Source organism: Dermabacter sp. p3-SID358, from assembly GCF_025147465.1.
Taxonomy (GTDB): domain Bacteria; phylum Actinomycetota; class Actinomycetes; order Actinomycetales; family Dermabacteraceae; genus Dermabacter.
Map to the genome: position 1 here is coordinate 1 of NZ_JALXOZ010000003.1, position 115,343 is coordinate 115,343.

General features: G+C 61.7%; 84 protein-coding genes and 3 tRNA genes (1 of these 87 running past the window's edge). 37 read left to right on the forward strand and 50 right to left on the reverse strand.

Features of this window, described 5'->3' with window-relative positions; all coding sequences use genetic code 11:
• The 15 genes from M3B90_RS02200 to M3B90_RS02270 all read right to left on the reverse strand — a co-directional run.
• A partial coding sequence (locus M3B90_RS02200) for an adhesin domain containing protein (protein ID WP_396122433.1) occupies window positions 1–566 on the reverse strand: 566 nt, incomplete at its 3' end.
• Between the two features lie 318 nt (window positions 567–884).
• On the reverse strand, window positions 885–2,249 hold the full coding sequence (locus M3B90_RS02205; RefSeq protein ID WP_259888423.1) for a carboxylesterase family protein: 1,365 nt from the start codon (window positions 2,247–2,249) through the stop codon (window positions 885–887).
• 51 nt (window positions 2,250–2,300) lie between these two features.
• Complete coding sequence (locus M3B90_RS02210) at window positions 2,301–4,103, reverse strand: ABC transporter ATP-binding protein (protein WP_259888537.1); 1,803 nt, start codon at window positions 4,101–4,103, stop codon at window positions 2,301–2,303.
• A gap of 152 nt (window positions 4,104–4,255) precedes the next feature.
• The gene (locus tag M3B90_RS02215) at window positions 4,256–8,107 is read right to left on the reverse strand and encodes a phosphodiester glycosidase family protein (protein WP_259888424.1); all 3,852 of its coding nucleotides are present in this window, start codon (window positions 8,105–8,107) and stop codon (window positions 4,256–4,258) included.
• Window positions 8,108–8,596: 489 nt separating this feature from the next.
• Window positions 8,597–9,034: a hypothetical protein gene (locus M3B90_RS02220; RefSeq protein ID WP_016663475.1), complete on the reverse strand. Its 438-nt coding sequence runs from the start codon at window positions 9,032–9,034 to the stop codon at window positions 8,597–8,599.
• Window positions 9,035–10,918: 1,884 nt separating this feature from the next.
• Window positions 10,919–11,566, reverse strand: coding sequence for an RHS repeat-associated core domain-containing protein (locus M3B90_RS02225; protein WP_259888425.1), 648 nt, complete (start codon window positions 11,564–11,566; stop codon window positions 10,919–10,921).
• A gap of 1,243 nt (window positions 11,567–12,809) precedes the next feature.
• Window positions 12,810–14,120, reverse strand: a complete 1,311-nt coding sequence (locus M3B90_RS02230) for an RHS repeat-associated core domain-containing protein (protein WP_259888426.1) — start codon at window positions 14,118–14,120, stop codon at window positions 12,810–12,812.
• Window positions 14,121–14,838: 718 nt separating this feature from the next.
• Window positions 14,839–15,276 (reverse strand): hypothetical protein, encoded by a 438-nt coding sequence (locus M3B90_RS02235; RefSeq protein WP_143485201.1) that lies wholly within the window; start codon window positions 15,274–15,276, stop codon window positions 14,839–14,841.
• Window positions 15,252–21,815 (reverse strand): DNRLRE domain-containing protein, encoded by a 6,564-nt coding sequence (locus M3B90_RS02240; RefSeq protein ID WP_259888427.1) that lies wholly within the window; start codon window positions 21,813–21,815, stop codon window positions 15,252–15,254. Before M3B90_RS02240 ends, M3B90_RS02235 begins: the two co-directional genes overlap by 25 nt.
• A 565-nt stretch (window positions 21,816–22,380) precedes the next feature.
• The gene (locus M3B90_RS02245; RefSeq protein WP_259888428.1) at window positions 22,381–23,982 is read right to left on the reverse strand and encodes a Na+/H+ antiporter NhaC family protein; all 1,602 of its coding nucleotides are present in this window, start codon (window positions 23,980–23,982) and stop codon (window positions 22,381–22,383) included.
• A gap of 117 nt (window positions 23,983–24,099) precedes the next feature.
• Window positions 24,100–24,894, reverse strand: a complete 795-nt coding sequence (locus tag M3B90_RS02250) for a sulfite exporter TauE/SafE family protein (RefSeq protein WP_259888429.1) — start codon at window positions 24,892–24,894, stop codon at window positions 24,100–24,102.
• Window positions 24,895–24,916: 22 nt separating this feature from the next.
• A complete protein-coding gene (gdhA, locus tag M3B90_RS02255) occupies window positions 24,917–26,257 on the reverse strand; it encodes an NADP-specific glutamate dehydrogenase (protein ID WP_259888430.1) in 1,341 nt (446 codons plus the stop codon).
• 139 nt (window positions 26,258–26,396) lie between these two features.
• Window positions 26,397–27,620, reverse strand: coding sequence for a glycerophosphodiester phosphodiesterase family protein (locus tag M3B90_RS02260; protein ID WP_259888431.1), 1,224 nt, complete (start codon window positions 27,618–27,620; stop codon window positions 26,397–26,399).
• A 114-nt stretch (window positions 27,621–27,734) separates the two neighbouring features.
• On the reverse strand, window positions 27,735–29,003 hold the full coding sequence (locus M3B90_RS02265) for a phosphatidylserine/phosphatidylglycerophosphate/cardiolipin synthase family protein (protein WP_259888432.1): 1,269 nt from the start codon (window positions 29,001–29,003) through the stop codon (window positions 27,735–27,737).
• Window positions 29,004–29,036: 33 nt separating this feature from the next.
• On the reverse strand, window positions 29,037–30,032 hold the full coding sequence (locus tag M3B90_RS02270; RefSeq protein WP_259888433.1) for an ornithine cyclodeaminase family protein: 996 nt from the start codon (window positions 30,030–30,032) through the stop codon (window positions 29,037–29,039).
• Between the two features lie 65 nt (window positions 30,033–30,097).
• On the opposite strand from M3B90_RS02270, the gene M3B90_RS02275 reads away from it, so the two are divergent.
• Both M3B90_RS02275 and M3B90_RS02280 read left to right on the forward strand, forming a co-directional pair.
• On the forward strand, window positions 30,098–30,652 hold the full coding sequence (locus M3B90_RS02275; protein WP_259888434.1) for an NADPH-dependent FMN reductase: 555 nt from the start codon (window positions 30,098–30,100) through the stop codon (window positions 30,650–30,652).
• Between the two features lie 10 nt (window positions 30,653–30,662).
• The gene (locus tag M3B90_RS02280; protein ID WP_259888435.1) at window positions 30,663–31,265 is read left to right on the forward strand and encodes a GNAT family N-acetyltransferase; all 603 of its coding nucleotides are present in this window, start codon (window positions 30,663–30,665) and stop codon (window positions 31,263–31,265) included.
• Window positions 31,266–31,292: 27 nt separating this feature from the next.
• Here M3B90_RS02280 and M3B90_RS02285 read toward each other — a convergent pair whose 3' ends face one another.
• From M3B90_RS02285 to M3B90_RS02305, 5 genes are read right to left on the reverse strand one after another with little or no spacing between them, the layout of a single operon-like run.
• A complete protein-coding gene (locus tag M3B90_RS02285) occupies window positions 31,293–32,843 on the reverse strand; it encodes an ABC transporter permease (RefSeq protein ID WP_259888436.1) in 1,551 nt (516 codons plus the stop codon).
• Complete coding sequence (locus tag M3B90_RS02290) at window positions 32,840–33,613, reverse strand: phosphonate ABC transporter ATP-binding protein (RefSeq protein WP_259888437.1); 774 nt, start codon at window positions 33,611–33,613, stop codon at window positions 32,840–32,842. The genes M3B90_RS02285 and M3B90_RS02290 overlap by 4 nt, the downstream gene beginning before the upstream one ends.
• The gene (locus M3B90_RS02295; protein WP_259888438.1) at window positions 33,597–34,499 is read right to left on the reverse strand and encodes a putative selenate ABC transporter substrate-binding protein; all 903 of its coding nucleotides are present in this window, start codon (window positions 34,497–34,499) and stop codon (window positions 33,597–33,599) included. The genes M3B90_RS02290 and M3B90_RS02295 overlap by 17 nt, the downstream gene beginning before the upstream one ends.
• 31 nt (window positions 34,500–34,530) lie before the next feature.
• Window positions 34,531–35,643, reverse strand: a complete 1,113-nt coding sequence (locus M3B90_RS02300) for an FUSC family protein (protein WP_259888439.1) — start codon at window positions 35,641–35,643, stop codon at window positions 34,531–34,533.
• 53 nt (window positions 35,644–35,696) lie between these two features.
• On the reverse strand, window positions 35,697–36,284 hold the full coding sequence (locus tag M3B90_RS02305; protein ID WP_259888440.1) for a manganese efflux pump MntP family protein: 588 nt from the start codon (window positions 36,282–36,284) through the stop codon (window positions 35,697–35,699).
• Window positions 36,285–36,414: 130 nt separating this feature from the next.
• On the opposite strand from M3B90_RS02305, the gene M3B90_RS02310 reads away from it, so the two are divergent.
• Entirely contained in the window at window positions 36,415–37,095 is a 681-nt protein-coding gene (locus M3B90_RS02310; protein WP_259888441.1) for a metal-dependent transcriptional regulator, read from the forward strand.
• Here M3B90_RS02310 and M3B90_RS02315 read toward each other — a convergent pair.
• Window positions 37,092–37,652 (reverse strand): TetR/AcrR family transcriptional regulator, encoded by a 561-nt coding sequence (locus tag M3B90_RS02315; RefSeq protein ID WP_259888442.1) that lies wholly within the window; start codon window positions 37,650–37,652, stop codon window positions 37,092–37,094. The two genes, M3B90_RS02310 and M3B90_RS02315, sit on opposite strands and share 4 nt — an antisense overlap.
• A 207-nt stretch (window positions 37,653–37,859) precedes the next feature.
• Here M3B90_RS02315 and M3B90_RS02320 point away from each other — a divergent pair, with 207 nt between their 5' ends.
• The 5 genes from M3B90_RS02320 (at window position 37,860) to M3B90_RS02340 (ending at window position 45,606) form a co-directional block, all read left to right on the forward strand.
• Window positions 37,860–38,504, forward strand: a complete 645-nt coding sequence (locus tag M3B90_RS02320) for a TetR/AcrR family transcriptional regulator (protein WP_259888443.1) — start codon at window positions 37,860–37,862, stop codon at window positions 38,502–38,504.
• Between the two features lie 12 nt (window positions 38,505–38,516).
• Window positions 38,517–41,582, forward strand: coding sequence for a YhgE/Pip family protein (locus M3B90_RS02325; protein WP_259888444.1), 3,066 nt, complete (start codon window positions 38,517–38,519; stop codon window positions 41,580–41,582).
• A gap of 77 nt (window positions 41,583–41,659) precedes the next feature.
• Window positions 41,660–43,636, forward strand: coding sequence for an HSP90 family protein (locus tag M3B90_RS02330; protein WP_259888445.1), 1,977 nt, complete (start codon window positions 41,660–41,662; stop codon window positions 43,634–43,636).
• A gap of 9 nt (window positions 43,637–43,645) precedes the next feature.
• Entirely contained in the window at window positions 43,646–44,485 is an 840-nt protein-coding gene (nadE, locus tag M3B90_RS02335; protein ID WP_259888446.1) for an ammonia-dependent NAD(+) synthetase, read from the forward strand.
• Window positions 44,482–45,606 (forward strand): hypothetical protein, encoded by a 1,125-nt coding sequence (locus M3B90_RS02340; RefSeq protein ID WP_259888447.1) that lies wholly within the window; start codon window positions 44,482–44,484, stop codon window positions 45,604–45,606. The genes nadE and M3B90_RS02340 overlap by 4 nt, the downstream gene beginning before the upstream one ends.
• A 19-nt stretch (window positions 45,607–45,625) precedes the next feature.
• Here M3B90_RS02340 and M3B90_RS02345 read toward each other — a convergent pair whose 3' ends face one another.
• Window positions 45,626–47,101, reverse strand: coding sequence for a YdiU family protein (locus M3B90_RS02345; RefSeq protein ID WP_259888448.1), 1,476 nt, complete (start codon window positions 47,099–47,101; stop codon window positions 45,626–45,628).
• An 86-nt stretch (window positions 47,102–47,187) separates the two neighbouring features.
• On the opposite strand from M3B90_RS02345, the gene M3B90_RS02350 reads away from it, so the two are divergent.
• Both M3B90_RS02350 and M3B90_RS02355 read left to right on the forward strand, forming a co-directional pair.
• Window positions 47,188–48,036 (forward strand): glycoside hydrolase family 25 protein, encoded by an 849-nt coding sequence (locus M3B90_RS02350; RefSeq protein WP_259888449.1) that lies wholly within the window; start codon window positions 47,188–47,190, stop codon window positions 48,034–48,036.
• Window positions 48,029–48,643 (forward strand): DJ-1/PfpI family protein, encoded by a 615-nt coding sequence (locus M3B90_RS02355; RefSeq protein WP_259888450.1) that lies wholly within the window; start codon window positions 48,029–48,031, stop codon window positions 48,641–48,643. The genes M3B90_RS02350 and M3B90_RS02355 overlap by 8 nt, the downstream gene beginning before the upstream one ends.
• A 77-nt stretch (window positions 48,644–48,720) precedes the next feature.
• On the opposite strand, the gene M3B90_RS02360 is transcribed toward M3B90_RS02355, so the two are convergent.
• The 10 genes from M3B90_RS02360 to M3B90_RS02405 all read right to left on the reverse strand — a co-directional run bounded on the left by M3B90_RS02360 (window position 48,721) and on the right by M3B90_RS02405 (window position 57,870).
• Window positions 48,721–49,188, reverse strand: a complete 468-nt coding sequence (locus M3B90_RS02360; RefSeq protein ID WP_259888451.1) for a DUF1992 domain-containing protein — start codon at window positions 49,186–49,188, stop codon at window positions 48,721–48,723.
• Window positions 49,189–49,264: 76 nt separating this feature from the next.
• Window positions 49,265–49,348: transfer RNA gene (locus tag M3B90_RS02365), tRNA-Leu, on the reverse strand.
• 121 nt (window positions 49,349–49,469) lie between these two features.
• Window positions 49,470–50,342 (reverse strand): hypothetical protein, encoded by an 873-nt coding sequence (locus M3B90_RS02370; protein WP_259888452.1) that lies wholly within the window; start codon window positions 50,340–50,342, stop codon window positions 49,470–49,472.
• 127 nt (window positions 50,343–50,469) lie between these two features.
• Window positions 50,470–51,927 (reverse strand): amino acid permease, encoded by a 1,458-nt coding sequence (locus M3B90_RS02375; protein WP_259888453.1) that lies wholly within the window; start codon window positions 51,925–51,927, stop codon window positions 50,470–50,472.
• A gap of 144 nt (window positions 51,928–52,071) precedes the next feature.
• Window positions 52,072–52,542 (reverse strand): 50S ribosomal protein L9, encoded by a 471-nt coding sequence (gene rplI, locus M3B90_RS02380; RefSeq protein ID WP_259888454.1) that lies wholly within the window; start codon window positions 52,540–52,542, stop codon window positions 52,072–52,074.
• A gap of 21 nt (window positions 52,543–52,563) precedes the next feature.
• Window positions 52,564–52,800: a 30S ribosomal protein S18 gene (gene rpsR, locus M3B90_RS02385; RefSeq protein ID WP_055090480.1), complete on the reverse strand. Its 237-nt coding sequence runs from the start codon at window positions 52,798–52,800 to the stop codon at window positions 52,564–52,566.
• An 87-nt stretch (window positions 52,801–52,887) separates the two neighbouring features.
• On the reverse strand, window positions 52,888–53,454 hold the full coding sequence (locus M3B90_RS02390) for a single-stranded DNA-binding protein (RefSeq protein WP_259888455.1): 567 nt from the start codon (window positions 53,452–53,454) through the stop codon (window positions 52,888–52,890).
• Between the two features lie 46 nt (window positions 53,455–53,500).
• On the reverse strand, window positions 53,501–53,791 hold the full coding sequence (gene rpsF, locus M3B90_RS02395) for a 30S ribosomal protein S6 (protein WP_259888456.1): 291 nt from the start codon (window positions 53,789–53,791) through the stop codon (window positions 53,501–53,503).
• Window positions 53,792–53,944: 153 nt separating this feature from the next.
• Window positions 53,945–56,350 (reverse strand): transglycosylase domain-containing protein, encoded by a 2,406-nt coding sequence (locus tag M3B90_RS02400; protein WP_259888457.1) that lies wholly within the window; start codon window positions 56,348–56,350, stop codon window positions 53,945–53,947.
• Complete coding sequence (locus M3B90_RS02405; RefSeq protein WP_259888458.1) at window positions 56,347–57,870, reverse strand: CCA tRNA nucleotidyltransferase; 1,524 nt, start codon at window positions 57,868–57,870, stop codon at window positions 56,347–56,349. The genes M3B90_RS02400 and M3B90_RS02405 overlap by 4 nt, the downstream gene beginning before the upstream one ends.
• Window positions 57,871–57,961: 91 nt before the next feature.
• Between M3B90_RS02405 and M3B90_RS02410 the strand changes: the two genes are divergently transcribed.
• The 5 genes from M3B90_RS02410 to M3B90_RS02430 all read left to right on the forward strand — a co-directional run bounded on the left by M3B90_RS02410 (window position 57,962) and on the right by M3B90_RS02430 (window position 66,644).
• Complete coding sequence (locus M3B90_RS02410) at window positions 57,962–60,403, forward strand: DUF6049 family protein (protein ID WP_259888459.1); 2,442 nt, start codon at window positions 57,962–57,964, stop codon at window positions 60,401–60,403.
• Between the two features lie 17 nt (window positions 60,404–60,420).
• On the forward strand, window positions 60,421–64,629 hold the full coding sequence (locus tag M3B90_RS02415; protein WP_259888460.1) for a lipid II flippase MurJ: 4,209 nt from the start codon (window positions 60,421–60,423) through the stop codon (window positions 64,627–64,629).
• A complete protein-coding gene (locus M3B90_RS02420; protein WP_259888461.1) occupies window positions 64,626–65,174 on the forward strand; it encodes a hypothetical protein in 549 nt (182 codons plus the stop codon). Before M3B90_RS02415 ends, M3B90_RS02420 begins: the two co-directional genes overlap by 4 nt.
• Window positions 65,175–65,247: 73 nt before the next feature.
• Window positions 65,248–66,297 carry a thioredoxin-disulfide reductase gene (trxB, locus tag M3B90_RS02425; RefSeq protein ID WP_259888462.1) on the forward strand — a complete coding sequence of 350 codons (1,050 nt, stop codon included), beginning with the start codon at window positions 65,248–65,250 and terminating at the stop codon, window positions 66,295–66,297.
• Window positions 66,294–66,644 (forward strand): hypothetical protein, encoded by a 351-nt coding sequence (locus M3B90_RS02430; protein ID WP_259888463.1) that lies wholly within the window; start codon window positions 66,294–66,296, stop codon window positions 66,642–66,644. Before trxB ends, M3B90_RS02430 begins: the two co-directional genes overlap by 4 nt.
• 1,598 nt (window positions 66,645–68,242) lie before the next feature.
• Here the strand turns inward: M3B90_RS02430 and M3B90_RS02435 are convergent.
• The 8 genes from M3B90_RS02435 to rpmH form a co-directional block, all read right to left on the reverse strand.
• Window positions 68,243–69,697, reverse strand: coding sequence for a ParB/RepB/Spo0J family partition protein (locus M3B90_RS02435; protein WP_259888464.1), 1,455 nt, complete (start codon window positions 69,695–69,697; stop codon window positions 68,243–68,245).
• Between the two features lie 12 nt (window positions 69,698–69,709).
• Window positions 69,710–70,579: an AAA family ATPase gene (locus tag M3B90_RS02440; RefSeq protein ID WP_311199927.1), complete on the reverse strand. Its 870-nt coding sequence runs from the start codon at window positions 70,577–70,579 to the stop codon at window positions 69,710–69,712.
• A 31-nt stretch (window positions 70,580–70,610) separates the two neighbouring features.
• Complete coding sequence (rsmG, locus tag M3B90_RS02445; protein ID WP_259888465.1) at window positions 70,611–71,285, reverse strand: 16S rRNA (guanine(527)-N(7))-methyltransferase RsmG; 675 nt, start codon at window positions 71,283–71,285, stop codon at window positions 70,611–70,613.
• Window positions 71,285–71,809: a R3H domain-containing nucleic acid-binding protein gene (locus tag M3B90_RS02450; protein WP_259888466.1), complete on the reverse strand. Its 525-nt coding sequence runs from the start codon at window positions 71,807–71,809 to the stop codon at window positions 71,285–71,287. Before M3B90_RS02450 ends, rsmG begins: the two co-directional genes overlap by 1 nt.
• Before the next feature lie 9 nt (window positions 71,810–71,818).
• Window positions 71,819–72,916: a membrane protein insertase YidC gene (gene yidC / locus M3B90_RS02455; protein ID WP_259888467.1), complete on the reverse strand. Its 1,098-nt coding sequence runs from the start codon at window positions 72,914–72,916 to the stop codon at window positions 71,819–71,821.
• 81 nt (window positions 72,917–72,997) lie between these two features.
• On the reverse strand, window positions 72,998–73,279 hold the full coding sequence (gene yidD / locus M3B90_RS02460; protein WP_259888468.1) for a membrane protein insertion efficiency factor YidD: 282 nt from the start codon (window positions 73,277–73,279) through the stop codon (window positions 72,998–73,000).
• Window positions 73,276–73,668: a ribonuclease P protein component gene (gene rnpA, locus M3B90_RS02465; protein ID WP_259888469.1), complete on the reverse strand. Its 393-nt coding sequence runs from the start codon at window positions 73,666–73,668 to the stop codon at window positions 73,276–73,278. The genes yidD and rnpA overlap by 4 nt, the downstream gene beginning before the upstream one ends.
• 13 nt (window positions 73,669–73,681) lie before the next feature.
• A complete protein-coding gene (gene rpmH, locus M3B90_RS02470) occupies window positions 73,682–73,819 on the reverse strand; it encodes a 50S ribosomal protein L34 (RefSeq protein WP_016663525.1) in 138 nt (45 codons plus the stop codon).
• A gap of 344 nt (window positions 73,820–74,163) precedes the next feature.
• Here rpmH and dnaA point away from each other — a divergent pair, with 344 nt between their 5' ends.
• From dnaA to M3B90_RS02540, 14 genes are all read left to right on the forward strand, one after another.
• Complete coding sequence (gene dnaA, locus M3B90_RS02475; RefSeq protein WP_259888470.1) at window positions 74,164–75,747, forward strand: chromosomal replication initiator protein DnaA; 1,584 nt, start codon at window positions 74,164–74,166, stop codon at window positions 75,745–75,747.
• Between the two features lie 454 nt (window positions 75,748–76,201).
• A complete protein-coding gene (gene dnaN, locus M3B90_RS02480; RefSeq protein WP_259888471.1) occupies window positions 76,202–77,320 on the forward strand; it encodes a DNA polymerase III subunit beta in 1,119 nt (372 codons plus the stop codon).
• 14 nt (window positions 77,321–77,334) lie between these two features.
• Window positions 77,335–78,657 (forward strand): DNA replication/repair protein RecF, encoded by a 1,323-nt coding sequence (recF, locus tag M3B90_RS02485; RefSeq protein WP_259888472.1) that lies wholly within the window; start codon window positions 77,335–77,337, stop codon window positions 78,655–78,657.
• The gene (locus M3B90_RS02490) at window positions 78,654–79,436 is read left to right on the forward strand and encodes a DciA family protein (protein WP_259888473.1); all 783 of its coding nucleotides are present in this window, start codon (window positions 78,654–78,656) and stop codon (window positions 79,434–79,436) included. The genes recF and M3B90_RS02490 overlap by 4 nt, the downstream gene beginning before the upstream one ends.
• A 679-nt stretch (window positions 79,437–80,115) precedes the next feature.
• On the forward strand, window positions 80,116–85,416 hold the full coding sequence (locus M3B90_RS09625; RefSeq protein WP_311199926.1) for a S8 family serine peptidase: 5,301 nt from the start codon (window positions 80,116–80,118) through the stop codon (window positions 85,414–85,416).
• Between the two features lie 537 nt (window positions 85,417–85,953).
• Complete coding sequence (gyrB, locus tag M3B90_RS02500) at window positions 85,954–88,029, forward strand: DNA topoisomerase (ATP-hydrolyzing) subunit B (RefSeq protein ID WP_259888474.1); 2,076 nt, start codon at window positions 85,954–85,956, stop codon at window positions 88,027–88,029.
• A 69-nt stretch (window positions 88,030–88,098) separates the two neighbouring features.
• Entirely contained in the window at window positions 88,099–90,726 is a 2,628-nt protein-coding gene (gyrA, locus tag M3B90_RS02505; protein ID WP_259888475.1) for a DNA gyrase subunit A, read from the forward strand.
• Between the two features lie 22 nt (window positions 90,727–90,748).
• Window positions 90,749–91,507 (forward strand): DUF3566 domain-containing protein, encoded by a 759-nt coding sequence (locus M3B90_RS02510; protein ID WP_259888476.1) that lies wholly within the window; start codon window positions 90,749–90,751, stop codon window positions 91,505–91,507.
• 89 nt (window positions 91,508–91,596) lie between these two features.
• Window positions 91,597–93,069, forward strand: coding sequence for a class I SAM-dependent DNA methyltransferase (locus M3B90_RS02515; RefSeq protein WP_259888477.1), 1,473 nt, complete (start codon window positions 91,597–91,599; stop codon window positions 93,067–93,069).
• Window positions 93,066–94,226: a restriction endonuclease subunit S gene (locus M3B90_RS02520; protein ID WP_259888478.1), complete on the forward strand. Its 1,161-nt coding sequence runs from the start codon at window positions 93,066–93,068 to the stop codon at window positions 94,224–94,226. The genes M3B90_RS02515 and M3B90_RS02520 overlap by 4 nt, the downstream gene beginning before the upstream one ends.
• Window positions 94,226–97,588, forward strand: a complete 3,363-nt coding sequence (locus M3B90_RS02525) for a DEAD/DEAH box helicase family protein (RefSeq protein ID WP_259888479.1) — start codon at window positions 94,226–94,228, stop codon at window positions 97,586–97,588. The genes M3B90_RS02520 and M3B90_RS02525 overlap by 1 nt, the downstream gene beginning before the upstream one ends.
• 122 nt (window positions 97,589–97,710) lie before the next feature.
• Window positions 97,711–97,784 (forward strand) — tRNA-Ile (locus M3B90_RS02530).
• A 19-nt stretch (window positions 97,785–97,803) separates the two neighbouring features.
• Entirely contained in the window at window positions 97,804–97,932 is a 129-nt protein-coding gene (locus M3B90_RS02535) for a DLW-39 family protein (RefSeq protein ID WP_259888480.1), read from the forward strand.
• Between the two features lie 7 nt (window positions 97,933–97,939).
• Window positions 97,940–98,012, forward strand: a tRNA-Ala gene (locus M3B90_RS02540).
• Window positions 98,013–98,083: 71 nt separating this feature from the next.
• Here M3B90_RS02540 and M3B90_RS09655 read toward each other — a convergent pair.
• Both M3B90_RS09655 and M3B90_RS02545 read right to left on the reverse strand, forming a co-directional pair.
• Window positions 98,084–98,809, reverse strand: coding sequence for a tyrosine-type recombinase/integrase (locus M3B90_RS09655; protein WP_396122438.1), 726 nt, complete (start codon window positions 98,807–98,809; stop codon window positions 98,084–98,086).
• Window positions 98,810–99,201: 392 nt separating this feature from the next.
• Complete coding sequence (locus tag M3B90_RS02545) at window positions 99,202–99,735, reverse strand: helix-turn-helix domain-containing protein (protein ID WP_259888481.1); 534 nt, start codon at window positions 99,733–99,735, stop codon at window positions 99,202–99,204.
• A gap of 85 nt (window positions 99,736–99,820) precedes the next feature.
• Here M3B90_RS02545 and M3B90_RS02550 point away from each other — a divergent pair, with 85 nt between their 5' ends.
• From M3B90_RS02550 to M3B90_RS02570, 5 genes are all read left to right on the forward strand, one after another.
• Window positions 99,821–100,057 carry an AlpA family transcriptional regulator gene (locus M3B90_RS02550; protein ID WP_259888482.1) on the forward strand — a complete coding sequence of 79 codons (237 nt, stop codon included), beginning with the start codon at window positions 99,821–99,823 and terminating at the stop codon, window positions 100,055–100,057.
• Between the two features lie 236 nt (window positions 100,058–100,293).
• The gene (locus M3B90_RS02555) at window positions 100,294–101,085 is read left to right on the forward strand and encodes a helix-turn-helix domain-containing protein (RefSeq protein WP_259888483.1); all 792 of its coding nucleotides are present in this window, start codon (window positions 100,294–100,296) and stop codon (window positions 101,083–101,085) included.
• Between the two features lie 29 nt (window positions 101,086–101,114).
• Complete coding sequence (locus M3B90_RS02560) at window positions 101,115–101,501, forward strand: hypothetical protein (RefSeq protein WP_259888484.1); 387 nt, start codon at window positions 101,115–101,117, stop codon at window positions 101,499–101,501.
• Window positions 101,502–102,245: 744 nt separating this feature from the next.
• Window positions 102,246–102,497, forward strand: coding sequence for an antitoxin (locus M3B90_RS02565; RefSeq protein WP_259888485.1), 252 nt, complete (start codon window positions 102,246–102,248; stop codon window positions 102,495–102,497).
• Window positions 102,497–102,928, forward strand: a complete 432-nt coding sequence (locus M3B90_RS02570) for a TA system VapC family ribonuclease toxin (protein WP_259888486.1) — start codon at window positions 102,497–102,499, stop codon at window positions 102,926–102,928. The genes M3B90_RS02565 and M3B90_RS02570 overlap by 1 nt, the downstream gene beginning before the upstream one ends.
• A gap of 29 nt (window positions 102,929–102,957) precedes the next feature.
• Here M3B90_RS02570 and M3B90_RS02575 read toward each other — a convergent pair whose 3' ends face one another.
• Window positions 102,958–104,220, reverse strand: coding sequence for a GNAT family N-acetyltransferase (locus tag M3B90_RS02575; RefSeq protein WP_259888487.1), 1,263 nt, complete (start codon window positions 104,218–104,220; stop codon window positions 102,958–102,960).
• 58 nt (window positions 104,221–104,278) lie between these two features.
• Here M3B90_RS02575 and M3B90_RS02580 point away from each other — a divergent pair, with 58 nt between their 5' ends.
• Window positions 104,279–105,931, forward strand: a complete 1,653-nt coding sequence (locus M3B90_RS02580) for an ABC-F family ATP-binding cassette domain-containing protein (protein ID WP_259888488.1) — start codon at window positions 104,279–104,281, stop codon at window positions 105,929–105,931.
• A 121-nt stretch (window positions 105,932–106,052) separates the two neighbouring features.
• Here M3B90_RS02580 and M3B90_RS02585 read toward each other — a convergent pair whose 3' ends face one another.
• The gene (locus M3B90_RS02585) at window positions 106,053–106,430 is read right to left on the reverse strand and encodes an iron chaperone (RefSeq protein ID WP_259888489.1); all 378 of its coding nucleotides are present in this window, start codon (window positions 106,428–106,430) and stop codon (window positions 106,053–106,055) included.
• Between the two features lie 141 nt (window positions 106,431–106,571).
• Between M3B90_RS02585 and M3B90_RS02590 the strand changes: the two genes are divergently transcribed.
• On the forward strand, window positions 106,572–106,994 hold the full coding sequence (locus M3B90_RS02590) for a low molecular weight phosphatase family protein (RefSeq protein WP_259888490.1): 423 nt from the start codon (window positions 106,572–106,574) through the stop codon (window positions 106,992–106,994).
• A 15-nt stretch (window positions 106,995–107,009) separates the two neighbouring features.
• The gene (gene arsB / locus M3B90_RS02595) at window positions 107,010–108,089 is read left to right on the forward strand and encodes an ACR3 family arsenite efflux transporter (protein ID WP_259888491.1); all 1,080 of its coding nucleotides are present in this window, start codon (window positions 107,010–107,012) and stop codon (window positions 108,087–108,089) included.
• Window positions 108,090–108,237: 148 nt separating this feature from the next.
• Here the strand turns inward: arsB and M3B90_RS02600 are convergent, their stop codons facing one another.
• The 6 genes in view from M3B90_RS02600 to M3B90_RS02625 are tightly spaced (at most 41 nt apart) and all read right to left on the reverse strand, a layout consistent with a single transcriptional unit that may run on beyond the window.
• Complete coding sequence (locus tag M3B90_RS02600) at window positions 108,238–109,278, reverse strand: ABC transporter permease (protein WP_259888492.1); 1,041 nt, start codon at window positions 109,276–109,278, stop codon at window positions 108,238–108,240.
• On the reverse strand, window positions 109,275–110,324 hold the full coding sequence (locus tag M3B90_RS02605; RefSeq protein ID WP_259888493.1) for an ABC transporter permease: 1,050 nt from the start codon (window positions 110,322–110,324) through the stop codon (window positions 109,275–109,277). The genes M3B90_RS02600 and M3B90_RS02605 overlap by 4 nt, the downstream gene beginning before the upstream one ends.
• Window positions 110,321–111,841, reverse strand: coding sequence for a sugar ABC transporter ATP-binding protein (locus tag M3B90_RS02610; RefSeq protein ID WP_259888494.1), 1,521 nt, complete (start codon window positions 111,839–111,841; stop codon window positions 110,321–110,323). Before M3B90_RS02610 ends, M3B90_RS02605 begins: the two co-directional genes overlap by 4 nt.
• Window positions 111,831–112,871 carry an autoinducer 2 ABC transporter substrate-binding protein gene (locus tag M3B90_RS02615; RefSeq protein ID WP_259888495.1) on the reverse strand — a complete coding sequence of 347 codons (1,041 nt, stop codon included), beginning with the start codon at window positions 112,869–112,871 and terminating at the stop codon, window positions 111,831–111,833. The genes M3B90_RS02610 and M3B90_RS02615 overlap by 11 nt, the downstream gene beginning before the upstream one ends.
• A 41-nt stretch (window positions 112,872–112,912) precedes the next feature.
• Entirely contained in the window at window positions 112,913–114,634 is a 1,722-nt protein-coding gene (locus tag M3B90_RS02620) for a dihydroxyacetone kinase family protein (RefSeq protein ID WP_259888496.1), read from the reverse strand.
• A gap of 31 nt (window positions 114,635–114,665) precedes the next feature.
• Window positions 114,666–115,343, reverse strand: partial view of a ribulokinase gene (locus M3B90_RS02625; protein WP_259888497.1) — the final stretch only. It continues 984 nt past the right edge of the window; the window shows 678 of its 1,662 coding nt (coding positions 985–1,662); the start codon falls outside the window, past its right edge — the gene reads right to left on this strand; it ends in the stop codon at window positions 114,666–114,668.

A 115,343-nucleotide genomic window follows, 5' to 3' on the forward strand; every position in this document is an offset into this window, starting at 1 on the left:
GCGAACTGCTTGACTTCCTCGTCGGTCAGCTCTCCGTAGAGATTCAAGTTCCGCAGATTGCGACCACTAGCAGTAATGTCGATGCTTTCGTCGGCCTTGCGGGTGACATTTTTGTCAATAAAGGTCTGGCCAACCTCCATGGAAGGCACCTGGCCGACATTCAAAACGCTGTTAAGGTTCTCCGAATTGGAAAAGTACCAATCGGCGAATGTACGGTCCTTCGAGTTATCAAAGGAGACGCTCAGGCCCCAAGCTTTCTTGTCGGGGCTGGTCGCACTCGGCTCCAGGGTGTTCCAGCTGAAACCTGCCTGGTTTCCGCTCGGCTCACCGCTGTAAACAACACACGAACCGGCCGGCAGGTCGGACGCCTGCTGGTCGTCCTTTTCTACCGCGCCGGACTTTTCGCGGATGCCGCCGGTGAAGCTTTCAGCTGCAGAGGCTTCGGAAACGAAGGGGCTCAGTGGAACAGCGCCGAGCGTGCCCGCGGCGAGCGCGAGCGCGGTGAGTGCCGAGAGGCCCAAGCGCGGTAGGCGCTTAAGCTTGCTCGTCTCATGGGGAGAAGTCATGCTTGTGTCCTTAGATTAGGGATTTCGCCGAATACCGATTGGACGAGCTCAAAACCGGAAGTCTCTTCTCGTATGCCACCGGCCCAAGTCAAGGACGACCAAAGCGGGCGGTCATATTCGACGGTACTTTGCATACCCTAACGCAGAACGCACGTGTGTGGGAGCGGCGCGTCAGTTGCGCGGCACACGTCAAGTGGATCGTTATGACGCGGTGACCTCGACGTTAAGTCAGGACCGCCATCTTATGAACCGACGCCTCTCTCCTTCACGACCGCGGTTGCGCACCAAGCTGCGCCGCCCGTCACGATCGGGCGTGGTTTATGCAGCAAAGCCGCGGATCACCCTCGGCTCACGCGTGAACGGGTGGCTATTCTCACCCGCAGCGAAGTGCGTGAGATAGCGGCGCACCTCGGCACCAGCGCGATCGATCTCTTCCCACGTCGCTCCCTCGAACGGGAGCGCACTACGCCACGAATCCTTGCGTGAAAAGAGGAGGGCAATGTCCATGACGTGCGGGGAGCCGTACGGATTACCGGGCACGCTCCACGGCACGACGGCGCGGTGCGAGGTTCCGCCCGCGGCCGCCCACTCGTGCGCGAGAAAGTCGATGCCTTTCGTGAACACCGCTCGGCTCGAATACTCGACAAACGCCCAGTAGGCGCTCTCCCCCACGCGCGGCAACCCGCGCACGAATCGCGAACACGGCATCGAGTGCGCGAAAAAACTCGCCTCGGTTCCCACGGAGCTGATGAGAAGCGGGATCTTCGCGGCAATCGCGTGCCACGCGGCAAGGACCTCACCCTCGGGCGGGAGCGGATCGTGCCCGTACTGGACGCCAAACGGCATCGAGCCGGCGAAGCCAAACCGCGAAGAGGCAGCCTCGATCGCCTTCTGTGCGGCGAGAAGCTCCTCAATCGGTGACTCCTTTTTCACTCGCCGCTCAAGTACTGACGCGCCAACCGCATTCATGCGGCTACGACCCTCGCGAATTCCGAGCGGCGGGCTCAGCGCGATCGCGCGGTCGAAGAACAACTCCTCCTCACGGCCCGCGAGGATCGCATACCCCATGGCGGCGGCGTGGTGCAGGATGGCGTCGGCCCCCGCCGACTCCCCGAGTGCCGTCACTCGCGCAGCGTCCCCGCCGAACGACGAAATGTTGCGTCGAACCCAGCGAAATGCCTCAGCCTGGTCGAGCAGGCCGAGGTTCGCGGGGCCGAGCGAGGAGCCAAGGAAGCCAAGAACCCCGAGGCGATATGAAACGGTCACGACGATGACTCGGCGCTCAGTCACCCACCGCGCGGGATCGCTGAACGACGAATCGCCCGCACCCGCGACATACGAACCTCCGTGGATCCACACGATCACGGGAAGCTTCTCGCCCTCGCGAATATCACCGGGGAGGGTAATCGAGAGGTTCTGGCAGTCCTCGTTCACCGGCAGGTCGCGAAGCTCCGGGCCGAAAAGCGGCGGCTCTTCCGCGGGGTTTTGCGGCGCCGACGGGCTCCACTCTCGCGCTTCGAATTCCCCCAGGTCCAGCACGGGCACCGGCTTCTCAAAGCGACCCGCACGCGCGTACGGAATCCCCGTCGCGCGAATCACCTCGCCGTCGCGCCACCCTGTGATACACCCGGCGGGCGCGTCAACCACAATGCTCTGCTCTCGTGAAAAACGCTCGGAAGTCACTACACCATCGTACGAACGTCCTTCGGCGTCCTCGAGACTAGCCTGGGGATCTCAGCCGGTGATCCCGAACCTCTCGAGCAGCTTCTTTGCCTCAGCGCCGCCCGCGTTCTGCAGGGCGAGCAGCTCGGCGTAGATACCGCCGGAAGCGGCAAGCTCGGCGGGCGTGCCGATCTCGTCGATGCGACCATCGCGCAGCGTGATGATCCGGTCAACACCCGCGATCGTCGAGAGGCGGTGGGCGATGATGATCGACGTGCGGTTCTCCATGAGCGCGTCGAGGCCCGCCTGGACCTGCCGCTCGGCTTTCGTGTCGAGAGCGGAGGTCGCCTCGTCGAGCACGAGGATCGGAGCATCCTTGAGCATCGCGCGCGCAACCGCGATGCGCTGGCGCTGCCCGCCGGAGAGTTTGAGGCCGCGCTCGCCAATCAGAGTGTCGTAGCCGTCGTTGAACCGCTCGATGAACTGGCTCGCGTTCGCACGACGAGCCGCCTCGCGTACCTCTTCGTCGGTCGCGTCGGGGCGGCCGTAGGCGATGTTTTCGCGGATCGTGCCGCTAAACAGCGCCGCGTCCTGGAACACGACGCCCACGCGAGAGCGCACCACGTCGATCGGCAGATCGTTCACGTTGTGGCCGCGAAGACGCACCTCTCCGGTGCGCGTGCGGTACAGGCCGAGGATCAGGTTCACGATCGTGGACTTGCCGCCGCCGGACTCGCCCACAAGCGCGACCTTCTCCCCCGAATTCACGTGGAAGCTCATGTCGTGCAGAACGTCGTGGTTCTCCTCGTAGGCGAAGTTCACGTGGTCGAAAACGATGCGCGGGGCACCCTCCACAGCCTCGGGGAACGATCGTCCGTCGGCAAGCGTCGGCCACACCTCCACCTTCGTATCCATAACCGTGAAGTAATCCTTCGAACCCGCGACCGCACGCTGGGAGGTATCCACGACCCAGCTCATGTTCTCGATCGGGTTGCGCACGAGGTTCATGAGCTGGATGAGGATGACCATGTCACCGACCGAGAAATCGCCCTGAACCGTGCGGATGAAGATGATGAGGTACAGCACCGCGAACGCGAGATTGAGGGCCGCGAGGCGGTAGACATCCATCTTGTGCCAGTGGACCGACTGCTCTTTCGTGATCGCATCGGTGCTGTTGAAGCGCTTCGTGAAGGAGGCGAGTTCGCTCTTTTCTCGCACGAAGCTCTTGACGACGCGGATCTGGCCCACGACCTCCGCGAAGCGGCCCGAGGCGATGTCGATCTGCTCGTTCTTTTCACCTTCGAGTCGCTGCCACTTGACGCTCGTGAGGGAGGTCAGCCACAGGTACAGCGGGAACATGATGAACAGGATGAGGGCGAGCGGCCACCAGTACCACGCGCTAATCGCGAGCACGGCGATCGCGGTGATGATCATCGAGATGAAGGCGTTTGAGGCGATCTTCGCGAACGTTCCAATTTCGGCAATCGAACGATTCAGGCGCGAGACGATCGTGCCCGTGAGTTCTTCGTCGTACCAGCGCTGCGGGAGGTTGAGCAGCTTGTCGTAGTAGCGGACGGAGAGCATCGCACGAAGGCGGTTGCCCATGACGTCACCGAAATACCCGCCGATGTTCTGGATGAGCGCACTCGCCATGAACGCGACGAAGATCCACATGGCCGTCATGATGATGTCGTGCAGGGCTTCGTCGCGCGTGAGCGTCCCCGCCACGGCCGCGGTCGCGGTGTCGGTTGCCGAGCCGATGAGGAACGGAATGACGAGGGTCATCGCGGTCGTCAGGAGCGCCGACACGACGATCACAAGATAGAGCGGCCACAGCTCACTCGTAAACCGGAAAATTCTCGAAAGTGCCTTCACCCCTCCAGGGTAGGCGAGGTCCGACGGTTGCCTAGCGCGCGTCGTTTCGCCAGTGTGAGGAACTGCTCCCACTTTCAATAATGGAGCGGGCGCCGGCTCGCGATAACCGCAAACCCGGCGCCCCTTTGTTCCTCACGTGAGGAGCACTCTTGCTACTTCATGCTCTCCTTGCGCGAGCGTGCGAGGAGCACGCTGCCGAGGCCGAGGAACATGAGGCTTGCGATCGCGCCGCCGAGCTCGACGCCTGTGCGAGGGAGGGCGTTCGCGCGCGGCGTCGAGGAGGTGACCCGCACGGGAGCCCTCGTGCCTTGCGCGGGAGTACCCGCCGATGTACGCGTGGCGTTGGTCGTGCCGGTATCGGCGGCGCCCACCTGGGCTTCGCCTCCATTCAGTGCCTCATCCTGAGCAGCCGGCTCTTGAGCGGCCTGCTCGGGAGCAGGCTGCGCGGCCGGGGGCTCCACGGCGGCGACTTCCGCATCGCCCTCGGCGGGGGCGGGCTCAGCCGGGGCCACGCCGGAGTCCGACGGTTCCTCCTCAGGGGCCGGCTTCGCCGGGGCACTCGCGCCCTTGACCGTGATGCACTGCGAGTGGCTGCGCCCGTTGACCGTCACGACGAGCTCGGCTTCGCCGGGGCGAATAGCGGTGACCTCGCCGGTCAGGGGGTTCACGCGAATCACGGCGCTGTCGTCGGCAACCTCGGCCGCCTCGGAACCGTCGTCCACGAGAACTCCCCTACCTGAGTACTGAGCGGTGACGGGCCACGCGACGGGAACCTTGCGGCCATCCTGTTCGATGACTGCCGAGAACTCGCCCGTTTCACCCTCCGGGAGAACCTTCGGAAGCGTAAGGATGACCTCGTCAACCCAGGGCTTCGTTTCGGCCGCGAGCCACGCGACGCGATCCGCAGTCGTCGGGTTCGAGCCGACCTTGCCCGCGCCCGGGTTAATGCCAAGCATCGTCCACCCGGTGAAACCGCCGGTCTCTGGTGTGCCTGCGGGGCTCTTACCCGAGTTACCGTTGATGAGGTACGTGACCCCTTCGACGGCCGAGCCGTGGAACACACCAACGTGGGCGTTCACTACCGCAGCAGATTTACCGGAACGCTCGCGGAACTCGCCAAGAACGCGCTCGAGTTCGCGGGCCTCGCGCTGGTCGGCGAGCTGGCTCGACTTCGAGGGAAGCGGGTCGCTCGGCGGGTGGTGGAAGAACACGACAATGCCCGTGAGGGTATCCGACTGTTCCATGTCCTTGAGGGCCTTCTCGAGCGCCGCAATCTGGTCGATGCCGCCGGAGCGGAGCGAGCCTCCCGCGGTATTGAGCGTAAAGATCTTCGTGCGGCCGAGATCGCGGTCGTGGCGGGTTGCGCCGAAGGCGTTCTCGAAGTTTTCGATTTTTCCGCCCATGATCTCGTGGTTGCCGGGTACGTAGATGTACGGAATTGCGGGGTCCCATTCCTCGTCGAGGATCCTCTTCGCGAGCGCGTAGTCCTCGGGGGTTGCCTCATCCACGAAGTCACCGTTAATGATGAGCAGATCAGGCTTTTCTGCCTTGATCTCGCGGAGCGTGCGACGGGCGCCCGTAACGCTACCCGATTCGGGAGCACGCGCCACGAACTGCGAGTCGCTCATGACCGCGATGCGCTGCGGGCGGTCGTCGACCGAGCCGACCGTGAGGAGGGCCGGATCGTGGATGGCCTTGTCTCCGCCCGCCTCGGCGGACGTGGTTGTCGTAGCGGTCAGCGCCGAGACGGTCAGGTCGCCCTTGTATTGCGCGTCAGGGCGGGTCTCCATGAGGCGAATCGCCTCGACGGTCAAAGGCTGGGCAAGTCCTTCGGGAACCTTAAAGACCACCTGCGACCAGCCATCGAAGGTGACGTTCTCACCGTTAATGTTCGTGCGGGTGCCCTTGCCGTCAACGACCTGGAGGCGGGGCCACACGCCCGTCGCATCGCCCTTGACGGTCGCGGTGAACGCGAGCGCGTTGCCTTCGACCTTCACGGGCTCGTTCGCGATCAGGTAGTAGCCGCGGGTCGCGGTCGACTGGGTGAAGTCGTACTGCAGGCGAACAGCGGGACTCTCGCCGTCCTCGCCCGTCGCGGGTTCGAGGGAGCCGCTCGCACGCGCATTGCCGTCCTTGAAGGCGCCGAGATCGGAAAAGTCAAAGACCTGCTCTTCCTTGGTTCCATAGCTCACGGGGATCGTCGTCTCGACATCTCCCACGCTGAACGTCACGGTGCCGGCTTCGGCATCGCCCGTGCCGGCGATCGTCCACGTGCCGAGACCGTCGTCGGTCACGGTGAAGCCCTTGCTCGCCTCGACCTTGACGTCCTGGGTTTCGATGCGGGCGCGGTGACCGTCGGAATCGATACCCGTGAGGGTGACGTTACGGGTCGAATCGGGATCCGGGAGGCTCAGGGTGCGGGCGCTCGGGCGGATCGCGAGGAGGTCGCCGAGGACTCGCACGTTGAGTGAATCCTGGTGGGCCCCGGTCGTGTACGTGACGGTTGCGGCGCCCGGCTTGACGCCCTCGACGACGGCGGTAGTCGAATCGACCGTGTTGACCGTGGCGTTACCCTCGGCGGCGTAGGTGCCGTCGGCCGCGAGCGGCGCGAGATTCTTCCCGAGGGCCGTGCCGTTGAGCGTGCGGTGAAGGCCGGGGAACACGCTCTTCTCGTTCTCGAGCGTGGTCGAGAGCTTGGCGTCAGAGATAACGTCCTTCGGCGCGCTCGAGTAGAACACGAGCGCATCGGCGACGCTGCGCACCTCGCCATCCGAAGGCGTGTTCCACACCGTCGGGCCGTCCGAGCCGGCCTCACGCGCGATCATCGCGGAGGAGCCACCACCGTCGAGGTTCACGGCATTGTAGGCGCCGAGGTCTTTGAAGAGCTTGCCGAGTTCGGGGAGGGTCATGCCGCGTGAGTCGGCGCTGCGGCCATCGAGCACGACCGCAAACACCTTCGAGCCGTCCTTGCTGACGCCGATCGCGGTTCGCGGATGCGCGGCCTTGACGAGGGAGTCGTCATTCATCGCCATGACCTCGCCATTTTTGAGGATTTGGTCGCTGCCCTGCACACCCAGGTCGACCTTCTGATCGGGGCCGATCGCAACGTCAACCTTGTCACCGACCTTGAGGGCCGCGACCTTGTCGGCACCTGCCTCGCGGCCGAGGAGGAGCTGCGCGCCCTCGGGGATCTCCTGCTCCCCCACACCCTTCTCGACGATTCCGCTCACCTTCACGACCTCACCATCCTGGATGAGCGCGAACGCAGCGTGGGTGCTCACCTTGTCGGGGCCTCCGATGGGACGATCGAGCGTGTAGGAGCCCCAGCGGGCGTTGTACACGCCGATCTGGCCCTCGGGGATGCTCGGGTCGTTGAGGGTAGCGAGCTCAAACGAGGAACCGTCGGCGAGCGTGGCCTTGCCGGAAGTCGTGAGGGCCTGCACCACGGCCTTGCCGCCCGCGATCGTGAACGCGGGGCGCTTGCTATCCGAACCCACGACCGACTCCCCGTTCGAGACCGAGCTGTACACGGGCGCGTCGCTGAAGTTGATGTCGAAGAACGCCGAGTTGATCGCGGCAACCGCCTGATCGCCACGCTCGCCCGAGGTCATGAGTTCGCCGAGCGGAGAGCGGCTTGCGACCTTGCCGTTGTCAACAACGTCCATCGAGAGGGTCTGCTCGGTGAGATCGGCCGTCAGGACACTGCCCTCGTTCCAGCCCGCGCTCTCGAGCCGCGAGAAGGTCGTGAGGTCGAGGCCCGGCGCGACGCGGCGCGTCTGCGAATCCGCAAACACGCCACCCTTTGCAACGTCATCTTCGCTTGGCGCGGCCTGGGCCGTGGCCGGCGCGAGAACGGAGGGGGAATCGGCGGGGAGGGCAAAGCTACCGGGAACGGCGATGGCGAGGGCCGCGGCAATGGCGAGGGCGCGAAGGCCACCGCGCGTGCGGCGAGAGCGCGAAGCGCCGGCAGTGGCAGCCTCGCCCGGGGCGGGGATACGGGGCATGATCTCTATCCTGAACTCGAGAAACAGTGTCAAGCTCAGGCTAGAAATCGAGTCCTAACGGCGTCTTGCCAAGCGGTGAATTTCAGGCTGCGCCAGCGGCAACACCGGAGTTCACGGATCGTTCACCGTGGCTCTGCCAGCGCAGCTTCAACGATGAGAATGGTGGCTATTTCTCGCGCTTCAGGGGAACTGGTGCGAATTCGCGGCGAGACATCTATATTCCAGCCCAACCCAACAACCTACCCCCACGAGGGTTTCGCAATCGGCACGACCAAGAACGGCGCGGGCGCACTCAGCAAGCATCGAAGGCGAGGATTGCGAAGCAAGCGGCGACGCAATGAATCGTCACTACGGGCTGGTCAAACACTCGTACTGGGCCCGTCAGAATCGGCACCATGGAATCATTTGGTCTCGTCTTAGAGACCCCAACATTTAGATAAGCAGCACTGCGGCCATTCCAATGATGCCTCTAACCAAACTGAAGGGAGTTCACCTGCGCTCCTCTAGACCCAATTTAAGCAGCGGTTCCAGCGAATACCCCTCAAGATACAGGACTCGTTTCGAATCGAAGTGGCTCCAAAATAGCGCAGAGTACACTAGAGGGTATTTAGCCTTATCGTCGGCATAACGCCGCGCAATTTCGCTGCCGTCGCGCCCCGTAAACCATTTTCCGATCCGCCCTCTATGCGCTTCCGCTTCAGAGGATGACCAGTAACCCTCGGGATTGACGTATAGAGCAGCACCTTCGCGCATATTTTTGAGAATGCATTTCCGGCTCAACTCATCGGCCTTCAGATAGTACAGATGACCATCCAAGCCCTTTAAAAGCGTGCCGAGATTATCCTCACAAATTTCCAAGAAATCCATCGTCGAATATTTGGCGAGTCCCGCTTCAGTTCGTGCACCATTTGGCAACGTTTGTGACACAGCCACCTCCTTCAAAAGCTACTATATGCGGTAGCAGTTTCACATTGGCCCATCTTTCCTGTTTCCACCATAAACTGCGTCGTCTATTTTCCGGTTCCACAGCACGTATCTACGCACCCTCCCCGGCGCGTCTACAGCTTCCTTCTTGGTGGTTTTGTCGCCTTCTTGAATGCGCGCCACCTCTGGTGGCGTCACGTCAGATTACGGCCTGATCTGTGGTCGTGCTTGTCCACAGACCTGCCTTTTACGCTGGAACTGTTGGGCTTGCCTGAACCTGCTGCGCCTCTCTTAGTCGACATACCTGAACTACGCTGTCCCGATCCCGTTGCAGATGCGCGACCGTCCATCCCTATCGTACTTCGAGTACCTCACGTTGCATCGCTCCGGCACACTACCGTGCTTGTAGATCCGCAGCGATCTGTTAGGTCGAATATTGAAACAACGTCCGTGGGGTAGTTGTATGCCGTGGAGCTTCCGCCGGGGACGGGGTCTGTGGAGGTAAAGGTCCCTGTCGCCTGGTTGTAGAGGCGCACGCCCATGAGGGTGAGACCCGCGGTAGCATCACTCGTCGCGCGTCCTTTCGCACCAAGCCACCCACACCCAACCGGACCTGAAACCGTACGCGCCTCGGAGGCTTCCACGGGCTCGTCATACTCCTTCCATCCAGCCCAACAAATGATCGTCTCCGCAGGAGTATCCGTGGCAAAAGCTCGGCATCACCATCAAAAAAGCAACGCCGGCAGACAGTAGAGTAGGCGAGCAGAACAACCTCGCCGTGGCGTTGGGCGACCTACACAGCTAACACCCACACCCGGCAGAGGCAACCAACCAAGCTCGCGCCCAGCAAGCATCGGCCCGCCAGGCCGAGAATGCGAGGGCTGCGACGTGATCCGCTGCAGCCGAGACTCGAATTGCTTACTTTGCCGCATCTAGATTGCCTAAATCCATATTTTGGATACTGAAGTGGAATTTACTACCGAGACCCTGTCTCAGTTTTGACGTGATAAACGGATCCACCATGCCGCAAGTGACACTACCCTAACGCTTCCACGATTCTCTGCGCTGCGCGACTTACAGCATTAGCATCTAGCGGGTCACGGCTAGCATCATATATTACCTGTTCTACCTGCTCACTACTGATACCCTCTTGAACGTTATTGCAAGAGTATCTGTAAATAGCATTCGCCTCGGTAGAGTAGACAGACGACGAACTTTGCAGAATAAATTCGGGGAGGTCTGCTGGATTTTCTTCGGTCAAAATTTGCATTATTATCTTTCGCACCTTACGGAAGGTTAATCTATTGCTCTCAGCCCACATAAGTGCTCCTAATTCTTACTCAGCCACCAGGACATTAGCGGGAGCCTACCCCTCATCGACATTCCAGCACCCCGTACCCCGATGGGATGCGCTCCCCAGCGACTATTGGCACCGGCCACACAATCGCACTTTTATGCGCCGCACATCTCAAAGTCTGGTCCACCCGAGCAGAAGTAGCTCAAACACTATTGCCGCGACCAGAGAGATCACCGTCAGGACTATCGAACGAGTGCACACTGATGTCACAAGCGATGTACCTAAAGCGACACTCAGGCTCTTCACAAGGGCTAACCATATACCACCTTGTGAAAATTTCTTGTCCTCTTTCAAAAGGAACTCGTACCCGGTATACGCCAACAAAATACTGGCCACTACCGTTACCGCGATTGAGACGGGTGTTAACCCGTCGGGAAGTGTGCGAAGAGTCGCATAAGTAGCAGAATCTATCAAAATAAGGAATCCATGAAATTTACTGCCTTCTCCGGACTCTTCTGTGGGCTCCAAGTCTTCGTCTTTTGGCTCACTAGCCATTTTGCCTGACACCTCCGTGCGCCTACTATTCATGGCTAACCGGGAAGCCTTCCAGAGATCCTTCCCGTTGAGCTTGTGTGCAGAGCCTTTAAGTAAACCCATGAAGTCCTCCAATAGAGGATGGAATATTTCGCCCTATACTGAAGAAATGAGTATCCGCGGTACCAGTACTTCATGACACCACCTTTTCCGCACTCTTTATACTCGGTCCATATCCAGAAACTCTTCTTTTGTAGTTGGTCGATGCCAATCCCCGAGGGTGCAACCCGTTGTGCCCATTTTGGCAACTTCTTCCATAATCCAGTTTTTTGAAGTATTTTTTTGGGACCTAAAGTCTGCCCGAAGATGAGCGCAGAGAGCCATATTTCTTTTGCATTGTGCCATTTTCCAGTGGTTTGCCGGCGCGTTTTGGATACCTGTGGCCGCGAGTTTCCCTTTTTTCGTTTACAGGCTTCCTTTCCTGACTGGTCGCACATATTGATGGGGTCGGTGGGATAGTTGTATGCCGTGGAGCTTCCGCCGGGGACGGGGTCTGTGGAGGTAAAGGTCCCTGTCGCCTGGTTGTAGAGGCGCACGCCCATGAGGGTGAGACCCGCGGTAGCATCACTCGTCGCGCGTCCTTTCGCACCAAGCCACCCACACCCAACCGGACCTGAAACCGTACGCGCCTCGGAGGCTTCCACGGGCTCGTCATACTCCTTCCATCCAGCCCAACAAATGATCGTCTCCGCAGGAGTATCCGTGGCAAAAGCTCGGCATCACCATCAAAAAAGCAACGCCGGCAGACAGTAGAGTAGGCGAGCAGAACAACCTCGCCGTGGCGTTGGGCGACCTACACAGCTAACACCCACACCCGGCAGAGGCAACCAACCAAGCTCGCGCCCAGCAAGCATCGGCCCGCCAGGCCGAGAATGCGAGGGCTGCGACGTGATCCGCTGCAGCCGAGACTCGAATTGCTTACTTTGCCGCATCTAGATTGCCTAAATCCATATTTTGGATACTGAAGTGGAATTTACTACCGAGACCCTGTCTCAGTTTTGACGTGATAAACGGATCCACCATGCCGCAAGTGACACTACCCTAACGCTTCCACGATTCTCTGCGCTGCGCGACTTACAGCATTAGCATCTAGCGGGTCACGGCTAGCATCATATATTACCTGTTCTACCTGCTCACTACTGATACCCTCTTGAACGTTATTGCAAGAGTATCTGTAAATAGCATTCGCCTCGGTAGAGTAGACAGACGACGAACTTTGCAGAATAAATTCGGGGAGGTCTGCTGGATTTTCTTCGGTCAAAATTTGCATTATTATCTTTCGCACCTTACGGAAGGTTAATCTATTGCTCTCAGCCCACATAAGTGCTCCTAATTCTTACTCAGCCACCAGGACATTAGCGGGAGCCTACCCCTCATCGACATTCCAGCACCCCGTACCCCGATGGGATGCGCTCCCCAGCGACTATTGGCACCGGCCACACAATCGCACTTTTATGCGCCGCACATCTCAAAGTCTGGTCCACCCGAGCAGAAGTAGCTCAAACACTATTGCCGCGACCAGAGAGATCACCGTCAGGACTATCGAACGAGTGCACACTGATGTCACAAGCGATGTACCTAAAGCGACACTCAGGCTCTTCACAAGGGCTAACCATATACCACCTTGTGAAAATTTCTTGTCCTCTTTCAAAAGGAACTCGTACCCGGTATACGCCAACAAAATACTGGCCACTACCGTTACCGCGATTGAGACGGGTGTTAACCCGTCGGGAAGTGTGCGAAGAGTCGCATAAGTAGCAGAATCTATCAAAATAAGGAATCCATGAAATTTACTGCCTTCTCCGGACTCTTCTGTGGGCTCCAAGTCTTCGTCTTTTGGCTCACTAGCCATTTTGCCTGACACCTCCGTGCGCCTACTATTCATGGCTAACCGGGAAGCCTTCCAGAGATCCTTCCCGTTGAGCTTGTGTGCAGAGCCTTTAAGTAAACCCATGAAGTCCTCCAATAGAGGATGGAATATTTCGCCCTATACTGAAGAAATGAGTATCCGCGGTACCAGTACTTCATGACACCACCTTTTCCGCACTCTTTATACTCGGTCCATATCCAGAAACTCTTCTTTTGTAGTTGGTCGATGCCAATCCCCGAGGGTGCAACCCGTTGTGCCCATTTTGGCAACTTCTTCCATAATCCAGTTTTTTGAAGTATTTTTTTGGGACCTAAAGTCTGCCCGAAGATGAGCGCAGAGAGCCATATTTCTTTTGCATTGTGCCATTTTCCAGTGGTTTGCCGGCGCGTTTTGGATACCTGTGGCCGCGAGTTTCCCTTTTTTCGTTTACAGGCTTCCTTTCCTGACTGGTCGCACATATTGATGGGGTCGGTGGGATAGTTGTATGCCGTGGAGCTTCCGCCGGGGACGGGGTCTGTGGAGGTAAAGGTCCCTGTCGCCTGGTTGTAGAGGCGCACGCCCATGAGGGTGAGACCCGCGGTAGCATCACTCGCCGCGCGTCCTTTCGCACCAAGCCACCCACACCCAACCGGGCCCGCAACCGTACTCGCCTGGCCGGAATCCGCGAGCTCGCCGTACTCCTCGTACCCAGCCCAACCAGCGATCGTCTCCGCAGGGGTGCCCGTGACCGCGGTCGCGGAAATGGGAACGGTCGTGGCAATATCGCCATAAGTACTCGACAAAGCCAATTCTGCCGCACCGTCGGTCTTGATATAGGCTCCGATATCCCCACTAATCGACCCCGCAAACCGGGTCGTCTCCACAAGCCCGTTCGGCTGTGTCACATCCACCCAAGCCGGGTTGTCACTATCATCGGCGTAATGTCGCGTCGTCGTAGTTGTCCCCGCCGGTGTAACCGTGGTTTGGCGCCCAAACACGTCATACACATACCCGCCCGACGGACGATCAGCAGTGTCATAGATAAGTGTTTGTGTCTTCCCCGTCGTGGCGGTCCCGGCCAGCGGGCCGTCCGCGTGGATTCTTTCACTCAGCCCAGCACGAGCACCCTTCGCAGTGAACGTGTACTCACGCACCACATACGGCGACACTGTCGCATCCCCCACCGGCAGGCCAGTCAGATCCTCAACCTTCGCGAGATCACCTGCCTTGTCGTAGGTGTAACGATGATCGAAATCAAGCGGGCTCGCATCAAGCACCTCCGTCACATCCACATCCGGCGCCAGCCCCGCCGTCGTCGCTATCGCAGACGCACACAACGATAGATCCATGACCCCGCTCGCTACAGGAGCTCCGAAACTTTCAACAGCACCCACCCAACAACTTCAAAGAAAACTGTCCCATATAAAAGCTTTCTGTCAAGAGAAGTCTTGTCGCTAGCTCGGTCGACCCAATGCGCTTTACAATGTACGAATTTGGCGAACAACCCAAGCTCCTTGGGGGCATTGAACATGTCGACAACAGTATCAGCAACAAATAGTGCGAGCGAGATACAAACCGTGACGAGCGTCAAGAATTCAACACATTCACCCAATTTAGCGGGTCACTCTCCACAGCGCGAACGACTGGAGTCTAACAATACCCGCAGTCTTAAATGCCCCCCCGGTGCGCATACCCTCTGCGGTATCTGCTTCCTACTCTTCCCAAGCGGGCTCTCGCTGTAGTACCGAAACTACAAGTCCTTCGTGCGCGACTGGTCCTAGGCCGACATGAGCGGCTCAGACGGTGCCGTGCGGTAATTCTCGACCGCGCCTTTCCCACTAACGATTTGCCCCCTCCGCTTCTAACTTGGCGACTCCCAACCAACGCACTCGCGCTAAATATCTATCATAAAGAACATTTCTTACCGCACACGCCACTACGAAATTTCCACCTTTTTCAACGCTTCCGCTAATCTCAAAATGCAGTTCGCTTTAAGGCAAACTCGCCGCTCTACCTGCATGAAAGGCTACAACACCCGTGTAACAACTTTTGATATTAACAGAAAGACTAGAGTCGCACAATAGAGGTGGGAAATAATGCATCTACTTCCGGAATCTCCACATATCTGCCATCCAAGAAATCCAGAATAAGAAAGTTGTATGATGGGAAGAACCTGCGCTTGCGCTGACCAATGATGTACTCGCCTTTGGTGCACATTTCTGCAATCGCGAGAATGTCCTCCACTACCTCAATAAACATCTCCTCGCTCCAAGGCGACGGCACCGGATAAACAAGACCAAACTCAAGAAACGAGAGCCGGAAAAGGTTTTCGTTGTACCTCACCGAGAATTGCGGTCCATATTCGTTGTCCACGTTCCAGACAACGAACTCGCCGTTTACTGACGCATTAACTCCGAGCGACGAACTTAAGCGCTTCGTAGCAGGCTCAATGATTGAGCGCACCAGGTCCGACAATCCACTTAGCCCTTCTTTCGAAAATTCCACGTCTCCACTTCCTTGCCTGTACGATGGTTTCGCCAACCGCCCCATTTGCGTTCAAAGTGGAAAGAGCCACGGTTGCGCAATTTCTTCTTTGCGGAGGTTGAGAGACGCTTGTAGTGCTTTAACGACGGTCCACCCGATATACGCCACGGCGCACCCTTGGAGGTGCGACCAACTCTCAACAGATTATTCCCATTCCGCACAAACTTTGTGAAAGAGAAAAAGCCAAAAGCCCCGCCTCCTACTACGGAACTAGCCAATCCCCATTTTGAAAATGACTTTCGTCCATAGTGCTTCGACAGATATCCAGCGCCGGCAGCCACTCCTCCGACGATAGCGCCGCAAACAACACTAACTCCGCATGCAAACATACCCCCGATCGCGAGTACGGTTGCGCCACCCCCTACTACTTTCCTCCAATTGCGCTTCCACCAGCCTTTTTTGCCGTCGAGGTCGTGCTGGTTGATGGGGTCTGTGGGGTAGTTGTATGTCGTGGAGTTGCCGCCGGGGACGGGGTCTGTGGAGGTGAAGTTTCCTGTCGCCTGGTTATACAAGCGTACGCCCATGAGGGTGAGACCGGCGGTGGCGTCGGTTGTTGAGCGTTCTTTCGCGCCTAGCCACCCATACCCAATCGGACCCCCAACCGTGCCTGCTTGCGTGGGGTCAATGGCCTCGCCGTATTCCTTGTACCCAGCCCAACCAGCGATCGCCTCCGCAGGAGTATCCGCGGTCGCGGTCGCGGAGATTGGCACAGTGGTGACGATGTCACCGTGAATATTCGGCAACGTCAACTCCGCGACACCGTCGGTCTTGATGGTCGCGCCGAGATCCCCACTAATCGACCCCGTAAACCGGGTCGTCTCCACGGCACCGTTCGGCTCCTTCACGTCCACCCATGCCGGATTGTCACTATCATCGGCGTAATGCCGCGTCGTCGTAGTTGACCCCGCCGGTGTAACCGTGGTTTGGACGAGCCTGCGAGCAGAGACATCGAGCGTGAACGTTGTGGTGGTGTCGCCTTGGGTGATCTTTTGCGGCAAATCACTATCGAAATACGCGAGGCTAATATTCCCCTCACTGGGGTTCGGAGCATGTGCTGCCGGGAGCGTGGTCTGGCGGCCGAAAAGGTCATACACATACCCGCCCGTCGGGCGATCAGCAGTGTCATAGGTAAGGGTCTGTGTCTTGCCTGTGGTTGCTGCACCGGTCGGGGTGCCGTCAGCACGGATTGTTTCTTTCACCCCAGCACGAGCACCCTTCGCAGTGAACGTGTACTCACGCACCACATACGGCGACACTGTCGCCTCCCCTACCGGCAGGCCAGTCAAATCCTCAACCTTCGCAAGATTGCCTGCCTTGTCGTAGGTGTAACGATGATCGAAATCAAGCGGGCTCGCATCAAGCACCTCCGTCACATCCACATCCGGCGCCAGCCCCGCCGTCGTAGCGATAGCGGTCGAGAATGTCGAGGAGTCTGTGCGAACACGACCCGACACGTCATTAGTCTGCGACCAGGAGAACCACACGCCAGGCGCAGCAACTCCGGTCTCAGGGTCCGTGACCCGGCCGGTGTAGGTGAGGCCGGTTTCTTCGCCTGCTTCGTTGAGTTCGTGGGTGACGGTGATGCCGCCGGGAAGTGTCTCGGTGGTCATCGCACCCGCGGCGTCATACGCCGCAGCATACGTCAGAGGTGAGGATGAGCCACGGGTCACGGTTTGTTTCGTGACCAGACCGCGCCGCTCTGCTTTCCCATTCGCATCGGTGCCGTCATATTCAAACGAGGTCACGCCCTTGCCGTCATCGACCGAGGTCACACGGGCTTTCGCGTCATACGTCGTCGTGGTGACGTCCCCCAGCTGGTTTGTCGAGGTGATCTGTTTGCCCCACGCGTCGTAGGTGTAGGACTGTTTCGCACTCGCGATACCAGTACCAGCACTGTTCGCGACACCGACGGCGTCCACAAGGCCCGTGGCCTGGTTGTACTGGGTGAAGATCGCATCCATCGGCACCGATCCCGCGAGTCCACTCGTGGAGGTTTTCGTGTAGATAGCGCGGCCTGCGGCATCGTATTTCACGCTCGAGGTCCGCGTCGCGGCACCAGATGTCTCCACGGTTGTAGTGGGGGCGAGCCAATAGTCATACCCGGTGACCTTGCTGCTCGGCATACTCGGCCCCTCGCTTGGGGCAGAGGCTGGGAACGTGCGACACACCTCCCCCGCCCAGGCTTTAGCCTGCGCCGTGTTGCCACAGGAAGCATCCGCAGCATTGGGCCCTGCCGTGTAGTAAATGGTGCGAGTCGTGCCTGCATCGTCACCGTTCGAGGTCGGCGCGATCGTGGTGACAACTTTGCCGCGGGGATCAAAGATCTGTTTTGTCACGCGGCCGGCGTTGTCGGTCACGGTGGTCGGTGTTCCGAGAGTCCAGCCCGACGTCGGTGAGGTCACGGCCGAGCCGTCAAGAGGGTTGTAGCCGTTCTTTATGGTCGACACAGCCTCCACCACGCTCACCGCGTCCGGGCCACTACCTGTCGTGACCGCATCCGAGATCACGGTCGTGGCAAGCGAGTACGGCTGACCGGTCGCGGCATTGATCCCGTTATTGGGTGCTCCTTCGTCATAAATCGTGCGTGAATGCGGTCGCACCCTGGCTGTGGAGCCGTCATTGAGCATGACGTCGCGGGCAGGCCCGAACGTCTCCTCGACACGAGACCCGGCGGGCACGAGCACATTGCCTGCAGTGTCTTTAATTTCTGCGTTGTAAACGGTCTGCTCGGACAGGTCATCCACCTGGGCCTGCGACATGTCCGGGTCAGCGAGGGTCGTGTTGACTGCATTCTCGTCGAGGGTGCGGACCACGTTGCCCTTGGCGTCATACCACGTGGCATCAATCTGCCACGCACCAGCGCCGTAGCTGGCCGTGTTGATCGTGTATGCGTCCGCGTTGATGTAACTCAACGAGGCGTACTGCATGTCCGCAGCCGGAACGTCTTTGCCTACGAGGGCATTCACGGGATGGTCCGAGCCGAATACGGCGTAACCGTTGACTGGGACCTGAGCGTCAAACTCAGGCGTGCCGTCGGCCTCTTTCACCCATGCCTTCACACCCGCACGTGACAGATCCGGCAACCCGGCCCCGCTGGTGGCAACGTTGTAGACGATGGATGCGATCTGGACGGGAGGGGCGCCGGTAGTTTGCCCGTCCCGCTGGACGTTCTTCACCATCATCGTCGGGATCGAAGGGTCAGGGTTGGGTGCGTAGTTCATCGTGTAACCCGCAAGACCACTCGGGGTGATCGTCTTGAGCCTGGTCGATGCTCCATCCCACGTGTAGGTGGTCTTGAGCCCTGAGCGCACATCCGTCACGCTCGAGAGCCTGGTGAGTGAGTCGTAAGTGTAGGTCGTGACAGGTGTGGTCACCATTTGGTTCGTGGCAGGGTCAAACAGTGTCGCTGATGCTTTTGCAAGCCGCTGCACGCTCATTCCGTTCGGGTCCGTGACACTGGTGTAGGCGAGCTCTACCGCGCGGCAGCCAGGCTGCAACACGCCCGAAGGAGGGCACGCCCCGGCTGCAAGACCATCAGGAAGCGGCGCAACGATACGCGTCACCACACCAGTGGTCGCGTCGTAACCGAACGTGGTTGAGGACCCATCCCCCACCGCGGCGATCGACACCGGCCTAAAGTCAAGATTCTTACCCGCACCACCAGTCGTAGGTTGGAATGTTGTCACGGTCCCATCGTCTTCAGTCACGACGAGGGTGGGGGCCGCCGCTGTACCAGTGATCTTTGCCGTTACGCCGGAGAGTTCCGTGTCGGTCGTTCCGGGCACGAGGGTGCCGGTGACCGTTTCGCGTTTACCGGAAGGGTTGACGAACACGAGCGCGTCGCCGTCTTCCCCCATGAGAGCGATCGACCCGTCACTCATGCGCTGATCAATCACTTCCACGCCGGCGAGACCAGCGGAGTCGTCGCCTTCCAGGTTTGCCGTGAACCCGGGGCCGAAGATGCCAGTGACAGGGTCCACTGGCCACGCTTTCACATCGCCACTACCCGTAAACGATAGGTGCGAACGCGACAGCGTAATATCTGACCCGTACCCGGGGACAGTGACGTCCGTGTCGGAGGTTTGAAACTCACCCGTGTAGAGAGCGACCTGACCGGTTTCGACATCCGTGGTTGGGTAACCGTCGCCGAAAGCGTGTGGGACGCGCACCACCACAGTCGGCGCAACACCACCGGTACACATGGGGGTCTTCACACCCGAATAGGTGAAGCAGACTTGGAAATCCATGCGCACCGGACCACGCGAAGCTTTGTTCGCCGCCGCAAGTGCCGCGGCTGCGTCAAACGTGCCGGTGAACACGGTCTCTTTGCCCAGCGCACCCGTCACAGCAGTGGCACTACCCGCGTTGATCCAGGTGTCGTTGCTGCCCGACGGGCGCCACTGCATTTGCGCAGAGACGGTCATCTCGTTCGCGGTGCGTGGTGGTGCTTTCGCGAGCACCTTGAACTCGCCGTTAGATGCCTCGAGCCGTCCCGGGGAATACAAGGCCGGGCCGCCCCACCCGGCAGTGAACACGCCAGCATCGGACGTCAGGCGTGATGCTGTGGACACGCGGGCTCTGATTTGGTGCCCGCCCGCCGTCTTTGGCAACGACACCGTGACGCTCTTGCCCGCAGTCACCGCAACCGTCGCCGCTACCGTAGCCCCATCAATCCGGTAATCAAGCTGCACGGCCTGGTTATTACCGGTGAGCACTGGTGCAGTGATCGTGCACGGCACATTTGCGCCCGGCACATTCGTTGTCCATGATCCATTGCTGTAGCTCTGGCAGGTGATGGTTGGTGCGGCAGGCTTCGCCTGGGCGGTCTTGATCGTTTTCCAGCCCGACCACGACGCGCTCCACACGCCCAGCTCATCCACGACCTTCGCACGCACATACAGCGTCTTGTTATCAGGTAGATCAGCCGGAAGCGTGCACGAGAGCGTGGAACCTGACGCCCCAAGACCAGTCGCACACTTTGTCACAAACGAATCCGTCGTGCCCGCAGTCGAGGTATGCACCTCGATATTCGCTCGCATCGAATTCCCATCCGGATCCGTCCCTACCGTCGACACAACCGGGCGTTTCGAGGCCACATACGTGTCTGCACCATAGGTGGTGGTTCCGGCAACCGTTGGCACTGCTGCCACGTTCGGTTTGCGGTCGTAGGTGAACACGATCGAGGGAGGTGTGGTCGATTCCATCGACGCGAAACGCTTCCACCCGTTCACATCTGTCTCGGACGCAGCCTTCAACGCCAACGATGCGCTACCTGCGCTCGAGGTTGCCCATGACTGCGCGAGACCAGTGATCGGAATACTCACCCAGCCCGCAGCACACGACGAACTATGCCCCTTCGCAACTGTCACGCTGCCCTGCTTAGCTACCAGGCCCGGCTGCGCACGCCACCGCACCGCCGAAGTTGCGACCGCGTTCGTCGACCACACCTCCAACGCCGTCGGCGTGCACGAATACGACCACGACTCATACAACTTCAACGACGCCGACTGAACCTTCAACCCTTTAAACGATGCCGTCGAAAACGTGAGAAACGATCGAGCTTTCGCAGACCCGTCATACGTGCCCACCTTCAACTCTCGCTCACTCGAACGATCCGACGAAATATTCGACTGCACGAACGCGTCAAACGTCGGCCGCGTGGTCGCAGACGCATACACCGGATCCACCGTCACCGGAAACACACGCGCCTCATCGAGCAGCCACTCCCGCGACAGTGACAACCGAAGCGTCACCGCCGTCGCTTCTTGCTCCACGAGCTGCACACTCACACCCGTGTGCTGTGTGTGCTCGCGACTCTTCACGTCCACGAACGCGTCCCATGCCATCGGGGCCTCGAAACGAGACACCACGTTCCCAGCCGCATCAACGAATTCGACACGCTCACCTGTGATTTCGCGGGCCGTCACACCCTCTGGGATCGACAACGGCACATCCCATGTCACCAGCGAACCCGATTGGTCCGCAGCATAAGACTCGGCAGCGGTGCGGTCCGCAATAATGAACGACTGCTCGAACCCATCGCGGGTCGCTGTCACCTGAAGATCAATCCCCGGCCACGCTTTCGCATACGTTGCCGTCGGCCCCTCCACACGCGGTGCACCAAGCGCATCCGGCCACGTCACCGCGATCTGCGAATCCGCTGCCCCACCTGACAGCGACGCTACCTCAGCCGGTTGAGCATCTGTGCCCTTCACCTCCCCCGCCAACACAACTCCCTCGGGCACTGACGTGGGAGCAAGCGAACCATCCGCCTTCTCAGCCAGATCAGTGTTGAATGAGGCCCATTCACCCTTATCGTTCTTGAACCGCACCGGGGCCGCGAACTGCTCTGTCGTCACCGACCCATCCGCATTCACCCACGTGCTCGAGGACTCCGACCGTTCCGCCGTCACCTCCACACGCTTGCCCGTCGCTCGGGCCTGGATCACAGCCGACGGAAAATCAACCACACCACCCGAAGCGGGAGCGGCCTGCTCCACAGGCGAAGGAGAAGGGGCAGGAGTGGTCTCAGCCCAGGCCTGCGATGCAGGCACCAAACCCACCGACACCAACGCCGCCGACACCCCATACGCCGTCAACAAAACAGCACGGCGAAACACACGATTACTAGACCAGCCACCCACGCGAGAATCCTCTACTCACTTGCAGCAACACTGCTGCTCCCGTAACGCCCCGAAGAGGGAGTCAGAGAAACTTTACTGCCACGTAAAAGGAGCGAGAAGCGGACTTAAGTCCCCTCAAGGTTGAATGACGCCAGCTCTTTGGGTGGGCTTCGATGATGATGTTGTTGGTGCTGTGTCCGCCAGTGCGTTAGCAGCAGGCGGAGAGGGGCGTTTACCAGCTGGATTTTGGTGATGGTCTCTGTGGTGCCGTTGCCGTCGACGTCAGCAGTGTCGCCAGCTTCCACGGTTGCCGTTACCCGGTTGAGGCTACGAGTGTGGAGACCGGGATGCTCGGGTCATGATCACTGTCCTGAGCTCGGGAAATACTTTCCCGCTCAGGCTAGAAATCGACTCCTAACAACGTGTTTCCCGAAGGTGAATTTCAGGAAGCTGCAGCCGCATCGCCAGGGTTAACAGACAGTGCCTCGCGTGAGCGCGAGCGCAATACGAGAGCCGCGGCCACGAGCGCCACGATCATCGCGGCAAAGCCCACGAGCGCGAGGCCCGTCGCGGCGAACACCACGTAGCCTGTGAACGCCGATCCAGCCGCGACGAGCGCGTAGGGAAGCTGCGTGTTCACGTGAGTGCTCACGGTACAGCCCGCGCCCGTGCTTGAGAGGATCGTCGTGTCGGAAATCGGCGAGCAGTGGTCGCCGAACACGCTGCCCGCGATCACGGCGCCGAACGCTGCGATGAGCAGTTCGTGTCCGCCGGCCGAGGCATTCATGATTTGGCCCGCGAGCGGGATGAGGATACCGAACGCGCCCCACGAGGAGCCGGTCGCAAACGCCATAAGACCTGCGATCGCGAAGAGGATCGGGATGAGCCAGAGCGCCGGGAGGCTGATGCTCTCCACTACGGAAGCGAGGAAGCTGCCGGTGCCGAGGTCGCCAATGACCGCGCCGAGCATCCACGCGAGAAGAAGAATCCAGATCGCGGGGAGCATCGACTTTGCGCCCTGGAAGGCGCCGCCGAAGCGCACGGTCGAGGAGAAGATCGGGTTCGAGAGCGTGTAGCGGTACAGGTAGTAGAACGCGACGACGAGGCCAATCACGCCGCCAATGTTGAGCGCGAGCGCGACGTTGGCGTTTGCCATCGTCGAGAACAAATCCCACGCACCGGCCTCGAGGCCGCCCGTGACGTACATACCCACGACAACGCCGAGAATGAGCAAGATGAAGGGCACGAGAAGCGCGCGCTTCGCGCCGGGCTCGTGGCGCGGGAGCTTGTCCGTAGCCCCATCAGGGGCTTTTTCACCTTCGGAGTGCACGCTTCCTCCCGCGGCGGCGCGCTGTTCCTCTTTGCGCATGGGCCCGAAGTTGATCTGCCACGCGATCACGAGCCACAGGAATATGAGAGCCGCGATCGCGTAGAAGTTCATGAAGGCCGCGCGCACAAACACCTCGACCTCACTCATCTGGAGTGCCGAGGCGGCGAGAACGGGGGTCATGATGCCGATAAGGGAGGCGCCCCAGCTCGAGAAGGGAATCAGCACGACCACGGGGGCGGCGCCCGAGTCAATGAGGTAGGCGAGCTTCGCGCGTGAAACGCGCTGCCGATCCGAGATGGGCCGCGCGATCTGCCCCACCGAAAGAGCGTTGAAGTAATCGTCAATAAAGAACGACAGGCTCAAAAGACCCGTGAGAATCTGCGAGCCTCGGCGAGTCTTGACGCGTTTCTCGACCCAATCGGAGAACGCCGAAGTGCCGCCCGCCATGAGCACGAGCGAGGTGATAACTCCCAGTTCGAGAAGGAACGCGATGATGAGGATCGTGTACCAGTTGGGTGCACCACTCTCCCACACGAGACCGAGGGCGGCCTTGCCGACCTCTTTGAGTGAGCCGAGTGGCGAGAAGTCTGCGATAAGGATTGCGCCCGAGACGACACCCGCGAAGAGGGATATGAGCACGCGTTTCGTCACGATCACGAGGAGAATCGCAAGAAGCGGCGGAACGAGCGTGAGGATCGGGTAAGTCTCGACCACAATGACCTCCTAGGCGTGTCGTAGACGCAAGAACACCCCCACAGTAAGCGCGCTTGGCCACCGTGAAAAGTGCGAGAGTCTCCGAAGCTATCGATACGTGGTGAACGATACGTGTGGTTATGCCGTCGCGAGCGTGAAGACACCCACCGCGGCAAGAAGAACCGCGAAGAGCGCGGTGAGACTCGAGGGCCGCGCTTCGTTCGAGAGAGGCCCGCCAACGGCGCCACCGAGCACGGTTCCCGCCGCAAAAATGAGCACCGCCGGCCAGTCGATATGCGTGGGGGTTCCAATGCGCGCGAGCAGCGCCGCGGCGGAGGTCATGATCATGACGAGCAGGCTCGTGCCCGACGCCGCACGCATGGGAAGCCCGAGCGCGATCACGAGCATCGGCACGGCAAGGAAGCCACCGCCCACTCCAAAGAAGCCCGTAAGCAGGCCGGTCGCGCTCGCTGCGAGAACGAGGGCGAGTCGGGAGGGTTGGGGTTCGGGTTCCGACGGTTGCCGGGCAAGCGTCGTACTCTTTTCTCTCGTGTTCTCTTCGGCTCGCAGTAGGCGCGCGCGGCGCGCCATCACTGCCGCAACAACGAGCAGGAGCACGCCGAAGCACAGCATGAGCGCGCGCTCCGGCACGAGGAGCGAGAGCCTCGAGGCAAGCGCCGCCCCCGCGATCGCGATCGCGCCGAAAACGGAGCCCTCTTTCCATCGCACGTTCCCGTGCTTCGCGGGGTGGCGAATCGCCACGACCGCGGTGAGTCCTACGACGACGAGCGAGGCCCCCGTCGCGTCGTGGGGTGCCATGCCGAGAACGTAGACGAGCACGGGCACGGAGAGGATTCCTCCACCCGCACCGAGGGCACCGACCACAAGGCCGATGCCCACGCCGATCACCGCCGCGAAAAGGACGGCGTTCATCGCTTAACCGTGAGGCGCACTCTTAGATCACGCCGAAGTCGAGCATCGCGTCGGCGACCTTCTGGAAGCCCGCGATGTTCGCCCCCACGACGTAGTCGCCAGGGCGGCCGTACTCCTCGGCAGTCGCCGCGCACGTGTCGTGGATGTTCACCATGATGTCGGTGAGGCGCTTCTCGGTGTCCTCGAAGGTCCACGAGTCGCGCGCGGCGTTCTGCTGCATCTCGAGGGCCGAGGTCGCGACGCCACCGGCGTTCGCCGCCTTGCCTGGGCCGAACGCGATGTTGGCCTCCTGGAAGAGGTCCACGGCCTCGGGAGTCGAGGGCATATTTGCACCCTCGGCGACGGCGATAAGGCCGTTCTTGAGGAGGGTCTTCGCGCTCTCGCCGTCGAGTTCGTTCTGGGTTGCGGAAGGCAGGGCGATCTCGCCGGGAACATCCCACACGTTGCCGCCCTCGACGAACTTCGCCTTGCCGCCGCGGCGTTCCGCGTATTCGTTGATGCGGCCGCGCTCCACTTCCTTGATCTGCTTGAGCAGGTCGAGGTCGATGCCGTCCTCATCGACGACGTAGCCGCTCGAGTCGGAGGCGGTGATCGCGACGCCGCCGAGCTGTTGAACCTTCTCGATCGAGTAGAGCGCAACGTTGCCCGAGCCAGAGACGAGCACGCTGCGGCCTTCAAAGTCGAGTCCCTTCGCCTTGAGCATTTCGTTCGCGAAGATCGCGGCACCGTAGCCCGTGGCCTCGGTACGCACGAGTGAGCCGCCCCAGGAGAGGCCCTTGCCGGTGAGGGTTCCCGCGTCGAAACGGTTCGCGAGGCGCTTGTACTGGCCAAACAGGTAACCGATCTCGCGCCCGCCCACGCCGATGTCGCCCGCGGGAACGTCGGTATCGGGGCCAATGTGGCGGAAGAGCTCGGTCATGAACGACTGACAAAAGCGCATGATTTCGCCCTCGGACTTGCCGTGCGGGTCGAAGTCCGAGCCGCCCTTGCCGCCGCCGATCGGGAGGCCCGTAAGGGAGTTCTTGAAGATCTGTTCGAAGCCGAGGAACTTCACGATTCCAAGGTTCACGCTTCGGTGGAAGCGAAGGCCACCCTTGTAGGGGCCGAGGGCTGAGTTGAATTCGATGCGGAAACCGCGATTGACGCGCACCTTGCCCTCGTCATCGACCCACGGGACGCGGAAGATGATCTGCCGCTCGGGTTCGGCGATACGCTCGAGGATTGCAGCCTCGGCGTATTCGGGGTGGCGGGAGTGGAGGAGTTCGAGGGATTCGAAAACCTCCTTGACTGCCTGGTGGAATTCATTCTCGCCGGGATTGCGGCGAAGAACGGCGTCAAGGGTGGCGTCGAGTGAAACGGTCATCGATCATCCTTCGTGCTGGTGGCGTGCAGTCGTTTTCTTACACCTCGGCTGATACTGATTGGTAAAGGCGCACCTGAAAACTTACACGCAGTGGCCACCTTTCGGGAAGCGATGATCTCAGTATGAGAGACGCGGGGGATTAGCGGCCCGCGAGCTGCTCGATCGCCCAGCGCGGATCGTCGGTCGAAATTGACTCCGGGCGCAGCTCAACGGCCTTTGTCAGCTGCTCTTCCGTATTCACGGTCCACACGTTGATTTTGTAACCGCGCGCTCGTGCCTCATCGGCGGCCTCGGGCGTGAGCCCGTCAACGCTGCAGCTGAGCCACGTGCAGCCGAGCTCGTCGAGCGTATCCCACGTCGACTCCTCGACCTTGTTCACGAGCAGCCCGAGCCCCACGTGCGGGGCGATCTCGTGCACGGCGGCGAGAGCTTCGGGAACGAACGAGATCACCGTGTCACGCTCGCCGTGACCGGGGCGTTCATCGTGAATCAGCTGCGCCGAGGCCTTCGCGGCCGAGGCGACCTTGACCTCGACATACAGTTCGAGATCCTCCATTGCGAGGAGCTCCGTAAGAAGCGGAACCCCGTGCCCGCCCTGGAGCGAGACCTGTGCGAGCTCGGCGTTCGTGAGGTCCTTGATCGCGCCCTTCGCGGGGAGCGAGGCCGGATCGGCCATGCGGTCGATCGTCTCGTCGTGCATGATGATCGGCGTGCCATCGGCGCTCAAGTGCACGTCGCACTCGACAACGCTCGCGCCGTCCACCTTCGCCTGGCGAAAGCCCGCGAGGGTGTTTTCGGTCGTGACGAGCGCCGCACCGCGGTGACCCACGATCACGGGCCGGTACCCTTCGACACCAGCGACCTCGACTCCCTCGGCGCTCGGCGCTTCCGGGCGATGTGCGGCCGGCTCTTCCATAACGGCGGGGGCACCGGTGCCCGCAGCCTTTTCGGGAAGGAAATGATCGATGCTCGCGAGAACCGTGCGCAGGCCGTGATCGGCATCTTCGGTCATGCTGCGCACCTCGTTGCCAGTGCTGAGCGTGCTCATCACGGTCGGGTCAATGCATTCGACAATGCTCTGCTCGTAGCTCTCCCCCGCGCGCACGACGACGTTGCACGGCAGGAGCGCCCCCATCGACTTATCCGCATTGAGCGCTCGACGTGCGAGCGCAGGGATGCACGCACCGAGAATCACGTAGGGCCCGAGTTCTGCGCCGGCTTCAGCGCCAATCTTGTTGGAGAGCGTGCCCTGCATGTTGAGTTCGTACACCACCCCGAAGCCTTCTTCGGCGAGAGCGCGACGGGTTGCCTCGAGAGCTACGTCAAAGGGCGCCGAAACCTGCACTCGGTGCGTGTACTTCACGGGAAACTCCTTTTTCGTGGGATGTGCGCGCCTCTTGCGCGTGATCGGGCCAGGTTAGGCCCGCAATCTCACGGGCGATTGACGCCACGGTGGCCTCTGGGTAAACGAGCCGGGTTACATTACGGGGCGCAGCGGAACGAGCAGCTTCTCGGTGACCTTTTCGATCCCCGCGCGCGCCTTCCACTTCTCGGGATCCACCTCGTAGCAGTCCTTGAAGTCGGCTTCGAACACCTTCTCGAGGGCCTCGGCGAAGGCCGGGTCGGCAACTTCGAGGTTCGTCTCGTAGTTCAGCGCGAGGGAGAGCCGGTCGAGGTTCGCGGTTCCGACGGTTGCCCACATCCCGTCGATCGTCGCGATCTTCGAATGGTTCATCGCGGGTGTGTAGAGGAAGATGCGCACGCCCGAATCGAGGAGGTCCTGGTAAAAGCCTCTCGCGACCCAGTCGACGACAACGTGATTGGACTGCTCGGGAAGCATGAGGCGCACGTCGACCCCGCGAGCGGCAGCGGCGCGCAGCGGCTCGAGGAGCTTGCCGTCAGGCACGAAGTACGGCGTCGAGAGCCAGATGTTCTTCTGAGCGCGTTCGATTGCCGCGAGATACATGCGCCGAATCGGGTAGACGGCTTGGAGCGGCAGGTTCGGGTGGACCTCGACGCGCGTATTCCATGCGTTCGGCGCGATCCAGTCGATGCGCTCATCGGAGGGGCGATCCTCGTTCCACACGTTGACGAACGCTTGGCGAAGCTCCCATACGGCGGGTCCCACTTCGCGCACGTGGGTATCGCGCCATTCGCTCTCGTAAGCGTCGCCGATGTTGAAACCTCCCACGTAGCCCGTCTCGTCGTCGACGATGAGAAGTTTCGAGTGCAAGAGCCCGGTCGAGTGGATCGGCGCACGCCAAAACGAACTCGAAATCGGGTACATGCGGTGCACGTTGATGCGCTCGTCGATCTGCGAAAAGAAGTCGCGTGGAACGACGAGGTTCGCAAACACGTCGTAGATAAGGAACACGTCGACGCCGCGAGCGGCAGCGTTGTTGACGGCGTCCATGAAGCGCTGACCCACCCGGTCGCCCTTCCAAATGAAGGTGGCGAGCATGACCGTGTGCTCGGCGTTGTCGATCGATTCGATCATCGAGTCGTAGAGTTCTTCGCCACTCGTGAAGATCGTGAGGTCGCTCTTCTTGACCGTCGAGTCAAAGGTTCCGGGCTTGGGGGCACGGCGTTTCTTGCGCCCGCGCTTCGTGTAGGCATCCATCGCGAGGAGGGTTCCCACGGCGACTGCCTGGGCGGTGCCGACGCCGACGGCGGTCGCCACCGCCGCGCGCTTCGCGAGGCCCTTTGCGTACTGTAGAGCGCTTTCTCGCGCGGTGTTTTCACTCATGCTGCCATCCTCGCAGGTGTTCCTGGGGTTCGGTTACTCGTTCGCGGCGCGGGCGACCGCGGCCGCGACCACGAGATCTTGCCAGCTCATGCCGACGGTCGTCACAACCGTGGGCGAGGCTGGTTTCACTGATGCCTCGATTTCTGCACTGCGCTCGCCGAGAAGCGACTTCATGCTCACGAGATCCGCTTCGCTCAGGGCACCGTCCGCTATCGCGCGAACTACGTCGCCGTTTTCGCGAAGCGCAACGGCCTCGCCCTCGACGATCACGCGGGCACGACCCATCGTCTCAGCGGGAACCTCGCGAGTCTCAGGGGTGTGGGCGCCGACGGCGAGCACGGCTACGTGCGGCTGCACCCACGAATCCTCGAACACGGCTTCGCGCGCGGCGCTTGCGCACACGATCACATCAGCGGCCTCGACGGCGGCACGGCAAGCGTCGGAACCGGCCTGCACCGCACCCACGCCGCTTGCGAGGCCCTCCGTGCCCACCGCGAGCGCGCTCCCGCTCACCCGATCCGGGTTGCGCACCGCGTAGGTGACCGAGCCGAGGCTCTCAAAGCCCACGCCCCCGCTGCCGCACTCATCGGCGAGCGCCCGCACGAGCCCCTCCCCCTGAACTCCCGCGCCGAAGGCGACGACGTTCGGCCGGCGCGTGACGTGAGCGGCGATCCGCCGCAGCGCGGGCCGTGCCCCCGCGATCGCGACCCCGGGTGTGCGCAGGGCCGTGAGGGCGATCCCGTCCACGAGCGAATGGGGCGTGAGCGTTTCCGCGTCGCACAGAAGGTAGGTGCCCTGGATGAAGGGCCGGTCCTTCTCGGGATTATCCGGGGCGAGCGTAAGGATCTTGATACCCGCATCCTCGCCAACGCTCGAAGGCATCGTGAGGAACTCCCCCGCGGGGACCGCCGTAAACGTGCGCTCGGGATCGCTCGCGGGGTCGAACCCCGAGGCGAGAGCGCCCGTGAGGGCGTCGGCGGAGGCGCGGTAGCCGAGGGCGAAAACGTGCTCTGCGGTGTAGGTTTGCATGCCTTCACTGTGTCATGCGCGACTTGAGACGCGCCGAATACGGCGCGGGGGCGTAGCCTCGAGACATGCCAAAGTTGTTGATTGTTCACGGAACTACTCGCCCCTCGCGCACGGGGATTCTTGTGTCGCGCGCGTTTGAGTCTCGTGCGAACGAGGCCACGGATTTTGACGTGGATCTCGCAGATCTCAAGGAGATCAACCTCCCCTTCCTCGATGAACTCGACCATCCCCGCGCCGGGAACTACCGGCTTCCCCACACCCTCGAATGGGCGAAGCGGGTCGAGGCAGCCGACGCGATCGTGTGGGCGACTCCTCAGTACAACGGCTCATTCTCGGCGCCGCTCAAGAATGCGATCGACTTTCTCAGCGCGGAGTGGGTTGGAAAGCCCCTCGGCCTCCTTTCGTGGGGCGGCAAGAGCGGTGGCCTCGATGCGGCGAACGCCCTGCGCCCCATCGCGGCGGTCCTTCAGATGCCCGTGATCGAACCGATCGTGGGGTACGTGAACTACTTCGCCGACCTCAATGACGACGGCACGCTCACACCGACCGCCGAGTGGACAGAAGCGGCGAAGCGCCTGCTCACGAGCCTAGAGGAGAGTGTGGAGAAGAACGCGGCGTAGGATGCTCCGCATGCCTCCTTCACCTCTTCGCCTCGCCGGCGACTTCGTTGTTCTCGAACCGCTCTCGCTCGACCATCTCGAGGGGCTCAAGGATGCGGTGACCGACGGGGAACTGTGGAAGCTCTGGTACGCCAACATCGCGGAGCCCGCGCGAATGCGCCAAGAGATCGAGCGACGCCTCAAGCTGTGCGAGAAAGGTTCGATGCTCCCCTACACGGTGATCCGCAGAGTCGATGACGAATCGGGCTACATCGCCGGGATGACGAGCGTCTTGAACATCGACCGCGTGAACCGCGTCGCCGAGATCGGCGCGACGTGGTACGCCCAAAGCGTGCAGGGCACATCGGTGAACCCCGAGGCGAAGTTCCTTCTTCTCCGGTATCTCTTCGAGGTCGAGAAGCTTCAGCGCGTCGAGCTGCGCACTCATACGCTCAATCGGGCCTCCCGTGCCGCAATCGAGAAGCTCGGCGCGACCTTCGAGGGCATCATGCGCCGCCACCGCGTACTCGCAAACGGCACGACGCGCGATACGGCCCTCTATTCGATTCTCGACTACGAGTGGCCCACGGTCCGCGCGGGGCTCGAGTACCGGCTCGAGGGCGCCTCACGCTAGGGAGTTTCACTCCGACGGTTTCCCGCCCTACCTCCAGGCTTTTCTTGCCGCGGCGCTCACGAGGTCCACGAGGATCGAGAGCACGAGGAGCGCGATGACCACGGTGAGCATCGAAGAATAGTCGAAGGCCGTGCGCTCGGCCTCGAGTACGCGGCCAAGACCGCCCGCGCCAACAACACCAACCACGACGCTCTCGCGAATCGTCACCTCCCACCGGTAGAGGCTATAGGCGGCAAATCGGCCCTTGATCAGGGGAAGCACCCCGTACGTGGCCTCTGCCACTCGGCTTGCGCCTGCATGGCGCAGGGCGAGTGAGGGCCGGCGATCAACCGTTTCAAGGGACTCCGCGTAGAGCCTCCCGAGCACGCCCGCGTTGTAAATACCGAGCGCGAGGGCGCCGGGCAGAGGCCCAGGGAAAAGCAAGAAGAGCAGGAGCAGCGCCCACACGGGCGGCGAGGTCACGCGCACGAGCAAAAGAATCGCTCGCGCGAGAAAGCCGAGAGCTTCGCGAGCGAGCCGACGCGGGCCGCGAGCGCCTTCGGGCGTGACGGGCGGCGGCGTGGCGATGAAGGCCATGACCCCGCCGAGGAGGGAGGCCACGGCAATCGCCGCGATCGACATCGTGAGCGTGAGCGCCGAGTCCACGAGAAGTTGCGGGAGAGTCGAGGGAAGCGTGGGCGGAATGGCTTTCTGCACGACCCGAGCTGCGCGTTCGGCGATCCGTGGGAGGTCGAGCTCAAGGATGCTCACGCGCAAGTGGAACGCCGAAAGAACGGTGAGCGCCGCGATCGCAATCGACGAGCAGGCCATGAATCGGCGTGAAGGATCGCGAAGGTTCCGGCTCCACCATTCGCACGCGAGTCCCACGATGAGAAGCGCGTACATCACGGTCCACATGCGTCCGAACGCGAGGCCCTGGAAGGCCGTGGAAAGCTCAAAACCAAGCCCGCCCACGCCAAGCATGCCAAGGATCACCGCAGCGCGCAGCGCACAGTCGAGTCGATAGAAGGCGTAGGCCACGAAGTCCCTCCACACGCGCGGAAGCGTGCCATACGCGAACGCCGCGACTTTGCCCGCACCCGCGAGGCGAAGTGCATCCGAAGGCCCCGTTGGTGTTTCGTCGATGATCTCCGCGTAGACCTTCGCGGTGATCGCTCCGAACGGGATGCCAATCGCGAGAACGCCCACGAGTGGGTCTCTTCCGAGCACGAGCAAAAGCACGACTGCCCACACGGTTTCGTGGACTCCACGCGGGAGTGCGAACGCGAGACGCGCCGTCATCCATCCCCCGCGAGATCGCCACCAGCCTTCGCTCATGAGCACGCCGCCGACAAAGCCGATCGCGACCGCGAGGAGCGTGCCGAGCACGGAGAACGCGAGTGTCGTCAGTGTCGCCTCGAGGATGCGCGAAATATAGGTAAGGCCCAGGTCCGGCGAAAAAGCCGCGAGCCAGAACCGGGCAAGCGTCGGAACTCCCCCAGGTGCCAGGGCGACGCCCGGCATGACGCTCACGACGGAAACGAGAACGGCCGCGATAGCGGCCATACTCCACCACCGCGCGCTCCGCGCTTTAGTCATGCGTCGATCCTGTAGAGAGCACGCGTGCGCTCGAGATCCACATGGCCCGCGGGAAGATCGAACTCGATCTTTCCCGCGCGCAGGCCCACGATGCGGTCGGCGAAGTCGATCGCCACCTTGGGATCGTGAAGGCTCACGAGGAGCGCGGCGCCCGTCGAATCGACGACGCGCGAGAGGATCGCCATGACCTCGCGTGCACGCGCAGGGTCGAGTGCGGCGATCGGCTCATCGGCAAGGATCAGTTCGGGCCGCTGCACGAGAATACGGGCGAGCGCGACACGCTGCTGTTCTCCTCCGGAAAGGAGCCCCGTGCGGGTCGAAGCGAGGTGAGCGATGCCAAGCTCACGCATGGCGCCCTCGGCAACCTCGCGCTCGCGTGGAAAGACGAGCGAGGTGAGCGCGCGGGCGTTTCCCCAGCGTCCAAGGTTGCCCGCAAGAACGTTGTGGAGAGCCGAGAGCGGCTCAACGAGGTGGAGTTTCTGGTGGACAGTGCCGATTCCGGCGCGCGCGATTCGCAGTTCCCGGCTCGAAAGCTCGGCGAGATTCTTGCCCGCGACATAAACCGTCCCGGAACTGGGGCTCACAGCCGCCGTGCACAAGCGGAGGAGTGTGCTCTTACCCGCCCCACTCGGACCGATGAGCGCGACCCGCTCGCCGGGAGCCACGGTAAGGCTCCCGGCGAGAGCGCGGCGTTCACCAAAGCGCACCTCGACGTCATCGAGGCGCACCGCGGCATCGACGCGGCTCGTCACGCTAGCCGAGGAGGTCAAGTTTCTCGGCTGCTTCCTCGATGCGCGCGTAGTCCTCCGGTTTCGCGTCGATGATGCTTCCGGCCTTGTAGAGCTCGAGCACGGCCTTGCCGTCCTCGTCTTCGTGCATCGCGAAGAGAACGTCCTTGAGCTCCTTCGCGAAGCCTTCGCCGAAGTCCTTTTCGGCTTCCTCGCGAAGGATCCAGTGGTAGTCGTGGAACGTGGGGGTCTCAAGAACGGCGATCACCTTGTCGGTGTCGATCGTGCCCTCTTCGATCCGGCTCTTCCATACTTGCGAGTTCACGGCGCCACCCTCGTAGGTTCCTGCCTGGACGAGCTCGATGGTTTTATCGTGCGAGCCGGAGAAGCCCGGCTCGCCCGCGAGGTCGCCCTCGTCGACGCCAGCCTCGGAAAGGAACGACGATGGCATGAGGCGACCCGAAGTTGAGGTCTCCGAACCGAACGTGAAGCGCTTACCGGCGAATGCCGAGAGGCCCGAAACATCGCTCACGGGCTCGATTCCCGAATCCTTACTCGCGATGAAGATGCTCGTGAACTTCTCGTCGATGTCACGCTGGCCGATGATCGTGACATCCGGGTTCTGCTTGCGTGCCTGCACACCCGTGAGACCGCCGTAAAACACGAGGTCGAGATCGCCCGTGCCGAGCTGTGCGACCGAAGCGGAGTAGTCGGGAACGGCAACGTACTCGACCTCGCGCTCGAGCTTCTTCGCAAGGTACTCGGCGAATGCTTCCTCACGCTCGGTGAGGATGTCCGGATCCTGATCCGGGATCGCGCTCACGCGAAACGGGCGCGCGGAGTCATCGGAGGACGATCCGCACGCGGCGAGAAGAGAAAGAGCGGGAAATGCGGCGGCGGCCTGGATTACCCGGCGTCGCGTAACCATAGAAATCTCCTTGTGTGCAGGGGAAAGGGTGTTACGCCATCCTACGGGACGACCACCAGCGCTCGACGAGGAGACCAACGACCACGACGACGATTCCCACGGCAGCGCCGATCGTCGTTTCCACGATGCGGGGAACGAGCATTTCGTAGTTCCGCTCCGGATTCGCGAGATGCACCATGAGCAGCGCGAGCGGAGTCACGAACACCAGCCCAAGGGAATAGTTACGCGTGACGAACATTTCCGCGAGGAACTGCATGACGACGATCCACACGACGGTTTGCCACGGCTCGCTCGGAAAAGACATGAGAAACGCCGCGATCACGACGCCAAGAACGGTGCCCACGACGCGATGGAGGGCTCGATTGACCTGCCCCATGCGGCGAGTCTCGGAGAGTGGGGCGACTGCGGCCACTTGCGCCCAATACGGCGAGGGGATCATGAGCGCGGTCGAGATGCTTCCCGCAATCAGAGCCGCCGAGGAAAAGCGCCCCGCATCCTGCACGTAGTCCGCGACGGAAACCCGTGCGGGCGCGGGAACCGGACGACCCTCGTTGGCCTCCCCGAGAACGTGAAAGAGCGCGCTGAACGCCACGGACACCACGACGCTCCCCCCGCCGATCACGAGCGGAACCCACAGGGGAAAAAGCGCCGGGCTCGTCGCGATCGCGGTCGAGGCAAAAACAAAAAACAACACGCCCCGCGGGCGCAAACCGAACCGGGGAACGAGACCCGACGTGAGGGCAGCCACGATTGTGCCGACGATGACCACGAGCCAGCCCCGAGGAAGCGTTGGAACCACAGCCCCCGCATGCCGCGCGGCGGTGGCAAAAAGCTCGCATGCCACCAGGGCACCTCCCGCAATGGCCTGTTGCCGCACGCGCTCGCGGGTGGGAACGAATCTGCCGTACAGCGAGCTGAAGGTGCCGAATGACGCGAAAAGGGAAAGATCGAGCCGCCCCAAAAGAAGAAGGAGCACGAGGGGAACCGCTACTGAAAACGAGATGCGCACCGCGGGGACGAATTCGCCTCGCGCTTCGCCCAGCGTCACCAAGGTGCGGGCACTATTTCCCACGTGCGCCTTCGCCTCAACCGGAATCGCGTGCAGAAAAGTCCGGCGGTGACGAGAAACGTGAGGTTCAGGCACGTATCTCAGGATAAAACCATCCCGTGTTCGTGCGCATCAACACCGGTGACAACTCACGTCGCGAGGTGCTCGATGAGAATCTTTGCGCCGAGAGCGATGAGCACCGCACCACCGGCGATTGCGGCGGGTTTGCGGAAGCGAGCACCCACCCGGTGGCCGATGATGACCGCAAGCAACGAGAGCCCGAACGTGACGAGGGCGATCACGAGCGCGGCCTGAACGATGTTGACGGCAAGCATCGCAAAGGACACGCCGATCGCGGCGGCGTCGATACTCGTGCCGATGCCCAAAAGGAGGATCTTTTTGAGATCGAAAACAAACTCCTCGCCTTCTGAAGCGCTCTCCTCGGGCGCAAAGGCCTCGCGGATCATGTGGGCGCCAATAAGAGCGAGGAGCGCGAAGGCGATCCAGTGATCGATGGGGGCGAGAATCGTCAAGAACTGCGACGCGAGCGCCCACCCAAGAACAGGCATGAGGCCTTGAAACGCCCCGAACACGACCGCGATGAGTACCGCTGCTCGAGAGGAAAACTGCCGCATTTGCACGCCTTGCGTGAGGGCGGCGGCAAAGGCGTCAGCGGCAAGGCCGAGGCTTACGAGCAGGATGGCGAATATATCCACGTTTTCCAACTCTTTCGCCACCACGCACGGTGTGTCTAGAGGAAAACGAAAGTGAGGACCTCCAAACAATTTGACGGACTTTCCCTCGCGGGCGATTCTTGAGGCGGGCCCTAGGGCCCTTCGTCGACCGCGCACGAGAGGCTCGCCCCGCATGAACGTCACGTCGGAACCCACGAGGGTCACCGAGGACTACCTCGCCGTAATTTGGAAGGCGAGCGAATGGCCAGATGACGGGCACACGCCCGCCACGAGCGCAATCGCCGCCGCACTCGGCGTCTCACTTTCCACCGTGTCGGCGCAGCTCAAGCGCCTTGCCGCCGAGGGCCTCATCGACTATCGACCCTACGGAGCGATTACCCTCACCGATGAGGGCGAAAGAGTCGCGCGCGAGGTCGTGCGGCGCCACCGCATCCTCGAAACTTTTCTGGTGGAACACATGGGGCTCGCCTGGGACGAGGTTCATGAAGAAGCTGACAAGCTCGAACACGCGACGAGTGACCGGATCATCGCTCGCATGGACGACATGCTCGGGCATCCCGAGGTCGACCCACACGGGGATCCCATTCCTTGCGACATCCACGATGCGCCTTCGCCCGGGATCCCCCTCGCGCGATGCGGGAATGGGGAACGAGTCGTCATCTCGAGAGTTTCCGATGAAAACCCGGACATCCTGCGCTATTGCGCGAAGCGCGCGCTCTCGCCCGGGGCGCACATCACGATTCTCGAGAAGCTCAATTCAACTGGCCTCATGAGTGTCGAGATCGGGAACGAGCAAGTCGAGCTGAGCGCACAGATCGCCGGGGCGATCAGAGCGAAAACGCTCAACGATTAAGAACGCTTTTCGCGCGCCTTCCCACGCTCGATCAAGCGCGCGACGAGTTTTGCCCGGTTGGCTTCGGAAAGCGGGCGCCCGCTCAAATGGTTGTAGACCCACAAGCCCGCACTCAGGACATGGTCCTCGAGGCGGTCAAGATCCTCGTCGCTCTCAACATCTTCGCTCGGGTTCATAAGCCAGCGTTCATCGACCTCATCCCAACCCTTCTCGTAATCACGATGGCTCAGGGAGTGAATGTTGAGCAGGATTTCGGCGAGAGGTTCTTCGCGTTCGACGGCGCTCACGAGGGCGCGCTCGCGCTCGGCGGGCGTAAGATCCTGAGGCGCTCTACCTTCGCTCACGCGAAGGAGTTCTCGCTCCCACTGGTGCGCGGCGTACCGATGAAGCTCCACGAGCAGCTCGTGGCGCGAGGGAAAGTGGTAGATAAGACCCGACTTCGACATCCCTGAGGCTTCCGCAAGCGAGTCGAACGTGAGACCGTCCACGCCACCGCATTCGGTGACGAGGTGGTAGGCCACCTTGAGGGCGAACTCTTTCTTGCTAGTTCTGGGCATGGGTCCTAGGGGCGGGGTCAGCGGTGAGGGGATTCCTTTTCAAAATAACAACGGTCACGACCATCTGGGGCCAATGGTGACCATTCGAGAGGTATGGCACATTTCTTACACACGTAAGCAAGCCCTCTTTACATCTGTAAATCACTGGTTTAGTTTTGATCCGGCCAAAAAACTGACACCTGTAAGAGAGAGCAGAGTCGAGGCACCATGTCTGTCCTGTATGCCGCACGGCGGGCACTCGCCCATCACAGCGAGGAATCCCCGCTCGATCCGCGCGCCCAAAAATCGCGCGAATCGCTCATTCGCGTCATGATCGACGCCCTCGACGACGACCCGCAGCCACCGAGCGTCTCCGAACTCGTGCGACGTGCCGGCGCGAGCCGACCCACGTTCTACCAGCACTTCGGGGACATCCCCACACTCATGCACGCGGCGGCCATGGAGCGCCTCGAAGAAGCATTCGCGATGCTCCCCAAGCAGGCGTCGGACTCCTCCAACGCAACTAAGAACCCCGACACCTGGACCCGCTTTGCCGCCGAAAACTTCACGGCGCTCTTCACGCACCTCAGCGAAAACCGCACTTTCTACCTCGCCGTCCTCGACGGCCCTAGCGGCCGCGCCGCCGAAAGTGAGCTCACACGCTTCCTCGCGGGGCGCATGCTCGGCTTCGTCACCCTACGCGATGCTCTCACCCGCCTCACGGGACCGCGCGCGGCCCGATACGCCGAATTCCTCTCTGCGGGCCTCATCTCGCAAGCCATGAAAGACCTCCGCGACGACCTTCCGGTTACCGCGATGGTCGAAACGACAACCACCTTCCTCGCGGCCGCAACAGGCCTCAAGGCCGCCTAAGGAGAACGTTTCATGTCACAAGCCACCAGGCACGCCTCGCACAAGGCCAAGAGCAACTCCCTCGCGCGACGCCTTCGAAACTCGGGAAACAGCCTTTCCATCATCCGCGTCATGATCCTCGTGATCGGCGTATCGCTCGTCCCGCTTGTGTATGCCGCACTGCTCACGTGGTCAAACGTCGACCCCATCAACCGGCTCCACCAGGTGCCCGCGGCCGTCGTGAACCTCGATAAGGGCAACACCGACCCCGATCTCGAGGTCGGCGACGAGCTCACCGACGAGCTTCTCGACTCGACCTCGAACAACAACCTCGACTGGACCGAGATGTCCGAGGATGAGGCCCAAAAGGCCCTCGAAGACGGCGAGATCTACGCGATTTTGCGGATCCCCGAAAACTTCAGCACGAACGTCGCTTCCGTTGGTAACGACGACCCCTCGACGGCCGCGAAAGCCGAACTCTCGATCACGACCAACGACGCGAAAAATATGATCTCGGGCAACCTCGCCCAGAGCATCCTCACGAAGGTCACGGATTCGCTCAACGAAAAGGTGAGCGACGAGTACCTCCACAACATCTACGCGGGCTTCAACGATATGCACGACTCGCTCTCGGATGCCGAGGACGGCGCCGGGCAGCTCGCCGACGGCTCTTCTGACGCAAAAGACGGCGCCGACAAGCTCGCCGACGGCACTGCGAACGCGAAGGATGGTTCCGGTCAGCTCGTGGACGGAACGGCTGCAGCGAAGGACGGCACTGCCCAGCTTGCCGACGGCACCACGACCGCGAAGGACGGCTCCGGCAGGCTCGTCGTGGGTCTCGGCGACCTCAAGGACGGCACCGTCACCCTCGCGAACGGCGCGAACACCCTCGCGAATGGCACAACTCAGCTCAAGGATGCGACGGGGCGCGCCGCGGTTGGCGCAGGCGATCTCGCGAACGGCGTGGGCCGGCTGGATTCGGCCGCGGGTCAACTTTCCGACGGTGCCTCGCAGGTCAACAACGGCGCGATTCGCCTGCGTGACGGCCTCACGGACGCCCAGGGTGGCTCCGCGAAACTTGCCGAGGGCTTGAACGAACTGAACTCGAAGACTTCGATCCTCCCCGGAGCTGTCGCGGAGCTCAAGAAAGGCTCCGCAGCTCTCGCCGATGGCTCCGAGCTCATCGCCGAACGCACGCAAGATCTGAGCAATCGCGGACCCGAGATCGTAGATCACCTCCACGAGGTGAAAGACAAGACCCGCGGCGCTCACGACGAGGCCGTGGAACTCAAGAAACTCACGGTCGAAGACGTCGAGGGCACCGAAGACTACGCGGAATCGCTCGCCGACATTCAAGAACACTGGGACGAGATGGATCCCGAGCAGCAAAAGCTCATGATCGACGGCCTCAAGGACGGCGCCGATCAGATAGCGGAGCGCTCCCGAAAGATCAACGCCGGCGTGAGCGACCTCGACCTCAAGATCATCGTTCCCCTCGACGCTGCCGCGCATGCGCTTGACGACAAAGTCAACGAACTTCCCGCGCTGTTCGACCGCGCGGCCGCGAAGTCCCGCGAAGTCGCGGACAAGTTCAAGAAGCTCGACGAGGGCGTGGGCGAGCTCGACGCAAAGTCAAACGAACTCGTTGACGGCATCAACCAGCTCGCGACTGGCGCGAATACGCTCGATAGCGGCCTCGGGAAGCTCTCGAATGGTGCAGGCGACCTGACAAACGGCACGGGTCGTTTGGCGGATGGCACGAGCCAGCTCAAGGACGGAACGGGCACCGCGTACGCGGGCGCTTCGACCCTCGCCGACGGCGCCTCGAAGCTCGACGCCGCGAGCGGAAAACTCAACGACGGCGCACAGCGCCTCGCGACGGGCTCGAGTGACCTCACAACCGGCGCAGGCAAGCTTCAGGACGGCGCCATAAAGCTCGATGGCGGCATCGGCAAGCTCAACGATGGCGCCGTGAAGCTCCACGACGGCTCCATAAAACTCAATGACGGCGCCGTGAAGCTCAACGATGGCCTCGGCAAACTCAATGACGGCGCGACCGAACTCGGCGGCGGCCTCGGCAAACTCAATGACGGCGCGAATGAGCTCCACGACGGCCTTGCCGACGGCGTCGAGCAGGTGCCGAATTACTCCACGTCTGAGAAGGATCATCTCGCGAGCGTTGCCTCTCAGCAGGTAGACCTGTCGAAGCACCGCCTGCACGAAGTTGAAAGCTACGGCTACGGCCTTGGCCCGTACTTCATGACGCTTTCGCTATGGATCGGCGCGCTCGCGTTCTTCCTGGTGTTCCCGGCTCTGAGCGGTCGCCGCGTGGGCAGCAACATGCCTGCCGCAATGGTCGCCCTCGCGAGCTACCTTCCGAGTGCCTTGGTGAGCGTGCTTCAGTCGGTGCTCATGGTTTCGACCGTGCACTTCCTCGTGGGGATCGACATGATGCGTCTTGGCCAGGCGTTCCTTATTTCGTTCATCGCCTCGCTCACGTTCATGGCTCTCAACCAGGCACTCGTCGCGTGCTTTGGCCCCGTGGGGCGCTTCATGTCGCTCATCTTCACGGTGCTTCAGCTCGCGTCGGCGGGCGCTACGTACCCGATTGAGACGACTCCGGAGTTCTTCCAGATCATCAGCCCGTACTTGCCCTTCACGTCGGTCGTGAACGCACTGAGGGTCGCGATCGCGGGTGGCGAGATCAACTTCGCCCATCTCATCTGGGTCATGGTCGCGTACTCTGTTGTCGCCCTCGTGATGCTGCTGTTCGGCATCCGCGCGAAGCGCCGGGTCGAGATTCTCAAGAAGAAGTTTGAGGACCGTGCCGAGAGTGCGGAGATCGATGATGCGCACGCTGGCGAGGCTCCCGAAAGTGCCGAAGGGCCGGAGGAGTCCGACGGTTTCTTCCCCTTTGGGGATTTGGCAGAGGACGTGGATGCCGAGGGTGCAGAGAATGCGGGTGAAACCGAGTCGCCGGAAGATGCCGAAGATGCTCATGACCCCGAAGACACCGAAGGCGCTCCGGATCCCGAGGAATCCGAAGGGTCTGCGGACGTTGAAAACTCTGGTGATTCGGGGCCCGAAAAGGAAGCCTGATCAGCGCCGGGCGCGAGTTATACACAATTGAAAGGCCGACGCCTGCTAAGGACCGCCTGTTTCCGTAGGATCGAGGCATGACGCTTCCCTCCCAGCCGTTTCAGGTCAATCTCCACGCGGTCGTCGAACTTCTGAGTACGCACATCTACTCGCGCCCGAGCGTGTTCCTTCGCGAACTTATCCAGAATGCGCGCGATGCAGTCATGACTCGCATCGAGATGGGCACGCTCACCCTCGAGGAAGCTCGCATCCGCATCACGCCCGTCGGCCCCGATTCGAGTGAGCTTGTCGTGAGCGATAACGGCGCCGGGATGCACCGCGAGGACATGGCGGAACTCCTCTCGACCGTCGGGCAGTCGAGCAAGCGGGACATCTTCGATCTCCCCCGCACGGATCGGCTCGGCCAATTCGGCATCGGCCTGCTGAGCTGCTTCATGGTGAGCGACGAGATCATTGTGGAGACTCGCCCCGCCGGGGTCGGGGAAGCGAGCCGCTGGGTCGGCCGAAGCGACGGCACGTTCACGCTCGAGGCCCTCGAGGGGGCATCGGGAGCGCAGGTCGAGGTGGGCACTCGAGTGCGCCTCACGCCGCGTCCGGAGGCACGCGAGCTTACGTCGTATGCGCGCATCTGGGAGCTCGCGACCACGTTCGCCGAGTTCCTGCCCGTCACGCTCGAGGTGTGCGGGCCCCGGGGAGCAGAGCGTTTCGTGAACCGCACGCCCTTTTTCACGCGCCACCTCTCGCCGAATACTCTCCCCTCGAGCGCGGATACCCCCGAGGAGGGCAGCGTGGATGACCTCCACGCATGGGCCCTCGAGCGGGACCTCGAGCATCTCAGTGAATACGGCACGGAGCTCATCGGCGCCGAGCCGCTCGACATCATCGACATCTCTGTTCCCGAAACCGGCACGAGCGGCACCGCGTTCGTGCTCCCCGCCTCCCCTTCGCCCGGGGCGAAGCAGGCCACGCGGGCCTACATGGGCGGTCTCCTCGTCTCCGAATCCCTCCCGGATCTTCTTCCCGAATGGGCGTTCTTCGTTCGGGTCGTTCTCGACTCCACGGGCCTCACCCCCACCGCCTCGCGCGAAGGCTTCGTGAGCGATGAAGCGCTCGCGGTCACGAAGCGCGCGATCGCCTCGAGTTTGCGCACGTGGATTCTCACTCTCGCCGAAAACGATCCGCGTGGCCTCCAGCGCTTCCTCGCGATTCACGACCTCGCGCTGCGCTCCCTCGCCGTTCATGACACCGAACTCGCCCGCATCGTTCTTCCTCATTTCACGTTCGAAACGAACCAGGGCCGCATGCTCGTAAGCGAGATTGTCGCGGCCAATCCACGCGTGCGCTACGCCGAAACGACCGAGGAATTCCGCCAGCTCGCGGGCGTGATCCCGAGCGACCAGGTCGTCGTCAACGCGGGCTACGTGTACGAAAAGGACCTCATGCGAATGCTCGGGGAGGCAATGCCTTCCGCGAGCGCCGCCCCGGTCACGCTCGGCGATGTGATCGCGCAATTCGGTGCCGTACTTGGCCCCGAAGCCGAAGGAGCAGAGCGAGTGCGGGCCCTCGGGGAGACCGCTCTCTTCGGGCTTGACTGCGACGTTCAGGTGCGCGCGTTCACGCCCGAGGATGTCCCGGCGCTGTATGTCGTCGACCCCGATGTCCTGCGGAGCATGGAGCTTCGGCGTCTCGAAGAATCCACGAGTGGCTTTTGGGGCGACCTCATGCGTGAAGTCACGGCCGGGACTGGACCCGAGCAAGCGTCGGAAAGCCCCGAGGCGGGCCTTCCCACCCTCGCAACGCTTGTGCTCAACTGGAACAGCCCCCTCGTGAAGATGCTCGCGGGAATCGACTCCGATGATCAGGTCGTGGCCTCGCGAACGGTTCGGCTCGTGTACGTGCAAGCGATGCTCGCGGGACATAACCCGCTCCGGCCGGCGGATCGCGCAATCCTGAACGAGTCGCTTTCGGACATGCTCGCGCTCTCCACGAATCTCATGCGGCGCGACCTCAGGGTCGAAGACTTTTTCGACGGGGAGGAAGGCAGCGAAAGCTAGGCTGGGATCATGCGCGAGATTCAACACGTAATCGTCAACGAGATGGGCGTGAAGCCCCACATCGACCCTGCCGAGGAAGTCGAGCGCCGCGTCGCTTTCCTCGCCGAGTACATGCGCTCGACCGGCACGAACGGTTTCGTGCTTGGCATTAGTGGCGGTGTGGATTCAACGCTCGCGGGTCGACTCGCGCAACTCGCCGTCGAGAAAGTGCGACGTGAAGGGGGCGATGCCCACTTCGTTGCCGTGCGCCTTCCCCACGGCGTCCAGCACGATGAAGCTGATGCGGCAGCAGCGATGAACTGGATCGGTGCGGATCGCGAGATGACCATCAACATCAAGGGCGCGACGGATTCGCTTCGCGCGGAGTTCGCCTCCGCCTCTGGACACGAAACGAGCGACTTCAACGCGGGCAACATCAAGGCGCGCCTGCGCATGGTCGCCCAGTACGCGATTGGCGGCGACGAGGGACTCCTCGTGATCGGCACGGATCACGGCGCCGAATCCACGGTCGGCTTCTTCACCAAGTTCGGCGATGGCGGCGCGGATATTCTCCCGCTCTTCGGCCTCAACAAGCGCCAAATTCGCTCGCTTCTTGCGCATCTCGGCGCTCCTGAGCCGCTGTGGCAGAAGGTTCCCACTGCCGATCTTCTCGACGGCAATCCCGGCCGCACCGATGAGGACGAGCTCGGCGTGAGCTACGACGACATCGACGACTACCTCGAGGGCCGCGAGATTCCCGAGGCCGCCGCCGAGAACATCGAGCGTCGCTACCTCGCTTCGCGACACAAGCGCACGACCCCCGTGACGATCACCGATACGTGGTGGAAAGGCGCCGCGGAGTCACGATGAGCGAAACGGAGACCTTCGAAAGCCTCACGCGGCGGTTCGACTCCCCCGCGCCGATGCCGCATCGGGAGCGGTGGGAGATCGGCAAGCGTGCCGAGCGGCTCGCAGAAGAATCGGGCGATAAACGCGCCCTGTACGAGATCCGCATGCGGCTCGTCGGCTTCGCCTTCCAAGCGGCGGAGGCGACCGAGCAGCTCACTCTGTTCCTGTGGTGCGCGCACATGCACGATTCCGATCCGGTGCGCTATCCCACGCGCCCGATCGAGAGCCAACCCGATGTTGACCTCCTGTGGTGGTACAAGTGGCTTACAGTCATGCTCCTCAGCTACCCGCAGTATTCACTCGCCCAGGTGCGCTCCGCGCTCGACATGATGCGCGCCGCCTATCGCCGCGAGGGAGCGGGCGAAGCGGGAATCCTGTGGGCTGAGCTTTCGTTGGCACTCGAAACGGGGAGGACGGACGAGGCCCGCGACGTGCTCGCGCGCATCAAGGCCGCCCCACCCGATGAATATTCGAACTGCGACGCATGCGCGAGGGCCCAGGAGGCCACGATCCTGTGGCAAATGGAGAACAACGAGGAAGCGGGCCTTCGCCTCGTGGATGAGATTCTCGAGAACGGCTACGAATGCGCCGAGGAGCCCCAGTCGATCGTCTCGGAGGCGCTCTTCCCTCTCGCGCGCGCCGGGAGGCTTCCCGAGGCCGCGGCCCTCGCGGAGTTTGCGTATCCGCTCATCATGTCCTCCCCCATGCATCTGAGCCACCAGATCGACCACATGCTTTTCCTTCTCGCGACGGGCAATCCTCGCACGGCAGCAATGCTTTTCGTGAGGCACTTGCCCAACGTGCGCCACGAGGGGCTCCCCCCGAGCTCCTCTCTCGCGGCACTCAAGCAGCTCGTCGTGGTCGCGAGCGAGCTCTCGCGCGAGGGCTACGGCGCAATCGACATCGAGGGCGTGCGCGGCGAAGCCACGACCATCGAGGGGTTCATTGAATCGGCTCGCGCCGAGGCCCGCCCGCTTGCCGCGGCGTTCGATAAGCGCGATGACACGAGCGATCGCGTTGAATCGCTCGAGAACGCCGGCACAACTCCCCTTGAGCGTTTCGAGTTCGAACTCGGCGGCTGAGCACGCTCTCGCTCCCTGCTCACGTGCCGCAGAAACTCGTGAAATAGCGCGCGTTCGGCGGCGGGCTCTCGAGATCGTCGAACCCCTCGCGGCGCGTAAAGGGCTCGCGAATCGCCTCGAGGAGCCGCTCGAATCTCGCCGTCTCACCACGCTCCACCTCGCGAAGCGCCTGCTCGACGTGGTGGTTGCGCGGAATATAGATCGGGTTCGCTTCCCGCATGAGCGCTTCGGCGTGCTCGGGATCAGTTCCCGCGCGTGCGCGAAACTCCTCGAGTTCGGCGCGCCACGCACCCCCGGCGGCGAACTCCCCTTCAAGTTCCCGGCCTTCGGTGAGAGCCCTAAAGAGGAGCGTAAAGTCACCCTCCTCGCGCTCGAGCGCTTCGAGCATGCGCGCAACGAATTGCTCTACTTCCGTGCCCGGATCGCCGCCGATCCCGAGCTTCCTCGCGAACACGCGCGTGAACGCCGCGCGGTACTCTTCGGCGAATTCGCTCAGCACTGCGCTCGCCTCCTCGACCGCACGCTCGGGATCCGGGTCGATCAGGTCGAGAAGGGAATCCGCAAAACGCGCGATGTTCCACTGCGTGATCGCCGCCTGCTGCCCATAGGCATAGCGCCCACCCGTGTCAATCGAACTGAAACACGCCGCGCTCTCGTATCGGTCGAGGAAGGCGCACGGCCCGAAATCGATCGACTCGCCGGCAACGCTCACGTTGTCGGTGTTGAGCACGCCGTGCACGAATCCCACGCCCATCCACTGCGCGACAAGCCGGGCTTGGCGCGAGGCGACGCCGCGAAGGAGGGCGAGGGCAGGGGCCGGGGAGTCGCCCGGTCCCTCGTCCCAACCCGGGTAGTGCCGCTCGAGCGCGAATCGCACGAGCCTTTCTCGCGTTTCCGGCTCGATCGCACCCTGGTCTCCGGCGATCCTCGCGAACTGGAAGGTGCCCACGCGCACGTGGCTCGCTGCCGTGCGCACGAGAATTCCCGCGGGTTCAGGCTCGGGGGCGCGGCGCCTGATCCGCTCCCCCGTTTCGAGGATCGCGAGGGCGCGACTTGCGGGAATGCCGAGCGCCCTCAGCCCCTCCGAGACGAGGTACTCGCGATACATCGCGCTGAGCGGCGCCTTGCCGTCCGAGCCCGGGCGCGAGAAAGGGGTGCGCCCACTGCCCTTGAGGTGAACATCAACAACCCTGCCGTCACTGCAGGTCAGCTCGCCCATGAGGTGCGCTCGGCCGTCGCCGAGCACGGGTGAAAACGTGCCGAACTGGTGGCCCGAATACGCCATCGCGTGCGCAACCTCAACGCTCGCAAAGCTGCGAGTTAGTTGCTCGAGAGCCGTGTGCTCCGCGCCCTTGTCAATGCCGAACTCTCGCGCGAGCGGAGCATTCACCGCCCCCACGCGCACGCCCGCGGGGATGTCGGGTGCACACTCGCGCACGAGATCCGGAAACTCGCCTGCGAATCGAGTGGTGAGAGGCGGGAATTGAGAGGGCACGCCACCACGGTACTAGTTCCCTTCCGACGGCTGCCCACCAAGCGTCGCACCCACCGCTGTGTGCGCTGCCCCACTACACTTTCGGTATGCCCCGCTTTTCTCGCGCCGAAGTCTATCGGCGCCAATACAAAGCGATCGTCGCCATGTTCACCGCGTGCTTTGCGCTCGTCTCGATTGCCACGCTCGTGAACACGATTGCGGCCGGGCAACCGCCTCACTCGCGCACGAATGCCGCCGCGCCCGTGAAAACCCGCGTGATGGAGATTCCCGCAACTCCCCCCGACGCCCCCGCGCTCACGAACCTGCCGCGCGGAGTTGAGCTTGCCGAAGGGGAGAGCATCGGCATCGATGTCTCCTCCCACCAGAAGACGATTCATTGGGGCGATGTTGCCGATTCCGGCGTGAGTTTCGCGTACATCAAGGCGACGGAGGGCTCGGGCTACACCGACCCGAAATTCGCCGAGAACTGGAAAGGCGCCTTGACGGCCGGCGTCACTCCGGGGGCCTACCACTACTTCACGCTGTGCTCCCCCGGTGCGGATCAGGCGCGCGATTTCCTGAAGACCGCGCCTCCGGATACGGGTGCGCTCCCACCCGCTCTCGATCTCGAATTTGATGGCGCGTGCGAAAAGCGACCGGAAGCCGAGCACGCCAACGCCGAGGTGGAGGATTTCGTGAAGATCGTGGAAAAGGCTTGGGGTCGCAAGCTCGTGCTCTATTCGAGCAAGGAGTGGCGCATGCACTACGACCTTCCGCATGCCGAGGGCCGGCCGGCTTGGCAGTTCTCCCATCCCAAACGGCCCGCTCAGGAGGATTGGGCGGTGTGGCAGCTCAGTTTCGGTGGGAAGGTTGACGGAATTTCCACGAAGGTCGACATCGATGTGATTCGGCCGAAATACCTCACGGGAGAAAGGTCAGGCGTGATCGATGAATAGGCGCGTCAGTGTCGTCCTTTTCGAGGGATTTGAAGTGCTCGATGTATTCGGCCCAGTCGAGCTCTTGAGTCACGCCAACGGCATCGAACTCGAGTTCGTGGGGCCCTCCGCGGGGCTCGTGCGGAGCGCCCAAAGTATGCGCGTCGAAAGCACGCTCTCCTACGCGGATCTCTCGAGCCGCGATATCGACATACTTCTCGTCCCCGGCGGGCCCGGAACACGAGCTCTCGTCGATGATGAATCGTTCATTTCGTGGCTCAGCGCCGTCGGCGCGAGGGCGCGGCTCGTCACATCCGTGTGCACCGGATCCGCGCTCCTCGCCAAGGCGGGTCTGCTCGAAGGGTACAGGGCAACGGGCAACAAGGTCGCGTTTGAGTGGACACGCACGTTCGGTACGACGGTCGCCTGGCAACCCAAGGCTCGCTGGGTTGAGGATCGCGACCGCTGGACGTCCTCGGGCGTGGCCGCGGGCATGGACATGACGGCCGCGCTCATTGCCTCGCTTCTCGGCACCGAGGCGCGCGACGAGGCGCTTGCGAAGGCCGAATACACGGCCCACACCGAGGCAAGCCACGATCCCTTCGCCGCGACTTCACCTCTTTCCTGACCTCAAGCGCCCTGAGGGTGGAGAAAAGAGGGTGGGCATTCCCTCGATCGGGGTCGGTCACACCGTTGTCTCCACCCTCAAGAGTGGTGTGTGCGATGCCAGAGGGCGATCCATTCTTCAACATCCGCGAGAGGAGCAAGGAGCGGGGCCTCGCCGCCCGTTCCGGAGCGCCGCCCCACCTCGCGCACAGCCTCGCCGTTCTCCCGGCGCGCTCGAGCGTTATAGTCCTCAACGCACTCGCGCACGGCCTGCGCTGACGGGAGCGCGCGCACGGTGTCGGCAAGCGCATCGTGCTCCTTGCGCAACACCACGACGGAGGGCAAGAGCGCCTCGCGATCGAACTCTCCCGAGGCGATGCGCGACTTGATCCACCAATCGGGATCGTGCACCTCCGGCAGCTCAAGCTTCGTGCCCGCGAGGGCGAGATTGTCGAAAACGCCGGAAGCGGCGGCAAGGTCGGCAGCCGTCGGAACATAACCCGCGCCCTCCCCCACAGCGCCGAGCCAGGCGTTCTGGTGCTCATCCGCGCAAGATTCCTCGCTCATTGCCTCCCTACCTCTCGCTCGTTGAACCATTGGCAGATACGCGAAAGCCCCTCCCGAAGGAGGGGCCCGCACTGGGTGCGCAAGGGGGGACTTGAACCCCCACGCCCGCAAAGGCACACGGACCTGAACCGTGCGCGTCTACCAATTCCGCCACTTGCGCAAGCACTTCGACACCAGGTTTCAATGCACACCGACATCGAAGCGCTCCCTAATATAACCCCACCCTCACGCGTGCGCGAATCAAGGAGAGGGCCTGGTGGGCAACGCCACGGGTGGGTACGTTAGCCATCCGCGGGGGTCGGGAGAACAACGAGCACGCCCGATTCCTGCGCGTTGAGGATCGTTGCCGCGATCACGGTCGCCTCGCTCTTGCCCCATTCGGCCTCGACCGGGCATACCTGCGAGTTGCGGCCTTCCGGAATAAACACTTCGCCCGCACATTCGAACTTCGACACCGGCATCTCGAACGCCTCGGTGGCCTTGAGCGCTTTTTCCGAAACGTTTGCGCCATCGACCGGCGCGTCGGCCGCCCACATGCCGCCCGCACCGTAGGCAAACACTTCGGTGCCGGCTTCGGTCAGAGTCGAGGTAAGCGAGGGGTCAAAGTCGTTCTCGAAACTGACGAGGAGGCCGGTGCCTTGCACGCTCGAGAACGTTCCGTACACGTAGGCCTCGGTAGTTGTGCCTTCGCCCTTCACGGTGCAGTGGGTCTTCGGTTTGCCGGCCGTGATGTCCACGTCTCCATCGCATTCGACGCTTGCCGAGCCTTCATCGGGAATCACGCCCGTGATCGCTTTGGCGATCACATCCTTCTTGACGGGAAAATCGCCGATCTCGGGGTCATCATCACTCGTGAGGTGAGCAATCATGGCAGGGGCGGATGTGACATCCCCTCCGGATTCGGCCGAAGGCTTCTCACTCTGTTCACTGCTCGGTGACTCGCTCGCCTCGGCGCTCTCGGTGGACTCCTCACTCGCCTCCGAGCTCGGCTCGGTTGTGGGGAGCGGAGTGGGGCTTGCCGTCGTCGTTTCCGGTGCGGCGCTGGGGATCTCGGTGGGCTTCGCGTCCTCACCACCCGTTGCGCTACACGAAGCAAGTACGAGGGCGGCTGCGAGGGCGGCTGAGGCGCCGCGGAACGTGGTCCTCATCGACATGGATATCTCCTTTAGACATCGGCACGAGGGAAGTTCATGCGTAGACATCCTCCCCCGCCCGGCATCAAAAGTAAAGACTCGGCAAAGTGTCGATGTTGTGAAAGGACCTACGCGCTCGGCGACGAGGCTAAGAGATCGTCGACTGCGCCTTCTCGGCTTCAGCGAAACTCGCCTCGATCGCCTCAACGCTGATGCGGTGACGGAACACGAGCGCATACGCGAGAGTCACAGCAATGACGAAGGGGATACCCACGAGCGCCGCCATCTGCATACGCTCGACTGCGAACACGGTCGAGAACACGAAAAGAAGCCCCACGACTCCCGCGCATGCCGTCGCGACGCCGCCGGGCATGCGGAACAGCTCGCGCCCATCGCGCGTGCGGTGGTAGACCACGTAGGTCACGAGGATGAGCACCCACACGATGACCGCCGAGAAGATCACGGTCGACATGATGAGCGGAAAAAGACCGCCAATGCCGGTCATCGCGAGAACCACGACAAGCAGAATGCCGCACGCGTGCACGATGATGCCGGGAAGAGGGATACCGCGACTCGTCGTACGCTCGAGCACGCGTGGCGCGAGGGAGTCGGCCGCAAGTGAATGAAGAAAGCGCGAACCTGCGTACACGTTGGCATTCGCGGCCGAGAGTGCTGTGATCACGACAATGAGATTGGTGAGACCGGCCGCCGCAGGAATCCCGAGCTCGTGAAACACCATGACGAAGGGCGATAGGCGCACGTCACCCGAGGCGCCCGAGGCCTCCTTCCACGGAACAAGGGCAACGATGATGCCGATCGCCACGACGTAAAAGAAGCTCAACCGAATCACTGTGGACTGTGCCGCCGTGCGGATCGAACGCGCGGGATCCTTCGCCTCGGCCGCGGATATCGACAGCATTTCGATACCACCGAACGAGAACATCACGAGCGCCATCGACACCCACACGCCCTTGAACCCAAACGGCATAAAACCGCCGTCCCTCGTCCAGTTCGAGAACCCCGCCGCCGGGGTCCCGGGAAGGCCGAAAAGAACCAGACAGAGGCCCACGAGAATGAACACCACAACCGCGATGACCTTGACACTCGAAAGCCAAAACTCGATCGTTCCGAAGCTCTTGACGCTCACGACGTTTATTGCCACAACGATCGCCCCGAGAATCGCGACACTCGCCCACTGGGGAAGGGCGGGTGCCCAAAACTGCAGATAGAGGCTGCACGCGTAAAGCTCGGCAGCGGTCACGCCGACCGTCACGATCCAGTAGAGCCACCGCACGAGGTAGCCCCAAAACGGGGAAAGGTAGCGCGCGGCGAGTGTTCCGAAGCCGCCCTGAACGGGGTGGCGCGAAGCCATCTCGCCCATGGCGAGAGCGATCGTCATGGCAATCGCCGAACCAATCGCAAAACTGATAATCACAGCGGGCCCCGCGACGGCAATCGCGTCGCCCGAGCCGAGGAAAAGGCCGGTACCAAGAGCGGAGCCCATCGCGATCATCGCCATTTGGCGGTGAGTGAGGGAGCGGCTGAGGTGCCCGCCCTCGTGAGGATCGACCGGCGTGGTCGGTGAGTGAGGGGATGAGGAGGTCATTGCATTAATGTATGCAATTTCTTCCGGTCGCGGGGGTTTGACCACCCAATGGCAACGTTGAACGCCCCGCGGCAAGAAAAAGCGGCGGGCCCAAAGCCCGCCGCTTCCTCATGCGCTCTTGCGTGAGCGCTTACGCTATACCGTTCAGGCGCGCGCACCTTTCGCCGCGACAACCTGAACAACGAGGTTCGCGTAAACCTCTTCGTGCAGGCGCACCGTCACGGTGTACTCGCCGAGCGACTTGATCGGTGCGGTGAACTCCACCTTGCGGCGGTCGATCTCGCGATCGAAGCCAGCCTTGACGGCTTCGGCAACCTCGGCGGCGGTCACGGCGCCGAAGAGGCGACCGTTCTGACCCGCGCGCTCGGCCACGACAACCGGCTTGGTCTGAAGAACATCGCGGAGAGCCTGGGCCTCCTCGAGCGACGCGACGGCGCGCTTCGAGTTTGCGGCGGCCATCTGCTCAAGCTGACGCTCAGCACCCTTGGTCCACGGCGTGGCAAGGCCGCGGGGCACGAGGTAGTTTCGAGCGTAGCCAGCCTTGACCTCGACGACATCGCCGGGGCCGCCGAGCTTAGAAACCTCATTGGTGAGGATGAGCTTGGTAGTAGCCATGTTTCTCTATCCTTCCTTGGCTCAGCGACCGGAGGTCGAGTAGGGAAGGAGTGCGAGCTCGCGAGCGTTCTTGACGGCCTTCGCGATCTTGCGCTGCTCCTGGACACTCACGCCGGTCACGCGGCGTGCACGGATCTTTCCGCGATCCGAAATGAACTTACGCAGAACCGCCGGGTCCTTGTAGTCGATGTTCTCGATACCGGCGCTCTTGAGCGGGTTCTGCTTCTTCTTGGGCTTACGAAGCTCTGGCTTCGCCATCGTGGTGCTCCTTTGAGTGAGGGGAGCCCGGGTTTTCGACCCGGGATGGAATGAATATTGTCAATGATGTTTGCGGATTGGCGTGGTTTAGAAGGGCGGGGGCTCTTCGGCGCCGCCGTTACTCCACGGGTCAACATCGGCGGGGTTCTGGCCGCCCTGCGGCGCTCCCTGGTTGCCACCGCGGTTCCCGCCGTAGCCTCCCTGGTTGGAGTAACCGCCCTGGCCGCCACCGTAATTGCCGCCACCGCCATTGCCACCGTTGAATCCGCCACCGAAATTTCCGCCGCCGCGCTGAGTGCGGGTCGGCTTTGCGGTTGCATAGCGGAGCGAGGGACCGATCTCGTCAACCTGAAGTTCGATCGAGGTGCGGTTGTTACCCTCGCGGTCGGTGTAGGAGCGCTGCTGGAGGCGGCCCTGAACAATCACGCGGGTGCCCTTGGTGAGGGACTCGGCAACGTTCTCGGCTGCATCGCGCCAAATGGAGCAGCGCAAGAAGAGAGCTTCGCCGTCTTTCCATTCGCCGGACTGGCGATCGAACGTACGGGGGGTCGACGCGACGGTGAACGACGCAACGGGAACGCCCGAGTTCGTAAAGCGCAGCTCGGGATCGGCGGTCAGGTTTCCGACGACGGTGATGACGGTATCGTTCGCCATGACTCTCCTTCAGCTGATGGTGCGGTGTGGCTAGTGGAAGTGGTGTTTACTTCTCGTCGACACGCATGAGCTTGGTGCGCAGAACGACCTCGTTGAGGCCGAGCTGGCGGTCGAGCTCCTTTGCGGTTTCGGGCTTCGACGTGAAGTTGAGGACGACGTAGATGCCTTCCTGCTTCTTGTCGATTTCGTAGGCGAACTTACGCTTGCCCCACACGTCGGTGTTGTCGACAGTGCCGCCCTCAGCGGGAACAACCTTGATGAGCTTCTCAAAAGTGGTGTCCACGGTACGCTCGTCGATCGACGGGTCCAGGATCACAACCATTTCGTACTTACGCATGTGTAAATCCCCACCTCCTGTGGTCTATCGCGGCCACGGTCCTTCCGTGGCAGGAGGGTCATGCATATGCCTGCGGTTTTCCACAGACTTCCCAAGTCTAGCGGCTCCCCAAGGTTCGCGGAAGGGGGTCCGACGGTGGCCTAGACCTCACCGCTACTGAGGTTCTTGGGGCTTGTCGGTCGGCTGAACGGGTCTTTCATGGCCGCGCGTCGGTTGTACCTTCGGCGCCTCCGGCTTCTCGCTAGGCTTAGGCTTTTCGGGCTTCGGCTGAGGTTCTTCCGGCTTGGGCTCTTCCGGTTTGGGCTGCGGCTCCTCCGGCGGTGCCGGCTGCTCCTCTTCGGGCGCGGGCTCCGGAGCCTCTTCGGCGGGGTCTTCCGACGGCTCCTCGGTCACCTTGGGCGTCTTAGTTCGGCGCGGCGCGGGCGCCTCGGTTTGCTTCTTCTTTCGTTTTTGTTTCTTTTTACCGTCAGCATCGACTTCGTCGGGGAAGTCGACCTTGTCTTGGCCGTCTAGCGCACTCGTCATGATGTCACCGAAAATGGCCGCGGGAGCAGCGCCTCCGGTCATGTTTTCCCACGGACCGAACGGAGTAAGCTGTTCTTCCGTGCGGCCGTCGGCACTTGGCTGGAACATTCCCACAGCGGTCACGAGCTGAGGTGTGTAGCCCACGAACACTGCTGAACGGAACGAGCTCGACGTACCCGTCTTACCCGCAACGGGGCGGTCGTCCATTTTCTGCGCGACGATCTTCGCCGATCCGCGCGAACTCGTGGGCTCTTGCAAAGCGACGGTTGCGTTCGTAGCCGTTGACTCCTTGAGAACGCGTTCGCCATCGTCCTTGTAGGCGTAGCGTGCCGAGCCGTCGGCATTCGTGACCTTCTCCACGATGTGCGGGGTGCGCTTAACTCCGCCAGAGGCGATCGTCGAGTATGCACCCGCCAGTTCGAGCATCGTGGGCGAAGCGGAGCCGAGAACATTGCTCGGGCTGTCATCAAGTCCTGGGGTCTTTTCCGAGAGTCCCATCGCGACTGCCACCTCGCGCGTCTTTTTGGCCCCCATGTCGATATTGAGCGCGGCGTAGGGGGTGTTGTAGGAGTGGCGGGTCGCGGTCAAAAGATCGACCGTGCCCCGCGAGGCATCGCCGAAGTTTTTGACCGTCCACCCCTTGAAGGTCTTCGGCGAGGAGGCATCCCAGTACGAGTGAAGGCCGTACCCGTTTTCAAGCGCGGCAACGAGTGTGAACGTCTTGAACGTCGATCCCGCCTGCATGCGGGACTGTGTCGCGTCGTTCCGCTGCTGTTCGAGGTAATCCTTGCCGCCGTAGAGTGCGCGTATCGCACCCGTTGACGGATCGATGCTCACGGTTCCCACGTGGTTGTTCTCTGGGCGATCTTCGGGGAGATTGTCAATTGCTTCGACGGTCGACTCCTGGGTGTGCTTATCGATCGTCGAAACGATCGAGAAACCGCCCGTGGCGATCTCATCCTCGTCGAAGCCTCGTTCTTCGAGCTCGCGGCGCACGGTCGACATGAGGTAACCATTCGTGCCGCGCATCGAGTTTTGCGGTTTGAAGTCGATCGTCTCGGGGAAGGTGAGCTTTTCGGCCTCTTCCTTCGTGAGGCTACCCGTCTCGTTCACCTCTCGATCGATCACGCGCTCCCACAGGGCCTTCGCCTTCTCGGGGTTCTTCGCGGGGTCGTAAGCGCTCGGCGCTGGAATCACGGCGACGAGAAGAGCTGCTTCCGCGTCATCAAGCTCGCTTGCGCTCTTGCCGAAGTAGGCCTGTGCGCCTTCCTCAATTCCATAGGCGGAGCGCCCGAAGTAGATCGTATTGAGATAGCGCGAGAGGATCTCGTCCTTGTCGAGCTCCTCGTCGATCTTGATCGCCATGATCATTTCGCGCACCTTGCCGGAATAGGACGTGACCTTGCCCGTGTAATAGTTTTCGACGTACTGCTGGGTGATGGTCGACGCTCCCTGCCGCGGGCCACCGGAAGCGTTGTTGATGACTGCGCGCAGAATCCCCTTCGGAGAGATGCCGCGGTTTTCGTAGAACGTCGAATCCTCGGAGGCAACGACCGCCTCTTTGACGTTATCGGGGATCTCGTCGGCGGGAAGAATCGTGCGGTTGAGCTCGCTGAACTCGCCCAGCAGGGTCTCGCCGTCGGAGTAGTACACGCGCGTCGTTTGGGCAACGGCGATGTCGGTGGGTTCGGGCACCTCGGTCGTTGCATACAACCACGCACCAAAACCCACGCCGGCGAAGAAAAGAAGAATGAACGCGAGGGAGAGGAGCCGCCACGAGGGCCACCAACGCCAGAATCCCTCTTTCCCGGCACGCGGGTAGTTCAGGAGATTCGTGGGCTTGACCTTGTTTTTGTTCGTGCCCTTCTGCGTGAGAGTCGCGGACTTGCCGCCCGAGCCCTGCGGCTGGTGTTCTAAGCGCGGCTTCGTGCGGCTGCGGCTAATACTCGCCGCGGCAGGAGTCGTCGCGGGGCGCGCGGCTCGCTTCCCAGCGGAACGGGTACGGCTCGTCCCCTTCGGGGTTTTGTCGCTCACTGCGAGTGTCCTCCCGTCATAGGAGCGCTTTCGTGCGCCCCATTATGCGCCCACCATTCCTGAAGGCGCTGTGCGGCCTCTTCTTCTCCGAGGGGGCCCTCCTCCATGCGCAGATCAAGAAGGTAGGCGTAGGCCCGGCCAACGGCGGGGCCCGGCTCCAGGTCGAGAACCCGCATGATGGCGCGGCCGTCAAGGTCGGGCCGGATCTTCGAAATCTCCTCCTGCTCTGCAAGTTCCGCGATGCGCTTTTCGAGGTGATCGTAGGCTTCGCGCAAACGCTGAGCCTTGCGCTTGTTGCGTGTCGTGCAGTCAGCGCGCGTAAGTCGGTGGAGGCGTTCAAGCTGCTCTCCCGCGTCGGTCACGTAGCGGCGCACCGCCGAGTCTGTCCAGGTGGCATCCGCGTAGCCGTGGAAGCGTAGATGCAGCTCAACAAGGTGGGCGACCGCTTTCGTCGTCTCCTTATCGAATTTGAGAGCCTTCATGCGCGCCCTCGTCATGCGCGCGCCCACCACCTCATGAAAGCGGAAGGTCACAACCCCTCCCTCCTCGTAGCGGCGCGTATCGGGCTTCGCGCAGTCATGCATGAGAGCTGCAAAGCGCAAAATAAAATCCGGCCCGGGCACGGGACCCTCGGGGCCGGTTTCAAGATCGATCGCCTGTTCGAGAACAGTAAGCGAGTGTGAGTACACGTCCTTGTGCCGGTGGTGCTCATCGATCTCGAGGCGCATGGCGGGGAGCTCGGGGAGGACGATCTCGGCAAGACCAAGGTCAACCATCTGTTCGAGGGCGCTCCTCGGATTCTCGCCGAGCATAAGCTTGACGAGCTCGTCACGCACTCGCTCGGCGCTCACGATCCCGAGACGTCCGGCGAGGGCCGTGATCGCTCGCGCGGTCCCCTTCTCGATCTCGAAACCGAGAGTCGAGGCAAAGCGAACAGCGCGCATCATGCGTAGGGGGTCATCGCTGAAGGATTGCTCGGGACTGACGGGAGTGCGCAGGAGTCCGTTCGCAAGGTCTTCGAGCCCGTCGTACGGATCGATGAACTCGAGGGAAGGAAGGCGCACGGCCATCGCGTTCACGGTGAAGTCGCGGCGCGAAAGGTCGCCATCAATCGTGTCGCCGTAAGCGACTTGCGGTTTGCGTGAATCTGAGTCGTATTCCTCAGTGCGGTAGGTCGTGATCTCGACCTTGACGCCATCAAGCTGCGCGCCAAGGGTGCCGAACTCCCGGCCCATGTCCCAGATCGCACCGCGATTGGCGACCCACTCGCGAAGAATGCGCTCGGTCGCCTCGGGCCTGGCTGACGTCGTGAAGTCCAGGTCGTCACTGCTGCGCCCAAGGAGAGCATCGCGCACGGGCCCACCCACGAGAGCAAGCTCCTCGCCTGCATTCTCGAACATCTCGCCGAGTTCATGGACCGAGGCGGGAAGCGCCTGAAACATGCTGCGCGCACGGATGCGAACCGTGTCGATGCCGATGCGGTGCGCTGCGTGCGTGTCGCCATTAGTCACGTTCGTCATTCCTCACCTTGGTGTGTGATGTGCGGATCGCTCCGCGTGCGCGGCCTGTATTTGGCACGCGGCACGAAGGCGCGCCCTCTACAGTGGTTCCATGCTCCGATCCGTGACGCGGCGTGCTTCTCGCGCCCTCCTCGTCATGGTCGCACTGTACTCGGTCATGTGTGCGGCTCTTATCCCCGCTGGCGCTCTCGCCCAGACGGGCTTCGCAGCGTACCAGTCTACCGGCCAGAAACCACGCGCGAATGTGGCACTGACCGCACCCGAACTACCGTCGGAACCCGCACCTGAACCCGAGCCCGGAACAGAAAATACAGCACCGCTCACCCTCGATCTCCTTTCGCTTTCACCAGGAGCGGTCAAGCCCGACGACACGCTCGAGGCCCGCGTGAGCATCACAAACACCGCAGACGCGCCGATCGAGGGGGTGGCCCTCCAGCTTTCGGGCCTCACCTCGCGGGTCACCGATCGCACGATTGCCGACGAATGGTCGGCGACCCCCACGACCGACACCTCCAACCGAGGCACGCTGCGCGGAGCCTCTGCCGCGCGCACCCTCGGCCCAGGCGAAAGCGTCGATTTCACGGTTCGAATCCCCGCGAAAACCCTCGGATACTCGCGCGACGAATCGCTGTGGGGCCCCCGTCGAATTGCGCTCACGGCCGTCACTGGAGCGACGTCCGCGCCCAACGCAGCTCAATCCTCCGAAGGCGGCACACCGGCCGCGACCCTGCGCACATTCCTCGTGTGGCAGCCGGCCACCACTACACCGAGCGTAACCCTCGCGTACCTCGCGCCACTCACCTCGGCCGATCCGGCACGTATCGCCACCGACCCGGAGTCGTTCGAGAAGGATGTGAAAGAGGGGGCATTCGCTGCCCAGTGGGAGATAGCCCAGCGCGACGATGTGAGCTGGTGGCTCGACCCGTCGATGCTCTCGGACCTCAAGGTTCCCGAGAACATGAGCACGCTCGACGAAGCACTCTCGAGTATCGAAGAGAAGAAACCCACTCCCTCACCGAACCCAAGTCCAACTACGCCTGCACCGGCCTCGGATGCGGGCGGCGATGAACCTGCGAGCGAAGGCGAAGGGACCACCGCGCCCGGCGAAAGCGCGGTGTGGGGGTCGAATAGAACCTGGGATGAACGCCGTTCAGCACTCATTGAGGCGGCCGCGACACACGATGTGACACTCGCGCCTTTCGCACTTGCAAGCCCCGCGACGGCCCGACCCACGGCTGCACTTCTCGAGAAGGAAGGTGCCTTGGCAGCCAAAAGCGCAGGTCTCGAGAACGCTCCGACCCTCACTCGCTTCGATCCCAAAGCTGTGACGACGAAAGACGTGCGCGCCTCCGGAGCAAAAACTGCCCTGATCCCCGCCGAATCTTTCTATTCCTCCCTGAAACCGAGCGTGACGCCGAGTGGCTACGCGCGGCTCGAGCACGACGGCAAGCCCGACGCCGCACTCCTCGGTTACGACATGCGCCTCACGCACCTCACGGAGCAGCTCGCCGACCAAGGCGATCCCGAGCTCTCCGTCCAGCGAGCCCTCGCGGATACGGCGCTCATCGCGGGTGAGCCTTCGTCGGCCCCCCGCACACTCCTCCTCGCCCCCTCTCCTTCCTCCCCGGTTGACCCCGGCCGCACCTCAGACCTTCTTGACGCTCTCGGCTCCGCGCCGTGGGTTACGCACGCCCCCGCTTCCACCCTCGTCAAAGCTGCACAGGCGGGAGAGGGCACCCGGTCGATCAGCGACAAGCGGGGAAACTATTGGGTGGGGAACGTAAGCGAACTGCACGCCATTGGCGAGAGGGCCGACGCCCGCCCCGCCCGCATCGAAGCGATAGCTGAGAAGGTGCCCGCCGGCGCGAGCGGAAGAGTCGAAAAAAGCCTCTCGACCCTTAGCAATGTGCGCGCCACTCTCGAAGATCCGAGCTTCCTCTCCGGAGCGGTTCTTCTTGCCGCCTCAGGCGTGAGTACCCCCGTGCTCAACGACTCGCATGCCCACGTGACCAGGCTTGCGAGCATCTCCACGGTGACCGAGGCGAACGCAGAACGGATCTCGCTGACCCTCGCGGGAACCTACAATCTCGTTTCGAATGAGGCCTCGATCCCGTTCACCGTCCACAACGGCTTCCCCACGCCCGTGACCATCACCCCATCGGTAGCGTTTTCCAACCGCATCGCGAAGACGAGCACTACGCTCGAACCCATTACCCTGCCAGCCTTGACCGCGAACGATAAGGCGATTCCGGTCGAAGCCGTGCGCAGTGGCAATGGAACGTTCACGGTGATGATCGCGAACGGCAACGAGGTGATTCTCGACTCTCGCGAAAGCCAACTGAGTGTCAATCCCGAATGGGAGAACTGGACGACCCTCGTCGCCATGGTGCTTCTTGCCGCGCTCGTGATCACGGGTGTCGTCCGCGCCGGCCGCACGAAATCAGATGCGCGCAGCCCGGCCATCACCGCGCCTGAGAACCTCGAAAGCGTCGACCGGCCCGACGAATCCCATAACTCACGCGAAGACAGCTAAAGGACCACACCCAGATCATGAACCAATCGAGCACTTCCTCTGCGCGCGGCAAGGCCATGCGCGCGAGCGCAGTCATGGCGGTTGCGTCGGCATCGACGCGCCTTTTAGGCTTCGTGCGCACGTTCTTGCTCGGCATGGTGCTTGGCGGTTCGGCATCGATCGCGGCTAACGCCTATTCGGCCGCGCAGATCCTGCCGAATTCGCTGTGGATTCTTATCGGCGGCGGCACGCTTAACGCGATTCTCGTACCGGCGGTCGTGCGCGCCGCAAAGTTCCCGGATAGGGGCGAGGACTTCTGTTCGCGCCTGTTCACCCTGTTTTTCGTCGTCGCGGTCGCCGTCACGGGGCTTTGCACACTCGCCGTCCCGTTCCTCACGATCGTCGCAAACTCGAAGCTTGATCCGGGAACTCTCCAGGCCGCGACCGTTCTTGGCTATTTCATGATGCCGCAAATGATCTTTTCGTGCGTGTACATCATGTTCGGGCAGATCCTCAATGCCCACGAGAGTTTTGGCCCGTTCACGTGGGCACCGGCCCTCAATAACCTCATGAATATCGCGGGGTCGATTCTTTTCCTCGTGCTCTGGGGGGCGCAGCCGGACGGCACGCAGTGGACGTGGGGAATGCTGCTCGTTCTCGCGTTTTCCCAGGTGGGCGGCAGTATCGCGCAAGCTCTTCTCGTATGGGTGTGGACGAGGAAGATCGGCCTCAAGATTCGGTTCAAGTGGGGTTTTCGAGGACTCGGGCTGCGCAAGCTCGGCACGATGGGCCTGTGGACATTCGCGATGATGGTCGTGGGCCAGGTCGCGGTGTTCGCTCGTCGTTGGTCGACGGGCGGGGCCGTATCGGCGGTCGAGCGGGCTCAAGCCGCCGGGGACGGCGCAAATCGCGAACTGTTCCCCGCTCTCGCGGCCCTCGACTGGTCCTACACCGTGTTTATGCTCCCGCAGGGCATCATCGCGGTCTCCCTCGTGACGAGCATCTTCCCGCGCATGTCCAAGTGCGTGAACGTGGGCGATCACCTCGGGGCCTACCGCACTTACTCTTCAATGAACCGGATTCTGTTCGTTCCCATGATCCTCGCGACGGCCGTCCTCGTTGTGCTCGCCGCGCCGATTATGTGGGTCGTCGTGGGCGGCACTTCACCCGTGGGAGCGGGAGCAAACGGCCTCGTGCTCATCGGGTACACGCTCGGTCTCGCCCCCTTCGCCGCGACGTATCTCGTCACCCGTTATTTCTACGCGTACGAGGACACGCGCACCGCCTTCATGATGCGTGTTCCACCTACTGTGCTTTCGCTTGTCGCGATCCCGGTGATCCTTTTTTGGGTCGACCCCCGCTACGCGGCGGCAACGGGGGCTCTTGTGAGTTCGATCGGGGTTCTCATCGGATGGCTCGAGGGTGTGTGGCACATGCGTCGCAACCTCGCCCGCAAGGGAGTCGACATGAGCCAGATCAACTCCTTCGGCACCATTTCCACAATCGCGCGGCTTCTCGTAGCCGGGGCAGTCTCGATGGCAACCGGCTGGGGCCTCCTCGCTCTGCTCGACGAATTCACATGGCGAGGGCGCCTCGTCGCCATCGTCGTGGGTGTAATCGTCGCGGTCATCATGACCGGGGTATTTGCGCTCGTCGCGTGGATGCTGCGGGTATCGGAGATTCGCGATGCCGCGACCATGATCAGTTCGCGCCTCCTTCGCAAACGCGGTTCCGGGAAGCAGGCGAGCAAGGCTCCCGTGGTCGTGGAGGAAACCTCGAGCGAGGAAGTTGCGCCCCGCTACGATGGTCAAGCATCGGATCGACATACTCGAGCGAACCAAAGGATGACAGTGACCGATAACCGCAGCCTCGAGGAGCTCTTTTCTTCTCTCTCACTGAGCCCCGCTCTCGACGGGTCGGCGCGCGAAGGCTCTGGCCGCGTGCCATCGTCCGCAACCGAGGGTGCGTCGTGGCACCGCGGCGTGTATGACAATGGCGAACCCATCCTCGTGTTTCTCGTGCGCGGTGAGTATGCCGCCGATGTTCTCGATGCCGCCCGACGCGTTTCGCTCGTGAGCATCCCCGGCCTTGAAAGTGTTCGGGACGTATTCGATTCCCAGGATGGCGAAGCGAAGGCAACCGCTGTTCTCTACACCGACCCGGGTATTCCCACCCTCGCCGATCTCACGCGCGAAGGCGCACTTCGAGCGGAAACCGCCCGAACAATCGCTGGTCGCGTCACGACAATCCTCCACGAAGCGCGCAGCAAGGGCATCCGCCACCACCACCTCGACGAGGACCGCGTTTTTGTGGATCTCGAGCACGACCAGGTGACGATCCTTGGCGCGGGAGTCGAGGACGCCGGTGACGAAGGCATTTTGCACCTGACCGAGCCGTTCACGCTCAGCCCCGATGTGCGCGCGGTCGGTCGAATTCTGTACGTGGGGCTTACGGGCAGGAGCCCAGAGTTCTTCGGTTCCGACGCCTCTTATGATCCGTCGACCACATCTCCGCGCACGGTTCCCTCCGATTTGGCGGCACTCACTGCCGCTCTCCTCACCCCGCTTACGCCAAGCACCCCCGCCGACGGTCCCCGACCGTTGTCGATCGAGGACGTGCGTTCGGAGCTCTCTCCTTGGCAATCCCTCCCCGTGACCCTCGAAGCGTACGATCCTGAACAGCACGCGGGCGCGCCGGTCCCACTCGCCGAACGCGAGAACTCCGAGACTCCCGCCGAAGACTCCGGTGCAGCCGGTGCTGCCGGGGTTGCGGGCGCCACGGGTGCCGCCGCTGGAACCGTCGCGAGCCTTGCTGCCGCCGGTCCCGTCGTCGCGGGCCCATTCGAGCGTCAAGAGCACCAGGCTGAAGCGGAGCAGGCCAAGACTGAGCAGTCGGAGGCTTCCGCCGACGCCGCCGAGGACAACACCGAGAATGACGCACCCGCCGAGAATGACGCCCAAGCGAGGCAGTCGGCGACGCCCGAAACCGCCCCCAACGATGACGACGATCTCGACATCACATCGAGCGAGAACTCGATCGGTGCCGAGGAAAGCGAATCTCGTGACGAGGCTCCGCTCACGGGGAGGGTCGAAACTGCCGGCAAGCCTGTCGCCGAAGTGGAAAAGCCGTGGTCCGAAGTGATTGATGCCCCGCAGGCGCCACCCGCGGCGAGCACATTCCCCGGGCACATCGAAACGGGTACGCGCCAGGCGTCGGCACCGTCGGCGGAGGAACCCACAGCACCGGTGGCGCCCCCAGCACCATCCACTCCCGCACCGATTCCCGTGGCAGGTCGCGAGGAATCCCTCGCCGAAGCCCCGAGCACTCCGAATACGGATGACGACCCCCACGAAACATCCGGCCGACCCATTGTTGTGCCGCCTTCGGCGGTGCAGCACCCGGCACCCCGAGTACGCGAGAACTCCCCCGGAGCCGGCGTCGTCATCCCCGTGCAGGGACGCGACGCGAGCGCCCTCGACACCGACGCTCCTGAGGCGCAGAACACGCAACACACTTCGGCATTCCGCGATGTCATGGGCATCGCGCTCGCTTCCGACTCAGCCGAAGAAACTAGCTCCGCATCCGGGAACACCGTGTCCCGCTCGACGACCGCGCGGATTATCCTCGTTGCCGCCCTCCTCGCCGTCATCCTCGGTCTCGTGTGGGCCGTCACGTCGGTCACGTCAGTGGGCCGCCACGATCGAGATGTGGCGACAAGCCCAACGACGCAGGCGTCGGAAAAAAAGACCCCCGAAAAAACTGAAGAACCGACCGAGGAACCGAGCAAGGAGCCAACAGAGGAGCCAAAGCCCCTCGCACCGCTGAACCAGGTGAGCGTCGTATACCCGCCCGATCCGGCAAAAGCAGATAATCCCGAGAATGCCGGGCGTATGTTCGACGGTGACCCGGGCTCCGTGTGGAAGACCCAGCGGTACGCGAGCGCAGAATACGGCCGGCTCCGCGAGGGCATGGGCATCAAGCTTGATCTTGGTGATGGCGAAGTCAAAAACGTTCGCATCACGCCAGGCGCACAACAGGGCGGAACGATTGAGCTGCGCACCGTGACCGAGGATGGGCAGCTCGGCGACGTTATCGCCGCCGGCGATGTCACCCCCGGTCAGGATCTGACGCTCACTCCCGAAAAGCCCGTGGATGCACGTTCTCTCGTGCTGTGGGCACCCAACCTCGGCGCCGTTGATGGCGGGTTCCGGCTTGAAATCGCCGAAGTGAAGGTCAATCAGGAATGACTCCGATTCGTCCCTTCTCGCGTCGCGCCGACCGTGTGCGCGGCGAGATGAGGAGCTGGACGGGCTTCCCTCCAGGTGTGTTCGCGGGCTTTCTCGCCGCGACGATTGTCCTTGGCATCATGCTGTCATGGGCGCTCAACCTGAGCGTCAAAATGGACGCCCCGGCAGCGCAGAATCTCACCGATTCGGATGTTGCCCCCGGGACGGATAACTCCGGTCTTCCAGTGCTCACCGAGTACACGATCGGCGCCGAGGTGCAGAATCTCCTCGACACGGGAAGCCTGCAAACGCCGGCAACGTTCGACGTGACGAAGTGCCTGAAGTCCCTCTCCTCAAACGAGTCGGTGCTTATGCTCGAGCGTGTTTCGTGGGGCAGCGACGAGAACGCGTGGCTGCTTGTGCTGGATGAGCACAACCTCACTCAAGTTCGCCGCGACGGAGGGGAAGTTTCCGCATCGGTCGTGCGTTCCACGTGCGGGAGGAATGCCGATGGTTCCTCAGAGCTCCTGTTCTCGGCGCAGGTGCTCGTGGATCCGAAGCGCTGACTACGAGACTCAGCCTCCACCCCTACCCTTGTTCTGTTTGATTGTTGGCGAGCCTTCGCTGTGAAAGGACATCATGACCACTTCTGAGCCTCAGACCCCGATTCTCAACACCCTCGGTGGCGGTTTCGGTATCGACCTTTCGGCATCGCAAACCGACGCTTCCGAGGCCCCTGCACCCGCTGATGCTTCCAATGCGCCCTTGCGGGAAGTCGTGGTCGTCGGCTCCGGCCCCGCCGGATACACCGCAGCCGTCTATGCGGCGCGTGCCGGTCTCAAGCCCGTGGTCATTGCCGGCTCGCTCGACGCGGGCGGCGCCCTCATGACCACAACCGAGGTCGAGAACTTTCCCGGCTTCCCCGAAGGCATCATGGGCCCGGATCTCATGGGAAACATGCAAGAACAGGCCGAGCGCTTCGGCGCCGAGATCCTTTTCGAGGATGCGACGGAGGTTGACCTCGCGGGTGACGTGAAGACGATCCGCACCGAAGGCGGTGACATTTTCCGCGCGAAGACGGTCATCATCGCGACCGGATCCGCGTATCGCAAGCTCGGCGTTGACGGCGAAGAACGTCTCTCCGGCAAGGGTGTGAGCTGGTGCGCGACGTGCGACGGATTCTTCTTCAAGGACAAGGACATCTTCGTGGTGGGCGGCGGCGACTCCGCCGTTGAGGAAGCCACATTCCTCACGCGATTTGGCCAGAGCGTGACGCTGCTTCACCGACGCGACGCGCTCCGTGCCTCCAAGATCATGGCCAAGCGCGCCGAAGACGACCCGAAGCTCGACATTCGTTGGAACACCCAGGTTGTTGGCATCGAGGGCGAGAACGAGCTCTCACATCTCGTGCTTGAAGACACCCTCACCGGTGAGCGCGAGACCGTCCCCGCCGATGGTCTTTTCGAGGCGATCGGGCACCTTCCTCGTTCGGGTCTGTTCAAGGGCCAAATCGATATCGACGATGAGGGCTACATCATTTGTGAAGGGCGCACGACACACACGTCCCTTCCTGGGGTGTTCGCGTGCGGCGACGTTGTGGATCACCGCTACCGCCAGGCCATTACCGCGGCCGGTTCGGGTTGTTCCGCTGCCCTCGACGCCGAAAAGTACCTCGCTACTCTCGAGTGAACGAAGGACGCTCTTCCGACGCTTCCTCACCTCTCGGCGCCGTCACTTTCGAAATCCATCTCTTTTGGGCCTCGTGGGCGGCGCCCTCTCTTCCGGCGCCGCTTACCGCGCGTGAACTGCAGGGCGTTTTGCCTTCGGATGTTTTGGTGATCGTTCACGATGTCTCCGTGAACGAACTTTCCCTCGGACGCACTTCCCAAGCGTACTTTCCCGACGTGCTTCCTACGTGGCGAATCGTCGCGGTTCGGGATTCGAAGGTTATAGGGGAACGACTGTTGGCCGGCGCTCACCCCAAGTTCGAGATCCGAGAGGCGCTCGAGGTGCTGCGTGCTGACAAGCATGGCTAGCCAGTACCGGTAGGCACTTCCTTCTTCCGTGACCTATGTACTTGCCCAAGCGCCCTCCACATAGGTATAACTGCGTTATCCCCAAGGTTATCCACGCCGGTTCTTGACATCGTGAATAGCTTGGACGATTGTGATGTTCTCTCCGATCTAAAGTGCTTGACCAGGGTGTTTGCTGCCGGTGCAGCCCATGCATCTAGGTTCTCTACCCTTGCGGATGACACTTATCGCCACAGGGCGAAACGTTTATCCACAGCGCTTTGCACATTTGTGTATGAGGGATCGGGTTTGATGTGAAACCCGCAGCCGTGCTCGCCCGGAAGTTTCTTTACCTGGCCATACACCCGTATTTCGCTTCTATTCACTATGTGGAGCCTGAGGTGGAGAGATGTGTTGCCCATTTTTCGCCTTTTCACGTGAAACATCGCCTTCAAGGGTGACCGCACTAGTTTGTACATAGCCATCTTTTGGATTGTTCCTCCAACTGAAGCTTTGGCATGTGGCCAAGGAACACCTTTGCTCCTTGGCGATGCTCTTGCTTAGTCATCGGTAATCGAACAGAAAGCGACAACAGTAGTTCCACGTGAAACCAGTTCGACGTGAAAACTAGTTGGACTTCCACGCACAACCACCTAGGGACTAAAGCATCAGTTTGCTTCGCGAACTTAGCACGCATCGACGGTTTCACATGAAACACCCGTAGACGTTGTTCGCGCGAGTCGATTTCGCCGGGTCACAAAGATATGTTCTGATTCGATGCTTTATCTAAGTAAGGTGCACTCTCGACCAGCAGTTTCACGTGAAACATGTAAGTCCCAACGACCAAACGACACTGGCAAGTCGGATTGCACATACTTTCTAGCGAGGAACTTTGAGGTTGTTTCACGTGAAACCGGGCGCGAACGGAATATTCCCGTGGCGCGAGAAGCCGATACCGCCATTCAGCTAAGTTCGCTTCTATGTCTGCGACCGATCGAGGATGTTTCACGTGGAACGAATACGAATGACAGTAGACCATGGCCGCGATTCTTGTGAGGGATGCGCGCTGAAGACTCCAACAAACATGTACAACCCAAGCAACCTGACTCTGACAAATATCAAATCCATGATGAGGCAAAGACAGAACCGGTACCCGTTTCACGTGAAACCGATGGGGTGGTTGGGACCTGAACACCCATAGTCAATCGGCACGAAGAACGACGCTGCCGGGACAACACACCACAGGTTCACATGAACATCCAGTTCCACGTGAAACCTGCGAAAGTGAACCAGGGTACGAAAGCGAACCTCATCGCTAGCAGGCAAGCGAAGAATCGCTTCAAATGACCGAACTACATAGATCAACTACCGAGGCGAATACGCTTCGCATAGGGCACGGTAGAACAGCGGTGAAGACGGTGCGGCTGAAGAAAAAGGTTCCACGTGAAACTATGCGCTGGCTAGCTGGGTACAGCACATCAGAACAAAGCGAAAAAATGCCCTGCGGCCCAAGCGCTGCTACAAGATCCTCGTAGTCGACCGGTGAAAGCGAATGTGGCGAGTTCAGAAACCAGTTCCGCGAATAAACGACATGAAATACGGCGCGGTGGCGCCAGCGTGAACTACTCCTGGGGGAGCTCGACGTCGTCGAGACCCAACTTCTCGACGATACGCTCGAGGTCATCGAGATTCGTGAACTCGAGCGTCACTTTGCCCTTACGCTTGCCCACGTCGATACGAACAGGAGCCTCGAGCTTCGTCGAAAGCTTCGAGGTCAGAGAAACAACACGCGGGTTGTAGGAGCTGCGACGAGTGACCGCGCGCGTTGCGGAAGAAGATTCCACACCATTAGCGATGAGGCGCTCCACAGCGCGAACACTGAGGCCTTCGCTCACGATACGCTGCGCGAGTTCCTCCTGGAGTTGAACATCGTCGAGCCCGAGCAGCGCGCGCGCATGACCAGCCGAAAGCGCTCCCGACTGGAGCCGGCGCTGCACAAGCGGGGGGAGGCGCAAAAGGCGCAGCGTGTTGGAAATCTGCGGGCGTGAACGCCCGATACGATCCGCAAGCTCATCCTGAGTGCAATTGAAATCCTCAAGCAACTGGCCGTATGCCGCAGCCTCTTCAAGGGGGTTGAGCTGGGAACGGTGAAGGTTCTCGAGAAGAGCATCGCGCAGAAGGTCGTCGTCGGTAGTCGACCGCACGATGGCGGGGATCGATTCGAGACCGGCGCGTTTCGCCGCGCGCCAACGGCGCTCACCCATGACGATCTCGAAGGACTCACCATCAACGGAATCGGAAATGGGGCGCACGACGATCGGCTGGAGAACGCCAACTTCACGCAGCGAGTAGGCGAGCTCATCGAGTTCATCGTCGTCGAAAACGGTTCGCGGATTGCGCGGATTCTCTCGGATCTCGGCAATCGGGATCTCAACGAACTCGGCTCCAGGAACGGGCACGAGACCGGGATGCGAGGAAGCGAGTGCGGAATCCTTGGCACTCCGGTTGGCTTCCGACGGTAGCTCTGCAAGAACCTCAACAGACTTGTGCGGGCCCTTCTCGGCCGCGGCCTTACGCGCCGGAGCAGGCTTCGCAGCGGTTCTCCTTCCGCTTCGGCGCTTCGAGCGTGCGTCTCGGGCCCAGGAATCGGCGAGTTCTAGATCGGCGGCCTTCTTGCGCTCGCTCGTTTCCTCGCCCGGGCGTGAATCAGAGCTAAAAAACATATCCGCACCGCGGTTGCCGGCGGAGGACGACGGTGAATCCTCGGCTTTGACGGGGGCGGGGGTGGCGTCGGAACCCTTCTTTGACGAAGAAGAAGACTGAGCGGGCTTCGAAGCACGAGACTTCGACGCAGAGGACTTCGACCCGGCAGGCTTGGAATCCGCGCCCGAAGAATCGCTAGCCTTTTTCGACGACGAGGAGCGCTGAGCGGAGGCGGCAGGCTTCTTTTCCGCGGGCTTCGCGGGGGTTGCGGGGGCCTCCTTCGCTTCGGTCGCCTCGGGCTTTTCGCTAGGCGCAGGTTCAGAGCTGGGGATCAGCGCACCGATACCCCGACCAAGGCCACGTTTCTTCGCCATGATCTCCTCGTTTCAGTTCTTCGGCTCGGGGCGGCGGGAAATCTCGTGCGCAGCGGCGCGGTAAGCGAGGGCTCCCGTGCTATTGGGATCGTAGTTGAGAACGGTTTGCGCATAGCTCGGGGCCTCCGAGATGCGCACCGACCTGGGAATCACGGTGTCAAGGGTCTGCGTGGGGAAGTGCTCGCGCACATCCTCGGCGACCTGGGCGGCGAGGCGGGTGCGGGCGTCGTACATCGTGAGCAGGATCGTTGAGACAACGAGGTCGGGGTTGAGGTGCTTGCGGATGAGATCGATGTTCTTCCACAGCATCGCGATGCCCTCGAGCGCGTAGTACTCGGCCTGGATTGGCATGAATACTTCGCGCGCGGCGACGAGCGCGTTGATGGTGAGCAGGCCGAGAGAGGGAGGGCAATCGATGAGCACGTAGTCGAGGCGCGCCTGGCCCTTCTCCTCGCGTTCGGCGAAATAATCGGCAAGCGCGTTCTTGAGGCGCGACTCTCGCGCCACCATGGGCACGAGTTCGATTTCGGCGCCGGAAAGATCAATCGTCGCGGGGGCACATTCAAGCGTTTCGGCCTCGGGAGAGGGGGTGACGATCGCCGAAAGCGACTCGTCGTCGATCAGCACGTCGTAAAGCGAAGCGATTTCGGGATCGTGGGGGATGCCCAGGGCGGTCGAGGCGTTGCCCTGTGGGTCGGAGTCGATCACGAGGACGTTCAGCCCGCCTTTGGCGAGGGCAACCGCAATGTTGACGGCGCTCGAGGTTTTACCGACGCCGCCTTTCTGGTTCGCGACGGCCATGATGCGGGTATCTTCGGGGGCGTCAAAAGTTGCCTTCTCAAGGCGTTTGCGAAGCTCCATGTCGTTTCGCAGTTGCCGCATGAGCGGCGTCTCGTCGAGAGAGCTCTTCTTCTCAGCCACGACGCGGCCCCTTTCGCCCCGATGTTTCACGAACGTGTGCTCGTACCACTGTAGTAGGAACCTCCACGGAGGGATCTCCGAATTCCTCAACTCGCACATCGACCGCGCCAAGACGCGCAAGGGTCTTCGAGGCTTTCTCGACCTCGTCGCGGGCGCTCTTGCCTTTCATGACCACGAGTTCACCGCCGATCCGCACGAGTGGAACGGTCCACTTCGCGAGCTTGTCGAGGGCGGCTACGGCACGCGCGGTCACAGCATCAAACTCGCGCTCGCCGTGCAGATCTTCGGCGCGGGCGCGCACGACCTCGACGTTCACAAGGCCAAGCTCCTCAACCGCACGCTCGAGGAAGTCCACGCGCCGCTGCATCGTCTCGATAAGGGTGACGTCAATATCCTCGCGGGCAATAGCGATCACGAGCCCGGGAAGGCCCGCACCCGAGCCGACATCCGCGAGTGATTCCACGAGCCCCACGGGCCCGAGCGCACGCACCATGAGTGCGCAGTTGATGATGTGCCGCTCCCAGATTCGATCCACCTCGCGGGGCCCGATGAGCCCCTCTTCCGCTCCGCGGGTGCGCAGAATCTCCGCGTACCGCTCGGCGAGCGGGAGGCGCTCACCGAAGAGGTCGCGGGCGAGGGGATCGAGGTGTTCGGGGGCGGGAAGCATCAGTCTTGCGGGTAGATCACGACGTGGCGGGTCTTGCCTTCGCCGTCTGATTCAGAGTGGAGCCCGTGGCGCTTCGCGACATCGTGCACGACCTTGCGCTCGAAGGGGTTCATGGGCTGAAGCGGAACGGGAACCTCCCCGTTCTTTGCTTGCTCAACGGCCTTCTCGGCGAGTTCTTCGAGTTCACTCTTGTGGCCCGCGCGGAAACCGCCGATGTCGAGCATGAGGCGCGAGCGAACGCCGGTCTTTGTTTGCACGGCGAGGCGCGTGAGTTCCTGGAGTGCGTCGAGGAGCTCCCCCTTCGGCTCGTTGAGGGCGCTCAGCTCGGCGGCGCCGCGGATTTCCACGGAGGCACGGTCGCCGTCAACATCAATGTCGATGTCGCCGTCGAGATCGGCAATATCCATGAGTTCTTCGAGGTAGTCGGCGGCGAAATCGCCCTCTTCTTCGAGGCGCGCGAGGCGCTCCTCAGCGGAGGCCTGCGCGTTCGCCTTCTCGTTCTCGATCGTGTCGTTCTCGCTCATCGGAAATCCTTACTTCTTCTTACGCTTCTTACCGAGGGCATTGCTCTGCTTCGAGCTGCCCTTTTGGGTGCCACCATTTTCGGCCGCCTTCTTGCGGCGCTCTTCGATGGCTTTCGCCCGCTTCTCGCGGGCACGCTGGAGCATTTCTTCATCGCTCAGTTTGCGGCCGTTTTCGTACCGCTTCGGCTGAACGCGGATGTTTTCGGCCTCTGCCGCTTCCATCTCCTGAACGCGCTTCGACTTCTTCGGAGTGAAGTCGAGCGGCTCAAGCCCCTTCTTCTCGCGCTTCTTGTTGATGCGCTCGTGGCGTGCCTTCTCGGCCGCCGAGCCAGGGGTGGGGTTCTTCGTGATCATCCACCACTGCTGACCGAAGGTCCACACGTTGGTCGTGAGCCAGTAGCCGAGCACGCCGATCGGCATGCCGGGGCCCGAGATCACGTAGATGAACGGGAGCATGTAGAGCATCATCTTCTGCGTGGAGGCCATGGGGCCTTCGAGTGCCGACGGTGGCATGTTGCGCATCGTCAGCTCCTTCTGCGTGAGGAACGTGACGAGCACCATGAGCGCGATGATGACGCCTGCGATGATCTTCGCGGACATGTCGCCCGTAAGGAACGAATCGGAGATCGTCGTTCCGCCGAAGATGCGCGCATTGTGGGCGCTATCGGCAAGCTCGGGCGTGAGAATACCGAAGTTCGTGTTCTTTTGTGCGGCTTCCGGGAGCTTGTAGAACAGCACGCGAAAGAGCGCGAAGAAAATCGGCATCTGGATAAGGACCGGGAGGCAGGAGCCTACGGGGTTCGCATCGTGTTCGCGGTAGACCTGCATGGTCTCGTTGGCCATGGCCTGGCGCGATTCCGGATCGGTTTTGCCCTTGTACTTCTTTTGAATAGCCTTGAGCTCGGGGGCGGCCATCTGCATGCCGCGCGAGCTCTTAATCTGCTTGACGAAGAGCGGGAAGATGATGATGCGGACCACGACCGTGAGCAGCACGATCGAGAGCAGCCAGGTCCAGCCCGAATCAGGGTCCATCACGAAGGACAGCAGTTTGTGGGCCTGGACCATAATCCAAACGACGACCCACTCAATTGGGTAGAGAATGTTCAACTTCGGCCTTTTCTTCCTGCCGCTCGCATGCGCATGACGGTCATGCGATGAGCGGCGTGAGGTCGGGTGTTCGGGTCAAGCCTAGTGGGTGTGGGCGAACTCGGGGCTTTCAGTGTCCCGCCCTGTGACGGGTTTCGGGTTCGTCCACATGCCCGGTGCTGGGGTCGGGTCGATCCCGCCTCGGCTCAGGGGGTTGCAGCGAAGGATCCTCCACGCGGTGAGGAGAATCCCCTTGAAGATTCCGTGGCGGCGGATCGAGTCAACCGCGTACTGCGAGCACACGGGCGTGAAGATGCACGCGGCGGGCAGGTACGGGGAGATTCCGCGCTGGTACGCGCGAATGATTCCGACGGTTGCCTTCATTTCCCCGCTCCCTCCTTTTTCGCGGTGCTCTTGTCAAGCTTCCTCAGGGCGGAGGTAAGAGCGGAGTCGACTTCACCGCAGAGCGTGTCGTGATCGATCTCGTTGATCCCCGCACGCGTGCGCACGACGACGCTTGCGTACTCGGGGAGCGAATCGAGGCGGGCTCTCATGATTTCTCGCAGTCTGCGCTTAGTGCGGCTGCGAACAACCGAGTTCCCCACTTTTTTCGACACGACAAATCCCACGCGCGGCTCCTTCTGTGTCCTTTTCAGCTCCGGGGAGGAAAGGATCGCGAGGTGCACGATCACGTGGGATCGAGCCGCCGACACGCCCTTGCGGGTGGTCAGGCGGAAGTCGTCATTGTGACGGAGGCGGTTTGGCGCCCGCACGTCACGCCGCAGCTCAGGCCGAGAGGGAGGCGCGGCCCTTCGAGCGGCGCGCGTTGATGATGGCGCGGCCCGCGCGGGTGCTCATGCGTGCGCGGAAACCGTGCTTCTTGGCGCGGCGGCGGTTGTTCGGCTGGAACGTACGCTTGGTCATCTTTTCTCTCCAAATGAATCGGGGCCCTCGTACTCCGGGAAGGAACCGCGAGGCGGCCGGAGGGCCCGGTTAAAGACGGCCCGTGGGGCCGGTGGTTTCGGATGTGCGCGCGAGTTCGAAGGTGTCGTTCTCGTGAACACAGACTGATCGAGTCTAGAATCGCGCGGCTAGCCGGTCAATGGATCGGGCCTCTATTCAGAGAAGTGTGCCTAGAATCTCATGGTTATCCCCAATGATTCGACAGGGTGGTCGCCTTGTTCCACGCTGTTGGGCATAAATGTGGAAAACATGGTGGATAATTATGGACGTCCACTGCAGACCCGATCCCCACGAGGAGCCCCCGAATGGACGAGACCGCACTCGATCGCGATGCGCTGTGGGCCCAGTGCCAACAGATTCTGCGCGCCGATGACTCGGTTTCGAATCGCCACCTCGCCTACGTCACTCTCTCGAGTTTGCGTGGATTTCTCGAGGATACGGCCCTCATCGCGGTTCCAAACTCAACCGTGAAGGATCTTTTCGAGATGCGTATTCCCGAGCAGCTTCGCTCGGCGCTCTCGCAAGCCATTGGTAAGCCCGTAACCTTTGCGGTCACGATTGACCCGACCTTGGGTCTCGATGACGCCCCCGATTCGCCCGCGCCGGCACCCGCCCCCGCATTTGACCACATTGTGGATAACTCTGTGGATTCATCGGGAACAATCGGTATCACCCCACCTCAAGATGGGGATAACTCTGTGAATGGGGCCCAACCGGGGGGCCAGCAACCGTCGGAACCGGTCCCCTTCTCTCCCTACACCCCCGCCGAACCTCTCGAGCGAACCGAAGCACCGACCGCCGATTTCCCCGTGTCTTCATCCCTTGGAAACGATTCACGGCTCAACCCGAAGTACACGTTCGCCACATTCGTCGTGGGCGCCTCGAACCGCTTCGCTCAGGCCGCCGCCTACGCCGTGGCCGAACAACCGGCGCTCGCTTACAACCCGCTGTTTATTTATGGCGGCTCCGGCCTCGGTAAAACACACTTGCTTCACGCGACCGGACACTACGCAAAGCAATTGCACCCGAACATCCAGGTGCGCTACGTCAACTCCGAAGAATTTACGAACGATTTCATCAACTCGGTTCAATCGGGTCAGTTCGGCAAGGCGCAGGAGTTCCAGCGCCGCTATCGCGATATCGACATCCTCCTGATCGACGACATCCAGTTCCTCCAGCGCGCGCCCGAGACCCTCGAAGCGTTCTTCCACACGTTCAACACACTGCACAACGCGAATAAGCAGATCGTCATTACCTCGGATCTTCCGCCGAAACTCCTCGGCGGCCTCGAAGATCGCATGCGCTCTCGCTTCGAGATGGGCCTCATGACCGACGTTCAACCACCGGATCTCGAGACCCGCATCGCGATTTTGCGTAAGAAGGTCGCAGCCGAAAACAACGAGGAAGTGCCACGCGAGGTGCTCGAATACATCGCGGAAAACATTTCCTCGAACATCCGCGAGCTCGAAGGCGCGCTCATCCGCGTCCAGGCGCTGCATTCGCTCTCGAAGCAGCCCATGGATGTTGAGCTCGCCCAGAATGTGCTGAAAGACCTGCTCACACACGATGGGGGCGCGGAAATTACGCCGAACCTCATCATCGCGGAAACTGCAGCGTATTTCGGTTTCGGGGTGGAGGAAATTAAGGGTACTGCCCGCACACGTGCCCTCGTGACGGCTCGCCAGTGCGCAATGTATCTGTGTCGCGAACTGACCGAGATGCCGCTCATGGCGATTGGCGATGCGTTCGGCGGGCGCGATCACACGACTGTGATCCACGCGTACAAGAAGGTCTCAACGCTCATGAAAGAGCGGCGCGCGCTCTTCAATCAGGTTACGGAGCTCACCGCTCGGGTCAAGACGAACGCGCAGGAACAGGGAAGGCGCTAGAGAGTTCGACGGTTGCAGGATGTGCAACAAGCCTGGTCACGAGCAACCTTTCCAGAATTGTGGATAACTTTGTGGAGAATGTGCGCGCGCGGCTTGCCTCTTGTGAGTAGATCTTCCTCCCGAGCGCTCGATAATGCTCGTTATGCCCAATACATCAACAGTTTCTCGTCGTTACTCGCACGGAATCCGAGACTTGTAGTTTTCAGCGTGACCTGCATGAATGCTGGTTATCCACAGCGTCAACAGCCGTAATTAAGAGGATTGTTTAAGCTTGAGACACGGGTAATGGGGAAAAATCGAGTCGAGCGAAAAGCTCGGCCCTCGAGCATGTGGAAGCCCTGGGGACGAGAATGACAAGCGTGTAATTTTGGCCCGGGCGCGATCCCAGGATTTTGGCTAAAGTTGGAAAGTACGCGCGAGGGCGCGAGAAGCTTTTTCGTAAAGGAGCCGAGGCGTGAAATTTCATCTCGATCGGGACGTGCTGAACGATGCTGTGTCATGGGCGACCCGCACTCTTCCGCAGCGCCCCGCAATGCCCATCCTTCAGGGCGTGAGGATCGTTGCTGAGGATGGCGAGCTCAAGTTCTCCACGTTCGATTACGAAGTGAGCGCTCATATCTCCGTTGAGGCTGAGGTCGATGAACCCGGTGAAGTCCTCGTCCAGGGCAAGATGCTCAGCGAGATCGTGCGCGCGCTCCCGCACAAGACCGTCTCGGTGAGCCACGAGGGCCCCAAGGTCGAGATCCTGTGCGGTTCTTCCCGCTTCGCCCTCGCGACCCTTCCGGTCGCGGAATACCCGGTTCTTCCCGAGATGCCGCCCGTTGTAGGCACGATCGATTCGGGAACCTTCGCACGCGCGATCGCGCAGGTCTCGATCGCCGCGAGCAAAGACGACGTGGTTCCTCTGCTCACGGGCGTGAAGGTCACGATCGACGGCGAGAAAGTCATGATGGCCGCGACCGACCGCTACCGTCTCGCCGTTCGCGAATTCACGTGGAACCCCCAGAACCCCTCGAGCGAACTGAGCGCCCTCGTACGCTCGCGCACTCTCACCGAGGTCGCCCGCTCGCTCGCGGGAGGCAATGTCGAAATCGCGCTGAGCGAAGGCGAATCAGCGAACCTTATCGGCTTCGAATCCTCGGGCCGCCGCACCACGTCGACCCTCGTCGATGGCGACTACCCGCCCGTGCTGCGGCTCTTCCCCGATGTCACCCCGTACACCGTGAGCGTCGCGACCGCGCCGCTTATCGAGGCCGTGAAGCGCGTGAGCCTCGTGGCAGAGCGCAACACCCCCGTGCGCCTCACCTTCAGCGAGGGCCAGGTTGCCCTTGAAGCGGGCGATGGTGACGAAGCCCAGGCGAGTGAAGTCCTCGAGGCAAACGTCGAAGGCGGCGATCTCGTCGTAGGCTACAACTCGGGTTTCCTTCTTGACGGCCTCGGCGCACTCGGCACCGACTTCACGCACTTCTCGCTTCCCGATTCGGTCAAGCCCACCGTTTTGCGCGGGCAAGAATCGCTCGAAGCAACCCCCGAGGAGCACTACCGCTACCTCCTCATGCCCATGCGCATCTGAGCTCCTGATTCTCGATGCACCTCAAGGCGCTCGAACTCACCAACTACCGTTCCTACGCGCACACCTTCCTTCGCTTCACGCCCGGGATCACCGTGTTCGTGGGCGCGAACGGGCAGGGGAAAACGAACATCGTCGAGGCCCTGTGGTACCTCGCAACCCTTTCCTCCCATCGCGTCGCACACGACGCCGCCCTCGTGCGTCGAGGGGAGAAAACCGCGATTATCCGCGCGATGTGCGAACGTGCCGGGCGCGATGTACGCATCGACATGCAAATTGCCCCCGGCCGCGCCAACGAGGTGCGCCTTCACTCGCAGCCGCTTTCACGCCCCCGCGAAATCCTCGGCCAGGTGCGCGCCGTGATGTTTTCGCCCGAGGATCTCGCCCTCGTGAAGGGAGAACCGGAAGGGCGTCGCCGCTTCCTCGATGAAATCCTCTTCGAGATCGCCCCGCGCTTCGCGAGCATCAAATCGGATTACGACAAGGTGCTCCGCCAGCGCAATCACCTCCTCAAACAGATGCGCCAGATGAACAAGGGGCGCGGTGGTAAGCATGCCGCGGATGAGATTGGCGGCATGGATCCGCGAGAAGCCGCGGAAACAACCCTCGCCGTGTGGGATGAGCAGCTCGCGCGCCGCGGCGCCGAACTCATGCGCGCACGCCTCCACCTCGTCAACCGGCTCAGGCCTCACGTGGGCTACTCATACTTGCGAGTCTCGAGCGACGAAGGAGCCGATCCCAACCTCGGCCTCGGCCCCGAAGGGCGCGGCGCCGTGTCGAGCCCCGCGAACATCCGCTACGCCTCGAGCGTTCTCGACGGAGGGCTCGCCGCCGCAACCGAAGCCGAAACCACGCACGACGAACCGCCCCTGCCGAGCCTTCAACAACTCCACGACGCCCTCCTGGCCCACATCGAGGAACGCCGCGACGACGAACTCGACCGCGGCGTGAGCCTCGTGGGACCTCACCGCGACGATCTCGAGATTCGCCTCAGTGACTTCCCCGCGAAGGGATACGCGAGCCACGGCGAATCATGGTCGCTCGCCCTCGCGCTTCGCCTCGGTTCCTATGACCTCCTCACGATCGAAGAAGGGGACATCGGCGACGGCGAACCGATCCTCATCCTCGACGACGTGTTCAGCGAGCTCGATGCCCACCGGCGCGAACGTCTCGGCCGCATCATCAAGGGGGCCGCGCAAGTGCTCATCACGACAGCGAACGACGCCGATATTCCGCGCTCGATTGGCGATGACGTTCACGTCGTGGATGTTGTGAAGGGCTCCGCGACCGTGCGCGAGGGCGGGCCTCGATATGGCAACGATACGGGGGCCGCGTGGTGAACGGAATCGACGAAAGTTACGGTCAGCAGCGGCCATCACTCAACCCCTATGCACTCGGCACATGGCAACAGGGCGCTGGTTCGCACGAAGCCGTGCGCAGCCGGGGAAATGGGGCCGCGCACAAGAGCGAGCCGAGTGCGCAGGGCGTGAAGCCGCTTGGCGAACATGGGGGCGAGAGGGGCGAGGCAGGCGTCGGACCCCAGGGGACAGATGAGGGTGCAGACGAGCTTGCGCCCGATCCCGAAGCGAAACCGCGGGACTTCTCGCGCCCCGATGAGCTCGGCCGACGCGCCCTCAATCAAGCCCGTGCGGCTGCGAAGAAGCACGGGTACCGGCCTCGCGCAAGCCGTCTGACGCGGCCCAAGGGCGATCCGCGCGGCGAGCGGGCTCAAGGTGCCGGCTATTCGGGGGCGCGCCCCGATCCGCGCGACCCGCAGCGCCTCAACACCGTACTCGAGAAAATGCTGGTCAATCTCGGGTGGGATCGCGGGTTGAGCGCGGGGCGCGTGCTCGCCGAATGGGACGAGATTGTGGGGCCGGCGATCGCGCAGCACTCTCACATCGAGAGCTTCGAGGAAGGAGTACTCGTTGTGAGCACCGATTCCTCGGCGTGGGCAGCGCAGCTTCGCATGCTCGGCCCGCAGATCGTGACCCGGATCCACGAGCGTGTGGGCGCGCAGGTCGTCAATGAGATCAAGGTTGCGGGGCCGAGCACGCAGTCGTGGAAGAAGGGGCGGCGCACCGTGAGTTGGCGCGGCCCACGCGATACTTACGGATAGAACAGGAGGGTGGCCGCCGCGCCCTTTTTTGGTCCCGCCACTTTGGCTCATCTAGCTGGCCCCGCCACCTCGGCCCATCTAGCTGTTCTCCCTGTTTGGTTGCCTTCCTTTTGGTTTCGCCACCCTGGTTCATTTAGCTGTTTTCCTGTTTGGTTGCTTTTCTTTTCCCGCCGCCGCAACGAAAGTGGTGAAAAAGCGCCCTCTCACGGAGAAAAACGGTGCTCTGACGCGGTTATTCACCACTTTCGTGACAGGGAGGCGTAAGGGAACTAAGGAGAGGCCATGGGGTAGGGGAAAGGCTGTGGGGGTAGGGGAAGGCTGCAGCAGCAGGGATGCTGCTACGGGAGCCTATTGGGGTAGGGGAAGGTGCAGGGAGGAGAGGCTAGCAGGGAGGGCTGTTTGAGGGAGGTTGCCGGGGAGAGCGCGACTCTCAGCCAGGAGGGGGCAGCTCGGGGTGGTTCGGCGGTGCCAAGATTTCCGACGGATGACCAGGCAGTTCATCTTATCTGTGTCATTTTTTGGTCAACCGGCCACCAAATTGTCACTTTGAGTCTAGGCTTCACTGAGAACTGAGTCACAGACCCTCCTCTCGTCCCTTCCCCGGCCCCGGCCCTGGCGCGTCGATGATCCTGGTGCGCTCGGTTCGATTCCTCGAAGTTTCCCGTCAAAGGAGATCAGCGTGTCCCCAGGCTTTACGCGAAAGGTGCTTGCCGCGCTGTCGGTCAGCGCCGTCGCCGCGAGTTTCGCCGTTCCGGCAGCGCTCGCCGCACCTACCGATGACCACGACTCAACGCCTGCTATTTCGCAGATTCAGCGCGAGGCAATCCACAAACATCGCGAGAAGCGCGGCACTCGCCCCGTGTCGAATGAGCGCGTGCGCGTGGTCGTCATGTTGAAGAACCAACCGTCGGCCCCGAGCGAATCCGGCGAAAAGAACCGCCTTTCCTCCCAAGCGACGTTGCTTGAGTCGTGGAAGGCGAAGTACGGGCTCAAGGTTGATCGCCAGTTCGGTTACCTCGTGAACGGGTTCAGTGCTGAGATCCCCGAGGGCAAGATCCAGAATCTCGCGACCGAGAAGCAGGTGGCCTCCGTGCGCCGCGAGCGCGTGTACTACCAAAGCGAGTATTCAGCGCGCGACCTGCAGGGCATTCCTGCAGCGTACAAGGACTTCGGCGTTGATGGCGAAGGCACGGTCATCTCGATTATCGACTCGGGCGTGTACGCGAAGCACCCGGATATGCGCCTTGATGAGGGCGTTTTCTCCAAGGCGAAGATCAAGAAGATCAACCCGGAGGCCGCCGGCAAGTTCAACGAGAAGGTGCCCACCGGCTACAACTACGCGGATGACAACTTCGAGGTCATGGACCTCACCGATTCGCAGCACGGCCAGCACGTTGCCGGAATTACCGCGGCGAACGGTTCCGAGGGTGACACCCCCGACTTTGCCTCGACTGGCCGCATCGACGGCGCCGCGCCGAACGCGCAGCTTCTTGCGATGAAGGTTTTCTCGAATGACCCGAAGAAATCGTCCGGCGCGAACGATGGTGACATCATCGCCGCGATCGAGGATTCGGTGAAGCTCGATGCCGATGTCATCAATATGTCGCTCGGCAGCCCAAATGGCGTTCCAGATCTTTCCGATGGCGCCTACGAGGCGATGCGGAAGGCCCGCGAGCAGGGCGTGATCACGCTGGTCGCCGCCGGTAACGAGGGCCAGAACTTCTCGCTCGACGGTGGGCCAGATGACGTGCTCGGGCGCCTCGATGATGGCGTGGCGGGAAGCCCCTCGACGAACGATTCGGCCTTCTCAATCGCCTCGGTGAATAACTCGACATTGAGCGTGCCGCTCGCGTATTTCGAGGCAAACGGCAAGCGCACAGATATCGGCTACCTCGAGGGCGTGGGTGAGCCCGACGCCAAGCCTCACCCCTACGAGTACGTGGGGCTTGGGCGCCCCGAGGATTACAAGGACGGCATCGACCTCAAGGGTAAGTATGCGCTTATTTCGCGCGGCGAGATTTCCTTCGCGGAGAAATTCCAGTACGCCCTTGATCATGGCGCCGAGGGCGTCATGGTGTTCAACAGCGATGGCGAAGAGGGCTACCGCGGCATGGCGGGCATTGAGGACTTCGAGACCTTCGGTGCTGCCCTCACGAATGAGCAGGGCCACCAGCTCATCGATGCCCTCAAGGCCGATCCGAATGCGACCGTGACGTTTACCGACGAGATCAAGCAGGATCCGGCGCCCGACGGCCTCGAACCGAGTTCGTTCACGTCGTGGGGAACCCCGAACGACCTGTCGTTCAAGCCTCAGCTCGCGGGTATCGGCGGCAACGTGTACTCGACCGTTGGCGAAGATGGCTACGAGAACATGAGCGGCACGTCGATGGCGACTCCGAACGTTGCGGGCATGAGCGCGCTTCTCACGGAGAAGTTCGCGGAGCGCTTCCCGAACGTCACGGGTGAAGAGCGCGTGGATCTGATCGAGACTTCGCTCATGAACACCGCGACGATCCTCGAGAATGAGGATGGGGTTCCGTACCTTCCGCGCCAGATCGGTGCGGGTCTCGCGCAGGTTGATCGCGCGCTCACGACCGACGTGACCGCGACCGTTGATGGCGAGGCATCCGTGGCGCTCGGCCAGATTAACGGCCCGAAGAGCTTCACGGTGACCCTCACCAATCGCGGCGATAAGGACCGCACGTTCGCCATCCCCGCGCAGAAGGTGCTCGGGGAAACGAATGAAGCGGGGCAGCCGACCCTCGCTCAGGTTTCGAGTGAGTCGCTTGCGGCGTCGGCCTCGAACGTGACCGTGCCTGCGGGCGGAACCGCCACGGTGCAGTTCACCCTGACCCCGCAAACGGCCTCCGGAAACCACTTCATCGAGGGCTGGGCGCAGTTCAAGGGCGAAAATGGCGCGCTTGACCTCGCTGTTCCCTACCTTGGTTTCGTGGGCGACTGGAATGAGGAAAACATCATCCAGGAGCCGGGCAAGCCGTGGATGGAGGATGGCCCCGCCGACAATACGAATCTCGTGGGTTCGCTCGGCGAGGAGACCGCCGAGTTTAATACCCCTGACGAGGCGCCGCTCGCGCTTTCGCCCAATAACGACGGCCTTCTCGACACCGTGACTCCGGGCATTCTCCTCATGCGCAATGCCGATGCGATCGAATACGAGATTCTCGATTCGAACGGCAAGGTCCTCGCGACTCTCGGCAAGGACGAGATGGTTCGACGCGTCATCGGCGCGAACGTTCCAACCGCGTTCGACGGCGACCTCACCTTCATGGGGCGTTCATTCGATGGCACCCTGTGGGATGAGTCGACGGGCAAGCATACGCCTCTTACCGACGGCTCCTACACGTTCCGCCTCAAAGCCACGATCAACGAAGGTTACGAGCCGCAGGTCACCGATCTCCCGTTCACGGTGGATACCGCGGCGCCAACGGTGGAGATTCTCGAGAAGGAACCGGGCCGCGTGCACTTCACGGCCGTGGATAACGATGGCGGCTCCGGCATCCTGGATGACCCGATCGTGCTTACCGCGAGCGGCGACAAGGCCGAGGTGAAAAAGCAGGCCGACGACAGCTTCGTTGCAACGTTCGACTCTGCCACGCCATACGCCACGGTCGGCGCGGTCGATCACGGCTACAACGAAGCCTCCACGATCGTGACCTTCAGCAACGATCCTCTGTTCGTGAACGTCAACGGGTACAGCATCGGTGAGGGTGAGAAGGCGTACGTGGGTAAGGATTCCGACGGTGCCCTCGAAGTATCGGGCGTCGTTCAGGGAGATGTTTCCCGCGTGAGCGTGAACGGTAACGACGCAAAGATCGTCGATGGCACGTTCGAGTACGTCGACAAGGCGTATAAGGGCCCCGAGCCGTACACCCTCGAAGTGGTGGCCTATGACGCTTCCGGCAAGGAGCTCGCGAAGCGCACGATCACTGTCGAGCAGGATTCACAGGCACCGACCATCACCCTCGATGATGGCGTGCTCAACGAGAACGGGAAACTTGTGGTGGCGGAAGATGGCTCCTACACGCTCTCCGGGACAATCGCGGATGAGCGCGAAGGTGCCAAGCTCAAGGCCTGGATCTTCAACGAACCTGTTGAGGTCAAAGAAGACGGCTCGTTCACGTTCTCCGGAAAGGTCGATCCAAACGTTCCCGTCGTGACCATCGTTGCGAGCGATGGCGCCTCGAAGGACACTCTCGACGTTGAAATCGAGGGCCGCGAGGCTCCCGCGCCGGAGGAAGAACCGGAGGAAGACGCGTTCGCGCGCCCCACGTACGACCCGGAGACGTGCGACTCGGAAGAGAACTGGTGTGACATCAACTCAACGAGCGAAGGCGTGAGCGAGGACGGTAAAACGCTGCATCTCACGGGCACCATCAACGATCCCGTGAGCTCGATCGAGTTCATCCCCACCTCGCGCGCGAAGGATGGCACGATCACGAGGAACGAACCGATTTCCGCGACGATCGAGGGCGACAAGTTCAGCGTTGACCTCCCGATCGAGATGGGCATCCTCGACTTCCATCAGATCGTGAAAGACGACAAGGGCGAAGAGAAGTTCAGCGGGTCGTTCCGCCTGTGGGTGGACGTCAAGCCGCCGAGCCTCGACTTCACCGAGCCGAGCCTCGTGGGTGGCACCCTCTACACGAACACCGACGACGTGACTTTCAAGGGCACGATCAGTGATGACGGTTGGGGCCACTACCTCGCGCTCAATAACGAGTACGTGACCGATTTTGTGCGCGACAATCACCCCGGTGACGAGGTGAATCGTCAGGACTTCGAGCACCTCGTGACGGTGCGCGATGGCGACAAGCTCCTCGTGTATTCGAATGATTCGATGGGGAACGAGCTCGTCGCGGTGATCCCGGTTGTTCTCGATAAGGTCAACCCCACGGTGGGCCTCGACACGGTTGAGAACCTCCAGGTCATCCGTGACCAGCGTGACCTCGAAGCGTGGGGTGAGGACGACAACCTCGCGAACGTCTCCGTGAGCCTCAATGGCAAGGAGATCTACAAAGAGAACACCGAGCTCACGAGCACTGCCGTGGACGTTGAAGGTGTCCTCGCGCCGCCCAAGAATGACGATGGCGGCAATGAAGACCCGGCCGCGCAGCAAAGCGCGAACGGCGGGGGCGAGGCTGCGAACACTGAGGAGTCCGCAAACGCTGATGAGGCCGCAAGGCCTGCCGAGACCACAGCCGTGGATGGCACCGAGACGCACAACGTGCAAACGCGCCTCGGCACCACCATCAAGACTGCCGATCTCCCGGCGGGCTTCTACACCGCGAGCGTGCAGGCGACCGACCTTGCCGGCAACAAGGAGACGACCACTACGACGTTCTACGTTGACGACGAGGCCGCGATTGAGGGCCCTGACTCGGTGACGTTCGAAGTTGAGAAGGGCGCGCTCGCGGACCAGGCCGCGGCAGCGAAGCAGGTTCTCGATCACTACACGGTGATCGATGATGGCTCCGCGTTCGCGAAGGGCGACACGGTTCTGGGCCTCGCGCCCGGTACCGTTCTCGTTCCCGGAGAGCAGAAGGTCACGCTCGTCGCGACCGATGCCGATGGCCGTATCGTCATGCGCACCGTAACGGTGACGATCACCGAGAAGGTGAAGCAACCCGCGCCCGCGGATTCTGCCCCGCCCGCAAACCCCGGTGACGACGCCCCCGAGCGGCCCGCCAACCCCGACACGGATGGCGGCACCAGCCCAGGCCAGCCGCCCGTGCGCGACGACGGTACCAACTCGGGCCAGCCGCCTGCGAAGGACGGCGGAACCGAGGGTGGCCGTGCGCCCGGGAAGTCCGACGGCTCCTCCGAGGGCTCGCGCTCGCATCGCCACATCGATCTGCCGCGCACGGGTGCGGAGATCGCGGCGACCGCGGGTCTCGCGGCGCTCATCGTGCTTGGCGGCATCGCGATCCTTGTGATTGCGAGGAGGCGAGGCGACAAGTAACCAAAGGGCATCGAAGGCATGTGCTCTCGAAGAAGGAGTAAGGCCCTGAGGTAGGCCCGGGAACGGGTCAAGGAATGGTGGGGTGTTGGAGGCCGGCAAGCGTCGGACTTCGCACCCCACCCTTTTCTCCTCTTTCCCTGGATTGCATAGAGGTTATGGGGGCTATTTCCGCCGGCCCCGCTCGGGACTGCCCGTCTGGCCTTGGTTTGGTGTGGCTCCTCCAGACCTTCCTCGCCCACCGTGTCACGTCACTCAAACCCCCACAAACCCTCTGGAATTCAGTGGGGGAGGGCTGTGCTGACCGACACACGCGGTGCCGATCTACGCTCATGACACCATTTTTGGGGTTCCCGTGCGGTAAAATTTGAGGGTTGAGAGTGGTCGAGCCCCGCTCAGCGGCCCGCAAACGGCCCTGAGAGGCCACGGGCCCCCGAAATGGGCCCGGCCCCGTACCGAGGGGTGGAGGTGGCTTACGGGCCCTCGATCCTCACACCCGGGTTCGACCGACCCGGCGTTGACCATCAAGGAGATTCCTTCGTGAGCGAAGCCCAGGAAAACGCACCGCATTACGACGCCTCGGACATCACGGTCCTCGAAGGCCTCGAGGCGGTTCGCAAACGTCCAGGCATGTACATCGGCTCGACCGGCGAGCGCGGGCTGCACCACCTCGTGTACGAGATCGTCGATAACTCGGTTGACGAAGCGCTCGCGGGCTACGCGAGTGAGATCACCGTGGACGTGCTCGAGGATGGCGGCGTGCGCGTGATCGACGATGGCCGCGGTATCCCCGTTGCCATGCACCCCACGGAGAAGAAGCCGGCGGTTGAGCTCGTGCTTACTGTTCTTCACGCGGGCGGCAAGTTCGGTGGTGGCGGCTACGCGGTCTCGGGTGGCCTCCACGGCGTGGGTTCTTCCGTGGTGAACGCGCTCTCGAAGCGCCTCGAGGTCGAGATCAAGCGCGACGGCTACGTGTGGCGCCAGCAGTACACGCATGGCGTGCCGGATGCCCCGCTCGAGAAGGGCGAGGAAACCGAAGAAACGGGCACGTCGCTCACCTTCTGGGCCGATGGCGACATCTTCGAAACCACCGAGTATGAGTTCGAGACGCTGCGCAAGCGTTTCCAGCAGATGGCGTTCCTTAACAAGGGCCTCAAGATCACCCTCACGGATCACCGACCGGTGGAGGATCCCGTTGACGATGATCTTCCGGATCTCGACAACCTCGACGAGGACGTTGATGAAAACGACGGCATCAACGACGCGGCGCGCCCCACCGACGCGGGCGCCGATACGGCCGAGAAGCCGAAGACGAAGACCGTGACGTTCCTGTATGAGCAGGGGCTTGAGGATTTCGTCAAGTACATCAACAAGCAAAAGCGCGCCGAGGTGATCCACCCGGAGATCATCAGCTTCGATAGCGAAGACACCGACCACATGATCTCGGTGGAGATCGCGATGCAGTGGACCACGGCGTACTCGGAGTCGGTGCACACGTACGCGAACACGATCAACACGCACGAGGGCGGCACCCACGAAGAGGGCTTCCGCAGCGCCCTCACCGGCGTGATCAACCGCTACGCGCGCTCGAACAACCTCATGAAGGAAAAGGACGCTAACCTCACGGGTGAGGACATCCGTGAGGGCCTCACGGCAGTTGTGTCCGTGAAGCTTGGCGAGCCGCAGTTTGAGGGGCAGACCAAAACGAAGCTCGGCAACACGATTGCGCGCACGTTCGTGTCGAAGGTCATGACCGACAAGCTCGGCGACTGGGCCTCGGCCCACCCGAACGAGATGAAGATGATCGTCACGAAGGCGCAATCGGCGGCCGCGGCCCGCGAGGCCGCCCGCAAGGCGCGCGATGCGACTCGCCGCAAGTCGCCGCTCGAAACGGGTGGCATGCCCGGCAAGCTTCGTGACTGCTCGAGCCGCAATCCCGCGATTAGCGAAATCTTCATCGTTGAGGGCGACTCGGCAGGCGGCTCGGCTGTGTCTGGCCGTGACCCGAAGACCCAGGCGATTCTCCCGATCCGCGGCAAGATTCTTAACGTGGAGAAGGCGCGCCTTGATCGCGCCCTCGATAACGCCGAGGTGCGCTCGCTCATCACGGCGTTCGGCACGGGCATCGGCGAGGATTTCGATCCCACGAAGCTGCGCTACCACAAGATCATTCTCATGGCGGATGCCGACGTTGACGGCCAGCACATTTGCACGCTCCTGCTTACCCTGCTGTTCCGCTACATGCGTCCGCTCATCGAGCTTGGGCACGTGTTCATCGCGATGCCGCCGCTGTATCGGCTTAAGTGGACGAACTCGCCGCACGAGTACGTGTTCAGCGACGCCGAGCGCGATCAGAAGCTTGAGGAGGGCCGCGCCGCTGGCAAGCGCATCCCGAAGGACAACGGCATTCAGCGCTACAAGGGTCTCGGCGAGATGGATTGGCGCGAGCTGCAAACCACGACGATGGATCGCAATCTGCGCACCCTCAAGCAGGTGACGATGGCCGAAGCCGCCGACGCCGACGCGGTGTTCAGCGTGCTCATGGGCGACGACGTGGATGCGCGCCGCCGGTTCATTCAAGAAAACGCGAAGGACGTGCGCTTCCTCGATATCTAAATCGCGCGCCGAGAGGCGAAGCGCGGTTATTGAGAGAGCATTCACGCGAGGAAGAGTAGGGGAGAAGACATGAGCGACGAGAACATCGAAGATCAGGGCCCGAAGAGCGCCGAGGATCTCGAACACGCGATCCCGCAGGGCCTCACGACAACCGTCGATGCGATCGACGAGGACGAGAGCGATCAGATCTTCCAGGTTGATCTGAATAAGGAGATGCAAAAGAGCTACCTCGATTACGCGATGAGCGTGATCGTGGGGCGTGCACTCCCCGATGTGCGCGACGGCCTCAAGCCGGTGCACCGCCGCATCGTGTACGGCATGTACGACGGTGGCTACCGCCCGGAGCGTTCCTTCAGCAAGTGCGCGAAGGTCGTTGGCGAGGTCATGGGTACGTACCACCCGCACGGCGATTCCGCGATTTACGATGCGCTCGTGCGCCTCGTGCAGCCGTGGAACTTGCGCTACCCTCTCGTGCTCGGCCAGGGCAACTTCGGCTCGGCCGGTGATGACGGCGCCGCGGCCTCGAGGTACACCGAGTGCAAGATGTCGCCGCTCGCCCTCGAGCTCGTGCGCGACATCAACGAAGACACCGTGGACATGGTGGGCAACTACGACAACACGGTCGATGAGCCCGTGGTTTTGCCCTCACGTTTCCCGAACCTCCTCGTGAACGGCTCGGCGGGTATCGCCGTGGGTATGGCAACCAACATCCCCCCGCACAACCTGCGCGAGGTTGCCTCGGCGGTGCAGTGGCTGCTCACGAATCCCGAGGCCACGAAGGAAGAGCTCCTCGAGGCGTGCATCGAGCGCATCCAGGGCCCCGACTTCCCGAATGGCGCGACCATCACGGGTCGCAAGGGCATCGAGGAGGCGTACCGCACGGGCCGCGGCTCGATCACGCAGCGCGCGGTCGTCAAGACCGAAGAGATCAACGGTCGCCTCGCTCTCGTCGTGACTGAGCTGCCCTACCAGGTCAATCCCGACAACCTCGCCCGCAAGATCGCCGAGCTCGTCAAGGCCGGCCGCATCCAGGGCATCGCCGACATCACCGATGAAACCTCCGGTAAAACTGGCCAGCGCCTCGTGCTCACCCTCAAGCGCGATGCGGTCGCGAAGGTTGTGCTCAATAACCTTTACAAGCAGACCCAGCTTCAGGAGAACTTCTCCGCGAACATGCTCGCGATCGTCAATGACGTGCCGCGCACGCTCTCGATCGACTCGTTCGTGCGGGAGTGGACGAAGCACCAGATCGACGTCATCGTGCGTCGCACTCGCTTCCGCCTTCGCAAGGCCGAGGAGCAGATCCACATCTACCGCGGCTACCTCAAGGCCCTCGATGCGCTCGACGAGGTCATCGCGACCATTCGCCGCTCGCCCGACGTGGACGAGGCCCGCACAGCCCTCATCGCGCTCCTCGACATCGATGAAATCCAGGCGAACGCGATTCTCGCCCTCCAGCTTCGCCGCCTCGCGGCCCTCGAGCGCCAGAAGATTACCGAGGAACACGATCGCCTCGCCGCGTTGATCCTCGAGTACGAGGAAATCCTTGGCAGCGAGCAGCGCCAGCGCGAAATCGTGAGCGAGGAACTCGACGCGATCGTCGAGAAGTACGGCGATGAGCGCCGCACGCAGATCGTCCCCTTCGATGGCGATGTTTCGGTTGAGGATCTCATTCCCGAAGAGGACATGGTCGTCACGATTACGCGCGGCGGCTGGGTCAAGCGCACGAAGACCGATGAATACCGCGCGCAAAAGCGTGGCGGCAAGGGCGTGCGCGGCGCGAGCCTGCGCGAGAACGACGTGGTCGATCACTTCTTTACGACCACGACCCACAAGTGGCTTTTGTTCTTCACGAACTTCGGTCGCGTGTACCGCATCAAGGGATATGAGCTTCCCGAGGCGCCGCGCGATTCGAAGGGCCAGCACATCGCGAATCTCCTCGAGTTCCAGCCGAACGAGTCGATCCGTTCCGTGCTCGTGATCGGCGGGTACGACGAGGCCGAATACCTTGTGCTCGCCACCAAGCACGGCATCGTCAAAAAGACCGCGATGAGCGCGTTCGATTCGAACCGCAGCGCCGGCCTGATCGCGATCAACCTGCGTGAGTTCGAGGGGTCCGACGGTTCCCTCGTCACCGATGAGCTTGTGGCGGCCCGCGCTGTCAACGGCGACGATCACCTGCTGCTCGTGTCGAAGAACGGCCAGAGCGTGCGGTTCCCCGCTTCCGACGATGTGCTGCGCCCCATGGGCCGCGTTACGGGCGGTGTGACCGGCATGAAGTTCCGCGGTGATGATGAGCTTCTCGCGATGGACGTTGCTCATCCAGGAACGTTCGTGTTCACCGTGACCGATTCCGGCTTTGCGAAGCGCTCCTCGATCGATGAGTACCGCGTCCAAGGCCGCGGCGGCCTCGGCATCAAGGTCGCGAAGCTCCCGAACGACCGCGGTCACCTCGTGGGCGCTGCCGTTGTGGAAGAAACCGATGAAGTTTTCGTGCTCATGGAGAAGGGCAAGGTCGTGCGGTCTTCCGTCGCGGGCGTGCCGTCCAAGGGCCGTGACACGATGGGCGTCGTCTTCGCGAAGCCCGACCAGAAAGACTCGATCATCCTCGTCAACGTGTTCAAGGAAAGTGAACCGGATGACGAGGCGGAGGAAGCTGGCAATGATGATGCCGGCGATGCCGTAGTCTCGGACTGATCGAATGAGCGAGGAGAACACCGTGAGTTCCACTAGCGACGACAACACCCAGCCAATCGCGAAGCAGGGCGGTCCCGAGCAGAGCGCCGAATCCCGCAACGCCACCGCCGCGCTTTCGGAGGGTGTCACGAGCCGTATCGACGCGATCAAGAGCGGTGAAAGCGAAGAGCCGAAGTCGAGCTCGCGCACGAAAAAGAACGCCCAGCAGCAAGGTGCACATGACGCTCACGGTGTGGGCGGGCAGGCGTCGGACCACCGGAGCTCGCAGGCTCCCGCACCCGCGGGACCGCAAAGCGGAACGTCCCGCACTCAGCGCCAGGGCGGCGCGCAGCCGCTGCCGAAGAGCCGCACGACCCACCAGCCGGCCGGCCGGCCCGCTTCCGGCAACCCTGCGCCCGCGCCCGCTCAGGACGCTCCGCGCAAGGGCCGCCGCGTGAAGCTCACGCTTTCGCAGCTTGACCCGTGGAGCGTGATGAAGCTGTCGTTCCTCGTGGCGATCGCGTTCGGCATCTCGCTGATCGTTGCCGTGGCGCTGCTGTGGCAGATCGTTGACGCGATCGGCCTGTGGGATCAGATCAACCAGATCGGCTCCGACCTCAACAGCGGCAAGCCACTGCCGTTCATGGAGTACTTCGAGTTCTCCAAGATGATTTCTTACGCCGTGATCGTTGCGGGCCTCAACCTCGTGATCATCACCGCGCTCGGCACGCTTTTCGCGTTCCTGTACAACATCGTGGCTTCGCTGCTTGGCGGCCTCAAGGTCACGCTTACCGACAGATAAACTCTGTAGCAGGGGAGAGGGGCCAGGTTCGAGGGGACCTGGCCCTTTCTGCATGTCTTTAGCGTGTGCTGGTCACGTACGATGGGGGCATGATTCAAGGCGAGCTGCGCAGCAGAATTGACCGGGTGTGGGATGCATTTTGGTCGGGAGGTATTAGTAATCCTCTTGAGGTGATTGAGCAGATCACGTACCTGCTGTTTTTGCGGCGCCTCGATGATCTTCAAGACAATGCCGAGAGGAAAGCCCGCTACACGGGAAGCCCCATTGAGAATCCTGTCTTTTTGCCTGGGCAGGAGCATTTGCGGTGGAAGAACCTGAGGGAGCTTTCGCCCGATCTGATGTTTGCCCGCATGAGCGGTGAGGTTTTCCCGTACCTGCAAAACCTGGGGGAGCAGTTCTCCGGTGGGGATTCGACGTTCACTCAACACATGAAGGGTGCCCGCTTCACAATTCCGAACGCGCAGCTGCTCACGAAGGTCGTGGACATGCTCGATCAGGTGCCCATGGAGAACCGGGATACGAACGGCGACCTGTACGAGTACATGCTGAGCAAGCTCGCGACCTCGGGAACGAACGGACAGTTCCGAACTCCTCGGCACATTATCGAGCTCATGGTCGATCTGATGGCGCCGAAGCCTGGTGATCGCATCGTGGATCCAGCTTGTGGCACGGCTGGCTTCCTCGTGGCCGCCTCTGAGTACGTGCGTGAAAATCACGAGGAACTCTTCCGGGATGCCTCGCAGCGCAAGGCGTTCCACACCTCGATGTTTAGCGGCTTCGATTTCGATTCAACGATGCTGCGTATTGGCAGCATGAATATGCTCATGCACGGCGTGGAGAATCCGGAGATTGCGTATCGCGATTCTCTTTCGGAGGGCGCTGCGGGTGAGGAGAGCCGCTATACGGTGATCCTCGCGAACCCGCCCTTTGCGGGGTCGCTTGACTACGATTCCACCTCGAGTGACCTGCTCAGCATGGTGAAAACGAAGAAGACGGAACTGCTGTTCCTCGCTCTCTTCCTTCGCTTGCTTGAGCCCGGTGGCCGCGGGGCGGTGATCGTGCCCGATGGTGTTCTTTTCGGTTCGAGCAAGGCACATAAGGACGTGCGTAAGGCGCTCGTGGAGGAGCAGAAGCTCGATGCCGTGATCAAGCTTCCTTCGGGCGTTTTCCGCCCCTACGCGGGCGTTTCCACCGCGATTCTCCTGTTCACGAAGACCGATTCGGGCGGCACCGAGGACGTGTGGTTCTATGACGTTCGCGCCGACGGTTTCTCTCTTGACGATAAGCGCAACCCGATCGACCAGAGCGACCTTCCCGACGTTCGCAAGCGCTGGCTCGAGCGCCACGGCAGCGAGAAGGACCGCGCCCGCACCGAGCAATCCTTCTGCGTTCCCAAAACCGAAATCGTCGAGCAAAGCTACGACCTCTCCCTCAACCGCTACAAAGAAATCGAGTACGAAGAAGTCGAACACCGCGACCCCGCCGACATCATCGCCGACATCAAACAGCTCAACGCCGACATCGAACGCGAGCTCGCGGAGCTGGAGGAGATGCTCCGATGAGGATGGTGAAGCTGGGTGACGTTGCGAAAATCAATCCTCGTGCTGCGCGTTTGCCCGCCGACACTCAAGTTTCCTTCGTTGGGATGGCTCAGCTAGATGCGGTTAACGCTAAAGCGATTCCATTGGATGAACGAAACTATGCCGATGTCTCCAAAGGGTATACGCAGTTCCGCGATGGAGATATCCTAGTCGCCAAAATCACGCCCTGCTGGGAGAACGGGAAAGTGGGGATAGCCGACCTAAATCAGGAGTTTGGATATGGGTCGACAGAGTTCCACGTTATTAGGCCAGGACAAGAGCTTAACGAGCGCTATCTTCTGCACTATCTGCGGCAGGACTATATCCGTGCATCCGGTGAACTCAAAATGACCGGTAGTGGTGGTCAGCGTCGAGTTCCCGTAGAGTTTTTCTCGAATATGCTCGTACCTCTACCTAGCCTTGACGAGCAGCGGCGGATCGCGGCGATCCTGGACAAAGCCGACGCCATCCGCGCCAAGCGCCGCCAAGTCCTTGCCGACCTCGATGCCCTCAAAGCTTCGTTGTTTAACTCGATGTTCCAGGTAAAGGAGTATCCATCCTCGTGCCTGAATGATGTGAGTCTCGGACGCGGGGAATACGGGGCTACCGTTGCCAGCACTGAAATCAGTGAGGATCTCCCTCGCTATGTCAGGATTACTGATATTCGAGAGGACGGAACTCTTTCAGACGAAGCACGTGGACCGGCAGGAGAGTATTCGGAATGGAGGCGTTATCTTCTAAACGAAGGCGATATTCTTTTTGCAAGGTCGGGCGCAACAGTTGGCAAGACATTTCGCTATCGAACTTCGGATGGCCCTTGTGTTTATGCCGGATACCTGATTCGTTTCGTTCCGAACCCTGAGTTAATTGACTCAGATTTTCTCTACGCTTACACCCGTACCTCGAAATACCGGGGGTGGGTCGCTGCGCGACAGAATGTTGTAGCGCAACCGAATATTAACGCGAAACAATATGGATCTGAACTTATGATTCCGTTGCCACCAATGGAAGAGCAAAAAGAGTTTGCTCGCCGTACTAAGATCATCGACCGCGTGATCGCTTCGGCCAAACATTCTTTCGAGCGCGATACCGAACTGTTCGCCTCCCTCCAGTCCCGCGCGTTCAAAGGAGAGCTGTGATGGGGAACTTCGACTTCCTGAAGGCTGAATGGCCGCAGATTCACGAGGGCTGTGCGAAGGCGGAGTCGTATGTGACGAATGATCCGTCGACGGCGTGTATTCACGCTCGGCGCTCGATCGAGCTGCTCGTGATGCACCTGTACCGCTTGCTTGATCTGCCGGAGCCGTACAAGCGCGACCTTGCGGCGCATATCGCGGATCCTCGCTTCAAGCGGATTACGGGCGATGGCATCTCCACCAAACTGATGCTCATCAAGAATGTGGGCAACAAAGCCGTGCACTCCACGCAACCGATTCCCGCCGGGGCCGCCCTGCAGGTGATGCGGGAGCTCTACCTCGTCATGGTGTGGGCCGCGTTTCGCTACTCGGCCTCGCCCGATGCCGTGCCAATGGGACGGCAGTTCGACCCGAAGCTCGCGGCGCAGGCCGCGCCGCTGTCCCGCGCGGACGTCGTGAAGCTCGCCGAAAAGTTCAGGGAACAAGACGAGGCGCACGCACGCGCACTCGAAGAGCGCGACAGCCTCATCGCGGAACTCGACGCGGAAATCGAGAAGATGCGCGCCGAAGTTCGGGCCGCACAAGCAGAAAAAACCCGCAGCGACACCCAGGACTACCGGGAAGACGAAACCCGCGACCAGTTCATCGACCTGCTGCTCAACGAAGCCGGATGGCCGCTCGACAAGCAACGCGACCGCGAATACCCCGTCACGGGAATGCCGAGCGCAACCGGCAAGGGGTACGTGGACTACGTGCTGTGGGGGTCCGACGGTCTCCCGCTCGCCGTCGTCGAAGCAAAGCGCACGCGCCGCTCACCCCTCGAAGGCCAAGAACAGGCCCGCCTGTATGCCGACGCCCTCGAACGAGAATTCGGGCGAAGGCCCATCATCTACTACACCAACGGCTACACGCACGAGATCTGGGACGATGCCTCGGGCTACCCGCCGCGTGCCGTGCAAGGGTTCGCGACCGCTGAACAGCTTGAGCTTCTCATCCAGCGCCGCTTGACCCGCCGCCCGCTTGCCACTGAACCCGTGGATCCCGAGATCGCGGGCCGCTACTACCAAGTGCGTGCCATCAGCGCCATAGACAACGCGTTCGACAGCAAGCAGCGCCACGCCCTGCTCGTCATGGCGACTGGCACAGGCAAGACCCGTACGTCCGTGGCCCTCGTCAAACAGCTCATGAACGCTGGGTGGGTGAAAAACGTGCTGTTCCTCGCCGACCGCACGGCTCTCGTGGACCAGGCGCATAAGGCGTTCCTTGCGCACTACCCCGAATCGGGGCCCGTCAACCTCCTGAAGGACCCCGATAAGTCGGGCCGAGTGTCCCTCTGCACGTACCAAACGATGCTCGGGCTGATTCAAAAAGTTGACGGCGAGCAGCGACTCTTTGGCCCCGGGCACTTCGACCTCGTGATCATCGACGAGGCCCACCGCAGCGTGTATGCGAAATACGGCTACATCTTTGAATACTTCGACTCCCTTCTGCTGGGCCTTACCGCGACCCCGAAAGACGAAGTCGACCACAACACCTACCGCCTGTTCCAGCTCGAAGACGGTGTTCCCACCGACGCCTACTCCCTCGACCAGGGCATCACCGACGGGTACCTCGTGCCGCCGAAGGGCGTGTCCGTGGGGACGACGTTCTTGCGCCGCGGCATCCGCTATAGCGATCTCAGTGAAAGCGAAAAAGACGACTGGGACATGATGGACTGGGGCGAAGACGGGCCGCCTGACAGCATCGAGGCCGATGAAATCAACCGGTTCCTCTTCAACGAGGACACGGTGGATAAGGTTCTCGCGCTCCTCATGGAATCCGGACACAAGGTTGCCGGAGGAGACCGCCTCGCTAAAACCATCATCTTCGCGAAGAACCAGCGCCACGCCGAGTTCATTGCCCAGCGGTTCGATGCTGGCTGGCCGCATCTCGCGGGGGAGTTCGCGCGCGTCATCACGCACGGCGTTTCCTACGCGAGCTCGCTCATCGAAAGTTTCGAGAACGCGGATTCCGCTCCGCATATCGCGATCAGCGTGGACATGCTCGACACCGGCATCGACGTTCCCGAAGTGGCGAACCTCGTGTTCTTCAAACCCGTGCGCTCGAAAACAAAATTCTGGCAGATGATCGGCCGCGGCACCCGCCTGTGCCCCGGCCTCTACGGCGAAGGTGAAGACAAGAAAGACTTCTACGTCTTCGATTTCTGCGGCAACCTCGAATTCTTCAGCCAGGACCTTCCCACCGTGGAAGGCTCCGTTCAAAAATCGCTCACCCAGCGCGTTTTCGAGCACCGCGTGGCTCTCGTGCGCGGTATCGACGCCTCGAGTGGCGACGCGGATCTTCGCCGTGACACCGCCGAGCGCCTTCACGAGTTCGTCTCCGGCATGACACTCGACAACGTGCTCGTTCGGCCGCATCGCCGCCTCGTCGAAAAATTCAGCGACGGCCAAGCATGGGACCACCTCAGTGCCGAAGACGCCCACGACGCGCTCGAACTTGGCGGCCTGCCGAGCGCGGCAAGCGTCGGAACTGAACCCGCGAAACGCTTTGACCTCTTGATCCTGCGCGCCCAAGTTGCTCTTCTGGAAAACGACACCGCAACGGCTGATCGCGTCCGCGAAACCGTGCAAGCCATCGCTACGGACCTCCTTGGCCGCACAAGCATTCCCCTCGTGGCCGCCCGGGCCGAATTGCTCGAAGACCTGGCCGGAGAGGACTGGTGGGTGGACGTCACGCTCCCCATGCTTGAACTCGCGCGCGTGCGGGTGCGGGAGCTTGCCGGGTTCGTGGTGTCCGACGGCGCCCGCAACCCGGTGTACACCGACTTTGAAGACTCGCTCACCGATGCCGTCGACATCGACTTGCCCGGCACAACGCCCGGCATGAACTGGGAGCGATTCCGCGATAAAACCAAGGCGCACCTGCGCGAACACAGCGACCACCTCGCGATCCAGAAGCTTCGCCGTAATAAGCAGCTCACCGAGACCGACCTCGGCGAGTTCGAGAAGATGCTCTACACGCTCGGAGCCGAAAGAACCCACATCGACAGGGCCGTTCACGAAAACGGTAGCCTCGGCCTCTTCCTCCGCTCCCTCTCGGGGCTCGATCGTGCCGCTGCAGTCGAAGCCTTCGCCCACTTTCTCGACGAGTCAACCCACACCGTTGAGCAGATCCGCTTCATCGACATGATCGTCTCCGAGCTCACCGTGAACGGCGTCATGGAGCCAAGCAGAATCTTTGAATCTCCCTACACCGACGACTTCCAGCCCGTGGATGTGCTTTTTCCCGAATCAGATGTGGAGGGCATCGTCACGAGCCTCCGGGTGATCCGCGCACACGCTGATCCTGAACCCAAACGCGCCTGAGCGCTGGCACTTTCGTGGAAGAACCGTGTGGCGTGCCCTACACGGCCCATTGATCGTTTGTGTGGGCACCCTGCACTGGGTTAGAGTATTTCCTCGTTGGAGTTACGTCAGTTGCTCCAGGAGGGCCTATAGCTCAGTCGGTTAGAGCGCTGTCCTGATAAGACAGAGGTCGCTGGTTCAAGTCCAGCTAGGCCCACTCAACGAACGGAGGCAACGTGAAGTATCTACGCGCACTTCTCTTGCTCATCGCCTCCGCCGCCGTCGGCCTCTTCGCCTGGCGGAAAGTTGAAGAAAAACAGTTGAGGGACGATCTTTGGCAGGACGCCGAGGAGCAGACCCGCTGACATACCGGGGGCTATGGCGCAATTGGTAGCGCACCTGCTTTGCAAGCAGGGGGTTACGGGTTCGAGTCCCGTTAGCTCCACAAGGAAAACCCCAGGTCGGAAGGCATACGAGCCGGAAAGCCTGGGGTTCTCTCATTCCTCCAGTACGCAGTCAGTACGCAGTATTTTCGAGCGCCGCGGCCAAAGCGCCCAAATCATCGGGGAAAAGGTGCCCGTATCGGTCCAAGGTCATCGTGGCCGTTGAGTGACCTAACAACGCCTGAACCGCTTTGATGTTTGCCCCTGACTGAATCGCGAGAGACGCCGCCGTGTGTCGAAGGTCGTAGATCCACATCTCGTTTGGGATCGAATCAACCGCGAACACTCCTGGCTTGAACACTTGCCTGGTGAAGTTTCTGATCCGCAAAGGGCCACCCTTCGGTGCTGAGAAGATGAGTTCATCGACCGAACGCCCGCGGGTCAGGCTTTCTAGCTGAGACGCTAGGGACGGGGGAAGTGGAACGGCCCGGTCCCGACCCGTTTTTGTTTCGCCCAGCTCCAGTTTCCCGGCTACGTCTTTCCAAGCCTTCGTGACGTGCAAACGTTGCCGCTTAGTGTCTAGGTCCCCTACTTGTAGGGCCGTTGCTTCCCCCCATCGAAGGCCACAAATGCCTAGGAGTTCGACTAGAACGCCGTAGTCACCACAGGCGGTGGAAAGCGCGTGGAGCTGCACGGGCGACAGAAAGACCGCCTTGTGCTTCTTCGTGTCTTTCGGTAGTTGGACGTTCGCGGCCGCATTGGTTGCAAGTACACGATCAGACACACCAACGTCTAGAATCCGTCTAAGCGTTCCCACGCACTTTCGAACTAGCGAACCGGAAAGCCCTTCGTTCACCATTCCTGCCACCCAGGCGTTTACGTCCGACGGAAGTATGTCCCTGGCATAGACGCGGCCCCATTTTGGCCGAACTCGTGACTTGATAACTGACTTCAGTTCGTAGAGGGACTTAGCGGACAGGTGCCCCAGACCTGCTTCGAAACGGTCCGCGAGCTGGTCCACTGTTACGCGCACATGGGGGTCGATGTGTGTGTTAGTTCCTAGCGCGGTCGTTTGAGAGTCTAGCCAGGCTTGAGCGTCAATCTTTCGGGTGAACGCTTTGGTGTGTTCTTCACCGAGGTTATCCACGTAGCGGGCGCGCCAACGCTTTCCAATCCCGTGCCGCGCGCTTTTTGCCCCGTCCCGTTTTGTCCACAGGTCTTCGACCCCGGCGCGCCTATTCCTGCGCTGATTCACTTTCCGCTCCGCTTTGAGGGCTCCAGGAAACCCGACTCGCGAGCGAGCCTTACCCAGCGCGTTGCTGTAGATCGCGAGACGCCGAACGTTGTGACAAGTTCCGCCACAGGCTTCTTTCCTAATGCGTCGGCGTGAGCATACAGGCCAGCAACCAGCCGCAGGGTCTTTTCAGTTGGCCCGTCGGAACGTGCTTGTTCGGCTTGTTGAGGGGTCACTAGCACCAATGATTCACCCGTTGCACGCTCCAGTATTTCGTTGCCGGCAATAAAGCTAAGCGAGGCGACCGGAATGCTTCGCAACATCTCGTTTGTGACACCAGGATCATGAAACGGGCTGAGGGGGGCCACGGTGACCGCCTGCACTTCCGGAGTTAGCACCAGGCTTTCTTCGTCCCCCCAAATCGACTCCTCGACGAGTTCGATGTGGACAGTCACAAAAAACGGCGGTTCAAGTGACTCCACTGTGAAGCGTACTTCGCCGGAAAAGTCATTGTTCGCAATATCCGGAACTTTCAATACCTCGTGCTGCATGACTTGACCTTACCCGTATAACTCATGCTTGCACAAGGGTGAGCCGTACTGTACATTGAAGCCAGTGACGCACCATTGCTCACGAATGAGTTACGACTTGAAAGGAATTGCAGTGCAAAGCACTAACGCCGGGGCCTCTCCGCTAAACACAGAGCAGGCCGCCTATCACATCGGGGTAGCTGAAAACACACTTCGTTACTGGAGGAACTGTGGGCGCGGCCCAAAGAGCTACAAAGTGGGTCGCGCGGTCCGGTATGACCGGGGCGACCTTGAAGCTTGGGTGGCCGCGCAGCGCGCGAACGCCGTTGGCGATGACCTTTAGACCATGCAACAGGAAAGCCCCCATTACCCGGCTGGCTGGCTAAGTAATGGGGGCACAATCTTTCGATCAGGAACCAACTCAATCATGCACACACGTTCACGCGCACGCCAACCCCGTGCGAACACACCGACCGACACGGGCGATCATTTACCACGCCCGCGGCTTTCCTCCGTCCCTGATTCACGAACTACGCCGCGCCGCCGTTGCACAGCGACAAATAGACACGGGCGATAACTTTGGCGCACCAATTCATCGCATGGGCACTACGCGCCGGGAAAACACCAACGGAAAAGCTCGCGCTCGCGGTCATTGCGGAAGCGGCCAACGCTGAAACAAGGGAATGGGCTTTGTCTAGCGCTGAACTTGCCGAACGCATGGGCTACAGCCCCGAAAGCAGGGCCACGGTACGGAACGCCATTAAGTCACTCGAAGAGGCCGGTCACATAAGCGTCCAGCGGCGCACCGATCCCAGCAACCCAAAGCGCAATTTGCCGAACAGGTACAGGGTCCACTACAACCCTGTCCTTGAATGGCCTCACCACGAAACCCGTAGAGGGGTGGGTCCTATTGACACCCAGGGTGGGACCTCACAACCCCTAGGGGTGGGTCCTGACAGCACCACTAACCAGGAACATAACCAGGAACATAACCAGGAACATACTTACACCCGCGATTCTTCCGAATCGACGGGACCGACCAGCAAAACCAATGACCCAATTTCAAAAGAGTTCGCGCGGTCCCCTGACCGCAAAGAACTTCGAAAGTACGTTCAGGAGTTAGGCCGGGCAAAGGCCGCAAAAGACTGCACGCGCTACGACAGCCTTCTAACGGCCTTCCACATGAAACTGGCACAATCCTTCAACCGTGATCCAAACATGGAGGCATGGGGCCTGGAAGACGGCTGGGACAGCATTCCCGCTCAATGCTCCAAGCCATACAACGCCGGGGCATGGCTAAACAAATACCTCAACGCATGGGCCAATGATGACGGCCCCCTCACATGGACACCAAAGCAAGCACAGGCGTAACCAGCAACAAAGAACGAAAGGCGCGAACGATGACCATTTTCAACACAACCATCGGGGACGGCATCCCAGCTACCAAGCCTGTAATACTCGAAACACACGAACGCGAACCCATCGACTTCCAAGTGACAGACGATCCTGATGTTGGCCTAATGTTCTTCATCGGAAACACCGCCCTCACTGAATCCGGCGCACGCCTACTAAGTGAGTCTCTCGCTTCCACGCTGTTCCACCTTGACGCGGATAGATGGACGGAAACGCTGAACGATGAGAACGATGACCCAGTTCGCTTGCTGAACGAGTGCCCCAGCGACTTACGCGCCGCGTTTGACGATGACGAAGACCCCCTGAATCGCTTGGTCAACGAATTGCCACCGCTCAATAGCGAGCCAGACGCAGAAAGCCTCGAAGCTTCCTAACAACCGAACAGCCAAGACAGCCAACCCCATCCAAGCAAGGCTCGCCGCTTCCAAAAGTAAGCGGGCCTCATTGCTCCCTGACCGTCACGCCGAACGGCAACATTCCCCCTGAATCGAACACCGACCCCATGCAACCCGCGAGCGCACACCGACCCCATGCAAACACCACCGTCACGTTCACCCGCCCGAAAGCGGCTACCCGTCAAATAGGGCATGAGTTTTCAACCTATGAAACGACCTTCAACATCGTGCAACCGAACACGCGCGCGTTTTCATCATCAGGTAATACCAGTGATGACCAGGTAATTCGCACTGTTGCCGGTACGCAGTCAGTACGCAGTAGCGCCGCGTCACGCCATAAAACGCCATAAATCACCATTGCTCGAATAGTGCTCGCACCAGCGGAAACGTTGAGATGGCCCAGGCTATCGAAACGTCTGTTTCTGCTTTGCAAGCAGGGGGTTACGGGTTCGAGTCCCGTTAGCTCCACACATAAAACCCCAGGACGGCTAGATCCGGCCTGGGGTTTCTTCATGCCCTGATGCGCGTGACCGGTGGTGCCAAACCGAGGTGGTAAATCCCCGGAAATGGGGTGGCAAATCCCCGCGCTGAGGGTGGCGAATCCCCGGAAATGGGGTGGCAAATCCTCGCGTTTCGGAGCTATCCGCTCCAGGATCCCCCGATGAGCTGGCATTTTGGGTAGGAGCATCAAAACATCATGATCATTGATGCTATGATGCGTGCATGCGGACGACACTTACACTTGACCCCGACGTATCCTCGCTACTCGAGCGTGAAATGGCGAATCGGAAGCTTCCCTTTAAGCAGGTTGTGAACGATGCAATCCGCAAGGGGCTAGGAGTTAGCTCGCCGGCGGACTTTACGTTTGCTCGCTACGAGATGGGACAACCGCGTGTCGACCTCACGCATGCAACCCGAATTGCGGCGGATCTAGAGGACGAGGCCCTCGCTGCAAAGTTGTCCGAGGGCCGCTGATGCTCATTGTTGACACGAATGTGCTGGTCTATGCCGTAAATGTAGACGCAAGGCAACACGAAGCTAGCCATACATGGCTTTCGGAGCAGCTCCGTAGCGGGACAGAAGTCGTCGGTATGCCGTGGATGTCGCTCCTGGGCTTTGTGCGCATCTGCACTCATGCCCGTATCCTCGGCCGCCCAATCACGCCAGAGCAAGCAATGGCTCTGCTCAATGCATGGATCTCTCATCCCAGGGTCGTCACTCCAGAGCCCTCGGTTCGGCACGGGGCACTTCTTTCCGGCCTACTCGCGGAGGCAGGAGCGGCGGGGAACCTGACGAACGATGCCCATCTCGCCGCACTGGCGCTTGAGTACGGCGCCACCATGGTCACGTTTGATCGTGACTTCGCACGGTTTGGCGTCCGCGTTCACGTCCCGACGGTCCAGTGACCGCGGGTTGCGTCTAGAAGTAGTCGCGCTTAGAAGTAGGTCACGCACCACGGCTCGCGGCGGCGCTGCAGGAGGATGCCGAGCTTGTCGACCGCATCCTCGTCACCGCGCACCCAGCCCACCGTTTCGAGGGCCTGGATGTTGACGCCGCCAAGGAGAGTCGAGCCGAGAGCCGGAACATCGATCTCCACTTGCGGATCTCCCTCGTAGGGCTCGCACGTGCCCTTGCCATCTTTCACGGTGAGGCGCCAGGTGCCGTCGGCAAACCCCATCGAGTCCACGACGCGGAAGGTGACGTCGCCCTCGGTGTAGTAGTTGCGGGCTTCGAGCAGCGCGGCCGGGTCGATCACGCGCAGCCACAGGAAGTCGTTGTGCTCGTTGATCTGGTAGCGGCGGCGATCGGCGAGGGCCCAGGGCAGGTGCTCGTCGTTGCGGGCGTTGTTGAAGCGCACGCGGCGCACGAGGTCGAGGGAGCCGAGGAACGCCCACATCGCGATGCTCGCGTCGGTGTTGCAGGGGACGAAGTCGATCACGTCGAGGGCGCCGCCGCGGCTTTCGAGGCGCCACGTCGCGTAGCCGTCGAGCTCGCCCTTCTCGTTCCAGTGGCCGATCGCGCGGGTCTTGTTGTTGGGCTCGCGCGTGGGCTTGTCGATCGAGCCGTTGCGGATCTCCATTTCGGGCGCGCAGCGGTTGATCGAGCCTGTTTGGCGCGCGTGGAACTTATCGAACACGAAGCGGGAGGCTTCGGCGAGCTGGGTGACGTCGATGTATTCGCACGTGCCGGTGACGGGCGCGGAAACGCTAAAGCCTGAGCCGGCATGCAGCTCAACCGACGTGCTAAAGATTGCGGGACCGAAACCGAAGCGCCCGTAGATCGCGGCCTCGGTCGCGGTGAGGGCGGCAACGGCGAGGCCCTTCTTCTTCGCCTCGGCGAGGGACTCGGTCATGAGGGTCGTTGCGATGCCCTGGCGGCGGTGGGAAGCGAGAACGGTGACTTCGCTGATCTGGTGGCAGTCGATGACCTTGCCGCCCACGTTGAGTTCGCCCGTGTAATCCATGAAGGTCGCAACGGGAACATCCTTGCCGAGGCCATACTTGCGACGGTCGTCGTCGAGAACCGTGCGGGCGGTCGCCTTGCGTTCCGCGTCGATTTTCAGTTGGTGTTCGAGGAATTTCTGCGAGGGGTAGGGGTCGTGGAATCCCTGCTGGACGGCGGTGAGCCAGGCGGGATACCAGGGGTGGTCGTCGGGATTCGAGCTCGTGACGTGATGGGTTTCATATTTGAGATTCACGCGAGTGACACTAGCAAAGTAGAGTTTGGAGGATCTGAGCCAAAGAACGGGAGGTGTCATGGCTGCTCTAGTTTTCGATTCCGTCTCGTTCTCGTTCTCCTCGCGCCCGCTTCTCGAGCGCGTGAGCTTTCGCTTGGGGGCGGGGGAGCGCGCGTGCCTCGTGGGGCCGAACGGGTGCGGCAAAACCACTCTGCTTCGGCTTGCGCTCGGGGAGCTCTCGCCCGAAGGTGGCGCGGTCACGTGGGAAGGAATGGGGTCCGACGCTTGCCAGCCTCCGTCGGCAGAAAACTTCACGGGGCGCGTAAGCGAGTATTTCGATGAGTCACTCGCGCCCGTTCGTGCCCTTTCTGCGAGATTCGAGCAGGTCACGGCGCACATGGCGCAAGCTGCGGGTGAAAGCTCGGGTGATGAGCGCGAGTATGACGCGCTGCTCGCGGAGATGACCGCGCGCGATGTGTGGTCGCTTGAGTCGCGCATCGATGAAGTGCTTGCGGGGCTTGGCCTTGCGATGCTCGCCGGGGAGGGCCGCGAACGTGATGTGGCAACACTTTCCCCAGGCCAGCGGGGGAGGCTTCCGCTTGCGGCGATGCTCATCGCGCGGCCCGAGGCGCTCATACTCGACGAGCCTACGAACCATCTCGACGCCGAGGGCTTAGCCTTCCTTGCGCGCACCGTGCGCCAGTGGGAGGGGCCGGTGCTCATGTCGAGCCACGACCGCGCGTTCATCGAGGACACTGCCACGGCGATCTACGACCTCGACGTTGCGACGTGGCAGGCGCTCGCAACGGCCGAGGGACACGAGCTTCACGGTGTGTATCGCACCTCGGGCTCGTATTCGAAGTTCCTCGAGGCGAAGCACAAGGCCCGAAAGGCGCATGCGCAGATTCACGCGGCGCAGCAAAGCGAGAAGCGAGAGATTGGCGAGCACCGCCAAGCGGCGGGGGCGATCGCGAGCGGAGGGGTGCGTCTCGCAGAGGCGAGCGGTATGGCAAAGAAGTTCTTTGCCGATCGCGCGCAAGCCACTTCAACTCGGCGCACGCGCAACGACGACAAAAAGCTTGAGGCGCTTGAGGAGCGAGAGGTGCGTCGGCCCCGTTCTTACGACTTGACGTTCCCGCTCGCGCCCGCGCAGAACGCCGCTGGCCTTGCCCTTTCCACACGCGCTGCCGCCGTTGAAGGGCGCTTGGCGCCGCTCACCCTCGACTTGTCTCGCGGCGAACACTTGCTCATCACGGGCGGTAACGGCGCCGGCAAATCAACGCTCCTCACCTGGATTGCCACGGGTGAGCCGCCAGAGGGCGCGAGTGCCCACGGTTCCGTGTCGTGTGACCGGCCCGTGGGATTCGTGCCGCAACGCTTGCCACGCCTGGGCGATCCAGGCTTCACGCGCGAAGTGTGGACCGAGGGGGTCGGGGAGCGCGGATCGGGAATGCTGCACCCCTCCATGTGGCGCACGCGCGTCGACGAGCTCTCTGCGGGAAATCAACGCCGTGCGCAGCTCGCCCTCGCGCTTCACGAGGCGCCGTCGTTCCTCGTCATTGATGAACCCACCAACTTCCTCGATCTCGCCACGGTTGAGGCGCTCGAGCAGGCCTTCAATGAATGGACGGGGACCCTCATCATTGCGAGCCACGACCGCTGGCTCATTGAGCATTGGGTTGGGCGGCGGCTCACTCTCGCGCCCTCGCCCGTTTTTGGTGTTACCGAGTGAAGGCCTGGCGGAGCTGTGCCGGGTGAAAGTGGTGAAAAATCGCCGTGTCGAGGCCGTATTTGGGCCTAACCGGGTCGTTTTTCACCACCTCGGCCACAGCCGCTCCGAAAGGAACCTGAGTTTAGGGACGCCAGAAGGTCGTGACGTCTTTTTTCGTCGCGAGCTGGTAGTCGATGAACTCCGCGAGCAGCTCATAGTCGAAGGGTTTGCTCCACGGCTGGCGGGCGAGCATCGCGGTGCGGTCGGTGTCGCGCTCATCCATGAAGGTAGCGAAATGGTCCATCGTTGCCTTCTCGGGAGACACGGACATATGCATCTTCGCCGCCGAGAACCCCACGATGAACGTGCCGTGATGCGTGAACATGGGCGTGCTCCACGCAATGCGCATCTCGAGCTCAGGGTACGTCGCTTGCACCCAATCGAGAACCTCCACCATGCGCTCGCGTTCGGCGCCGTCGGGGATGGTGTCGAGGAACTCGTCCAACGTCCTGATCGTCATGACCTCACCCTAGCCGTCAGGGCGAAAAAGAGACATACGGGGGATGAGTAGCATTATTGGAGCCACGGCTTGGCAGGAGCCTTGGGAAGTGGCAATTCCTAGAATCATCGTTGACAATTCATTCCTGCGAGGAGGGAAAGCATGAATGCACCAAGTGTGCTGTTTGTGTGCGTGAAAAATGGCGGCAAGAGCCAAATGGCGGCGGCGCTTATGCGTCACTATGCGCACGATGCGATCGAGGTGCATTCAGCGGGCACGAAGCCGGGAGCGACGCTTAATGAAGCCTCTCGTGTGAGCGTGGCAAGCGTCGGAGGAAATTTCGACGGTGAATTCCCGAAACCGATCGACCCAGGCATCCTGCGCGCCGCGGATCGCACCATCATCGTGGGAGGTGACGCGCGCGTGGAACCGATCGAGGGTATGCGCGGCACGATCGAAAAGTGGGAGATCGATGAGCCATCGCTTCGTGGCATCGAGGGGGAGGAGCGCATGACCCTCATTCGCGACGATATCGATCGCCGCGTTCGCGCCCTCTTGGCCGAGCTCACCTCGAACCCGAACTAGCCGAAAGGAACAACCGTGCAGGATACTGCCGCACCTCGACTGTCCATCCTTGACCGCCTTTTGCCGCTTTTCATACTTGTGGCAATGGCCGTGGGCATTGCCCTCAGCGTGTGGGTGCCGCAAACCTCGGAGCTTCTCAATCGCGTGAAGATCAGCGATATTTCGCTGCCGATCGCTCTTGGCCTCCTCGTCATGATGTACCCGCCGCTCGCGAAGGTGAGGTTTGAGAAGGCGCGCAAGATCGTGCGCGACAGGCGGCTTATGGTCCTCTCGCTGCTGCTCAACTGGGTGGTGGGCCCTCTCGTGATGTTTGCCCTCGCGTGGGTGTTTCTGCCGAATGAACCGGAGCTTCGAACTGGTCTTGTGATCGTTGGCCTGGCGCGTTGCATCGCCATGGTGCTCGTGTGGAGCGATCTCTCGTGCGCGGACCGTGAAGCAACGGCTGTTCTCGTGGCGATCAATTCCGTGTTCCAGCTCCTCATGTTCTCGGTGCTCGGCTGGTTTTACCTGCAGGTTCTCCCGGGATGGCTGGGGCTAGATACCGCCAGTGTGCACTTCTCCTTCGCGGCGATCGCGAAAAGCGTGCTCATTTTCCTCGGCATCCCGCTCGCCCTCGGCGTGCTTTCGCGCATCCTCGGTGAGCGATACAAAGGCCGGGAATGGTTCGAGAATTCCTTTCTCCCAAAGGTCTCCCCACTCGCAATGATCGGCCTTCTGTACACGATCGTGGTGCTGTTTTGCCTCCAGGGCCGGCAGATCCTGCAGCACCCCTGGAGCGTCGCAAGTGTTGCCTTGCCACTGCTCGCCTATTTCGTGCTCATGTTCGGCATCTCGCTTATCGCCGCCCGTACATCGGGCATGAACTATGCGCAGAGTGCCTCCACGGCTTTCACTGCTGCCGGAAACAATTTCGAGCTCGCGATCGCCGTGACAATCGGAACCTTCGGCGCGACCTCTTCGCAGGCACTCGCGGGCACGATCGGTCCGATGGTGGAGATTCCCGTGTTGGTTGCGCTCGTGTACGTGATGCGCGCTGTGGGGCCTCGCCTTTTCCCTGGGGATCCGACGCTACCGCGCGTCTCGCACGGCGCTTGATCTGCGGGCTATGAGCGGCGGCGCGAGCCGGGTAGGGCTTCCACCGGTCAACCAAGGTGTTGCGCAGTCGATGTCGTGGACGTGACGGTCGAAGGGCCTCACCTCAAGACTGAGGTGAGGCCCTTCGAGAAATTAGTGCCGTTAGCGTCTAAGCGGGGGCTGGTGCTGACGTATCGGTGTCGAGAGCCTTCTCCGCCTCTTCCTCACGCGCATCACGTTTACGGTGACTGAGCCAGGTGCTGAAGCCGAGAACGGCAATCAGAAGTACGCCCCATACGAAGTTGGAGGCGAATGCCGAACCTGACCAGGAGCCAAGGACCATGTTGATTCCGGTTTGGAGTTCCTGCATCGCGATCGCGCCGATCGCGATCATCCACAAGCGACCAGCACCGCCGTAAGGGTCCATGCCGGCGATCACGGCGATAAGAATGGCTTGCATGAGGTAGGAGCTCGCGAACGACACGTTGGCCGCGTTGGTCGAGGCAAACATGAGAAGCCCCGCGATCGACGCGAGCACGCCCGAGGAGGCGTAGACGACGAGGATCGTGCGGTCCACGGGGATGCGCGCAAACCGCGCGACCTTGTTTGATTCACCGATCGTGTACATGTGGAAACCGAAGCGGGTTTTCAACGTTACGAGGGTGAAAGCAGCGAGGAGAAGGAGGAAGATCACGAACGACATGGGCATGAGCGCCACGGTTGTCGTGGCAATCACTCCCGCGTTCCCGCTGCCATACACGGTCGCGCCTTTCGTGAGGCCCGTGCTGATGCCGAGGTACACGCTCATTGTGCCGAGCGTGATGGGGATGGGGTGCACGCGAAGTGTCGCGATCAAGAAACCGTTGATCGCGCCAGCGGCGGCACCCACGACGAGGGCGGCAAGTCCTGCGAGGACGGTCCCCACCATCGATCCCATCGACGGGACGAGGGCTTCACCCACGAGGGCGGCGGTGATCGCGGCCGTGTTCGCGACGGCCACGATCGAAAGGTCGATGCCGCCGATGAGGAACGTGATCCCGATGCAGATCGCGAGAATACCAAGCGGCGCGATTTGTCCCATCATGCTTTGCATGTTGAGAACCGTCGGGAAGGTGTTCGGCGCCATGATGCTGAGCGACACGGCGAGCACGACGACGAGTGCAATGAGAGTCCACACTTGGGCGCGAGGCCCGAGACGAGCGTCGTTCATTCCGTCACCACCATTCCTCGCCTGCGTTCAACGCGGCGGTCGCGAATTGCCGGAACGCACACTCCGAAGAGCAAGAACGCGCCGATGAAAAGGTCTTGCCACGCCGCGGGAATGCCCACGAGCACGAGGCTCGAGCCCACGACGGTAATGAGGAGAACGCCGAGCATCGTGCCAAGAACACTGCCGCGACCTCCCGTGACTGCGGCACCACCGAGGACAACGGCGGCAAGTACCGTCATCTCCAGCCCCGTGAATGTCGAAGGGTCCGCGGCGCGGTTCATGGCGGCATAGAACAGGCCTGCCAATCCCGCGGTGGCACCCGACACGATGAACGCGGAGGTGCGAATGAGGTTGACCTTCACGCCCATGCGCTTTGCTGCTTCTTCATCGTCGCCGATCGCATAGATGTAGCGGCCCCACCAGAGGCGGTGCAGGAGGAACGCGAGCACGATCGCGAGCACGAGAAGAATGAGCACACTCGCGTGAAGCGAAACCGTGCGCCCGGCACTTTGCGTCGTGAAGAACTGGGTTTTCGCGAACTCGGACATGTTCGCGGGGAGGGTGCGGATTCGTTCGGTTCCGACGAAGGCCAAGAGCCCGCCGCGGTACAGGGTGAGCGTGCCGATCGTGACGATCATCGACGGAAGCTTGAGCCACGCGACGAGGATGCCGTTGATGAGGCCGAGGAGGGCCCCGATGAGAACGGTGAGGGCGATCGCCACGAGGAACGTTCCTTGATAGTCGAGCGCCTGGAGCGTGACCGTCGTGAGGTACATCGAGGAGACGGCGATCGCGGAACACGAGACGTCGATGCCGCCCGTGAGAAGCACGAGGAGTACCCCGAGCGCCATGATTCCAACGACAACTGCGGATCGGCCGATGCCGAAGAGGTGCGCGGCAGAGAGGAACGTGGGGTTTCCGAGAGCAAACACGATGCATGTCACCACGATGACGATGCCGAGGAGCAATTCACGCTTAGCGAGCAGGGTTGCGAGCCACGACCTGTCTGGCGACTGCGTTACCTGAGTTTCAGCCACAGAACTCATACCTGACTCCTTTGACCATTGATATCGATGATGATTTCCTCGGTGAGCTCGGTAGCCTCCGCCTGCTTCACGATCTTGCCCTGCACCACGAAGGCAATTTCGTCGCACAGACTCATGAGCTCCGCAGGTTCATCGGACACGAGAAGAACGGCGGTTCCCTCATCAGCAACCGACCGGATCAGATCGTGAATGTCGGCGCGAGACCCCACATCGACACCTACGGTCGGATTATTGATGATGACGACTTTGGGCCGTGGCGCGAGAGTGCGGGCAAGCAGCACTCGCTGTTGGTTACCGCCGGAGAGTGACGAGGCTGGTGCGCTCACGCTCGGTGCTTTAATGCGCAAACGCGAACGCCACTCTTTCGCACTTGCCATGATCGAGCGCGCAGAGATGAGACCGCCTTTTCCACGCACGTTGTGCAGGTTATTGACAGTCATGTTGTCGGCGATCGACCAGTCGAGGAAGAGACCTTCAGTGAGCCTGTCGTCAGGCACGTATTGGATCTCCTTCTTCGAGCGAAGATCCTTCGTCGGCTTGCCGTTGAGCTCAATAGTGCCTTTATCGCAGCTGATGAGGCCGGCGAGGGCGAGGCCAATCTCGATCTTTCCGCAGCCGACGAGTCCTGAAAGCCCGAGGATCCTGCCGGGATGAAGCTCGAGATTAACGTCGTGGAACTCGTGGCCAAGGCTTATGCCTCGAGCTGCCACAATCGGTTTTTCGGCGCGCTCCCATGCGCTCTCGCGGCGCTCATTGAGAACGTCGGTGCCCGTCATGAGCTTCGAAATTCGCTCCAGATCGTAATCAGCCGCGGGGCCTGTCGCGATGAGGTTGCCGTCGCGGATCACCGTAACGTCATCGGCAATCTCGACTACCTCGCGCAGTTTGTGCGAAATGAAGATGAAGCTCATGCCTTGCGCCGCGAGGTGACGCACAGTTTCGAGGAAGGAGTCGATCTCATCTTGGGTCAGAGCCGCGGTGGGCTCGTCCATGAGGATGATGCGGCCGTCCGCAGAAACGGCGCGGGCAATTGCCACGAGCTGACGTTCAGCCGTGGAAAGGTCACCGAGGCGCGTGTTCGGTGAAATGGTCATCCCGAGGGTGGCCAGTGCTTTTTTCGCGCGGGCGCGGGCTTCGCGGGAGGGAACAATTCCGACAGGGGCTTTCGATCCGTCGAAACTGATGTTCTCAGCGACGGTCATGTTCGGGAAAAGGGCGAAATCCTGGTAGATCACGCGAACGCCGTGAGCCAAAGCATCGCGCGGGGTGATGGACTCGATGACGTTGCCTTCGAGTTCGATCGTTCCTGAATCCGGGGAGTAGGCCCCCGCAATGATTTTGGTCAGGGTGGACTTTCCGGATCCGTTTTCACCGACGAGCGCGTGCACGGTTCCCTGGCGCAGGGTGAGTGAAACGTCGTTGAGGGCCTTGACGGTTCCGAACGTTTTTGAGATGCCGCTGACGCGAACGGCAGCCTCACCGTTCGCGTCAGTAGCGTGTACGGGTTTAGTAGTCATAGTCGCCGGCGTTGTCCTTGGTCACGTTGATCCAGGCATTGTCGCCGTACACGACCTTGTCTTCGATGGTGATCTTGCCGTAACCGTCGATGCCGAGGTCAGTGCCTTCTTCAACTTTCTTGTCGTCGAGGAGAAGCTTGGCGATGGCGTTTTGAGCCCACGCAGCGTGGCCCGGATCCCAGAACTGGATCACGTCGATCGCGCCACTTTCAAGAAGGTCTTTGGTGTCCTTCGGGGTGGATGTACCAACCACGGCGATTTTGTCCTGAAGTCCTGCCTCATCTACTGCCTGGCCCACGCCAACGACGTCAGTCGAGGCGGAACCCTGCACACCTGCGAGGTTCGGGTGAGCCGAAAGGAGCTCTTGCATGGCCTCGTAGGCCTTTTGGGAATCGTCGCTTGTTTCGACGAAATCGCCAACCTGCTTCATCTCCGGGAAGTTCTTCTCCTGGTAGTCCTTGGCGGCGTTGACCCACTCCATGTGCGTGCTTGAGGAAAGCGAGCCCACCATGATCGCGTATTCGCCCTTGTTGCCCATCTTTTCCGCGAGGAGCTTCATGAGGTTGATGCCGTAATCAGCGTTCCTGAACGCTTCAACGTCGTAGTCAGCGTTCTTGATGGACGGAGCTTCGTGTGTCACGACCTTGATGCCGGCATCCATGGCCTTCTTGAGCGTTTGCTCGACAGCATCGGGCTGGAAGGGGGTCACGCAAATCGCAGCGACCTTCGAGGCGATGAGGTCTTCGAGGACCTTGACCTGCGCCGCAGCGTCTGCCTCGGAAGAACCCTGGTAGTAAGCGTTCTCACCTGTTTTCGACGCGTACTCCTTGACGCCTTCTTCCATGCGGTTGAACCAGGCAATGCCGGTCAGTTTTGGAACGGTAACCATAGCGCCTGCGGCATTGCCACCGCCCTCACCACCGCTCGTTCCACCCTGGGTGGTTCCACACGCGGCGAGGGAAGGGATTGCGAGAATGCCGAGCGATGCGAAAAGCATGGCGCGGCGACTTGGGGTGAATTCGGCGTTCATTGTTTTCTCCTTTGAAAATGGTGAGGGTCGGAAAGGGGGGGTTAGTTGGCGTGGACTGTTGCGGCAAGAGCTTCGAGGAAACGCAATGCCGCAACCTGGCCTGGATCTTTATGGCCGATGGAGCGTTCGCCTACCCAGGCGGCGCGGCCGCGTCGCGAGGGCAGGGAGGCAGACTTTTCGACGGCATCGCGGGCGACGTGAACGGCCCGGTCAATGCGTTCTTGGAGTGTTTGCTCCGCGGATTCTTCGAAGCTGTGTAGTACTGCATCGAGAACGTCGAGGACCGTCTTGTCACCGATTTCGGCACCACCGCGCTCGGCGATGCGCGAGATAAGGGCAGAGAGGGCAACAACGGGCGCATCGCCCTCTTCATCGTCCTTGGCGACTGCCGTGGCAGCGGCGAGCGTGCCTCCGCCGAGAAGCGCCGCGAAGGTCGAGGGGTTCGCGGAGGCGAAGGCGCTGCCTGCGGTGCGGAGGACTTCGTGTATTGCTGCATTTTCGGGAAGTGCGGCGAGGGCTTCGTGAACAGCGCGTGCGCCGGATGAAACGGTGATGCCGAGATCGCCGTCGCCGAGGGCAGCATCGAGCGCGCGAAGCTCGTCGGCGTGGGAGGGGAGCACATCGGTCACGGCGAGCAAGAGCTCGCGTGCGGGGCCGGGGTTCTCAACCGTCGCGATGTCGCGTGCGGTGCTCGCGCGAGTGGCGGGAACGTCTTTCGCCTTCTCGCCAGGAGCTTCCGTGTTCGCCTCGCCCGCTGAGCCGGCGGCTTGTTCAAAGAAGGGCGAGTCGGCGGGGGCCGAAAGCAGTTCGGCGAGCTCGTCGTCGAGGTGGCACAGCGAAACGGAAGCGCCGGCCATCTCGAGGCTCGTGGCGTATTCGCCGATGTACACGTGGCTGATCTGTGCGCCGCGTTCGGTGATCGTCGCGTGGAGGCGGCGGTAGATCACGTAGAGCTCTTCGAGTGGGGTCGCGCCGAGGCCGTTGACGAGCACGGCAACCTTGTCGCCTTCGCCCACGGGCAGCTCGCGAAGGAGCTCGGCGGTGAAGCGGTCGGTGATCTCGTCGGCGGTTTCGAGGGGTCCGCGGTGCTGGCCGGGTTCGCCGTGAATACCAATACCGATTTCCATTTCACCGTCGTCGAGGGTGAAGGTGGGTTCACCGGCGGCGGGAAGGATCGTGGGGGAGAGTCCGACGCCCATCGTGCGCGTACGGTCGCATGTCCTTTGGGCGATCTCGGCAACCGTATCGAGATCGTCGCCACGTTCAGCGGCGGCACCCGCGGTTTTGTAGGTGAAGAAGAGGCCCGCGACGCCGCGGCGGGTTTCGGCACGCTCGGGCGGTGCGGAGAGGAGATCGTCGGTCCCGAGCACGGTGCGCGTGCGGATCCCGTCACCTTCACACATATCGGCGGCGAGATCGAACGTGTACACGTCACCTCCGTAGTTGCCGTAGAGGTAGAGCACTCCCGCGCCGTCATCGCTCGCAACGGTTGCGGCATGGATCTGCTCAGGTGATGGCGAGGAGAACACGTTTCCGACGGCGACGCCCGAAGCGAGGCCGTGGCCAACATAGCCGAGGAAGAGGGGGAGGTGGCCTGAGCCGCCGCCCGTCACGATGCCCACTTTGCCGCGCGTGCCCGCATCGGTGCGCACGATCGCGCGGCGATCAGCGTCGGCGGCACGAAGTTTGTCGCCGTGCGCGAGCAGGATGCCGTCGATGACTTCATCGACGAAGTTCTCGGGAGAGTTAATGATCTTCCGCATGGGGGGCTCCTTTGCCGGTGGTTGTGCGCTTTTAGTGAGTGGAGTGCGCTTGGATTTCTCGAAGGGTGTGCATGAGTGAGCGTTGCTCGATCCCGAACGTGTCGTGGATCGCCAGGTAGTGCGTGTAGATCTCGTTGTAAGCCTCGTGTGCCGTGGGATTGGGCTGATACACGGTCGCAATTGCTGATTGGGCGTGGGCAGCGCTTTCCCACGTGAGCTCCCCGGCCGCGATCGCGCCGTGGAGGGCGGCCCCGAGGGCGGAGGTGTTCGCGGAAGAGGAGACTTCGACGGGCATGCCGATGACGTCGGCAAGGATTTGCATGAGAAGGGGACTCTTCGCGGGGATCCCGCCGCACACGATGAACCGGTCGATCGGAACACCGGCCTCGTCGAACGCTTCGAGGATGATCCGCTGCCCGAACGCGGCACCTTCGAGGAGGGCGCGGTAAATGTGGTAGTCGCGCGTATCGAGAGTGAGGCCGACGATGGCCCCAGAAAGGTTCGAATCGATGAGTGTTGAGCGGTTGCCGTTCATCCAGTCGAGAACGATGAGCCCCGAGCCTCCGGGCTGGAGGGCTTGGGCTTTCGATTCGAGCACGTCGAACGTGGAGGTTGCCGAGATGGACGCGAGGTCGGCGATATCGGCGGAGGTCATGTTGTGCGCGAACCACCCGAACGTGTCACCGAAGCCGGCTTGACCCGCTTCGTA

What these genes read in the sequence shown, in the direction of transcription:
- M3B90_RS02215 (WP_259888424.1), bottom strand. Translation starts at nt 8,107, where the DNA reads ATGCCCCGTATCCCCGCCCCGGGCGAGGCTGCCACTGCCGGCGCTTCG.
- M3B90_RS02230 (WP_259888426.1), bottom strand. Translation starts at nt 14,120, where the DNA reads ATGGATCTATCGTTGTGTGCGTCTGCGATAGCGACGACGGCGGGGCTG.
- M3B90_RS02250 (WP_259888429.1), bottom strand. Translation starts at nt 24,894, where the DNA reads ATGAACGCCGTCCTTTTCGCGGCGGTGATCGGCGTGGGCATCGGCCTT.
- gdhA (WP_259888430.1), bottom strand. Translation starts at nt 26,257, where the DNA reads ATGACCGTTTCACTCGACGCCACCCTTGACGCCGTTCTTCGCCGCAAT.
- M3B90_RS02265 (WP_259888432.1), bottom strand. Translation starts at nt 29,003, where the DNA reads ATGAGTGAAAACACCGCGCGAGAAAGCGCTCTACAGTACGCAAAGGGC.
- M3B90_RS02270 (WP_259888433.1), bottom strand. Translation starts at nt 30,032, where the DNA reads ATGCAAACCTACACCGCAGAGCACGTTTTCGCCCTCGGCTACCGCGCC.
- M3B90_RS02275 (WP_259888434.1), top strand. Translation starts at nt 30,098, where the DNA reads ATGCCAAAGTTGTTGATTGTTCACGGAACTACTCGCCCCTCGCGCACG.
- M3B90_RS02280 (WP_259888435.1), top strand. Translation starts at nt 30,663, where the DNA reads ATGCCTCCTTCACCTCTTCGCCTCGCCGGCGACTTCGTTGTTCTCGAA.
- M3B90_RS02285 (WP_259888436.1), bottom strand. Translation starts at nt 32,843, where the DNA reads ATGACTAAAGCGCGGAGCGCGCGGTGGTGGAGTATGGCCGCTATCGCG.
- M3B90_RS02295 (WP_259888438.1), bottom strand. Translation starts at nt 34,499, where the DNA reads ATGGTTACGCGACGCCGGGTAATCCAGGCCGCCGCCGCATTTCCCGCT.
- M3B90_RS02310 (WP_259888441.1), top strand. Translation starts at nt 36,415, where the DNA reads ATGAACGTCACGTCGGAACCCACGAGGGTCACCGAGGACTACCTCGCC.
- M3B90_RS02315 (WP_259888442.1), bottom strand. Translation starts at nt 37,652, where the DNA reads ATGCCCAGAACTAGCAAGAAAGAGTTCGCCCTCAAGGTGGCCTACCAC.
- M3B90_RS02320 (WP_259888443.1), top strand. Translation starts at nt 37,860, where the DNA reads ATGTCTGTCCTGTATGCCGCACGGCGGGCACTCGCCCATCACAGCGAG.
- M3B90_RS02325 (WP_259888444.1), top strand. Translation starts at nt 38,517, where the DNA reads ATGTCACAAGCCACCAGGCACGCCTCGCACAAGGCCAAGAGCAACTCC.
- M3B90_RS02330 (WP_259888445.1), top strand. Translation starts at nt 41,660, where the DNA reads ATGACGCTTCCCTCCCAGCCGTTTCAGGTCAATCTCCACGCGGTCGTC.
- nadE (WP_259888446.1), top strand. Translation starts at nt 43,646, where the DNA reads ATGCGCGAGATTCAACACGTAATCGTCAACGAGATGGGCGTGAAGCCC.
- M3B90_RS02340 (WP_259888447.1), top strand. Translation starts at nt 44,482, where the DNA reads ATGAGCGAAACGGAGACCTTCGAAAGCCTCACGCGGCGGTTCGACTCC.
- M3B90_RS02350 (WP_259888449.1), top strand. Translation starts at nt 47,188, where the DNA reads ATGCCCCGCTTTTCTCGCGCCGAAGTCTATCGGCGCCAATACAAAGCG.
- M3B90_RS02355 (WP_259888450.1), top strand. Translation starts at nt 48,029, where the DNA reads ATGAATAGGCGCGTCAGTGTCGTCCTTTTCGAGGGATTTGAAGTGCTC.
- M3B90_RS02360 (WP_259888451.1), bottom strand. Translation starts at nt 49,188, where the DNA reads ATGAGCGAGGAATCTTGCGCGGATGAGCACCAGAACGCCTGGCTCGGC.
- M3B90_RS02370 (WP_259888452.1), bottom strand. Translation starts at nt 50,342, where the DNA reads ATGTCGATGAGGACCACGTTCCGCGGCGCCTCAGCCGCCCTCGCAGCC.
- M3B90_RS02375 (WP_259888453.1), bottom strand. Translation starts at nt 51,927, where the DNA reads ATGACCTCCTCATCCCCTCACTCACCGACCACGCCGGTCGATCCTCAC.
- rplI (WP_259888454.1), bottom strand. Translation starts at nt 52,542, where the DNA reads ATGGCTACTACCAAGCTCATCCTCACCAATGAGGTTTCTAAGCTCGGC.
- rpsR (WP_055090480.1), bottom strand. Translation starts at nt 52,800, where the DNA reads ATGGCGAAGCCAGAGCTTCGTAAGCCCAAGAAGAAGCAGAACCCGCTC.
- M3B90_RS02390 (WP_259888455.1), bottom strand. Translation starts at nt 53,454, where the DNA reads ATGGCGAACGATACCGTCATCACCGTCGTCGGAAACCTGACCGCCGAT.
- rpsF (WP_259888456.1), bottom strand. Translation starts at nt 53,791, where the DNA reads ATGCGTAAGTACGAAATGGTTGTGATCCTGGACCCGTCGATCGACGAG.
- M3B90_RS02405 (WP_259888458.1), bottom strand. Translation starts at nt 57,870, where the DNA reads ATGACGAACGTGACTAATGGCGACACGCACGCAGCGCACCGCATCGGC.
- M3B90_RS02410 (WP_259888459.1), top strand. Translation starts at nt 57,962, where the DNA reads ATGCTCCGATCCGTGACGCGGCGTGCTTCTCGCGCCCTCCTCGTCATG.
- M3B90_RS02415 (WP_259888460.1), top strand. Translation starts at nt 60,421, where the DNA reads ATGAACCAATCGAGCACTTCCTCTGCGCGCGGCAAGGCCATGCGCGCG.
- M3B90_RS02420 (WP_259888461.1), top strand. Translation starts at nt 64,626, where the DNA reads ATGACTCCGATTCGTCCCTTCTCGCGTCGCGCCGACCGTGTGCGCGGC.
- trxB (WP_259888462.1), top strand. Translation starts at nt 65,248, where the DNA reads ATGACCACTTCTGAGCCTCAGACCCCGATTCTCAACACCCTCGGTGGC.
- M3B90_RS02435 (WP_259888464.1), bottom strand. Translation starts at nt 69,697, where the DNA reads ATGGCGAAGAAACGTGGCCTTGGTCGGGGTATCGGTGCGCTGATCCCC.
- M3B90_RS02440 (WP_311199927.1), bottom strand. Translation starts at nt 70,579, where the DNA reads ATGCGGCAACTGCGAAACGACATGGAGCTTCGCAAACGCCTTGAGAAG.
- rsmG (WP_259888465.1), bottom strand. Translation starts at nt 71,285, where the DNA reads ATGCTTCCCGCCCCCGAACACCTCGATCCCCTCGCCCGCGACCTCTTC.
- M3B90_RS02450 (WP_259888466.1), bottom strand. Translation starts at nt 71,809, where the DNA reads ATGAGCGAGAACGACACGATCGAGAACGAGAAGGCGAACGCGCAGGCC.
- yidD (WP_259888468.1), bottom strand. Translation starts at nt 73,279, where the DNA reads ATGAAGGCAACCGTCGGAATCATTCGCGCGTACCAGCGCGGAATCTCC.
- rpmH (WP_016663525.1), bottom strand. Translation starts at nt 73,819, where the DNA reads ATGACCAAGCGTACGTTCCAGCCGAACAACCGCCGCCGCGCCAAGAAG.
- dnaA (WP_259888470.1), top strand. Translation starts at nt 74,164, where the DNA reads ATGGACGAGACCGCACTCGATCGCGATGCGCTGTGGGCCCAGTGCCAA.
- recF (WP_259888472.1), top strand. Translation starts at nt 77,335, where the DNA reads ATGCACCTCAAGGCGCTCGAACTCACCAACTACCGTTCCTACGCGCAC.
- gyrA (WP_259888475.1), top strand. Translation starts at nt 88,099, where the DNA reads ATGAGCGACGAGAACATCGAAGATCAGGGCCCGAAGAGCGCCGAGGAT.
- M3B90_RS02515 (WP_259888477.1), top strand. Translation starts at nt 91,597, where the DNA reads ATGATTCAAGGCGAGCTGCGCAGCAGAATTGACCGGGTGTGGGATGCA.
- M3B90_RS02520 (WP_259888478.1), top strand. Translation starts at nt 93,066, where the DNA reads ATGAGGATGGTGAAGCTGGGTGACGTTGCGAAAATCAATCCTCGTGCT.
- M3B90_RS02525 (WP_259888479.1), top strand. Translation starts at nt 94,226, where the DNA reads ATGGGGAACTTCGACTTCCTGAAGGCTGAATGGCCGCAGATTCACGAG.
- M3B90_RS09655 (WP_396122438.1), bottom strand. Translation starts at nt 98,809, where the DNA reads ATGGTGAACGAAGGGCTTTCCGGTTCGCTAGTTCGAAAGTGCGTGGGA.
- M3B90_RS02545 (WP_259888481.1), bottom strand. Translation starts at nt 99,735, where the DNA reads ATGCAGCACGAGGTATTGAAAGTTCCGGATATTGCGAACAATGACTTT.
- M3B90_RS02550 (WP_259888482.1), top strand. Translation starts at nt 99,821, where the DNA reads ATGAGTTACGACTTGAAAGGAATTGCAGTGCAAAGCACTAACGCCGGG.
- M3B90_RS02560 (WP_259888484.1), top strand. Translation starts at nt 101,115, where the DNA reads ATGACCATTTTCAACACAACCATCGGGGACGGCATCCCAGCTACCAAG.
- M3B90_RS02565 (WP_259888485.1), top strand. Translation starts at nt 102,246, where the DNA reads ATGCGGACGACACTTACACTTGACCCCGACGTATCCTCGCTACTCGAG.
- M3B90_RS02570 (WP_259888486.1), top strand. Translation starts at nt 102,497, where the DNA reads ATGCTCATTGTTGACACGAATGTGCTGGTCTATGCCGTAAATGTAGAC.
- M3B90_RS02580 (WP_259888488.1), top strand. Translation starts at nt 104,279, where the DNA reads ATGGCTGCTCTAGTTTTCGATTCCGTCTCGTTCTCGTTCTCCTCGCGC.
- M3B90_RS02585 (WP_259888489.1), bottom strand. Translation starts at nt 106,430, where the DNA reads ATGACGATCAGGACGTTGGACGAGTTCCTCGACACCATCCCCGACGGC.
- M3B90_RS02590 (WP_259888490.1), top strand. Translation starts at nt 106,572, where the DNA reads ATGAATGCACCAAGTGTGCTGTTTGTGTGCGTGAAAAATGGCGGCAAG.
- M3B90_RS02600 (WP_259888492.1), bottom strand. Translation starts at nt 109,278, where the DNA reads ATGAACGACGCTCGTCTCGGGCCTCGCGCCCAAGTGTGGACTCTCATT.
- M3B90_RS02605 (WP_259888493.1), bottom strand. Translation starts at nt 110,324, where the DNA reads ATGAGTTCTGTGGCTGAAACTCAGGTAACGCAGTCGCCAGACAGGTCG.
- M3B90_RS02610 (WP_259888494.1), bottom strand. Translation starts at nt 111,841, where the DNA reads ATGACTACTAAACCCGTACACGCTACTGACGCGAACGGTGAGGCTGCC.
- M3B90_RS02615 (WP_259888495.1), bottom strand. Translation starts at nt 112,871, where the DNA reads ATGAACGCCGAATTCACCCCAAGTCGCCGCGCCATGCTTTTCGCATCG.
- M3B90_RS02620 (WP_259888496.1), bottom strand. Translation starts at nt 114,634, where the DNA reads ATGCGGAAGATCATTAACTCTCCCGAGAACTTCGTCGATGAAGTCATC.